Genomic DNA, 115057 nt, shown 5'->3' on the forward strand with positions numbered 1-115057 from the left:
TTTCCATGCCGACGACGTCGGGCCGAATGCGATGACCACGGATTCCCGCAAGCAACCACGTCTTTCGCCGCGCGATCGCCTCGTCAAGGCGGCCCGCCAGCTGTTCCGCAGGCACGGCATTCGCGGGATCGGTGTCGACGCCATCGCCGATGCCGCCAGCAGCAACAAGATGACGCTCTATCGTCACTTCAATTCGAAGGACGAACTCATCGTCGAATGTCTTCAGCGCGCGGGAATGGAGATGGACGGCTTCTGGCGGGAGCTGGAGGACGCCCACCCCGGCGACGGGCTGGCGCAGCTCAGGGCCTGGGTCCGGCGGATCGCCGAGCACCTCGGCGACGACGATTGCCACTGGGAAATGATGAGCGCCGCCGTCCAGCTGACGGACGCGGACCATCCAGGCAGATCGGTGATCCGGAAGTTCAAGGATGGGCAACGCGATCGCGTTGTGGAGCTTTGCCGCAAGGCCGGTGTCGCCAATGCGGAACTGCTCTGCGACACGTTGCTGTTGTTGATCGAGGGCGCGCGTGTCGCCCAGCAAAGCAGCGGGGTGCAGGGGCCGAGTGCCCGCTTTGCGGAAATCGCCGACGCGGCGATCCTGTCGCTTTCCGGGAGCAGTGCCGTCCGCAGATAGCGGCGCGTTGCCTACCGCTCCGCAGGCTATTCGGGATGGTGGCTGTCGATCATGAAGACGTGCTCGTTGTCGATGCGCACAGCTCCGGCGATCTGAGGGTGGTCGCTCCGGGCCAGCCTGCACGCGGATAGGTGATCAGCCAGCAGACATGCGGCAAGGCGAACTGCCGCGGCAAAGAGCGCCGGCCTGTCTTCCGCATGTGAAGAGTGACGCAGTCATAACTTCCCGAACGCCACGCCTCTCCAACCCCAGCCGGTCCGATGAGCGGCTTCAATTAGGGGCGTCTTTATTTCGGTGGTATTGAATCGATATTCGTAAACCTTGCCGTAGGATAAATCTTCCTTGAAGGCGAAGGCCATCTCGAAGCTTTTTTCCCACTTTCGACCGCGAAACGCATCAGCGCTCAAAGTAAGCGCGGGCACGCCGGCGCGCCATTCGACGGACCATTCCTGATCGACGGCGCGAACTTCGCAATTGGCAGCATCGAATTTCATCAGCACCTTGAACACCCTTTGCAGCCCAGCTTTGGCAAATAGTTCGTACCAGCGGGCATCAACGATCTTCCATTCGGCGACGAGATCGATGCCTTCCGGCTTGCCGTCACGAATGATGAACGGCGCAGTCTTTCTATTGATGGCGAGAAGATCATTGCGAAGCGCTGTCGTGGACTGGCGGTTCACCCCATCCGGCGCCGGTTTATATCCTGTCAGCCAGTCGAACAATTTCACGGGAGGTTCCTCAATCAGGCACTGTGGACAATCTCTACAGTGAGACACATTAAAAATTGAGATCATTTCCGATCAACTCTGTTTGCCAGGCCCGCTAGGAGAACAGATGAACAAAGTGCACGGCATTTGCACGCCCCCACTAACGAGAAGGCATGATGCAGGGAGTTCGATCTGTCGGCGGCTTGCAACGTTTCATCTCGGTCTTCTCGGCAGACCAGAAACACTCAGCCCCAGCCACCCACATTCATCGGATCCGCACAATGGCGCGCAGTGGAAAGCCGTGACGCGCGCAAGTCATAGACAAACGCTTTGTCGGGCGTTGATGAAACAACGTGACATTGCCGGGGAACGTGCTCCGGCAGGGTTACCTCGTGAACGATCAGGCCACCGAAGATCGGAAAGGAGCTTGACCCCAATGCCCGATTAGAGAAGCGGTCTTTCATCCGATCTCGCTGGCGAAAAACATCTGTGAATGTGGGAAAATGCGCGCATATTAGCCCACGATGACGATATCGTGCGCCGCAGGAGCGTTCACCGCTGTGGATCGAAAGCTTGCAGCCATCCTTTCAGCCGATGTTGCCGGCTTCAGCCGCCTCACGGCGCTGGACGAGGAGGGTACAGTTCGCGCACTCGATCTATGCCGCGGTCGAATTGACGAAACGGTTAGCGAGCATGGTGGCCGTATCTTCGGTAGCGCAGGCGACGGCCTTGTCGCCGAGTTCCCAAGCGCTGTTCAGGCCGTCCGGTGCTCAGTAGAAATCCAGCGCCGTCTCTTCAATCTCTCAGAGGCCCTCCCACCCGATCGCCGCTTGGAATTCCGCATCGGCGTCAATCTGGGTGACGTCGTTGTGTCGGGAGACGATCTGCTCGGTGACGGCGTCAATATCGCGGCACGCGTGCAGGAGATCGCCGCTCCGTCAGGCATCTGCATTTCCGCATCGGTGCGCGAACATCTTGACGGCAAGGTACCGTTCGCGCTGACCAGCCTCGGCGAGCGGAGCTTGAAGAATATCCCCCGGCCAATCTTCGTCTACCGCGTCGATTGGCAGCAAGATATGCCTGTCGGAGGCAGCATCGCGTCCGCGCCATTACTTGCGCCCCGACGTGGCAAGGACCAGCCGTCAATCGTCGTCATGCCCTTCGACAACCTCAGCGGCCAAGGCGACGAATACTTCGTAGACGGCGTTGTAGAGGAGATCACCGCTGCGCTCTCGCGCGTTCGGGATTTCTTTGTAATCGCGCGACAGTCCGCATTCACCTACAAGGGACGCTTCGTCGACGTGCGTGAAGTCGGCAGGGAACTCGGCGTCAATTATGTGGTCGAAGGCACCGTTCGCCGGGGCGGCGACCGACTGCGCATTTCCGTGCAACTGGTCGACGCGGAGACAAGGACCCAATCCTGGTCCGATCGTTACGAGGGCGCAATCGAAGATATTTTCGAGTTCCAGGATCGGATCGCGGCGCAGGTGGCAGGCGCCATTCATCCGGTCATCCGCAATGCAGAGATCGAGCTGGCCAAGCGCAAGCCGCCGACCAGCCTGCGGGCCTATGATCTCGTTATGCGCGCCTACCCGTACCTTTGGGGCCGCCGCAAGGATACCAACAACCAGGCGATTGAACTGCTTCAGCAAGCGATCGCCGTCGATCGGAGCTATAGTCGCGCGCATGCACTTTTGGCGTGGTGCCACGCCTCAAACGCCTCCTACCTATGGACAGAACAACCGAAACCTGAGCTGGAAAAGGCGCGCGCAGCGGTCGAAGCTGCAGGCTCGATCAGCGATGATCCAACCGCGCTGACTGCCGCCGGCGCGGCAATGAGCATCTGCGGCGACCAGCAGCGCGCCACCATCTTTATCGAAAAGGCCCTTGCGCTTGATCCAAACAATGCCTGGGCATGGGCGCGCCTGGGCTGGATCGCGATTTACAAGGGCGAAGCCACTCGCGCGCCGGAGCGCTTCCAGCGTGGGATGACCCTGAGCCCAAGAGATCCGCTCACATTCAACATGAGATTAGGGATGGCCTTTTCTTTGGCCATGGAAGGATCTCTTTCACAGGCCATCGCGATAGCCCAGGAGGTCATCAACAGCTATCCTGACGTGACCTGGTCCTATCGCCATCTCGCCGCCTGGTCGGCAATGAGCGGAGACCTGGAGACCGCCCGATGGGCCGCGCAGAAGCTATTGGCGGCCGAGCCAGGCTTTACAATCGAGGGGTATCGAGCGCTGCCCTGGTTTCAAAACATACCGCATTGGGAAGAGCAGATGGCCGAGGGTTTGCGGCAAGCAGGTTTGCCCGAACGCTGATTGCCGTTCGAGGACATGCGAGGTCCGTTCTCGGCCGTGGATTTGCTCTTTTGGCGAGCCGGCCAATCCAATGTCTTGGAAGGGGCGAGAGCGGCTAAGGTCTGGTTCTGGCGCGTTTGAGGCCACGAGCGCATCAGCCGCTCAGCATGACTGCTGCGTCTATCCTTAAATCCTATTCGATTTAAGGATCAAAACATGCAGCAATTCAAAGTTCTACAGCGACCTTTGTGCGTCTAATAAGTGCGCGGCGCTGTAGCACCATTCAGCATCTAGTTCCGCGCGTTGACAGGCGTGTGCAGTGAAGCCCCCGTCTTTTCGGCCGCTGCTCGCAGACGCTTGTCTCTGGTCCATAAGGCCGCTCGCTGATCAAGGAGAACCGAGGCCAGCAAGTGGGCATCAGTCTAGCCAATGCTCATGCTGAAAACGCCGTGGCGATCGATCATCGTCATGACTTCGTCGTGTGTTGCGACGAACGCTTCGCGCTGAGCGGCCAGGAAAGCTATCACGCTCCCGCGATCCCGAAGGCTGCCAAGCGCCAGTTCGCCAATCACAGCCGGATGGCAGAGTAGGCAATCGTCCTCAATAATCCTACGCAGCCCTGCATCGACATGGCGGAAATGATCAATCCAGATAGAAGTGTCTGCAAGTATCACTTGGCCGCTGTGCTCCGGCGGCGTGGGGCTGCCTCCGCATCGGGCATAGTTCCTCCGAGCGCGATGAGGCGTTTTCCCGACTCCACACGAACAAGGGTCTCCAACGCTTGGCGGACTAAAGCGGCGGTTTCTTTTGTACCCGTTAGAGATCTGGCTCTTTCCATGAGAGCGTCGTCGAGGTTGAAAGTCGATCGCATTATCTGGTTTCCTAATTCGGGCATTTGGTGCTGGATCTACGCCTGGTTCCACTCTGATACGCCCGGCGCAGGCCATCAACTTAGCTCACGCGCGCAGGAGACCCACGGCCGCCAACGCGCAGTAGCTTGCACGCATTTTTGGGGTCCACCCACCTTCGTCGCTGAGGAGGTATGTAGCATACGGCGTTCACGGGCGGTGTGCGGTGTCGGAAACCCCGAATTCAGCTTCGACATCTCTCGCACTTGGCACTGGCAGTCCGACCCGTCGAAGCGCTGCGATGATGCGCATGCTGTCCTTCTGCGGCAGGTTTCTCTTCCGGTTCTCGGCCACGATGTTGGGCAGATAGTCGGGGCGCATGTTCATGAACACCTCGCCCTCACGCTTTGCGTCTGCCAACAGCCCGGCCTCAGAGTAGATGACCGCCGCAACGCCATGGAAGAGCGGAAATTTCTTCAGGTCAGCCTTGCGGATCAGCCGCACCGCCTTCTCATGATCCTGGAGCATGCAGGCGATCAGAGCGCGCGTCCCGAAGTAATATCCGGCTCCGCCTGGATTGAGCTTGATCGCACGATCCAGCAGTTCCGCACCACGCTCCCATTGCCCCGAGAACGCGACGCGCGTTCCGAGCTCTCCAAGGAACTCCGTGTCGTTCGGGTTGGCGGCGAGCGCCTCCTCGCCGACCTCGAACGCCTCCTTCGGCTCGTTGTTGAAGAAGAGGGCCGTCATGAGCGCCTGCAGGGCGCGCGTGTTGTCAGGTTCGAGTGAGACCGCCCGCCGCGCCGAACCGAGCGCGCGCTCCATCGCGGGAACCTTGTCACTCTGCGGGTTGAACTGGAATCTGCCCTCGTCGAGTTGGACAATCGAGAGCATCGACCAAGCTGTGGCGTAGGCCGGGAAACGCGCCACGGCGCTCTCTAGGCAGTCGCGCGCAGCCAGGTGTTCTTCCGGGGCAAGCTTCTCGCGGTAGGCGTAGAAACGCAGCATACAGTCATGGACGCCCACATCGTCCGGCGGCGGGTTCGCCGCCAATGATTTCGCGATGATGCCGTAAGGCTGGGCTATGGCCGTAGCCACCTTGCTGGCGACATCGGACTGGATGGCGAAGAGTTCGTGGGTGTCCAGATCCTCGTCGTAGTCCTGCGACCACAGGATCGATCCGTTGGAGGTTTCGACCAGGCGCACTGTTACGCGAACCTTGTCCCCCGCAACACGGACCCCACCTGCGAGAAGGTAGTGCGCGCCCAGTCCATCGCGAACCTTCGATGTCTCGATATCGGGAGGCAGTGTCTTCGATGTCTCGCGGCCGAAGACCACAATCTCCTTGAAGCGGGGAAGGGCGGTGAGAAGCTCCTCGGTCAGCCCGACGGCATAGCGTGCAGCCTGCGGGCCATCGCCCAGGTCCGCGAAGGGTGCGATCACGAGTGTCGGCTCGTCCGGAATCTGCCCGACGGAACGACTGGAGGCTGCCCCCGTCAGACCGCCTGCGTAATAGCCAAGTCCCGCGCAAACGAATGCTACAAACACGGCCAGCACGGGCCAGCCGAGATGTCGCCATGTGAAGGCCCGGCGTCCGCCGCCGTCTTCGCTCAGTTCATCGTCGGCCGCCTCTGCCGGCGCCGGCGCGTCATTCCATGTAAAGGTTGGCACGTAGCCACCCTTGGGGATGTCAATGCGGATCGGATCGTGTTGGCCTGCAGTAAGATAGTAGCGTTCGATGACCCGGCGCAAACGTCCGGCCTCGATCCGCACGATGGGATCGTCCTGAGAGAAGTCCGCGCTGCGGTTGAACACCTCGATGGCAACCGAATACGCCTTGAGACGGTGCGCCCGGCCTGCAAGCGCTTCCTCGGTAACATACTTCAGGAAGGCAGCGCCGCGTCCACCACTAGGAAATTCGCGGCTGGAGAGAATCCGCACAAGTTGCGCCCTGACCTCCTCATGGGTCGGATAGGGGCGCTCTGCCCGATCAACCGGCGACGACACCGAGGTCTGCATGCATTCTCCTCACCGGTCACAGAACGCGAGCAGTTTTTGCTTGTATTGGAATCCCTTATGCAACCTACCTCCCGAAGGGCATCTCGTCCACACTTGAAAGAGGTTTCGCAGCCGTAAAGTGTGGCGCTGTCGAGACAGAACCACCGGGAGAAATATAGGGTGGTGAACAGTGTACGATATTGCACATCCTCTCGCTCCGCAGCCAACCACAGCACGGCGAGCTTCGGCCGGAGTCGGCATGGTGCGGTCGCCATCATCGGTAGGGCCGCAGCCGTGGCGGTGTTCTGAACGTGCTTAACGAGCTTCATGAGTTCCGTCCTGGTTGAGGGCGTAGGCGAAACTTCGCCTGGCCGACTCCTGACAGGGCGCATCACGCGACATCGTCGCGATTTCCTCGGCATGTTGCTGTAGGTTACGGTGTGGCGGCGGCGGCCGGGGAGGGCACTCCGACGCGGATTGCCTTCGAGAAGTCGGGCGACAATCCATCCGCCCGCGCCCGCTCATCGATTTTGGAAATCTCTCGCAACTGGGCAAGCGGCATCGACGTGTCGATGGCTCCCCGGTCATAGGCGTAGTCGGGAAGATAACCGTTGACGATCAGCCGCCAGTCGAACGGGACCTTGTCTCCGGCGACTCGCATCAGCTTGGCGACGGTCGTCGTGCAGTTCGTCGTGATCGAATTGTAGAACTGCGGAGTTCGGGCGAGAGCGTTGGCCTCGGCCACGTATTCGAGTAGCAGATTTCGTGCCTGCTCTGGACTGGCCCTCAGCCGATAGACTTGGACGTCCTCGCCACGCACGTTGGAGCGGACGCCGACAACGTCGCGTTCGTCCGCGGCAAGGATCACCAGAGGGTCGTTCTTGAAGAGATCGGCAAGAGGAGAAAACGCGCCACCGACCTTGTGGCGTACCTCGATCGACCAGGCGAGTTGCTCTCCGTCTTCGAAGCCGAAGCTGAAGATGACATGTGCGATCTTCGGCCCCGCCCAGTATGACATGAACAGGTCGACGGTCTTCACTTTGCTCACATCGTAGGTCCGTGTCGTCCAGCGCTCCGTGAAGTCGGAATTGCTTCGCCACCCGAAGTCCCGGACATCAGTCAAGGTCAGCGAATTTCCGTCAATGCTACCCGTGACCTGCCGGGCGACATCCGGTGCCCATGCTGCGTTCGCTTCCGGCTTGATCGAGCTCCACCAGAAGAGAACAAGGGCGAAGACGCCAGCGAACGAAAGGATGGCCCTCACGCGCAGCCGGCTGGCAAGCGCCGCTACAGTGAAGAGACCGAAGACGAGGAAGACGCCAGCGCCAATTGCCCGTCCGGCATCAGGCAGGGAAAGGCGAAACCAGAGGGCCAGGGAACCCCAGGCTGTCAAAGCCGCCACGATCAGCGCGATCGCGAAGATGAGGATGATCGCCATCAAACGAGGCATGTTGTTCCTTTTCTGTAGCCGCTGCTGTGCCGCGTTGATGCGGAGATCGCGCGTTCAACGGGCGGCAGGGAATGGCACGACCTTGTCAAGATCCAGCATGGTGTGGATTTCCTTGCCAAGGCCATCTATGAGTTCAAGCGCCTCGGCGTACCGCTCGTCTCGCTCCGGAGCCGTGGACGACTCCCAGTCCCGCACGAGTTGGTCCGCGATGGAAAAATCGTTGCACAGTTCTCGAAAGCTTTCATTGCGGGAGGCAAGCGCGTCGATCTCGCGCGCCTGCCCGGGAAATCTGCGCTTGGCGAACGCCGTATCGTATTCCATTGCATCGCCCCCGGACAGGCGACGTGAGGGGTTCCCTCACATCCGCGCAGTCGTCATGAAGATGGCACAGAATCCGGACGACGCCATGTAGGTTACCGTAACATACGGCGAGTTTCTTGCGGTTGGCAGCGGATGTGTGGTCCAAATCGGACATCGGCCCTTGGTGGGCCCAGCCATGCGAGGACGTTGCCGTGAAACCCATCCTGATCTCCGTCACAGCGCTACTAATGTCGACCGGACTGGCGAGCGCAGCCGACCCGATCGTCGGAAACTGGAAGACGACGCTCGGCGACACCGCCGCGATCGAGCCGTGCGGCGGCGGCTTCTGCATTACGCTGAAGAGCGGCAAACATGCAGGCGAGAAGATCGGCACGTTTGAAGGAGATAGCGGCAGCTATTCTGGCAAGATCACCGATCCTGACGCGAAGAAGACCTACAACGGAACCATCAGCGTCTCTGGCGACACGGTCACCCTCAAGGGCTGCGTGATGAAGATAGTCTGCGAGTCGCAGAAATGGTCACGCCTTTAGTCCGCGGGACCAGATGATACGGTAACATACCGGCGTTTCTGTCGGGACCTGCGGTTCTCGCACCGGGATTAAATTCCGGTGATCGGCCGGGCAAGTGGATCTGGCACAGCGGCTTGACAGGGCCTCGAAAGGGATATCTCGCGCTACAGCGCCGCGCGCCCTATTAGACGCGAAAAGGTCGCTGTCGCACTTTGACTTGCTGCATGCAGCTCTCGCAGCGGCAGCTCCTTCGGCTGCGGCCGCCATCTCGGGGCCGGGACCGACCGTCATTGACAACGTCTGGAATAGGTCACGTTAGACGGGGCCGGCGGGCATGGCGACATCGGCGTGCGCGGCCTCCGCGTCAGGCGCGGTTGAGATCTCGCCTCTGGACGTGGTCGAGGATCAGGACGGTGCGATTGCGGGATCCTTTCAAGCGGTCGGTCGAATTTAATCTGATGCTGAGCGTAGCGCTGCAAGTCCGGCGGGTCCAAGAACGTCTTCACTGCGTGTGGAGCGGCGAAAGTTGTCGAAGTAGAGCGACCATTCGCCTTGGGCTGCCGAGCGGTACGGGCCGAACTTGAAATACTGCCGAGAGCCAAGCCCATGTTCTTCATGCCCGATATGGCCTCGGACCGTCACGATCCAGCGGTCGTTGGCGAAGAGTTCGATATGCCCTGTTCCATCCGGTCCCGGCTGGGTCATCACTGCAAAGTCAATCCATCCACTATGCGGCGTCGGCAGCTCATTACCCCGGTGGATGACGGTGATGCGATCCGTGTAGGCGGTGAACAGGCGCCCGTCCTGTGGCTTCCAGCCAGGATCGGTGGCAACCAGCGCACGCATCTGCCGCTTTTCCGGCCGCAGAAAAACCGGCGTGAGGGCCGATGCGTCGGTCGACAAAGAAGAGCGCCGACAGATCACCGGAAAAGTGGTCTCAACGGTCGCAAACAGTCGGCCGCGAACGAGACGAAGCGCCAGGAACGGACTGAAGTCACCCCTCGCCTCCGGACCGATCTCGCGCTTCCATTGGGCGATCACATGGCGGTGGTCCCCTTGCGGGATGGGATCGGCAAACCTGACGGAAAAGCCGTACCAGACCGCCTTGTCATATGGTACGCGCAGTGTCGTGCGTTCCCACACTTCCGCCCGCTCGCTTCGATCGTCTTCGCCCTCCCAGAGCGGTCGGACGCTTAGCTTCAACGCGCCGGCACTACGAAAGGTGACGTCGCGCTGAAATTCGACTGAGCCTGCACGTTGCTCGACATTGTCGCGGTAATAGAGCCCACCCATAGGCGAGAAGTTGTCGCCTTCGAAGCCGTCAACAAGGTTGGCTTCCCAGGACAACGGCGTCGCGGCGTCGCCATTCCCGTCAGGTGCGTTGCCAGCGGTATCCAATTCGACCTCCTCCATACCATCCATACTCGCAAGGCATTTCGTGCTTAAAGCTCCGTTCCTATCTTGCGACAGTCCATTGCGAGCCTCCGGTCAGCGATGTGGTCGTTGCACCGGGTTAGGTAGCAGCCGTTGTTTGACTTCAATCGACCGGCCCCACCGCAGACGTCACACGTGTGGTAGGATCGCTCCGCAATCTCGCGGTAGATCACACCAAGCGCGGCGGCTACTTCTGCCGACGGCCGATAGCCATTCGTCGGACTGAGATAGCAACGGAGACCACCCCATTTTTCCTCTATTTGCCGAATGTAGAGCTTGGAAAGCAGCCCGTGTTTGGCGAGGAAGACTTCGACACGCCGTACATACTCTTCGATTAATTCGTTCCAGCCCGTGTTCGCCGTTAGGAAAAGGGACCAAGCCTCCTCGCTCGTGCTTGGATCGAAGAGGCCGGCATAAGTTTGGCGAAGGTACACGAGGAACTCCGCATGTGTCATGCAGCGGCTCCTTTCGTATGAACCCGGGTTGGGAGGGACGGTCAGCTGCTGAGACATCCCGACAACCTCACCTCGCATAATATTCATGACGATCCCTCCAAAAAGATCCAATTTTGTCACGAAATGAAACTAACTCAGTCGATGTTGCCCACGAGGTGACGGCCGCCACAAGTTTGGTCGTAAACGCCCACAGCATCGCCACGCGATGGCGCGGCGATGCTGGTTCTGACGCAACCGGCAGGGACAGCGAGACCCCTGACTACAGGATGAAAAACCAATCACTCATGTTACTTCACGAGACCGAGGTTCACGAGCTGAACGCGTCGATTGTCGGCAGCCTTCGGGTTCGCCGGATCTACTGGCCATTCCTCGCCGACGCCGATCGCGAACAGACGGTCCGGCGCGACAGCGAATGTCGTCGATAGGGCCTCCGTAATCGCATTCGCCCGCTTCTGGCTGAGATCCAGATTGTGCTTGGCATCGCCCGTTGAGCTCGTGTGTCCGACGACAAGGAATTTGTAGCGCCGCAGGTTCGGATGATGCAGGGCGTCGGCGATCAGGCCGACGGTACGATAGGATTTCGGTTCGATGGCGACGGAATCGTTCTCGAAGTCGATCTCGACGATGAGCTGCGACAGCTGCGAAAGTTTCTGCCAGTTAGGAAGCGCGGCGACGCCCTTGCCTGCACTCGCAGCCGCTTCTTCCACAAGCAACGCGATGTCTACGGCGGGAGCGGCTCCCGCCAGTCTGTCGAGCGTGCGCACGACCTGCGGGCCGCTCAGGTCCTGCGAGAATGGGTGGCCGGGTGCCAACAGCAGTCCGGCGGCAAACATCGTTGCAAGTCGAAAGCTCTTCATGATTCTGTGTCCCTTCAACATTGTTCACCGCCATCCGGCATCGGTGATAGCCTGGCCGCACTGGCCTTCCTTCACGCGTGTCGCCTTGTTCAGGCAGGCAAGAATGTTGCCCTCGCCTTTCACGTCGCCGCAGTACTGAGCGACGTAATGCTTGCAGATCGTCGTGAACGACTGCTGGGCGGCAAGGCGCTGCTCGATCGAGGCAGTGACGCCCGCCAGTGTTGCCGTGCAGGTGGGCGAGACCTTCGCGGCATGCTCCACCAAGCAGTTCTGGATGCGGCCGTTTCCGAGATTCAGGCCCTTGCAGAACTTCTTGATGTCGGATCCGCAGTCGCTGGCGAGCGTGCTCACCGCATCGGCGAAGCTGATGGTGTCGGCACGGGCCGCGCCCGTCAGCGCGAGGAACGCGACCAGCGCCCCTCCTAACAGTCTGGTTCTCATCGACATGCTACCCCCATAGTGAACGGTTGATCGCCGGAGAAACTCCCCGCACACATCTGTTGCGCTATCGGGGGCGCGAGGGGAAGTATGTTACGGTTACATTGATCGTAGGATACGGCTTCAACGAGCCCCAACCGAGCTCCGGCTAGAACGTCACGGCCAGTTCGCGTGAATGTCCACGAACCATTTGTCGTTGATGCCACCATGCATGGCAACGAGACGACCGGCTCGACCGAGCGCGCCAACCGCTACGGTCGAACGCCCGGGAACAACCCTGAAATGCGCACGAAATCGAATTGCGTGGGCTGCTGAAGACTTGGTCGCCGGAGCGCCACCGGAACGCAAATGGTTCGTGACACTTGGCGCGGCTTTCAAAGCGGTCTCGGGTGGTCGTTGAGCAGTGCTCAGACGGAACTGAGTTCGCCCGTGACGTCATCAACGTCATTCGCCGCAGCTCCGGATCCGGAGCTGGTCGCTGGACGGCCCATCGACATACCCGGTCGCGACATGCCCGCGATCTTAATTTTGCTGCAATGCAACACAAACATTAGCGCTTACTGTTTGGCCGGGACTGTGGGGTCAAGAACAAGGTTTTGTCACCAAAACCTCGTCGCCATTTAAGGATATCAGATGTTCGACACACCCAAATCCAAATCGAACGACCTGGAAACCATAGCCCGCAGCGGCGGGGCGTTCCGCCGCATGGCTGCACGCGTACCAACCTATCTAACGGACGTGCGGGAGAATCCCGCCTGGCTGCCGATGTTCCTGCTGGCGCGGACAATGCCGTTCCGCAAGGCCCACTGGCTGACCGCCAAACCCGTGCGCTCCACTGACGACGCTACGCCTTCGATGTTCGGCAACCTTCAGGCGGAGGCAATCGCGACCGAACTCAGGCGAACCGGCATCTTTGCCGGTCTGACGCTGCCTGCGCCGATCCGCGAGGAAATCGCCCGGTTCGGCCGCGAAACGCCGTGTTTTGGCAACTTCGAGCGCAAGGTGGAGTTTCTCGCCGATGAGCACGCGGACGCCGAGCGGCGTTTTGGCCGCACGATACTGAGCGGCCATCATTTCGAGCGGGTTCTGCAGTGCGATGCCGCTTTGGCCGTGCAGCGGGACCCATTACTCCTCAACGTCGCAAGGCACTATCTCGGCGGCCAAGCCAAACTCATCACGACGCGAACTTGGTGGAGCTTTCCGACGAAGTCTGCTTCAGAGGCCGATCTCAGCCGCGCCTCGTTCAAGTTCCATTTCGATCTCGACGATTGGCGGATGTTGAAGTTCTTCTTCTACCTCACCGACGTCGATGCGGACGCCGGGCCGCATGTTTATGTGCGGGGCAGCCACAACCGCCGACGTGTCAAGCATCAACTGACGCTACTTGTCGGGCATCCGGCAGATGAGGTGCTGGGCTTCTACGGTGAGGACAGTGCCATTACCATGATCGGAAACGCGGGTACGGGTTTTGTGGAGGATCCTTTTGGCTTTCATATGGGAACATTGGCAAAACAGTCGCCGCGCCTGATGATGGAAGTTGGATTCGGCGTGTCAAAGCCGTCAAACCGCCGCTATCATGGTGAACCCGTCGTGCGGTGAACGAAGACGCCAGATTGGTTACGGTTGGCGCACTCCTGCCGGACCTTCGTCTCGTTCTGGCTCCTAAGAGAAACGACTGTCCAAGCTAGATTGGGAAGCTGTCAGGCAACCTCGAGGTGAGAGCCTATCGCCCCATGCGAGATCGCGGGCGCCTGCTTTTGCACGTGGGATGCGTTAAGTCGGCGCGCCACTATGTCGTGGTTGAGCCACTGGACGGGACCGGAGGGATCCGAGGTTTCGCCAAAAATCAGCTGCCCGGTCGCCTCCACCACGAGGGCACTCAGGTGGTCGCTGATCATCGCCTTGCCGTCCCGATGCATCTGCGTGATCTCGTTGGACGTGCCGATGGTCAGATCGGATTGTGCCTGGCTGTTTGCCATGGGCCACGCCGAGAAATCATAGAACGGACGCATGACCTCGTTGGCCTGCATATCGGTAATTTTCTGGATGACATCCGTCATCGTGAAGCCGTCTGCCAGAAGCCGCTCACATGCCTGCCACTGTTCTTCGGCCCATTGACCGCCGTTTTCCTTCTTCAAGGCGAGCAGCAGCGGTATCAGGGGAAGCTCGATACCCGTGAAGACGTCGGAGGAATTGGTCCGGATTTCAGGGCAGTTATAAACGGTTGCCTTGATACCCGCCGCCCAGGCTTCCTGCGCGATGCCTTCGAGCCGCATCTTGGCGTAGCCTTGCGTGTAGTTGGTGTAAGTCTGCCAGCGATAGCTGCCGTCGATCAGGACTGCCGTTCCATGGTAGCCGTAGGCCGTGTACCGGACCTGACCGCCCGATGCCTCCACACGTGCGCGGATCGCCGCGCTGAAGTCGATGAGGTGCCGAAAGGTGATCGCGGAGACTTCGTCGAAATTCTGCAGGATGAGCTTGCCCATATCGCTATCAAGCAGGGCTTGCGATGACATGTGGCGGGGACCACGCCCCTTGTAGACCCGATTGGCAACGACCAGGAATACCTTCGCCTTCGGGATGCCTCCGGCCATCGTGTGGGCGAAAATGACATTGCGGCCGTCGGCAATCATTCCGTCGAGAACGGCCATGACCTGTGAAAGCGAATTCGTGAAGCGCGAAGTGGCAATGTCCCGGCACTGCTGGATGTAGTCCCAGTCGAGCCTGTCCTGTTCCCAGCTCTCCAGCGTCATATTGGCCAGGAGATCAGTCGGAGTGGGGCCACCTGCCGGAGCGTCGAGATCGAAGCCGGCCATAAGGGGGATGTTGATGATCCTGCCGCCCAGTCGCTCTTCGGCGGCAGAGAGTTCCTCGGCGTCCAGAGGTCGCAGTGCGTTGTTCTCGTCGCGGCGCCCGACCGTGATTCCCACGATCTGCATGCCTGCCTGTCGGGCTTGGTCGAGCAAGCCAGTTGCGTATCCGCGGCCGAACAGTTCGCCGAAAAGGACGAAAACATCACCTTTGCGAAAGACGTTGTTCTCGGCAAGGCGATTCAATGCGATCGGGTTTTCCATACTGTCAGCTCTTTGGTCCGTTCGTCGTCGAGCGGTGAGTCGGACGACCTTCAATCGTTACATGACCGGACTGATCCGTAATGGGAAGTCATATTAAGTGACCGTTCATTTCAAAACGTGATGTGCCGCCGGGATCGCTGGGCGTGGAGCTTCGGCATCCAAGGAGGTCCGGCAACGGTTTGGGAACCTGTGATTGCCTGTTGTCGCCAGCCGGTGACCGGCCTAGCAGCTTCCTTTCACGTGGCGGCATCCATTTGCCTTTGCCTGTTCAGTCCAGCCTCGCGCACGATGTCGGCGATCCGAGCGAACTGCGTCGACAGTGGATTGGTCTTTCGCCAGACCATCCCGATCCTTCGGGTCGGGCGGGGGCCGGCAAGCCGGGACACGCAGACCGATGAGGACCGCGTTTCGGTCTCTATGGCCATCTGCGGGATAAGCGTTACACCTATGCCCGCGCCGACCATCTGCACGAGTGTCGAAAGCGAACTCCCCTCCATCACATCGCGCGTCGACGCGGTCGTGATGTTGCAGACGGACAGGGCCTGGTCGCGGAAGCAATGTCCCTCCTCCAGCAGGAGCAGGCGCATTTCATGCAGTCTTTCCGAAGCCGGCACTGGCTTGCCCGCATCCTCCAGGGGCCGTACCAGCACGAATTCCTCGTCAAAGAGCGGGATTTCCTCCAGGGCTGGCTCCGAAATCGGTAGCGCGACGATGGCGATGTCCAGTTTCGCCTCCGCCAAGTCCTCGATCAATCTTTGTGTGATCGCCTCGCGCGGCCGCGGATCGAGCCCCGGATAGAGCTGTGCGAGCGACTTTATGATGGTTGGCAAGAGATAGGGCGCGACCGTCGGAATGATTCCAAGACGAAGGCGGCCCGCGAGCGGCCCATGGGCCGCCCGCCCGAGATCTGCCAGTTCGTCGACAGCGCGAAGGATGGCGCGGGTGCGGCCGACGAACTCCTCGCCGAGACCCGTCAGCCGTATGCGGCGCCCGCCTCTTTCCACGAGCGGCGCGCCAAGCAGTTCCTCCAGTTCCCTTATCTGCACGGATAGCGCGGGCTGCGAGATGGCGCAGCTCTCCGCGGCGCGGCCGAAATGGCCGATCCGGGCAAGGGCGTCAAAATAGCGGAGATGTTTCATGGTCAGGCCATTCATAACCTCAGCATATCGCTGCCTTTAGAATATACAATTGGAATTTATGAAGTGGGCTTGTTACTCATTGGCCACTCGGAAGGCACTTCCCGGTGGCGCTGACCCAAGAGGTGTGCCCGCGAAGCCCTTCCAGTGTCCGTAGATTGAAGAAAACCCGTTGGAGGACCAAATGGATACGAAGACAACCACGGCCGGCAAGTGTCCGGTCATGCACGGCGGCGCCACGGCTCTCGGCAACTCCGTCATGGAATGGTGGCCCAACGCACTCAACCTCGACATCCTGCACCAGCATGATAGCAAGACCAATCCGCTGGGCAAGGGGTTTAACTATCGCGAAGAGCTCAAGAAGCTGGACGTGGAAGCGCTGAAGGCGGACCTGCGCGCCCTGATGACGGACAGCCAGGAATGGTGGCCGGCCGACTGGGGTAGCTATGTCGGCATGATGGCGCGCGTCACGTGGCACGCGGCCGGCTCCTACCGCGCCGCCGACGGCCGCGGCGGCGCCAACACCGGCAACCAGCGCTTCGCCCCGCTCAATTCCTGGCCGGACAATGTCAACACCGACAAGGGTCGCCGCCTGCTTTGGCCGATTAAGAAGAAATACGGCAACAAGATTTCCTGGGCCGACCTGATCGCGCTTGCCGGCACCATCGCCTACGATGTTGCCGGCCTGAAGACCTTCGGCTTCGCCTTCGGCCGGGAGGACATCTGGGCGCCGGAAAAGGACGTCTACTGGGGTGACGAGAAGCAGTGGCTCGCCCCGAGCGACGGCCGCTACGGTGACGTCTCCAAGCCAGAGACGCTGGAAAACCCGCTTGCTGCCGTGCAGATGGGCCTCATCTACGTCAACCCGGAAGGCGTGAACGGCAAATCCGATCCGCTGGCGACCGCCGCACAGATGCGCGAGACCTTCGCGCGCATGGGCATGGACGATGAGGAAACCGTGGCCCTCACCGCCGGCGGTCACACCATCGGCAAGTCCCACGGCAACGGGAACCCGGGTGACCTCAGCCCCGATCCGGAAGCCGCAGGCCCGGAATTCCAGGGCCTCGGCTGGATGAACACCAAGGGTCGTGGCATCGGCCGTAACACGGTCGTCTCGGGCATCGAGGGCGCCTGGACCGCCGAGCCGACGAAGTGGGACAACGGCTTCTTCGAGATGCTGTTCAACCATGAATGGACGCTGACGCACAGCCCTGCGGGCGCCTCTCAATGGGCGCCGATCACCATCGCAGAGGAAGACAAGCCAGTCGACGTCGAGGATCCCTCGATCCGCACCATTCCGATGATGACCGATGCGGATATGGCGCTGAAGGTGGACCCGATCTACCGCGAAATCTCGCTTCGCTTCAGGAATGACTTCACGGCCTTTTCGGATGCCTTCGCCCGCGCCTGGTTCAAGCTGACGCACCGCGACATGGGTCCGAAGTCCCGCTATCTCGGCCCTGATGTGCCGGCCGAAGACCTCGTCTGGCAGGATCCGATCCCGGCCGGCCGCAAGGACTACGATATCGGGGGCGTCAAGGCGAAGATCGCGGCATCAGGTCTTTCCATCGCGGATCTGGTTGCCACGGCATGGGACAGCGCCCGCACCTTCCGCGGTTCGGATTTCCGTGGCGGCGCAAACGGCGCCCGCATCCGCCTTGCCCCGCAGAAGGACTGGGAGGGCAATGAGCCGGCACGTCTGGCCCGTGTTCTTTCCGTTCTCGAACCGATTGCCGCGGCATCGGGTGCCAGCCTTGCCGACGTGATCGTGCTCGCCGGCAACTACGGCGTCGAGCAGGCGGCAAAGGCCGCAGGCTTCGACATCGAAGTGCCCTTCGCCGCAGGGCGTGGCGATGCGACCGCCGAGCAGACGGATGCCGACGGCTTCGCTCCGCTCGAGCCGCTCGCCGACGGCTTCCGCAACTGGCAGAAGAAGGACTATGTGGTGAGCCCGGAAGAGCTGCTGCTCGATCGCGCCCAACTCATGGGCCTGACCGCGCACGAGATGACAGCGCTCGTCGGTGGTCTCCGCGTCATCGGCACGAACCATGCCGGCACCGCACACGGCGTCTTCACGAGCCACGTCGGCGCGTTGACGACGGACTTCTTCGCCACGCTGACCGACATGGGCTATTCCTGGGTTCCGACCGGCAACAACCTGTACGAAATCCGCGACCGAAAGACCGGCGCGACCAAGTACACGGCGACCCGTGCCGACCTCGTCTTCGGCTCGAACTCCGTTCTTCGCGCCTATGCGGAGGTCTATGCCCAGGATGACAACAGGGAGAAGTTCGTCAAGGACTTCGTTGCAGCCTGGACCAAGGTCATGAACGCCGATCGTTTCGATCTGGCTGCATGATCCCTTGGATTTCCCAGTCAACGCCTCCCCGCGGTCAACGGGGGGAGGCTGTTGAATCCGCCGTCTCTGACGATCGGCTCATCCACACTCTCGCAAGCTAGGAACGACTTGCCGGCTTCTTCGCAGGCTTCTCAGGTTTGGCACTCCGGCCTGACGGCATCTTTCCAGCCGCCTCCCGCGCGTGGGCTTCCGGGCCGGCGACGATCGTGCCAGGTTTGGAACTATCCCGGCTAACGTTTTCTTTCGATTTGTGCGCTTCAGCCTCTTTTACCATGGTTGCCGTTCCTCCGTTGCAAGACGCAACCTTAACGGCGCCGCCGCAGTCTGGTTCCGTGCCATCGCAGAAAACGCGGATATTCCTTTAGAGCGTCGATGCAGGAGCTGTCAGCCACATGGCGGTTGGTGCCGAGACTCCCTTTTGTTAGAGCGCAGGCCGTCTCTTGTTGCTGGGGCCCGCAGCAACAGAGCACCAAAAATGGCCGACGAGACCGAACCAAGCAACACGCCAAGCTTCAACTCGTTTTGAAGCGCAATCGCGTCAGGGAATGCGAGTAGTCCGACGAACAGAGACATCGTGAACCCGATACCACAAAGCATCGCTACCCCATAGACCTGTTTCCAGCTCGCGCCGCTAGGCAGTTGCGCCCAGCCCAGGCGGATGACAGCAGCTGACGCCAGAAAAACGCCGAGCTGTTTTCCCGCAAACAAGCCAAGCGCGATGCCAAGCGGAACGGGTTCGGCGAGTGATGAAACCGTGATTCCGTCGAAGGACACCCCGGCGTTTGCGAAACCGAAGAGAGGAACGATCAGGAAGGTGACCCACGGAGCCAACCCATGTTCGGCTTTGTGAAGCGGTGACGACATGTCGTCGGGCTTTGCAGGATCTGAACGCAATGGGATGGTCAGCGCAAGGATTACACCAGCCAGCGTTGCGTGAACACCGGATTGCAGAACGAGGAACCAGAGGACCGCGCCCAGAGCGAAATAGGGGAGCAGGTGCTTCACGTTCGTCCTGTTCAATGCCACGAGTGCGACGGTGACGGCCGCTGCGCCTGCCAGCGCTAGGCCGCTCAGCGAGCTTGTATAGAACAAGGCGATGATCACAACGGCTCCAAGGTCATCGATAATGGCGAGTGCTGTGAGAAAGACCCGGAGAGATATTGGCACCCGCGGACCAAGAAGCGACAGCACCCCAAGGGCGAACGCGATATCCGTCGCAGCAGGGATTGCCCATCCGTTCGGATGTCCGCCCTCAGCTAGGTTGAAGGCAAGATAAATCAATGCCGGACCGACCATGCCGCCGACTGCGGCACTTCCGGGGAGGACGCGGCGCGACCATGTCGATAGTTGTCCGTCAAGTACCTCCCGCTTGATCTCAAGACCGACCATCAGAAAGAAAAACGCCATCAGTCCGTCGTTGATCCAGTGCAGGACAGACAAACCGCCCACGTAGACGTGCAGTGCCTGTTCATAGGACGAGCCGAAAGGCGAATTGGCGACGAGCAGCGCAGCTGCAGCGGCGAGCATTAGGATGATGCCGCCGGAGGCGTTGTTGTCGAGAAAGGCACGGAGGGGTGACGCGGGGCGCTTGGCCGCGAGCGCTGAATTAATCATGGATCAAGCAATTCTCAGTTTGAAGGACGGATGTCCTTCACCTGATCACGTTCTATCGATCGAAGGAAATCGATAGCTACGTTGCCTCTTATAGAGCTAATCTATAAGAGAGGGTATGCCCAGTATCCAACAGCTTCGTTATCTGGTTGCCATTGCCGACACTCTCAACTTTAGTCGGGCTGCCGAGATATGCCATGTCACTCAACCCACCTTGAGCATGCAGCTTCGAGAGCTTGAACTCCGACTCGATGCACATCTGGTCGAGCGTACACGCTCACGCGTCGGCCTTACGCCAACAGGCGAGGAGGTGGTGTGCCGGGCCAGAGAGGTGCTGGCCAAACTCGGGGATATCCGTGAAGTCGCCAGACACGACCAGACTTCCGGCCTCCAGGGCACATTACAGATGGGCGTTGTTCAAACTGTTGGAGCCTACGTTCTGTCTGTTGCCATGCCGTCAATCAAACAGGATTACCCAGGCCTGCGGATTGTGGTGCGGGAGGACCGCCTTGAGAACCTGCCGAAAAAACTATCGGACGGTGCACATGACGTACTGCTTCTTCCATGCGGCGTCGATGAATCCGAGTTTTGTTCCGTTCGCCTGATGCGAGAGCCCCTTCACCTCGTGCTTCCATCCGATCATCCCCTTGCGCAGCAGGAAACGATCGAGCCGGGACAGCTTGCGGGAGAAACTATCCTTTCGATGGAGCACGGCCATAGAATCCACGACCAGATCGCGGCGCTTTGTAGCGATGTGGGCGCGATACATGCGAAAGACTATGCTGGGAACACGCTGGACACGCTGCGCTTGATGGTTGCATGCGGAATGGGGTTGACTCTGCTTCCGGCGCTTTATGTTAGGTCCGATGTCATGCGGGAGACGCTGGTGACAGCGCGACCGCTATCGTCTAGGGCACCCTCGCGCGACATTCATATGGTTTGGCGCAACTCATCTCCACGACAGGCCAGCTACAACGCGCTAGCGGAATTGATAGCAAAGTGCGTCGCTCCATGGGCAGTATCAACGCAGTGAGTTCTATTCGATCCCAAACTTAGTTTGGATTATCGTCGTGACAGCATTTGCTCTTAAAATGTTAACCTTATTTCCGCAGGCTGAGTCCGTTGGCAAACAACCGCAATTGGCGCACTCCTGCCGGACCTGCGTCTCCTTCTGGCGCCAAAGAGAAACCAGCTCCCCAGCGGACACCATTTGAGTTTGCCCCGCGGCTCTATTGTTGTGACCATTAGGTGCCGCCCCTTTAAGGCCCTTGGTAGTAGGTCGCGTCGTCCTGCAGAAGCTCTGGCTTTGGCAAGACTTCAATCTGCTTCTTTGTGCCCGGTAGGACCTCAAACCAATTGTCAAATTCGACCATGGTCGACGCGAGTTGAGTAAGAACTTGAGGGTTGCCATCCATCTTTGCCTTCCCGGCAGAAACCTTGTCAGATAGCTTCGCCGTGCCGATCATCACATCTTCGAGTTCGCGACGGTCGATGGTGATGGTTAGATCAGCATCATCGGCTTGATAGCCGACGATCGTGGTCAGTGTGGCATTGCTCATTTCAACAACGAACTTCTCGCCGTTGTCGGGCGTCGACAGGTTGATCTTGAAGTGCATGCCCACGGCCTTGCGGCTGTCCATCTGAATGGCCAGGTAGTTGAGGAATTGCTCCGTGCCGGTGCCGCGCACGAAGTCGGGGCTGCCTGCCTTTGCCGCCTTCACGGCGATAACGCCGTCTCGCAGTTCTTTCGCGGCGGCAAGGAAGCTGTGTCGGAGGGCGGTGCTCTCGAACTGGTAGCCCATCTGCTCATACGTGTCGGCGAGCAGATTCTTTGCGTCCTGATTTTTTGGCTCCGCATAGACGAGCTTGTTCAGAATTTCGGTTGCAAGCCGATATTCGCCCTTAGCGTACAGATCCTGGCCTTTGGCCATCACCTTGGAGGCGCCGCCCATCATTTCGATGTAAAGCGGTGCTGAATCTTCCGGCGACAACGGCACCAATGTAGCCGGGTTCAGATCCCAGAAACCCAGGTAGCGCTGAATGACAGCTCGGCTGTTGTGCTGGTAGGAGCCGTGGTAACCACGCGCAAACCATTGTTGCTGGAGGCTCCTCGGCGGCTCGTAGACGTTGTGAATCTGGTTGATGGTCACGCCCATGTTTGCAAGGTGCAGGACCTGGTTGTTCAGGTTTGCATACATGTCGCGTTGTCCGCGCAGCACCTCGGTGATCCGCTCTTTTCCCCAACGCGGCCAGCTATGGGATGCGAACATTACATCTGCCTTGTTACCAAACTGATAGAGCGCGGCGTTGATGTATTGTGACCATGCCAGGGCATCCCGCACAGGTGCGCCTCGCAGTGTCAGGACATTGTGAAGGCCGCCGACGATGTTTTCGGCCGCCCAGAATGCCTTGAGGTCCGGAAACCAGGTATTCATCTCCACTGGCGCTTCAGTCCCCGGCGTATTTTGGAAGACCATTCTTACGCCATCGATGGTCAGTTCTTGAATGGGCTGGTCGATGCTGATCGTCGGCGGAAGGATGCCGACTTCTCCGTTGGCGACGGCCTTGCCTATGGACGCATCGACCTGTCCGAAGGGGCTCGAAGGCATAAGGTCGCCATAGGTGTAGCTTTTGCGCCGGGTCATGACGTTGCCAGCATAGAGGTTTTCCGCAATTGCTTCGTTCATGAACCCCTTGGGGGCGATGATTTGGACTTTTCCAGCCGCGAGCGCAGCATCATCGACGACGCCACGAATACCGCCGAAGTGGTCGCCGTGGGAATGAGAAATGATAACGGCGGCGACGGGGCGCTCGCCAAGCTTTTCATTGATGAATTTGAGGGCGGCACGCGCCGTTTCCTTGACCGTCAGGGGATCGATTATGATCCAACCAGTATCGCCCTTGATGAACGATATGTTCGCAAGATCGAAGCCGCGCACCTGATAGATGCCCAGAATAACTTCGAACAGGCCATATTCCATATTAAGCAGAGCTTGACGCTGCAGCGACGGGTGGACGCTGTCGAAGTCCTTACCTTTTAACAAGAAGTCCCAATTGTCCATGTTCCAGGCCACGTCGCTTTTGTCATTCATGATCTTGCGAAAGGGCGGAGCAGCTATGAAACCGCGTTCAGCTTCCTCGAAGTCTCGTTTGTCGGCAAAAGGTAGAAGCCGCCGTTGTTGTTGTTGCGCCTTGATCGTGAATTGCGAGGGCATCTTTCCCTTCGAGCTAAAATGTTGTTGATCCTGTGCAATCGACGCGCCTCCGAGTGACCCAGCAATAATTGCACCAAATGCCCAAAGTCTAAGTCGTCTGCTCACGGCCTTCTCCCTTCGACAGATTGAAGCGCGCCGTTAGGCGCCGCCATCAGGACTACGAGCAGCTCGTTAAGCTCGAGGCCGTTCTCGGGTGGCGCATGCGGGTATTGGCATAGACCGAATGCGCGGCGAGCTAGTTGTTAGAACCGAGCTAGTTGCTCAGCACGCGCACCCGAACATTATGCTGGTGCAACGCCTTGACGATCGAGCAAACCCTCCTTCAACTCGGCGCCCCGTCCACGAAAGAAGGCGGTAACGTCGTCGGCCGCGAGCAACTCCTGTTGGCAGGCTCCGCGCAGATTGAAGAGATCGGGTCGCTTGATCGGAGCGACGGGCTCTTGCACGTCACTCCGACTTGTCTCGACAGATTTCGAACCATTTTCAGCGAACAACTTTTAGCAGGGCGGGTAGGGGTAATATCCACACTGGTTGTAGTTGTTGTAGTAGGGGTTGGCATAACCGTAGCCGTAGCGGTAGGGCGCGGTGGCGGCTGCGCCAATGGCGGCCCCCGTCGCAAGCCCGGCGCCGGCATACCAAGCGCCATGATAATCTGGAGCGTGCCAATAGTTGGCGTGGACATCGTTCACATGAACGTCGGCCCCCATTCGATCGCCTCCGTGGAAGCCCCCGCCGCCAAAGCCGCCGCCACCAAAGTCACGGCCACCACCGCCAAAGCCACCACCACCGCCAAAGCCACCACCACCGCCAAAGCCACCGCCGCCAAAGCCGCCACGGTCGATGAACAGTGCTGCAGGGCCGCTTCCGCCCGAAAGACTTCCTTCAAGAACCGCCACTTCGAACGTCAGGTTCCCACCCGAGAGCTTTGGCTTCATAATCGTCACTACAGCATCTTCGACCTTCGACCCGTTCCCGCCAAGGACCGAAATCGTGGCATTGGGCGGATCTGTGGAAAAACTGCCTTTGCCTTCGTCCCATTGCATGACGAACTGCTCGGTCGTGAGATGACCGGCCGCACGAATTGGCCGATCGGCGAAGACGATTGAATTCATCGAAACGCCCGTCATTGTGAGCGTGGTTCCCTCCAATTTTGCGCCCGTAGAGTTGAGGACGAAAAGCGATGGAACCGGCCCTGTCGGTGATACCTGGCCGATCGTTTTGGCAAGCGGGACGTGCGGCTTGACATCGGCGTCCTGCGCCAAAACCGAGCCGGGGACGAGAAATTGGCTTGTGGCAAGGAATACGGAAAGAAAGACAGCAGTTCTGGGTTTCATAACTACCTCCTGCGTTTCGGGGCATTTGAAATGCGTATGAGCAGGCGAAGCCGCTCGGTCAGTCCGCGAACACTCGTCTCCAGTCGTTTTTCATGCTGATGACGATCCAGCCGTCCTTGATGGCTTCGTCGTAAAGTTCCTGCGTGAAAGTGCCGACCTTGGTCACAGGCAAACCATTTGCCGGACCATAGGCATATTCTCGTTCTGCGTCGTCATGCAGCACGAGAACGGAAAGCCGGGGGCCGTCCCCCGCTTCGGTATATTCGAGCATCTCCTTGTCGCCCGTTGAATTGCCGAAAGCGATGATCGGTTGTCTCCCGATCATCAGATGGATGCCCTCCGGTTTTCCGGCATTGTTGTCATTGAGGAGAAGCTTGGGGTCCTTGGTCAGGAAGGGCTTTCCGTCCTTTCCATAACCATAGGTCGTTCCTCCGGCTGTCCCCACCACCTGTTCAGGAGGGATCCCGTATGTGCTCTCGGAGTAGACACGCACGAAGTCCTGGCCGCCGCCTGTGACGATGTAGGTCTTAAAGCCATTGTCGCGCAGATAACCAAGAACCTCCTTCATGGGCTGGTAGGTGAGTTCGGTAAAGGGGCGCTTCCATCGCGGATCCTTTGCCGATGCGATCCACTTGCTGACCTCGGCCTCGAACTGGTCCACCGTCATGCCGGTAAGCGTGGCAGCAAGGATCTTTTCGAGATCCGCCATGGGGAGCTTGGCGATCGCTTCCTTGTCGCCGGTCAGCACGGTCTTGAAAGGCTCGATGTCCTTCAACTCCGGTTTTTCCTTCACCAGAGCCGGAACCCGCTCCAGGCAGTATATCACCTGGCTGTACATCGGGTGTTCGACCCAAAGCGTACCATCCTGATCGAAGGTTGCGATCCTTTCTTCGGGTGGCACGAAAGTGGGCTTTGTATTGTCGGTGGTCGCCTGCACGAACTCGACGATTGCCTGCTTGGCCACGTTGTCGTTCCAAGAGGGCAGGGGATCGGATTGAGCTTGAGCCGCAGTGGCCGCGAGGAGCGCATACAGCCAGAGATAAATTACAGTCAGGTGACCCGAACGCATGTCGAACCCTCCATCCGGGATAAAACAAGAATGCGGACGCCCCGAAGAGCGTCCGTTGTGATGTCGCTATTCGACAGCGTTTCAGTCGTGACCTGTCTTCATTTCCTTAACTTGCTGCATGACCTGCTCAAGATTATAACTTGCAGGGTCCTGCAGCGGCGGATAGTTGATGTAGGTCTCGAGATGCTTCAGCCACAGCTGCTGCCCGATGGGCAGGATGTTCCAGTCATAGACATAGGCCGTCGAAGGCGAGGCGATCGCGCCCCCCATGCCGAAGAGTGTCTTGATCTGCTGACCGACCGAAGTTTCGAACGGATCACGCTTAATGTTGACGACCTGTGTCCAGGAATAGGGCTGCACGCCGGAAATGAAGCCCGCAGGGTCATCGGAGACCATCGCGAAATACATCTTCCAGTTTTTGAAGCGGACCGCCGACGGCTCTTTGCCGGAATAGTATAAGAAAGAGTCGCGCGCGGATGGTGCCTTACCTTCCAGGAAGTCGCGCTGATCGATCCCGTCGAGAGTGGTTTTGACAACTTTCGGATACTTGCCCGCTTCGATCTCCTTCTTGAGCCCATCACCCTTCGGGCCGCCAGCAATGTTCACCAATGTCGGCAGCCAATCGAGTGATGCGAAGATCTCGTTCTTGACCGTTCCCGGTTCGATATGGCCCGGCCAGCGCACGACCAGCGGAGCGCGCATGCCACCTTCCCAGGTGCTGAGCTTTCCGCCCTTGAACGGAGTGGTGCCGCCGTCGGGAAAGGTAATCGTCTCGGCACCGTTGTCGGTGGTAAAGACGACGATGGTGTTGTCGAGTTCTCCCATCTCCTCGAGCTTCTTCAGCACGTAGCCGATGTTGTCGTCCATTTGCTTCATACCAGCTTCGTTGACGCCCCAGTCCTTGCCGCCCGGCTCGCCAACCATGTTCAGGTACTTGTCCGGCAGCACGGTGGTGATGTGCATGCGTGCCGGATTGTACCAGACGAAGAAGGGCTTCTTGGTTTTCTCAGGGTCGTTCCTGTCGAGGAAGTCGATGACCTTGCCGGAGATTTCTTCGTCAATCGTCTTGGAGCGCTCCAGTGTCAACGGCCCTTCGTCCTTGCAAGATTGATTCTCAGGGGTTCCGTCGGAGGATGCGCACGCTAGCATGGGGCGCGGTGGTGTCAGGCACGTTGTTGTCTTCGGATCGACCGCCGCAGGATTCTCGGTCAGCCCGGGGATTGGCGTATTCCTGCAAGGAGGTGCGATCCCCTGCTCTGTCGGCGTCTTGTTGATGTCGGGGAAGCTCACGCCCTGCATGGCGTCGAGGTGATACAGATAGCCCCAGAACTCCTGAAAACCATGGGCAGTCGGCAGGGACTCGGTGGTATCCCCGAGATGGTTCTTGCCGAACTCGCCTGTCGAATAGCCGAGATCGTTCAGGAACCGGGCAAGGTGAGGCGTGCCCGCCCGCAGGTACGACGGACTTCCGGGAATTTCCGGCAGGACCATGCCGACACGCACCGGCTGCATGCCGGTTATGAACGCGGTACGACCAGCCGTACAGCTTTGTTCAGCGTAGTAGGTCATGAATTTCGCACCCTCATTGCCGATGCGATCGATGTTGGGCGTTTCACCCACCATCAGGCCCTGGTGATAGATGCTTGGCTGCATCCAGCCGATATCATCGCCCATGATAAACAGGATGTTGGGCTTGGTTTCCTGCGCCTGCACGATTGCTGTGCCGGCCCAAAGGCTACTCACCGCCGTCAATGCTGCTGCGATGCACGTTGCTTTTATGCGAGGCATTTCACGTCCCTCCCTCAGAGAACCTTGCAAGGTTCATTCACTAGATTTGATGCGCGAGAAGAGTTGAATGCGAAGGCGTGGGTGCTGCCATTGCGACGCAGTCGAGAGTGTGCAGCGCCACGATGCAAAGCTGCTACCCAATTCTTAAAACGAACACGGCTCAGAACAAATGGCCCAGTTTGGCCGGATCTGCATAGCATCAGGTCGAACAGCTTCCACCTAAACAGTTTCGGTGGATCTGGTCGTAGCGCATAAGATATGCCCATCAATGCGACGAGAGATCGCTCACGCTCGCGTATAATCATGGTGCAGGAGGAGGGCATTTCAAGACGTGCATTCTCTTTAAAAAGCACGCTGCAGTCGACAATCTGCATTTTCGATACTTGGACGTTCAAAGAGTAATGCCAATGGCTTACTCACGTAGGCCTCGACCGAGACGGCCTTTTAATGCGCACCTGCCCCTCTAGAAGCTGAAGTCCAGGGTTGCATGATGCCGGTTACGCCACAGCGATGAATGGAATGGCACCTCGGCAGCCCAATTTATAGCCAGCCGCAGAACCAGGGTTTTGACGAGTTTTATGGAATTCCTCCCAACGACACCTGGGACGCATTTGGGATGATCCGCCAGGGCCACCTTGCGTTCCTGAGCCGCCCGCAGTTTGCGTAAACCTCGTTGAGCGAAGGGTCGTCGGAGGCGCGCATGATCCACCTAGTTGCCAAAAAGCCATAATTGCTTCACCTAGATCGCGTATCGACACTCGGCATCAAGAATTGGATCAACGCTGAATGCGCATATCATACATTTTCCTTGGTGCATTTCTTGCAATCGTACAGTCCGCATATGCTGAAGTCGCCGCACCGCCTGTTTTGGCGCCGCTTAAGCAACAGGCACAAGCCGCTCAGTTGAGTGCGGAATTTCTCACGCGTTTCAGCTACAAGCCCGTTCCACTCGACGACGCCCTGTCGGCCAGGATCATGGATCGGTTCATCAAATCACTTGATCCGGACCACACGCTCTTCCTGCAAGCGGACATCGACAGGTTCATGTCGGACCGCAACGAGATCGACGACGCAATCGAACGGAAAAACTTGAAGATCCCGTTTGCGATCTTCAATGTGTATGGGAAGCGCGTTGTCGACCGCATGAACTACGCGCGCAACTTGCTTAAACAGGACTTCGATTTCGGTGCGCAGGAGAACTTTTCCGTGCTGCGCGATACGGCCCCTTGGCCGCAGTCGGAGGCCGAGAGCAACGAGCTTTGGCGCAAACGCGTAAAAAGCGACTGGTTGCGGTTGAAACTGGGCGGCAAGACCGACGCGGCCATTCGCGAAACACTCGACAAGCGATATGCAAACGCTCTGCAGCGCGCTTACAAGTATAAAAGCGATGATGTTTTCCAGTCGTTCATGGACGCCTACACAACGTCGGTCGACCCGCACACGGACTACTTCGGCACGGCTGCTTCGGCCGATTTCAATATCGCGATGAAACTTTCGCTGGTTGGCATCGGTGCGGTACTGCAGGAGCGCGACGACTACACGACGATCCGTGAGCTCGTGCCTGGCGGGCCGGCGCAGTTGTCTGGCAAGCTCTCGGTCGGAGACCGCATTACCGGCGTTGGTCAAGGCAAGGATGGGGCGATAAAGGAAGTGGTTGGCACGCGCCTTGATGAAGTCGTGCAACTGATACGAGGGAAAAAAGGGTCCATCGTGCGCTTGGACATCCTGCCGGCGGATGCTGGAGCGGATGCCACCCATCGGGTTGTCAATCTGGTGCGCGATAAGATCAGCCTTGAAAAGCAGGCAGCCCAGAAGGCCGTCCTGTCTGTGAAAGTGGGCGAAGCCACGCGTAAAATCGGGGTGATTACTCTGCCGGCATTCTACGAGGATTTTGAAGCCCGACGCAAAGGAGACAAGGACTATAGAAGCGCGAGCCGCGATGTCCGAAAGCTTCTCGATGAACTGAAGCAGGAACAAGTCGACGGCGTTCTCATTGACGTGCGCAACAATGGCGGCGGTTCACTGAACGAGGCGATCGATTTGACCGGCCTGTTCATCGGCGGCGGCCCGGTCGTTCAGCAACGCGATAGTGACGGTAAGGTCGCGGTATCAAGCGCTGATTTTCCAGCGCCTGTCTGGACCGGCCCTGTGGGTGTCCTCATCAATCGCGGGTCGGCATCGGCTTCGGAGATTTTCGCCGCGGCAATCCAAGATTACGGTCGGGGCGTTATCGTTGGCGAACCCAGTTTCGGTAAGGGTACCGTTCAAACTGTCGTGAATCTTGACGAGGTGGTTCGCAACAGCAAACCCGAATTGGGTGACCTGAAAGTCACGATTGCGCAGTTTTTCCGGATCAACGGCGGCACGACGCAGTTGCACGGTGTGACGCCTGATATCAGCTTGCCGAGTTTTTCTGATCCGGCTCGCTTTGGCGAGACCAGTTATGACAATGCCCTGCCGTGGGCTCAGATCAAACCTGCGACCTATAAGCCCATCGGCACCATAACGGCGTTGTTGCCGACACTTCAACGCCGCCATGAAGCTCGGGTTGAGAGCAATCCGGATTTCCAACGCCTGTTAGAAGACATTGCGGACGTGGAAGCGCAGCGCAACAAAGGGGTTGTCTCCCTCAATGAAGCCGAACGTCGTAGGGAATTGACGGCTCGAGAAATTCGAATGAAGTCTCGGGCGCAAGCAGGCGATGGCGCAAATACTGGCGAAGATGATGGCCTGCGTGCAAACGAGCGTAGCCTGAGTGCTGATATTGCCATTGAGAATGCCCGCAAGAACGCAAAAGATGTTTTGCTGGACGAGGCCGCGGCGATTCTTGCCGATGAGGCGGATTTGCAGGAAGGGGTGGTGAAGGCGGCCACAGGACAATCGGAAAACACGGAAGGAAAATAATCGTACCCGGCCGGCGCAACAGTATGCGCCGCTTGCGATCATGTCTCTGTTCTTCGCAGCGGCATGATTACAGGAGAAGTACGGCGTAGCGCGCCATGGTCCAGTCGTAAGCGCGGCATGCTGAACTGGGGGTTCAGATCCCTTCACGTCAGGCATGACCGCGTTTGGCGGTCCGAAGAGTTTCTCCTAGACTCCGGCATTTCCGCGATCTACCTTAGGGCTTCCTGAAATTGTATCAGGTTTCAGCCCCTTCGCATCGCCTACCGCAATGGAATTGCGGTTCGGGCCTGCGCTTCAGCCCCAATCCAACGTAATCTCACCGCGCAAGCGGGAGGAGTTTCCATGGCCAATGCCCAATGCGCCTGTGGCGCTCTTAAACTGATGCTTCGCGAACCGCCGCAATTGACTGCGCTGTGTCACTGTTTCGCTTGCCAGCGAAGAACTGGTGCACCGTTCAGCGCTAATGCGTTCTACTCGATTAACTGTGTCGAAATATCTGGAACGTCTGCAGAATTCATTCGTACTGCCGAGAGCGGTCGCAAGGTCCGAATGCATTTTTGCCCAACTTGCGGCTCGACCGTCTATTGGAAGGCCGATGTCTCGCCGTTCTGGATCGGGGTGGCTGTAGGTTCATTTGCCGACCCGGCGTTCGCGCCACCTGCCATATCAGTATTCGAGCAATCGAAACATAAGTGGGTGAAGGTCGCCGACACGGTAGAGCCTTTCCAAGGTCTCCCAATCGGCCAACATTAGGATGAATCGGCAGGTGACCGCGTGGCCGAACCACTAGCCATAAGCTGGCAACATAGTGAGGATTCTGACCCGCCATGATGCAATTTCACGCAGGCAACTGCCCGAGCTGTCAGAACGGCCGGCTTTTTCTCTTTCGTGAGAGCGAAACCGGAGATGTCTACGCACACTGCGAGGAGTGCGAGCAGGGTTATCGATCGCCAGAAGAAGTCGAGGGCAAGAGTGCGTTTCTAACCCTACTCAACGATTCCGATGCCGAATGGGCGACCGAGGATGAAATCTCTCGAAGTGTCTGGGCGAACCATCAAATTTTCGAGGCATACCTCACCAGTTACGAAGGCGCGTCCACCCAATGACCGCCGTCTCGCGCGATACTCGGCGTCGGTCGCGTGCTCACAGTAGTCTCGTCGGTATACCCTATTGAGCTGGCGCAGTCGTTGAAGGCTGGGTCGTTGAAGGCTGGGTCGTCGAGGGCTGAGTCGTCGGCTCAGTCGTAGTCGCCGGGGGTGTTGCTGTTTCCGTTGTGGTCGTCTTGCCAGGGAGTAGGAAGACAACGGCAAGGATGATTACGACGACGGCGACAATGACGCCAATAACGGTGTTTCTGCTCATAACTGCTCCTCCTGAGCGTGTTTACCCGTACTTTATAAACTGGAGCAGCTGGGTTCGTTTTCAATTCTGAAGTCGGCGTATAGCAGCCCGGTAGGTCGTCCGCCTCTAACCAGAAGGTCGCGGGTTCGCATGCTGCCATTTCAGCCGGATGAGCATGGGATGAAAGCCGGGCGCCGAGTTCGCCTTCTCGTTGTCGAATTTCATCAGGGTCTACCCTCCGCCCGGGCATGCGGCCGCATTTGTACGTCCGGTGGGTGTTGGCGGACGTCGTTGCCAATTTTTGCCAAAGCGGCTATGCTCGTTTCTATGAGCACAATGAACATTTCCCTGCCGGACTATCTGAAGAGCTTCGTAGATGAGCAAGTCGCTGGGCGGGGCTATGGGACGAGCAGTGAGTATATCCGAGAATTGATCCGTCGAGATCAGGACCGGCTCACGTTACGCAGGCTCTTGCTTGATGGAGCTTCCTCTGCGCAGACTGAACCGGCCGACGCCGCTTATTTCACCGGGTTGCGCGATCGAGTTCGTGGTCCGCAGAGCAAGTGAATAACAAACCGATTATTCCACGTGAATTGGCGCGCAGTGATGTCGAAGCGACCGTCGATTATTACGCACGCGAGGCCGCAATTGTTGTCGCGCTGGGCTTCATCGACGCTCTTCAAGCGGCTTACGATTTGATCGTGAGCCATCCGGAGTCCGGATCGTTGGGGTACTCGTACGAATTGGGATTACCTGAATTGCGGAGCGTCGCTCTGAATCGATACCCGTATCTTGTTTTCTATCATGAGCAGGCCGGCTGCATCGACGTGTGGCGTGTACTTCATGCCAAGCGCGATACCCCGCAGTGGATGCAGGGGTCGGATAGTCACTGACTGCGCGGAGATTTGCACGGCTGTATCCGCTGTGCCCCACCACTCAATGCACGACCTCTGGCCAAGGTCACTTGCGCTGGCGCCGGGGGAGTGACGAAGCAGATAGCTGGGAAGACTTTAGGGACGTCATGCGCAACTTCGAAGATCCTGGTCGGTCGCTGGCCGTCGCCCGTCACGGGATGGCGGCAACCTCACATCCGGCCTCAACCCTGACGGCCATCGAGATCCTGAAGGCAGGAGGGAACGCCATCGATGCGGCGGTGGCGGCCGTCGCGGTTCAGTCAGTAGTCGAGGCAGGTTCGACTGGTGTTGGTGGGGATTGTTTCGCAATGATCGCGGTGGAAGGATCCACCGACATTCGCGCGTATAACGGCTCGGGCCTGACGCCAGTAGTACTGAGCCGCGATGCGTTGCGTGCCGACGGTGTGACAGCAATCGAGCGCTCTTCTCCTCACGCGGTCACGGTTCCTGGAGCGGTCGATGCCTGGTGCCGCCTCTTGAGCGACTTCGGCCGGATGTCGATGGCCGAGGTGCTTCAGCCTGCAATCGCGATGTCCCGCGACGGCTATGCGCTGACGCCCCGTGTCGCCGCCGACCTGGGCATGCAGCGCGATCTCCTGGCTGCCGACCCAACCACCCGTGCCACTTTCCTGGTCGCGGGAGAGGCGCCGGCGATCGGCAGCGTGCAGCGCCAACCCTTGCTTGCGGATACACTCGACGCGATCGCACGCGACGGCAGGGACGCCTTCTATCGCGGCGCCATCGCCGAGGACATGGTGGACTATCTGCGCGGCCTCGGCGGCTATCACTCCCTGGACGATTTCGCCAGCGCTGCAGGAGACTACGTTACACCCATCTCCACGACCTATCGCGGCCGCACGATCTACGAATGCCCGCCGAACGGCCAAGGCGTCGTCGCCCTGCTGATCCTGAACATCCTCTCGCGTTTCTCGCTGTCCAACGACCCGTTCGACCCCGATGATCTGCATCTCCTCCTCGAGGCAACACGGCTCGCCTACGCCGCGCGCGACGCGATGGTCGCCGATCCGTCTTTGTCGGATGGGGCCGTCGAGCGCATGCTGTCGAGCACACTTGCTGATCGCCTTGCCCGAAGCATCTCCCTCGATCGGGTCACCGAACCGCTGCCCTCGTTCGACACCGTCGAGCACAAGGATACCGTCTATGTTTGCGTGGTGGATCGCGACCGCAACGCGGTCAGCTTCATCAATTCGATATTCAGTTCCTATGGCAGCGGGCTGATGGCGCCACGCTCAGGCGTATTGTTCCACAATCGCGGTCAGAGCTTTTCGCTTGCGGCAGGTCACCCCAACGAAATCGCGGCTCGCAAGCGTCCGATGCATACGATCATCCCGGGAATGGTCGCCGAGGGCGGACGTGTCGTGATGCCGTTCGGTGTGATGGGCGGCCACTACCAGGCTATGGGCCATGCTCATCTGTTATCCCGGCTCTACGATTGCGGTGTCGATCTTCAAACCGCCATTGACCTGCCGCGCCTCTTTCCTCTGCCCGCTACAGCGACGGTCGAAGCCGAGGAAGCCATCCGCACAAGCATCGGCTCCGAACTCGAACGGCGTGGCTTCAAGGTTCAGCCGTCCCTCCGCGCCATCGGCGGAGCGCAGGCCATCCGGATTGACTGGGAGCGTGGCATTCTGATCGGAGGGTCGGACGCCCGTAAGGACGGGATGGCGTTGGGCTACTAACTTTGCCTCACAGGTGGAGTGATGAGATGGACGGCTCCCCAAATGTTTGACAGCCACCCTATGCTACAGCGATGCCGGATGCGAAAATGGACAAGCAGGATTGAAATCTACGTTGACCGAAATCAATCAACAATTTGCAGACTAGATACTTGGGCCAGAGCAGCCGCAACCAAGCTGATTTAGTGTGGCTGGGAAGAGCATCCTGCGGGCTCCGGTCTCAGCTGGCGTTGTGCGCAAGAAGGCGGGCAAGCACCGTAACTTCTCGTTCCAGCAATTCGGGCGTTATGCCCACGAAGCGACCTTCCAGGCTAACTGCGATCACGCCATGCACGGCCGAAAAAAACGTGCGGGCGCGGATTGCCACGTCCTCGGCGGAGGCATCCGGCAGGTGCGGTGCAAGCGGTGCAGCGATCAGGCCGATCAGGAAGGCGTGTTCAGCAAGATGCCAATCGGGAACGGGAACACCCTCGGGCATCCGATGCTCGAACAGCGCCGCCCATAGGTTCCGCTCGGTGAGCGCGAACTTCAGGTAGGCAAGGGAGAGATTGAGGAAGGTTTCCTCGATTTCGGCTGAAGGTGTCACGGCAGAATTCAACGCCGTTTCCAGGCGCTTGAGCGTGTCGGAGTTGACGCGAAGGATGAGCGCATCAAGGTCATCGAAAACGGTGTAGAGCCCTCCCAAGGCAGCCCCTGCACGCTCGGCAATGTCGCGCGCGCGCAACCCCTTTAGGCCCTGCTCGCGGATGAGATCCGTACCCGCGGCGATGAGCCTTGCCTTCAGGTCCGCCTTCTTCGCCTGCCGCTTGTCGGTCATGTCCTGTGCCTTTTTGAACAGTGTTCATTTTTAACTTGAACGATGTTCATTTTTGTGAGAAAAGAACATTGAACGATGTTCATATATAGGGAGGTGAAACAATGTTCAAACATGTTCTGACCCTGATACGTGGCCGCGCGCATGCGGCAGATGAGGCTTTTGGCGAGCGCCACGCGCTTCCCATTCTGGCTCAGCAGATCCGCGACGGCGCACGGGGTGTCGAAGCTGCCCGCAAGGCCGTCGCCGTGGCCATGGCCCGCAACCATCTGGAGAAGGAAAATGCCGAGCGGCTTTCCGCCCGGATTGCGGACCTTGAAACGCGCGCCGTCGCCGCCCTTGAGAAGGGCAGGGAGGACCTTGCCCGGGAGGCGGCCACTTCAATTGCCTGCTTGGAAACAGAGCTGCAAAACGCCCGCCAGGTACAGGCGGAGTTTTCAAGCGGAATAGAACGTCTGAAGCATGCGGTGCGGCAGAGCGAAATGCGCCTTGGGGCGCTGCGCCGCGGCGAACGCCTTGCGGTCGCACGCGACCGGACCCAACGCCTCACCCGCGACGTCCCGGACCACGAGTCCGCAACGCTTGCGGATGCCGAGGCGACCCTCGCCCGGCTCGAGAAGCGCCAGCGGGAAGCAGAGTTGATGTCCGATGCGTTGACAGATCTGCAAGGTGACCAGGATCCGACCGCCATTGTCGAGAAGCTCGCACAGGCCGGCTGCGGCCGGCCGCTCGTCACGACAGGGGAGGAGGTCCTCCAGCGACTTCGCAGCAAGACTAGCCAGACCCACTGAACCCCATAGCGCACAGGGAGCACGACAATGAACGACAGCTTGATGAAACACTCGCCCGCCTGGACCAGCTTTTCCTATGCAAGTTTCGGTCTTGCCGCCTTCATGCTGGCGCTCGGCATCTACATGATGCCGCTCGACCTCTGGGGGAAGGGCTATCTCGCCATGGGTATCCTGATGCTGGTGCAGACGACGGTGAACGTCACCAAGACGTTGCGCGACAACCAGGAAGCCGAAAAGCTCATCCGCAGGATCGACGACGCCAAGACCGAAAAGCTGCTGCTGGGCATCAAGAGCGACGACATTTAACCGAGCATTAGCCTTGATGTCGGAAGGCACAACCTGTGAACGAGCAGGCAAGGATTTTCATCTAGAACGCTCAAAAAAGGGGGGGCGTTCCGTGAAAGACAATCTCATGACTACTCGGCGCTTTGCGCCGCTCTTCTGGACCCAATTCCTGTCGGCCTTCAACGACAACTTCCTGAAGAACACGCTCGTCTTCCTCATTCTCGCTCAGATGGCGGCAAACGAGGCGGCATCGCTCGTCACACTTGCGGGCGCCGTCTTCATGGCGCCGTTCCTGCTCTTTTCAGCACTTGGCGGCGAGCTTGCCGACAAGTTCGACAAGGCCATCATGGCCGAACGGCTGAAACGGCTGGAGCTCGCGGCCGCAGCCGTCGCTGTCGTCGGCATCGCGCTCTCCTCCGTCACGGTGCTGATGGTGGCGCTCTTTCTCTTCGGCGTCATCTCGGCGCTCTTCGGGCCGGTCAAATACGGCATCCTGCCCGATCATCTGGAGCGCAAGGAGCTACCACGCGCCAATGCCTGGATCGAGGGTGCGACTTTCATCGCCATCCTAGCCGGCACGATCGTCGCCGGCCTTGCGGCCGCAGAAGGTGTCAATCCCTGGGTCTTCGGGCCGATGATGCTCGGGCTCGCGGTTGCATGCTGGATGTCGAGCCGCTTCATTCCCCGCGTCGGCGCAAAGGCACCGCAGCTTGTTGTCGAGCGCAACATCTTCAAGTCGACCGGCCGCCTAGTCAACGCGCTTCGCGGCGACACCCGCCTTTGGCGTTCGGCACTGATGGCCTCCTGGTTCTGGCTAGTTGGCGCCATTGTATTGTCGCTGCTGCCGCCGCTGGTGAAAGACCATCTGGGCGGCGGCGAAACGGCGATAACCGCCTATCTCGCCGTCTTTGCGATTGCCGTCGGCATTGGTTCGGCGATCGCCGCCTGGATGTCGGCCGGCCGTATCGTGCTCCTGCCGGCGCCTTTGGGCACGCTGATCATGGCGCTGTTCGGCTTCGATCTTGCCTGGAGTGTCGCCCATGTCGAGGCAATCGGCACTGCGGAAACACTCTCGGCCTTCTTCACCGGTCCCTATACCATTCGCATAGCCATCGACCTCGCCGGCATGGCCATTGCCGGCGCGTTCCTCGTCGTCCCGACATTTGCAGCCCTGCAGGCCTGGGCTCAGGAAGACCAGCGCTCCCGCGTGATCGCTGCCGCCAATGTGCTTTCGGCCGGTTTCATGACGGTTGGCGGCGGTCTCGTCGCCGGGCTGCAAGCCGCCGGCACGTCGATGTCGGCGCTTTTCCTCGGCCTTGCTGCCGTGAATATCGTGGCTGCTTGGGTGATGCTACGGACCCTGCCGACCAATGCTTTCCGCGATTTCGTGTCCATCCTTTTCCGCGCTTTCCTGCGCCTGGAGGTCGATGGTCTCGACAATCTGAAGAAGGCGGGTCGTGCGCCGATCATCGCGCTCAACCATGTCTCTTTCCTCGACGGTGCACTGGCGCTGGCGCTCACTGACGAAGAGCCGACCTTCGCGGTCGACTACGCCATTGCCAAGGCCTGGTGGGTGAGGCCCTTCCTGAAGATGTGCAACTTCCTGCCGCTCGATCCCTCGAAGCCGATGGCAACGCGCACGCTGATCAAGACCGTCAACGCCGGCGATCCGCTCGTCATCTTCCCCGAAGGTCGCATCACGGTCACCGGCGCGCTCATGAAGGTCTATGACGGTGCAGCCATGGTCGCCGACAAGACCGGCTCCATGGTCGTTCCGGTTCGGATCGACGGCTTGGAGAAAAGCTACTTCTCGCGCCTTTCTTCCCTTCATGTCCGCCGTCGCCTGTTCCCGAAGGTGAAGGTCACTATCCTGGAGCCCGTCCGCCTCTCCGTGCCGGAGGGACTGAAGGGCCGCAAGCGCCGTATCGCTGCGGGAGCCGAGCTCTACCAGATCATGTCGATGCTGATGTTCCGCACGACGGATACAGATGTGACCGTGCTGGAAAAAGTCATCGAAACGGCCCACGAGCGTGGCTTCCGCCGACTTGCCGTGCAGGACCCGCTGACTGGCTCACTTTCCTACGGCAAGCTCCTGACCGGAGCGGCGGTGCTCGGTGCGAAGTTCCAGGCCATGTTCCCCGAGAGCAGGACGCTCGGCGTGCTGCTTCCCAATGCCAACGGCTCCGTCGCAACAATCCTCGGCGCCATGTCTGCGGGCAAGGTACCGGCCATGTTGAACTTCACCGCCGGGGCGGCCAATATCCTTGCGGCATGCAAGGCTGCCGAGGTGCGCCACGTCCTGACCTCGCGCGCTTTCGTGGCCCAGGCCAAGCTCGGTCCGGTGGTCGAAGAAATGTCCAGGACGGTGGAGATCGTCTGGCTTGATGATCTACGCCAGACGATTGGACTTGCCGACAAGCTCCTGGGCCTCCTGCGCAAGGGAAAGCCGCTGGCGCGACGCACCGCGGACGATCCAGCGGTAGTCCTTTTTACCTCCGGCTCGGAAGGCACGCCGAAGGGCGTGGTGCTGACGCACCGCAACATCCTTTCCAATGCCGCGCAGGCAGCTTCGCGCATTGACTTCCATTCCGGCGACAAGGTGTTCAACATCCTGCCGGTGTTCCACTCGTTCGGCCTGACGGCTGGCACCATCCTGCCGCTCGTTTCCGGCGTACCCGTCTATTTCTATCCGTCGCCGCTGCATTACCGCATCGTTCCGGAGCTGATCTATGCGTCCAATGCCACTATCATCTTTGGTACCGATACGTTCCTGAACGGGTACGCGCGCACGGCTCATCCTTACGACTTCCGTTCCATCCGCTACTGCTTTGCCGGTGCCGAGCCGGTCAAGGCCGCGACGCGCGCCCTCTATATGGAGAAGTTCGGCGTGCGCATCCTCGAAGGCTATGGCGTAACCGAGGCCGCACCGGTGATTTCGTTGAACACGCCGATGTTCAACAAGGCGGGCAGCGTCGGCAAGATCATGCCCGGCATGGAGTACCGGCTGGAGCCCGTGCCGGGTGTCATCGACGGCGGTCGACTGTTCGTTCGTGGTGCGAACGTCATGGCCGGATATCTGAGGGCGGAGAACCCCGGCGTGCTCGAGCCGACGCCCGACGGCTGGCACGACACCGGCGATATCGTCACGGTCGACGAGGACGGCTTCATCTTCATTCGCGGCCGCGCCAAGCGTTTTGCCAAGATCGGCGGCGAGATGGTTTCGCTTGCCGCGGTCGAAGCACTGGCCGGTGAGCTCTGGCCCAGCAACCTGACAGTCGTTGTCTCACTTCCCGACAGCAAGAAGGGCGAGCGCCTGGTCATGCTGAGTGATGCACCGGACGCAACGCGAAGCACCTTCATGAGTTTCGCGAAGAGCAAGGGTGCGATGGACATGATGATTCCCTCCGAGGTGAAGGTGGGCCCGGTGCCCGTGCTCGGTTCTGGCAAGGTCGACTTCGTCAGCGCTCACCGCCTGCTGGCCGAGCAGGCGAAAGCTCAAGAGGCTGCCTGAGGCGAATTGGGCGAAGCCGGCTCAGTCCGGCTTCAAGCTCACGACAAGCTCAGCCGGTGGCAAGCGGAATTTGGGAAGGGTCGAAGGTGCAGGGCCGACGCGCAGCACGTTGATAAGCCGGTGGCCGGCGGGAAGCATGAAGCGTTTCGTCAGAATGTCGGCGGTCCGGTCTGTATCCGCCAGCGCCGCCATTGGCCAAGCTGCAAGACCGAAACGGGTGAAGCCCAGCCAGAAGCGATAGAAGGCCCGTCCGGACGCAACCGGTGTCTCTTGGGCGGGCCGATGAAAGAAGAGGCAGGCCGTCGCCGTCATCGTCTTTGCCGCTTCCGTCACAAGGGTCTTGCCAAGCCCGATGCGATCCGCGAGCTCGAAAAGCGGTGAGCCGAGCACGCGCCCGGCCACGGCACCCTCAAACGGTCCCATGCGTAGCGCCTCCAGATTGAGGCCGTCGAAACGATAAGCGGGATGCGCGGGCGACAGGCGCATCCACGCGACCAGTTCGTCGCGGAACGCACGATCCCGCATGATCGACAGGCTTGCCTGATCGTTGAGCGTGGCAATGAAGGAAAGGTCGTCATGCCCGCAGGCGTGCGTCCCGTCGCCGGCTTCCGCCGCCCAGCGTTCGACGGCAGCGGCCGTCTCCGGTGACGCCGGCGCAAAGGGACCACGCCAGGTAAAGCGCTTTTCGATCCAGTCGCCGAGCTGCGGTACAATCGCTTCTCCATCAGGGATGAGCCGTGCGACCAGCCGGTAACCGTGCCGCCAGGAAAGGATATTGTCGTTCCAGAGGTCTTCGACCACGGTGCCGGTTCCACGTGCTGCAAGCGCCATCACCATGCCTTCGAGCGCGGCGCCACAGGAAAGGCCCAGGTCGCGCCCACTGGGATCGCCGATCTGCAGTTGTCGTGACAGATCCGCGACCAGCAGGATGCGACCTTCATCGTCCAGCGCCCAACGGGCCGGCTGGGTGTTGTGGACGGATGGCGCCAGGTTCGCCAAGCCTGCGAGATCTGCCAGGGCGGCGGCATCGATCCGTTTCATAAGGTCTTCCCGAACAGATGCAGCCGGTGCAAGGGGCGGGCGCCGGCCCTTTCGGCCTGCCGCAGGCTCGCCACGTTCGCATCGGCGATCCAGGTGCCGCCAGCGTTTTCATATCCGGCCCGCTGCATTTGACCGAGCACGTGGGCGAGCATGAGCGGATTGAGACCGCGCCCCTGGTGTGCCGGCTTCACCCCCTGGAAGATGACGACGGCGCGCCTTCGCCGCAAACGGTGCTTTAGGAGATGCCAGGGAGCACTTAACCCCAGCCGTGACCCCATCGCTTTCAGCATCGGGTTGACATCGGGTATGGCGATCACCGAACCAACCGGCACGCCATCTTTCTCGACCACGGCCGAAATGCGCGGGTCCATGATCCACTTCATCTCCTTGGCCTGGAATTCGTACTCCGCGCGAGTGACGGGTACGAACATCGGATTATCCGAGAAGCTTTCATTGAGGATCGATCGCGAGTCTTCCAGGCGCTGGCCGAGCGTGGCACGACGGATCGGCGAGAAGCGAAAGCCTTCTTCGCGGAGGGTTTGCATCTGTCCCTTGGCCAGCAGCCCGGCCGTCGTCGATGCCCCGACATCGATCTCGAAAGTGCTCATTGGAAAGGTCGCCGAATAGCCCGCCGCCTCCAGGAGCCGCGGGAGGTAGGGTGGCCCCCATATCTGGTCGGTATAGGGTGCATTCTCGAAACCGCCGGTCATGATGCCAACCTGCTGCATGGCGGTCAGATTGAAATTGCCGAGGAGTTCAGTGAAACCCCTCGCCCTTGCCCAGTCCTCCGCCCGTTCGAGCAGCGCGGCGGCTACCCGCCCGTCATCGCTGCAATCGAAATAGCCGAAATAGCCTCGCGCCTGGCCGAACCTGGTGTTCGAGGCACGATGAACGTGCGCCGTGATCCGCCCGCGCACGGCAGCACCTTCATGAGCGGTGAAGAAGGCGAAGTCGGCGGCCGTGTTGAAAAGTGGGTTCTGTTCGGCGGACAGGAACCGTTTCAGGTCGCCAAACATCGGCGAAACATAGGGCGCCTTCTCGCCGTAGATCTCGAATGGAGCCGAGAAGAAGGCCTTCAGGTCGCCTTCGCGAATCTCAATCATGACCCGCACTCCTCTGCGAAATGAGAAAGGCCATGCGTTGCACGACCTTCAATTCCGTCTCCGCGCCTGGCGTTGCTGAGATGGAGGGCATATTGAGGGCGACCAATCGGAAGGGGTGAATGGACGCAAGCATCACATGCGTTGCCTCGTATTTCTCCAGCAGCCACGCAAGCTGTTCGGAATCCGTTTCCGGCAGGTCCCGGATTTGTGCAGCACGCAGGAGCGGTCGCTCTAAGAAGAGCGTCTTCAGCGCCGGCAGGTCGAAATCGACGAGTTCCGGTTCCCCGAGTTGCAGTGCGCCTTCGACAAGCGGGTGGTTCTGCAACTCCCGCAGGAAGTCCAGCGGGTCATCGATACGGTCCTCTGCCAGATGGCGAATGAGGCTTTGCCGACGCTGCTCGGCCCTCAGAGTGATGCTGTCCTTCCATATGACCCCGAGCAGCGATGCGCAGACGACGACAGTTGCTGTGCGCACCAGGGCGGCGGTGCCGAGCCCGTTCTCGATACCGATTGCGAGTGCTCCGACCAGTGCGACGGAGAGCAGGATGACGAAGGAGGCGAGCGTGTCCCTATGACTGACGGTGCGCTGACCCAGACTGATCAACAGCCAGCACAGGAACAGCACCGCGACCCCGCCCAATCGCACCGGAATATCGATGTATGGGGAACGGAAATCAGTCACGAAGAGCGGCAGGATCAGAAGCAGCGACAGCGCCACCCGGTCGACGGCCTGGTTCTCGGCCTTCGACAGGCTCGCCCGATCGCGCGTAACCGCCATATGCGCGGCGAGCGTGAAACTGACGAACTGATAGGCAAACAACATGACCGAGCGCCAGGGCTCCGCGAAGGTGGCTGGTAACAGCGCGAGAACAATGAAGCTCGCCGCGCCTCCTGCCGCGATCCATTTCGTTAGCTTCGGCGCATGGCGCCGAAGCAGGCCCTCGGCAAGGATGATCGTCGCCAGTGGCACCAGCCCGGCGGCCATTACCGTTGCAGCTTCGAACACGAAAAGCCCCGTCCACCAGGAAAGGACACGGCTCGCCATCAACAGCGAAAGCACGCGCAGCCCGAAAAGGAAGCGGCGGGTGAGTGGGCTTGTTGCGTCGAAGTCGTGGATGGCGCCGATCAGGATCAGCAAGCCGCCGAGGGCGGCGAGCGAGACAAAACTGTCGGCGATGAGGGAGGGGCTCATGATCTGTATGCCTAAGACGCCGCAGCGGTCATTTGCGAGAGATAGCGGCGTACGATCGGCCGGAGTATCGCTGCGACGAGCGGATTGCGCGGATGCTCGACACGACCCGCATGCGGGTTGAAGAACCATCCGCGATGGTCGGCGCCGTGCGGCGTGCCGAGGATCGCACGGATCCCTTCATAGGCCATCAGCATACCCGTGGTGATCACCATTGGAGCGAAGGACATGCGGCTGCGCTTGCCGGCAACCACCTCGCCGGCGAGCGACAGATCGATGTAGTGCCGGGACGACGAATGGACCATCACGTATTCCGCCTCGCTTTGGAAGGCAGCGGCACGCTGGGCGGTCGTCAAGGCGTGCCAGGCGGTTTGCGCTGTCGGGTAGCGCAGCCGCTCCTCCGGCATCGGGTTCTGCGGACGGGTCACATAGACGGAGGGTAGGGGGGAGGCATAGGCATCGATCATTGTCGTGCCCTGCTTTCGCGCCGTCCGGTAAAGAAGCAGACTTGCGCCGAGATCGTCCGTGCCGTTGACCACCACGTCCGCGTCGGTGACCAGATGCTCCACGTGGTCCGTCCACTCCGGTCCGAAGACGGTTACCGCCAGACCCGGGTTGATCTTGAGGCACAGGTCGCGGGTCGCCTCTGCCTTCATTTGCCCGATCGTATCGGCAAAGCAGAAGACCTGGCGATTGAGGTTGGACGTTTCGAAACGATCGATGTCGGCGAGTACGAGGCGGCCGATGCCTGCGCGCACGAGCGCCTGGATGCAGGCGCCGCCCATCCCGCCGGTTCCGCAGACGAAAACCGTCGCTTTTGAAAGGCGCTCCTGTTCCGCTTCGCTGACGAAGCCGATGTTGCGCGTCGTGAAAGTCTCGTAGAAGGACATTTCGCTCATCGGATGAAGGGCCTCAATATGCCCCATTGCCGCTTGCCGTCGGCCCAATGCAGCACCGGCAGGAACAGTCGTTGCATGAGGATGACGAAGCTCGCGACCGCGAGCCTCCCAAGAGCGTTGCGCGGCACACTTTCGAGGAGATAGCGCTGCGCGGCATTGAGATCGAGTTGACCGATCTGAATGAGGTCGTCGCCGCGTTCATAGTCGAGCTCGGCGGCGCAGAAGTCGTTGTATTCTGCCTTGCGGTGTTTCGGCGCGACCTCGAACGTCTTCTTCAGGTTGTCCGAACCGCCGGTATAGGCATTGGTGATGACGAAGCGGTCTGCATCGAAGCCGGCCTCGGGACCGACGCCGAACACATGACGGTGCGAGGCCATGATTTCGGTCGCAATCAGATGCTGGCGCAAGGACCGCCGTGCGCCACGCGTCGGTGCTGGAAAAACGTTGCTGAAGGTCTCGGCCACCATGCCGGCGACGGCTGGAACCTGCGTGACGTTGGAAATCCACAGCGGGCGGAGCTGGTTGCGCACGAAGAGTAGGAAACAGGTAAGGCCGTAGAGGATCCAGGACAGACCCTGACTGCGCACCGCGGGATCGACTATCACAAGTCCCAGATGGAGAACGTCGGCGGGCTTGCCCGATAGGGAGAGGCCTATCACCGGTAACGCATTGAACGCGACCGGCTGTCCGTCCGATATCCGGTATACGAGCGTGACGATCGTTCGATTGAGCACATCCTCGCTGTCCGAAAAGACTCCGTAATCCAGGCTTCCATCCGGAACCGACCGGTGTGCAACCGCCCGAAGATCTTGCCGCAAGGCGGTGATTTCTGGCGCTGACATCCAGAGGCCGGGAAACTCGACAATCCGCGCGCGAAAATCGGCTGATGTCTTGAACTTGAGGTCCATTCGCTTCTTCAGGATGATCGCCAGCAGATTATACAACGGGTTAGGTCCCAACGATTCACGGCTTCGCAATGCGCGCGCGGCGGCCGCATGCATCTAATTCTTGCAGCCGATAGGAAACAATTCGTTTAAGGTGGTGGCCCGGTTACAATTTGTAATGGAATCTAGCTTTATTCGTGAGGTCGACGACGGCTGCACACTTCGACCACGCCAACTAAGCCGTTCGCCTAACGTGCAAAACGGATGATGGTTGGACTTTTGCATGGGATTACGATTGCAAGCCTCGTGGCGGGAGAGTCTCACCTCGCAGATTACAGAGGCGTCAACGTTGCAAAGACGCGCCGGTCTACCGGGTTGCTCGATCGGAGGCGTCTCTTGATGATGCCGGACAGGCAATCGATAAAGGAAAGTGCTGCAGATCCTTGGGGACCATTTCGCCTCGAAATAATGCTGAGGTCCCGCGGTGAAAATCTCTCCTCGAGATCCAACAATACCGTGCGGCCGTAGAAAGGCGGTACAGCCGTCATGATGCTTGGAACCCAGGTGCACATATCTGCCTGCTCAACGAGTGTCTGAGAAAGCAACACCGAGTGTGCTAGTACAACGCGCTTTTCATCCAATGTCGCGCCGTGCCGCCAGAAAACCTCCTGCATCAGGCCATCGCGTCCGTCAGGGGCGTAGTTCAGCAGCCAGTCCTGATCCAGCAGTTCGTGAATGGACTTGCATCCCTCTTTCGCATGACCTCGACGAACCATGATGCCCGTCTCGTAGCGAACCAACGGCTCAATCAAAAACTCCTGAGCAGACATCGCTGGCGACGCCTGGCCTATGGCGAGGTCCATGTAGCCGTCGCGAAGAAGTGGTTGCGTGATCATTACGAAACTGTCGAAGAATTCGAGCCTGACGTTCGGCATGCGTCTTCTAAACTCAGTGACGACCTCCGGCAGCAGCGTCAGGGAAAGCCACGGCGTTACGGCAATGCAGAGCCGTCCCTCAATTTGGCCACGCCGAATGCTCATCTGGCTCTCCGCCTGCCTGAGCTGATTGAGAACGAGACGAGCGTGGGTCAGTAAAGCATAGCCGTGATCGGTAAACTTCAGGCCACTTGGCGAGCGAACGAGCAGCGGTAGCTGCTGTTCGGCTTCCATCTCCCTCAAGGCCCGCGTTACAGCGGGTTGCGATATCCCCAGAAGGCGCGCTGCGGCGCGGATGCTGCCGGTGTCGGCGCTGGCAACCAGTGCCTCGAGTTGATGCAGCTTCATTCGGTCTCCGGTGATAACGATTGGTTATCACCATAATAAACTTTTGTCTCCCGCTCAATGCGCGCATTCAATAGATTGCGAAGCACTGCCTCACAGGCAGAGGTCGGGAATTCTCAGCGGCGGAGTGGTGGATGAAGAACGCGATCGTGTTGCCAGGGATTTCCGATTTCCAATCTGAAGCGATCTCGATTCGCAGGCAGATTCACGCTCATCCAGAGCTGGGCTTTGAGGAGTTCGCGACGAGTGAGCTGGTCGCCAAGCTGCTCGCCGAATGGGGCTATGAAGTTGCGAGGATCGCAGGGACTGGCGTTATCGCAACGCTGCGCAATGGTGAGGGGCGGTCGCTCGGCATTCGCGCCGATATGGATGCGCTGCCGATCGAGGAAGTGACGGGACTTCCCTATAGCAGTACCGTTCCTGGAAAAATGCATGCCTGTGGTCACGATGGTCACACGGCGATGCTTCTCGCTGCAGCTAGGCATCTGGCGCAGTCGCGAGACTTCCACGGCGCTCTCCATCTAATCTTTCAGCCGGCCGAAGAGGGCCTTGGGGGAGCCGCGCGGCTGTTGGGCGAGGGGCTGTTCGAGCGGTTTCCCTGCGATGCTGTCTTTGCCATGCACAACGTCCCAGGCCAACCGGTCGGCACGTTCGGCTTTCGCAGCGGCGCGTTCATGGCTTCCGCCGATACGGTGACGATCCGTATCATTGGTCATGGCGGACATGGCGCTGTTCCACACAAGGCGGTGGATCCAGTCGTTGTCTGCTCGGCGGTCGTCATGGCGCTTCAAACAGTGGTCTCACGCAATGTCGATCCGCAGGACGCTGCGGTAATCACGGTTGGGTCAATTCACAGCGGAACCGCGTCGAATATCATTCCGGATGCGGCCGAGATGTCTGTAACGGTGCGCTCGCTGTCACCGGAAGTCCGCCGCGAAGTCGAGGCGCGGATCTGTGGCTTGGTGCATGCGCAGGCGGAGAGTTTTGGGGCGAGAGCCGTCATCAATTATGAGCGCTGTCATCCGGTGCTTATCAATCACCCGGTCGAGACGGAATTTGCCCAAGACGTCGCTCGGCAATGGCTCGGTCCAGAGGCATCAATCCTGAACGCGCACCCGATCATGGCCAGCGAAGATTTCGCTTTCATGCTGGAGCGCTGTCCTGGGTCCTACATCAATATCGGCAACGGCGAGGCGAGTCACCCGCTGCACAACCCGAGCTACGACTTCAACGATGAGGTATTGGCGATCGGGGCGACCTATTGGGTCAAGCTCGCCGAGCGGTTTCTCGCAACGCCCGCTCAGTCCGACATCACCCGACGCACAGCAGGCATCGCAGCACAGCGCCCATGTGCTGCGACCGAGTAATCGGTCCGGTTCGGGCGAAACCAACGAAAACCAAACTGGGGAAAATCATCGTGTTCAAGATCATAGCAGCATCTCTCATACTGCTTTCCGGCTCCGTCGCGGCACATGCCGCGGATCGCACCGGACAGACGATTAAACTGGGCATCGATCCAACTTATCCGCCGCTCGAGTTCAAGAAGCCGGACGGCAGCCTGACCGGTTTCGGGGTTGAGATCACCGAGGCCATCTGCGCCGAACTACGCGCCAAGTGTATCTGGGTGGAGAGCAGCTGGGACGGCATCATTCCTTCGCTGCAAGCACGCAAATTCGACATCATCGCGTCGTCGATGACGATCACGGAGAAGCGCAAGGAGCAGATCGCCTTCTCCGACAAATACTCCAACGCGCCGTCGCGCCTGGTCGCAAAACGAGGTTCCGGTCTGGAACCGACGCCGGAATCGTTGAAAGGCAAGCGGATTGGCGTCCAGCAGGGGTCCTCGCAGGAGACCTACGCTATGGCCGTATGGCGGCCCGCCGGTGTGGAAGTTGTCGCTTACCAGACGCAGGACCAGATCTATTCCGATCTCGGATCGGGACGTCTCGATGCATCTTTGCAGGCGTCAATACAGGCAAGTGACGGCTTCTTGAAGAAGCCTCAAGGGCAGGAATTCGAGTTTGCCGGTCAGGATATGAACGACCCGAAGTACTTCGGCATCGGCTCGGGTTTTGGGCTCCGCAAGGAAGACGCGGAACTGCGCGAGGACGTCAACAAGGCGATCGCGGCCATCGTCGCTGACGGCACCTACAAGTCGATCAATGACAAGTACTTCGACTTCGACGCCTACGGCGGACAATAAACGCGATAGCGATGTTCCTGCCTGGTCAACTCGCCCTGTGCAATCGTATCGGCTGCACAGGGGTAAATCCCGCGTTGCCGTGGCCATTCACGACGCGCTTACGAAAAGAACAGACATATGGCCCTCGACGGATATGGTCCCCTTGTATTGGCCGGGTTGCTGACGACGATTGAGCTCGCCGTTCTGTCGATCGCAGGCGCATTCTTTGTTGGCATCGTCGGAGCAAGTTGCAAGCTGTCGTCCAGACGCTCGCTACGCCTTGCAGCAACCGTTTATACGACGGTGATCCGCAGCGTACCCGATCTCGTCATGATGTTGCTTCTCTTCTACAGCCTCCAGATGTGGCTGAACGGAGTTACCGATCGCCTCGGTCTGCATCAGATTGATATCGATCCGTTTGCCGCCGGTGCGATCACACTCTCGTTCATCTATGGTGCTTACTTCACGGAAACATTCCGAGGCGCATTCCAGGCCGTCCCGCGCGGACAACTCGAGGCGGCGGCGGCATATGGCATGACGCCGTGGAAAACGTTCTGCAGGATCTTGTTTCCGCAGATGATGCGCCATGCCCTTCCAGGCATCGGCAACAATTGGCAGGTCATGATCAAGGCGACCGCACTGGTTTCGCTCATCGGCCTCAACGACTTGATCAAGGTTACGCAGGACGCGGGCAAGGCGTCTTCCAGCTTCTTTTTCTTTAGCATTCTGAGCGCGGCCATCTTCCTTGGGCTCGCAACGGCGACAAATGTCGTCGTGTTCATGCTCGAGCGATATTTCTCAACCGGCGTCAGGAGGGTAGGCGCATGATTGAGATCCTGCAGGAGTACTGGAAGGCCTATCTGTGGACCGATGGCTACCGGATTACCGGCGTCGCCATGACCTTATGGCTCCTTGTTGCCTCCATCGTCCTTGGATTCCTTCTGGCGATACCGCTTTCGGTGGCACGAGCATCGGCCAATCCTTACATCCGGGTTCCGGTCTGGCTCTACACCTATGTGTTTCGAGGCACGCCCCTCTATGTGCAATTGTTGATCCTCTACACCGGTTTCTACAGTTTCAGCTTCGTACGGTCGGTGCCTCTTCTCGACAGCTTTTTCCGCGAGGGGATCAACTGTGCGATCCTGGCATTTGCGCTTTGCACCTGTGCCTACACGACCGAGATCTTCGCCGGCGCCATCCGCGCCGTGCCTCATGGTGAGATAGAGGCGGCTCGGGCATATGGCATGTCGGCATTTACGGTTTACCGGCGGATCGTCCTTCCGTCAGCCCTCAGACGCGCACTGCCAGCCTACAGCAACGAAGTGATCCTTGTCCTGCACGCGACTTCGATCGCGTTCACCGCGACCGTGCCTGATGTTCTCAAGGTTGCCCGCGACGTGAATTCGGCGACCTATGCCTCTTTCGAAGCCTTCGGTATCGCCGCCGTTCTCTATGCATCGATCGCATTCACTCTCGTGTGGCTGTTTCGTCAGCTTGAAGGCAGGCTTTTGGCATTTGCGAGGCCTCACACGGGCCTGAGTGGCGCAGGGCAGACACTGGTGTGAGCACCGTGCTCGATCAATTGGGACAGTCTCACGAAAATAACGAAGGGTCGGAGTTGGTCCGCCCTCACAAGGGAGGGTGCTTATAGTGAACGGTCAGGAGGAGTTGGAGGGGAAATCGATCGCGGTGGCGGTCGGGAACCTGCACAAAAGGTTTGGCGCCCTGGAGGTTCTCAAAGGCGTCAATTTGAACGCATTGGAGGGCGAGGTGGTTTCGATGATCGGGGCCTCCGGATCCGGCAAGAGTACGTTGCTGCGCTGTATCAACCTACTTGAACTTCCCTCGCAGGGAACAATCGAGGTCGCCGGCGAAAAGCTGAAACTTCAAGCCAATCGCGACGGAAATCTCCACCCTGTCGATCACCAGCAGCTTCGACGCATCCGGACGCGCCTGTCCATGGTATTCCAGGGGTTCAATCTTTGGCAGCATATGACGGTTCTGCAGAATGTCGTGGAAGCGCCGATCCACGTGCTCGGCATTTCGCGAGCGGATGCGCGAGAGAAGGCGGAACACCTGCTCAACAAGGTCGGCCTTTACGAAAAGCGACACCAGTATCCGGCCTATCTCTCCGGAGGGCAGCAGCAGCGGATCGCCATCGCCCGTGCCCTATGCATGGATCCCCGTGTCATGCTTTTCGACGAACCCACGTCGGCGCTCGATCCTGAGCTCGTCGGAGAAGTCCTGAAAGTCATCCGGGACCTTGCGGAGGAGGGACGAACGATGCTTCTTGTGACCCATGAAATGAAGTTCGCCAGAGACGTTTCGAACCATGTTATGTTCCTTCACAACGGAATCGTTGAAGAACAGGGGCCACCTGAACGGGTGTTTCTGCACGCTGAGAGCGAGCGTTGCCGCCAGTTCCTGTCGCGCTCGCACTGACATCTAGGGAGGGCTGCTAGACAATTGGAAACCAAGCAGCTTTCTTACTTTGTTCTCGCTTGCCAGTATAGAAACCATGCAGAGGCGGCCGCAGACGCAGGCATGTCGTCTTCGGCGCTTAGCGAAAACATCAGCCAGCTCGAGCAGGACCTCGGGATCAAGCTTTTTCAACGGGGCCCCTTGGGCCATTACCCGACTGAGGCTGCGCGATGGCTGTATCAACGAGTCGAGCCGATTTTGCAAAGGATCGAAGCGGCCGAAGACGGCACATACGCCGCTATCCCTGTGCCAGCACCCCGCTTGGAGGTTTCGACCCCTCTCCAGTTCACGCTGGGGCGTTTGTCGAGAGCTATAAGCCTTTCCGTCAGATATCTGCGAAAGGAGCACCCGCAGGTCATTCCACGCGTCCGTTTTGATGTGCCGATTGAGGAGGACCAATCAGATATGCCCGCTCACGTGGCTATCCGCTACGGTGACGATAAGACCCCTTACGAAGATGCATTGCTTTATCGCGATGATTGGATCGCTGTCACCAACTATGAACGGGCCGGCGAGCCGGGTCGCAGCCTGGACTTTGATGCACTCCGGCGGTTGCTGATCCTGGTGCCGCCGCTTTTGCCGGCGCAGCGCAGACTGGTTCGCGCCTATTGCGCGGCCCATGATCTTCCCGAGCCGATCGCCACTGCCGAGGATGTTGGAACTTTTCCTTATCTCTCCCGCGAGACGCGCGCTTGGGCTATGCTTGCACCACGCAGCCTTGTCGCCGTGGGCGCTTCGCGCCTGCAGCTCGATTATGCGGTTTTACCGGTCGAACTCAGCAGCCCTGTCGTGGCGCATGTCACAGGAACCGCGCAACCGGCAAGAACATTCGTCGACCATCTTCAGCGCGTTCTGTCTTCGCCGCCGAGACCTGTGGTCTACGACCCGCGTATCACGTTGCGGCAGATGCGCTACTTCCTGGCATTGATGGACCAGCTCAACGTTACAGCCGCCGCTCGCAAACTTCACGTCGTTCAGCCGGCATTATCCAGCCAGTTGCGCAAGCTCGAGGCGACGCTGGGTGTCAATCTTTTTGAGCGTCAGCGGACGGGCCTGAAGCCGCTGGCAGATGCCCACGGCTTAGCGGGGCTTTTCAGAGAGGGGGTTGAAGCATGCGACCAACTCGTTGCGCAGGCCAACAGGATCGCGCCCGGCGACGCCCAGAAAATAACCATTGGTGTCGTTCCTCTTGCGACGCATATCGGCCCGCTTTCGGAGGCACTTGCCGCAGCAATCAGCGAATGGACCGGCCAGCATGCTGCGATCAAGCTACAGCTGGTCGAGGCACCGGCCACAGCACTTCATCGTTGGGTGGAGGCTGGCGAGATCAGTTTCGCCATCGTTGAAACGCAGGTGTCACGATCGTCACAGCTCGATCTGCGTAATCAGGATCGGATGGTGGTGGTCACCAAATCAGTCGATGCCATTCTTCCGCCTGGCGATGTCGAATTGGCTAAGTGCACGACGCTACCGCTGATATTACCAAGTCCTGTGTTTGGTCTTCGCCAACTGCTGGACCAGGCCGCAGAGAGCGAGGGCCTGGCTTTCGCGCCTGATATGGAGATCAATTCCATTGCCATGATCCTTGCGCTCGTCCGTCGGATGCGGCTTGCGACTATCCTTCCTGAGACGGCCATCCAGAATGTAGCGCATGCCGAGATGTTTCAGCTCAACCCGATCGGTAGTCCGAGCATCTATCGGCGGTTGTCGATCGTCTTCTCGACGGACCGAAGCCTGACCGATGCGGAACGCGCGCTCGTGGAGCTTCTCAAAATGCGCTTGGCCGATGCAAGCCGACAGGAGTTTCACGCGTCGCTTGGACCGGGTTAGAACGACTAGGTCATAGCGCGAAAACCTCACACTCCATCATTCCTTCCAGCGCTTGACGACGCCGACGTCCAGATCGAAGAGGTCCAGCGCGCGCCCGACGGTGTGGTCGATTATGTCTTCCACGCTCTCAGGGCGGGAATAGAACGCTGGCACGGGCGGCATGACGATCGCACCCATCTCGGTCACCGACACCATATTGCGGCAATGGCCCAGATGAAGAGGTGTTTCACGAAACATGAGGACGAGCCTCCTTCTCTCCTTCAACATCACATCCGCGGCTCTCGAAACGAGGGTGCCACATGCTCCCGATGCGATTTCACCCAATGTCTTGGCCGAGCAGGGCGCAATGAACATGCCTTGGGTGCGGAAGGAGCCGCTTGATATGGCGGCCGCGACGTCGTCGTTGGAATAGACATGATCGGCGCGGTCCCGGATGCCCTTCACCTTGATGTCGGTCTCGTAAGCGAGGGCCACCATTGCTGATTTGGACATGACGAGATGCGTTTCGCAGTTCAGTTCGCGCAGCACATCGAGCAAACGGATGCCGTAGATATGGCCGGAGGCGCCCGTGATCGCCACCACGAAACGCTTCCTGGGCTGATGCACGACAAATTTGCGGCTCGCGCTGGTCGCGTCTGGGACAAGGTTCTCAGTAGTCATCAAGCTGCCTCCTCACACTTTCGTAGATATCCGAAGGCGGCTTGACGAATTCCGATCGTCCACCCGGTTCGCCGTCGCCGGGGCGCGTTGTGGCGACCATTCCGATCTTCGTGACAACAAGGTCTTCGTGAACGGGATCGCACCGGTCGGCCTTGACCCCGGGCAGAACGATGAGGTCCTCGTGGCCGCGGAAACGTGCGGCGAGCGACCATTCGACCTGCTGCCAGTCGTCCGGCTCGACGTCGTCTTCGACGGCGATCACGAGCTTCAGAAGATTGACGCACCCCATCGCAAGCAGGATAGCGCGCTTGCCTTCGCCGAGCCTCGGGCGCCGCATCGATATGACTGCATGCAACCGGCCCATGCCGCCGTCGGTGATCACAACGCGTTTCACGGCCGGAATGGCACGTTGCAGATCACGTGTGAGCGTTGCCCCAATCGAGACCGCCCCCATGAGGCAGTGTTCTGCTGCATAACCAGGCAGGATCGCCTGATAGAGCGCTGATTTACGGTGGGTGATACAGGTGACGTCCACTCCAATTCCGGGTCCGTAATAAACATAGAAGCCTGGGAATTCGGAAACCGCCCCCTCATCGATCAGGTCATCGGGCCGCAAGCGCCCTTCAATAACGATCTCGGCGTGCGCTGGAACTTCGACGTCAACCGTGCGGCATCGCACGAGCTCGATCGGCTCGCCCAGTAGCGCACCGGCAGTGTCGAATTCGTCATCACCGAGGTCGAGGTATAGCTGTGAGCCAAGAAGCACGGCCGCGTGGTTGCCGATGGCGATTGCAATTTCGAGGTCGCGTCCTAGCCTCTTGGCCTTCTCCGCCAGTTGGGCCAAATGGTGGTTCTTGGCGATACCGGCCATCATGCGTTGACCACCCTCGAGACGGAGTCGAGCAATCGAGACGTTGCGGCGGCCGGTCTCCGGATCTTTCGCGATGATGACGCCTGCTGTGATGTACGGGCCACCTTCCTTCTCGAACCAGTGTGGGACTGGCAACAAGGCGCCCACATCGAAGGGCGGGTTATGGATCACCTCCTGCACCGGCGCACGATCAACCAGAAGCGGTTTGATCGGGGCACGCAGCGCAGACAGGCAGAACGCATCGAGTTCGGCGGCATCTGTACCCAGGGCGAGGGCATACCTCTGCCTGTTGTTGTAGAGATTGCCGACGACCGGCATGATGTGGCCGCGTACGTCCTCGAAAAGCTGAGCAGGACCGCGGTCGCGCAAGCTCAGGACGGATGCAATTTCGAAGCGGCTATCAACCTCGCGTACTACGCGGTGCAGCTCTCCTCGCTGTTCAAGTGTTGCGAGAAAGCTGCGCATACTTTGATCACGTCTAGACAATAGCTTCTCCCGAACCCTGCTCTGGTTCCGTGATGAGATCGAATTTTAGGATGGCGTCGTGGATAACGGCGGCGCCTGCTGCAAGACTATCGCGCTCGGTCCACTCTTCGGGCGCGTGGCTGCGACCCTCGCGGCATGGAACGAAGACCATGGCGCTCGGTGCGATCCTCGTGAGGAAGGCCGTGTCGTGTCCGGCTCCTGAGGCCATGGTCTGGCTCGACAAACCAAGGGAGATTGCACTCTCTTGGAGCATCGACCGAAGCGTGTCGTCGCATTGAGCCGGGTCGCTATCGGAGAGGACCTTCCAGACCGGCCGACCGATCCCCAATTGGTGTGTGATCGCACGGGTGCGTTGGTCCAATGCGGCTATGAAGTGTTGTGTGAGCGAATGGTCTTCGGCACGGATATCTACGACGATCCTTGATGCGCCGGGCACGACATTGGCCGCGTTCGGCTGTTGTTCGACGATGCCGCAGGTGGCCACGAAATGTCCTTGTCCGGCCAATGCGTCCTTGGAAGCTCTGTCGGCCACGAAAGACACTGTCATCGCCGCGGCAAGCCCGGCATCGCGCCTCATGGTCATGGGTGTGGTGCCGGCGTGGTCAGCACGGCCCTCGAAAGCGATCTCAACCCGGGCGATTCCGACGATAGCGCTGACGATGCCAAGGTCTATGCGGCTCTCCTCGAGCACTGCACCTTGCTCTATGTGCAACTCGAAGCAGGCAACGACATCGCCGCGGACCGCATCGGTCAAGCGCTTGGGATCACCTCCGACACGCGCGATCGCTTCGCCAAGGCGTTCTCCGGTGGGATCCGTAAAGTCGAGCTGATCGCCGGTCAGCATTCCGGTCATTGCGCGACTGCCCACGCAAGAAAGTCCGAACTCGGACGGCTCTTCGGCGAGGAAGTCCACTACCTCGACGGCATGACGAAGTTTTCGGCCGGCTTGGTGCAGCGACCGTGCAATCTCAAGTGCAGCAATAACGCCGGCGACGCCGTCGAAGCGACCGCCAGATGGGACGGTGTCTGAATGCGAACCGATTATGATCGTTCCGGCAGTCGTATCAGAGCCCTCCAGCCTTCCGATCAGGTTTCCCCCCGCATCGATGCGAACTGTCATTCCCGCTTCCTTGAAGCGCCGCGCGAGCCATTCACGCCCCTCGATGAACAATTTCGAAAACGAGCGTCTCGTGTAAGGTCTTTCGGGCTCGGTGATCGTCGCGAGGTCCATGAGATCGCTCCACAGTCGCTCGGCGTCGACGGGCATATTCCTTCCCGATCTTAGCGCGGCGCTCATATCAAGATCTCCCGCGAGGGCGTGATGAACTTGCCTGCTCCGGGGTGTGCCAGGACCTGCGTGCCATCGAAAACCATGTGGCCCCGCTGGAAGGTCGCAACCGGGCGGTGCTGGATCTCGAGCCCTTGGTACGGGCTCCAGCCAACAAAGTTGTGACCGCTTGCAGCCGGATCATAGCGTCTGGGGTCTTTGGCCATGACGACGATATCGGCATCGCGACCCGGCTCGATCGCTCCCTTCCGGTGTCCTATTCGAAACAGTCGCGCGGGATTTGCTGCGAGCAGCCGGGCGGCCCATGTCGGGCTCAACCCGCGAAGCAAGAGCCCATCGAGAAGCAGCGAGTAGAGAACTTCAAGGCTCGGTGCACCGGATGCATTCTTGAGCATGTCGGGGTCGCTTTTGCGATCCTCCGACCAACTGACGTGATCGGTCGAGACGACAGTCACGCCGCCAGCGGCAAGGTGCCGCCAGATCGCCTTGAGCTCGCTGCGTGGTCTGATCGGAGGGTTGACCTTGGCCTTGCCACCAAGGCGCGCCACGTCGTTTTCCTCATCGAGCACGAGATAGTGGATGCAGGCCTCTATCGTCGCATCGAAGCCGTTTGTCCGGTGGTTTGAACACAGTTCATAGCCGCGACCGATCGAGCAGTGTACGATATGCGCCGAGCAACCCGTTGCAGCGCCGATCTCGTATGCCTCAGCCGTGGCCAGTGCTTCGGCGATCGCTGGCCTTGCCATGCCATGCGCGCGATAGTCGCTGATGCCCAAGGCTTGGACGTCGGCGTCAGCAGCGCGCACCATTTCATCGTTCTCGTTGTGAACGCCTGCAGCCAGCCCGTGGCGTGCAATTTCGGCGAAGCACGCATGTAATGTCTGCGGAGGTATGCGCGGAAAGCGCTCCGGGTGTGTTCCGAATGTTGAGAACTTGAAAGCAGCCGCTCCGGCGCCGACCATCTGGGCGATATGCTTTGGCCCGTCATTGGGATGGACGGTGCCGTAGAGTGCAAAGTCCACGCGCGCCTGTTGCCCGGCTTCCAATGCCTTTTGGGCAAGCCGCTCGGCGTTGCAGATGAGATTGCCGTCGTCATACGGCATATCGACGATTGTGGTTACGCCACCGGCGGCGGCTGCGCGTGTCGACCAGATGAAATCCTCCTGACCGGCCTGCGAGCGCGAATGCACCTGTGAATCGATGGCGCCGGGAAGAATATAGGCATCTTCGAAGTCGTGCCGTTCCTTGCTCGACGCTGGGGGAATACCCTCGCCAATGCGTTCGATGATGCCGTCGCGCACGGCGACATAGCCGTTCTCCCGGACACGATTGGCGTCCACCACGCGGCCAGTTAGGATCAAGTCAAAATCACTCATAGCGTCTCCTCAATGCCATGAGCATGCGCAGGCAGGTGGTCTGTGGATAATTGCTTTGTCCGAAGTCGGCTATCGCCGGACCCGAATTCGCCGAGGCGCCGAGGCGATCTGACGAGGATGTTTGCTATTTGAGAGCGCGGTGGCCCCGCAGGTCGCAAATCTGTTGGGCAGTTCGCCGTACGCTATGGCTCACTTCGCCATTCCTGTTTGGACGGAGGCCTTGCATCCCAGCAGGGTTGCGATTGCAAGGCGCATTCGGCACGGGCACTTGGGGAGTGGTACAAGCCGCGCTGCCGCCATCACCATAAGCAAAATAAGAGGGAGCATTGTCATGAGCAGCATCACATCTGGGGTGGAGGCCTCAGATCGCAAACAGGTCATCGCTGGACGCCGGGCTGTTGTCGCGGCATCGGTCGGGAACGCGCTTGAATGGTACGACTTCATCATCTACGCGTTGTTCGCCGTCTATATAGCCCAGAACTTCTTTCCTGGAGGCGACCAGTCGACGGAACTCGTCAAGGCATTTATCGCGTTTGGTTTGGGCTTTATCATCCGTCCGCTGGGCGCAGTTCTGATTGGTGTCTACGCGGATCGCGCAGGGCGGAAAGCGGCCCTGACGCTGACGATCATGATCATGGCGCTTGGCACTCTCGTTATCGCCGCCGCGCCCACCTATGCCGCCATCGGGATTGGTGCGCCACTCCTCCTGTTGGTCGGCCGGATGCTTCAAGGTTTTTCCGCGGGCGGCGAACTCGGCGGTGCAGCCGCTTTTCTCGTTGAGCATGCCCCTGAGGGAAAGAAGGGCAAGTACGCATCATGGCTGCAGGGAAGCATGGCGATCTCCAATATTCTCGCCGCACTTGTCGCATTCTCGGTGACCGCTCTGCTCACGCAGCAGCAGATCGGTGAATGGGGATGGCGCCTGCCGTTTCTTGTCGGACTTCTCATCGCGCCGGTGGGTATCTGGATGCGCCGCACGCTCGATGAGACGCCGCATTTCCGCGAGGAGATTGCTCGTCAGAACAAATCCGGCGTGACCGAACGACTGCCGCTAAAGGCGGCGTTCGTGGAGTTCTGGCGGGAACTGCTCAAAGGCACGGGAATGTGTGTGCTGTGGGGTGTGTCGACCTACACGCTCGTCATCTTCATGCCGATCTATATTCAGCGCAGCTTCGGCATGAGCGGCTCGGACACCTTCCTTGCTTCCCTTATCGGCAATGTATTCATGTTGATCAGTTGCGTCGTGGCGGGAAGCTTGTCGGACGTTGTTGGACGCAAGAAGATGCTGGTCGTGGCAGCAATCATCCTTGCGACGGCGGTCCATCCGTTGCTTTGGCTCCTGCACATGTCGTCGACGCTTCCCACGCTGATCTTTGTGCAAACCGCGTTCTGCATCATGGTCGGCCTCTATGTCGGCGTGGCACCGTCGGCCCTTTCCGAGATCTTCCCGACACGCGTTCGGTCGACCGGAATGTCTCTTGCCTACAATACCGCTACGACAATCTTTGGCGGTTTCGCACCCGCCATCCTCACATGGCTCTCCCAAGGAGGAGGAATCTATGCGCCAGCCTGGTATATGACCGCAGCGGCGGCATGCGCGTTGTTGGCCATCGCCACGTTGAAGAGGCCAGTCGGGTAAACATGCCGGCCGCAACGCCGAGCGGCTGGGAGCCTTCGCCGCCGTAGCGCAAGGCGCTGATAGCGCTTCTCTCTCTACGGCGACGCAGGCAATGATTGGCTGGGGGGGAGGAGATGGCAACGACGATATGGAAGTCCGTATTGGCAACGAAACCTTCGCAGGCGGTGAGGGGAGCGCCGCCGCGGGTTAAGTCCCGGACTCATCGTGTCGTCGGTTCCATGTGTAGGGTTCGGTTTGCGGCCATCCCGCCGACGAGTCTTCCCAGAGTTCCTGGCGACCATACGATCAGAGTGTTCAATCGCGCATCACCCGGCCGCTGCAGAAATATCGGAACGCAGGCAGCGAATATAGGCGCAGAACATGTCGGACATGGCATTCGCGTATGCTGCGATTTCCGCGTCGGTCTTCGGCTCGGCTGAGAACTCCTTCCCGACCGTGGTCATGGTCGTCATGACGAGGTCGCCGGCCGTGGCCCGGACCGCCGCGGAGGCATCCGGAAGAAGCTCGGACATGAACGCCTCGATGACCGTGTCATCCGCCGCCCGCGCGTCCTGCGCTTCCGGCGCATCCCTGTAAAGCGGGGCGGCATCGCTAAGTGCCACCCGAACGGCAGCTTCCTCGCATTCCGAACGGATGAAGGCCTGCACGAGGCTACGGAGCCGCTCGAGCGGCGGACGGGACCGGTCCGTCAGGATGTCGCCCAGGAGATCCGATGTCTGCCGCCACTCATCGCTTTGCAGACGGAACAGGATAGCCGCCTTGTTGGGGAAATACTGGTAGAGAGATCCGACGCTGACACCTGCCCGTTCGGCCACCCGCGCGGTCGTAAAACGCTGCGCACCCTCCTGCGCCAAAACCTGAACAGCCGCCTGAAGAATGGCGGCCACAAGCTCGTTCGAACGCGACTGTTTGGGCTGTTTTCGTGTGGAAATACGGGGACTTGCGCGATCAGTCATCGGGGCCTTTTGCAATGCGATTAGCAAACGCGACGAATTATTCGTATTTTTAATTCGAAAGCAAGTCATCGCAGCGAACCGAGGATTTTCCGATGAACACTCTCAAGGACATACGCCTTGCATCTCTTCTCGACCGTCTCTTCGACGAAGCGGATGCCGCCGCCAGCCCGGCCTTGGCAGAACTCTCCCACGCGGAGCGCGACCGCCTCATGCACAGCAAGACGGAGTATCTCGACTTCTACAGCCGCATGAAGGATCTTTGGCTTCCCGTATCCCGCCAGACCGGCGAACTGCTCTACATGCTGGCCCGAAGCAGCGGCGCAAGGACGATCGTCGAGTTCGGCACGTCGTTCGGCCTCTCGACTCTCTACCTCTCGGCAGCGCTCCGGGACAATGGCGGGGGCCAGCTGATCACCAGCGAGTTCGAGCCGTCGAAGATTGCAAGGGCACGACAAAACCTGGCTGACGCGGGCCTCATCGACCTCGTCGAAATCCGCGAGGGCGATGCGCTGACGACGCTGAGTATGGATCTTCCCGAAAGCATAGATCTGCTCCTGCTCGATGGCGCGAAGCCGCTCTACCCGGAAGTCCTTTCACTGGTCGAGAGCCGTCTGCGGCCCGGGGCACTGGTCGTTGCCGACGATGCGCATCATTGCCCGGACTATCTCGATCGCGTCCGCTCGACTTCGGGCGGCTATCTGTCGACACCGTTCGCCGACGACATCGAGTTGTCGATGCGCGCGGCCTGAGCCTGCCAACGTTCAACTGCCACCAACCCAAACCGAACATACAACGAAAGGACCGTCCCAATGGGACGGCTCCCTCAATGGAGAATTGTCATGCATGTATTCGTAACGGGCGCGACCGGCTGGGTCGGCTCCGCCGTCGTCGAGGACCTGATCCGCTCAGGACATAACGTCAGTGGCCTTGTCCGTTCGGCGGGGAAGGCATCAGCCCTTGCAGCCATCGGTGCGAAGGTTGTCGAAGGTTCGCTGGACGACCTCGACATCCTGCGGGCTGCCGCTTCAGCCGCCGACGCCGTAATTCACACCGCCTTCAACCACGACTTCTCGACGTTCCTGGAGAACGCGGCACAGGACGAACGGGCGATCGAGGCACTGGGAGGCGCACTCAAAGGGTCGGACCGCCCATTGCTCGTCACCTCCGGCCTCTTGGGTCTGCCACGCGGCGCAACCGAAGCAGACCTTCCCAATCCGGCGTCGCCGCGCAAGTCGGAAGCTGCCGCAAGGGCCGTGGCGGAACAGGGCGTGCGCGCAGCGACAGTGCGTCTTGCGCCATCCGTTCACGGGGTGGGGGACCATGGATTCATCCCGATCGTCGTGCGTCTGGCGCAAGAAACAGGCGTGTCCGCCTATGTCGATGACGGCTTGAACTGCTGGTCCGGGGTCCACCGTCTGGATGCGGCGCAGGTCTACCGCATGGCCCTTGAAGCCGGCGTGACGGAGAGCGTCTACCATGCGGTTGCTGTCGAAGCAGTTCCGTTCAGGGAAATCGCCGAAGTGATCGGGCGCCAACTCGGCCTGCCGGCCGAACCGCGGTCGCGAGAGCACTTCGGCTGGTTTGCCAACTTTGCAGCGGCGAACATGGCGGCGTCCAGCGCCAGGACCCGCTCGCTTCTAGGCTGGCAGCCGACTGGTCCGGGCCTGATCGCCGATCTCGATCAGCCCGCCTACTTCCCGCGCTGATCGTGAGACGAGCTCTCACTGCCGCGCTGATGCCGAGCCCTAGGCGTTACTGAAACTGCACGCCAAACACTCGACTCACGTTTTGCGATCTCAATGCGCGCGCAGGAAGCGAAATAGATCCTCTGTGAACTCTTGCGGATTCTGCAAATGGGAAAAGTGGCTGACTTCTGGCTGTATTAGCAGACCGGCACCGGGAATGTTTTCGGCGATGAACAGCGTATCGGTACGCCTGACAATTTCGTCGTGGTCGCCGGCTGCAACCCAGATAGGGTGTTCAAGGTTGCGAAGCTCACTTTTCGTTATGTTTGGTTGCGAGCCCCACATTTTTTCCATTTGCTCAAGGAAGTCGTCGTATTCGACGGGTGTGGGAGACAGCTTTTCATACTCATCGCGGGTCCGTTGAGAATAGTTCTCAAACATCCTGCTATCGGATAGATCGTAGATCCCGGATGGGTCACTGTTAGCCGCAAATGCGAACAGGCGGCTAACTCGGCCAGGATTAGCGATCACTAGCTTGAGGCCGATGATTGCGCCGTCGCTCCAGCCTATGACCGCAGCCTTGGACACCGTTAAATCATCCATCAATGCGATGACGTCGGAGGCCATGCGGTCGTAGCTGAAGGGGTCCGCATTCCGAGTGCTGCGTCCGTGGCCGCGGCTGTCCATAACGATGACCTGATAGGACTTGGCGAGTTCCGGAACCTGATGGCCCCAGTAATTGGAATTGGCGAGACCGCCATGGAGCATAATCACGGGCTCACCGGAACCGTAGACAGCATACCAGATCTTGATGCCGTCGACCGCGACATACCCTTCGCGGGTCGTCGCGGGCAATTCGGGAGTTGCGGGAAGAGTTCGCCACCTTGGTTCTGCCATCGTAGCCTCAATCAACCCTTAGTTTGCTGCCTTCGAAGATCGCGGCATCGTTGTCCGTGTAAGTTGCAATATACGTGATCTTCTCGCGGTTGCCAGTCACCCGGTTGGGTGACTGGGCGTTGGCTACCACAGACGGTTCTGAGCCATGCGGCTGTTTGCGCGTACGACAAGTTTACGCGTGAAGGTGACGAGGAAAACTTTGGGCGGTTTTCAGCCTGAGGTGACGTATTTTCTCCAGCCATGCTCGCTGCGAAAACCCAAAATGTCACGCGCCTTCCAGTTCGACAGCAACGTCTCGAACTCGCCGAGTTCCCGCTTGAGCGGTACACCTGGATAGAAACGGTCTATGAGTTCGCGGGTAGGCAGATTGGAGGAGGTGTCGTCGTTTGCGGCATTGAAGATCTGGAAACCAAGCCCGTCCTTCTCAATCGCGCGATGCGTGATCTGGCCGAGGTCGCGCGCATCGATGTAGCTCCACGCGATGCGTTTTCGAAAGCCCGGATTTGCGAACCATCCAGGAAACAGTTTGTACTCGCTCGGCTCAATGACGTTGCCGATGCGCAGGGCATAGATGTCGAAGCCGCTGCGCAGGGCAAAGGCGCGTGCCGTCTGCTCATTGACAACTTTCGACAAGGCATAACTGTCCATGGGGTCGACGTCGTACTCCTCGTCGAGCGGAAAGTAGCGCGGACTGCGGGGCTCGTTGGCAAAGACGAGGCCGTAGGTCGTCTCGCTGGATGCTATGATGACCTTGCGAATACCGAGTTTCACAGCAGCTTCGATGACGTTGTAGGTGCCGAGCGCGTTCACGCGGAAAAGTTCGTTGTCAGGGGCGATCATGATGCGTGGAATGGCGGCAAAGTGTACGACGGCGTCGATCGGCTGTGGCCTCAAAGATGGGTCGAACTCGTGCAGCCCGGTGTAACTCGACAAGGCGTTGAAGACTTGCCCGCTATCGGTGATGTCGGTGATGAGCGTCCTGACCTTCGGATTGTCGAGAGGCCGGGTATCGAGATTGAGGACCTGGTGACCCTGCTCGATGAGATATTGCACGACATGGCGGCCGGCTTTGCCACTGCCGCCGGTGAAGATGATCCTCTTTGCCATTCTGCTCTCCACAATGTGACGCGGATCTCGCTCGCCAATGCGACGCCACGGATCAATTCGTTCCAATGCTGGCGATGCATGTCACTCGCGTCAATGGGGATGCCTTGCCACCGCCTGCGCTGGCAAGGCTTCGGGCGGCGATTGTCCGGGCGCCCGCGAACGGGGCCCGGACGAGATCGTCACTTCTGGATGCACGTGTCGACTGTGTCCTTGGTGCATTCATCAAGACCGGTGAACACCGGATCTTCCACTGGCTTGCCAGCGATCAGATCCATCATGACAGACGGTGCCTTGTAGCCCATCTCGAACGGACGCTGCCCGACGAGTGCCGTCACCAACCCTTCACGCGCAATGGCAACTTCGTCGCCGATCGTGTCGGCAGCGCCGATGACGAATTCGTTGCTGGCAATCTTGTCTGCGATCGGCTTGAACAGGTCGCGATAGGGCTGCGGTGCGCCGAATAGTGGCCAGCCACCCATGATACCAAAGGCATCAAGGTCCGGATTGGCGGCGAGAATATCCGTCATGGCCTGCACGCCTTTTGCCCCGTCGTCATTGGTGAAGACCGGGCAGCCTGCGACTTCCGTCCAGCCTCCCTCACCCTTCAGTTCCGTCAGTCCCTCCTTACCGGTCAGGGTGTCGCGCATGCCCTGGGCTCGGCGCAAAATGTTGTCCGCCCCCGGATTGCCCTCGATCGTGCAGATCTTGCCGCCATCCGGCTTGGCCTTCTTGATGTACTCGCCAATCCGGGCCCCCATCAGGTAGTTGTCGGTACCGAGATAGGTCTTGCGCAGGGCCGAGTCCTCTTTGGCGAGATCGGCGTCGAGCGTCATGACGGGGATCGTCGGGTTCGCGGTCTTCAGCGTTTGAGCGATCAGTTTGGCATTAGACGGCGAAATGGCGATTGCAGCCGTGTCGGCCTTGCCGAGCATGTCCTGAACGATCTGCGCTTCACCCGCCTCGTCGGATGTCGAGGCCGGTCCGGTGTAGAAGCACTCATACTCGGCATCCGGGTTTTCCTTGTTCCATTTCTGGCAACCCTGATTGATCGCTTCAAAGAAGGGGTTGTCGAGGCCCTTCACGACGATGACGAGCTGCTTCTTGGCCAGAGCCTGACCGGCACAGAGCGCCAGGACAGCAACGGCGGCCAGCAATATTGTCTTTCTCATTCTTTCCTCCCGTTGAACAAGCGGACATTGTCTGTCCGCGGCACAAATCAACCCGGATAAAAGACGATACGAGGATCGTTCGACTGACGCTCGTATTGCCAGGCCGAGTCGATAAGCTTTTCGAGATCGTAGTCAGGGCGCCAATCCAGAAGATATTTGGCCTTGCTGTTATCCATCCAGTTCGAGTGGAAGCCGCTGGGGACGTCAACCGAGCCGAGGCCGCGCGTACGTGCGAGGTAGCTTGCGACCTCGCCATAGTCCACTGGACGGTCCATGGAGACGTTGAACAACTGCCGTGCAGCGCGGGGATTGTCGATCGCTGCCAGGATCGCCGAGACCAGGTCGCTGACATGCACGAAATTGCGTTTGAGCGGCCGGCCATCTGCGTCGCGAAGAAGCGGCACGGTTCCGGCCTCGGCATATCGCCTTGCTGCTGCAGGCTCAAACAAGGTTTTCCAGTCAGGCCCGCCAAACACATCGTCGCCGAACGACAACGTCTGTTTGAAGTCGTCCTTCTCCATGATCCACGGCGCGCGCAGGCAGCAACCGATTGTGCCGTATTGAACCGCGTATTGCTCGAGCATCACTTCCTCGAGGACCTTCGATAGCGCGTAGCAGCCGGGGTAAGCACGGTGCGGCGTCTTCTCCGTCACAGGACCATCATGGCGATAGAAGAAATGGCCGACCGCCGCATCCCCACCGACGAGGATAAACTGACGTGCGGATGGGCTGATCCGGAAGGCCTCGAGTAGCCAGAACAATCCCTTGACCGTGATGTCCATGACCGCGTCGGGCGTTTCCTTGCAGGTGGCGAGGTGCACGACATGGGTGACGCCCTGCATTGCCGCATCTGCGACGCTGCGGTCGGCGATCGTCCCGCGGACCATCTCGATTCGATCGCACGGGTCGAGCAGGCGATTGTGGCAGAGCGCACGGATCTGCGCCTGCGAAAAACGCGGTTGGTCAAGCAGCCCCGCGATGAGGTTCCGCCCGACCTTGCCGGTTGCACCGGTGACAAGGATCAGCATTTTTGTCTCCCACCGATAGCTAATATACAGGGCAACGTGTATTTGTCATACAAAACAGTTTCTACGCACAGGACGTCATTGACGCCTTCATAAGGATTTGCGTAAATAAGCTGTCGACAGCTGGGTGAAGACTGAGGAACGATCGCGCCCGTTGGCGTGCCGGCGCGCTTCGGGAGGCGAGACGACTGGTGGCGACACTCGAGATCACCAACATTTCCAAGCATTTCGGCGCCATTCAGGCGGTCAACGACGTTTCGCTCTCGCTGGAAGCAGGCCAGGTGGTCGGCCTCATGGGGGATAACGGCGCCGGTAAGTCGACGCTGGTCAAAATGATTGCCGGCAACCATCGCCCGAGCCAGGGAACGATACGGCTCGACGGCAACGAAATCGTGCTGCATCGGCCGATAGAGGCAAGGCAGCACGGCATCGAGATCGTTCATCAGGACCTGGCGCTGTGCAATAATCTCTCGGCGGCGGCAAATGTGTTCCTTGGACGCGAACTCAGGCGCGGCTTTGGCCCACTGCGGGTCCTTGACTACAAGGCAATGTACCGTCGCGCGGGAGAGATCTTTAGCGAGCTTCGATCCGAAACTCGCCCCCGCGATCTCGTCAGGCAAATGTCCGGAGGGCAGCGGCAAGCGGTCGCGATCGCGCGAACGATGATCTCCGAGGCAAAGATCGTCCTTATGGACGAGCCGACGGCGGCCATTTCGGTGCGCCAGGTCGCCGAGGTGCTGCATCTGATCCGTGGGTTGCGCGATCGCGGCATCGCGGTCGTGCTCATCAGCCATCGTATGCCGGATGTTTTTGATGTCGCAGATCGCGTCATCGTCATGCGGCGCGGCCGAAAGGTCGCCGACAAGCCTATTGCGCAGACGTCGCCTGAAGAAGTGACAGGATTGATTACGGGCGCCATCGAAAGAGGATGAGCGCTGCAGGTGCCGCATCGGAGGAATGCGTAAGAAAATGGCAACAATGCTCGACCAGACGATCGCTCACAAACAACGCACGTTGGGCGCTGCGATCCTCGCCAACCAGACGTTCTGGGTGTTCGTCGCTGTCGTTCTGGCGTGCATCTTCCTTTCCTTCGCAACGGATTCGTTTGCCACAGCGAAGAACCTCTACAACATCACCCGCAACGCCACCTTCGTCGCTATCATTGCCCTCGGCATGACGCTGGTTATCATCACCGGCGGGATCGACTTGTCGGTTGGGTCGGTGCTTTGCCTATGCAGCATGGTCCTGGCAGTCGTCATGCATTCCGGCTATAGCATCGAGGTCGGGATTGTCGCCTCGGTGGCAACGGCGCTTTTCATCGGCGCGTTTAACGGTGTGCTCATCGCCTATGTCGGATTTCCTCCTTTTGTGGTGACACTCGGCATGCTTTCGATCGCACGAAGCCTGGCGATGGTAGCGTCCAACAACACGGTTGTTTTCCAGTTCGGACCGGACCACGACAAACTGCTCGCTCTTGGCGGGGGGGCCTGGCTGTTCGGCATCGCCAACCCGGTGATCTACATGATTGTGCTGACGCTGCTGACGGGTTTCGTTCTGCGATGGACGAGGCTGGGCCGCTATATCTACGCCATCGGCGGCAACGAGCACGCCGCGACTGCTACCGGTATACCTGTGCGTCCGATCAAGGTCGGTGTGTATATGATTTCTGCCCTCTCCGCCGGTCTTGCCGGCATCATCCAGACTGGCTGGCTTGGAGCGGTAACAACGAATATCGGCGCTGGCATGGAGCTTCAGGTCATCGCAGCGGCGGTGATTGGTGGCGCCAACCTGGCCGGCGGCGTCGGCACGGCCTTAGGCGCACTGGTCGGTGCGGCGCTCATCGAGGTGATCCGTAATAGCCTCGGGCTGCTCGGCATCAACGCGTTCTGGCAGGGAACGTTCATTGGCGGCGCGACCATCCTTGCGGTGCTTTTCGACCGCATCCGCAATTTCCGGCAGACCGAGTAGCTCCGAGATTTCGTCGCGCGGACCGCTCGATGAATTGTTCTGCGAGTTGGAATCTACGCCGGCGCGGCCGAGATGGAACGAGATGAGATGGATCGCGGCGAGTGCACAGGTAGCTCGCCCAATGGGCTAACGCACCATGCGCGGGCTTACACCTGCCAACATCTTGATGATGTCGTCCTCTAGCTTCTGACAGAGATCCTCATACTCCTCCCTCACCGTGGGATCTGGCATCAGTTGCTCCCGTAACTCATCACGCTTCATGGCGGCGACGCCGTAAGCTTCGAGCAGATCGTTGATCGCAAGGAAGTTGGCATCGGAAATCTGTTTCCGGTGTCGTGGCAGCCGCATCATCATTCGGGTTCGCCCGACCTTCTCGAAATTCATCATTCGCTCCTCGGTCTGTCGGCCGAGAGATTGTCCACCACGAAAATGAAAGTAGCAAGATGACTTTGAGCCGACGCGTCAACGGGGCGCGTGTCTACAGCGGATTGAGAGCCAGTCCCAATCCGCAATCTCCCACGTGATCAAAGCGCGCGGAGTGTGACATTCCAATTTTGCGCAACGGAGGGACGGTTCCCAAGCAACTACATGCCGGTCTATCTCAAAGCGGCACGATTGTGCGTCGGATTTCTCATGGCGCAACTCTCAGAGTTCGGGATCCCTCCGGGGAGGAAAGCCTTGGGGAAGGGGCTACCGGGCTTTGCCGCTCTTCTCTCGTTCTAAGCTGTCGCGAAGCGCTGACATGATATCGACGACGTTGTCTTTCGCCGGTGTAACCCTGCGCTTGGCCTTCGGCTTCAACGTCTTCTTCTTCTCGGCGATCAGTTCGAGCATGCGATCCTGAATGGGGTCGGGGATCGGCGCCCACTTTTTCGTCTGCTGCTTGATCAATTGCTTCATCAGCGGAGCAAGGCCGCCCTCGGGCTTTGCCTTGATGTTCGAGAAATACTCTTCCTCAGGTCTCACCTCGTCACCATAGCGCAACGTCCATAGAACGATGCCTTCGCCGCGGGGCTCAAGCATCACCGCGCGCTCTCTCTGGCCGAAGACGAGACGGGAAATCCCAACGACGTTCTCTGCGCGCATGGCGTCGCGGATCACGGCGAACGCATCTTCACCAACCTTGTCGTTCGGCACCAGGTAGTGCGGCTTCTCGAGCCAGATCCATTCGATGGAATCGCGCGGCGTGAACATGTCGATCTCAATCGTCCGGACGCTTTCGAGCGCCACCGCATCGAGTTCTTCTTCCTCGAGAATGATGTAATCGCCTTCGCCGCGCTCGTAGCCCTTCACCTGGTCCTCTGTATTGACTTCCTTGCCGGTCACGCTGTCGACGTACCGTGAAGCCACGCGGTTGCCGGTGGCGCGATTCATGGTGTGAAACCGGATCTTCTCGGTGTCGCTGGTGGCCGGCGACAGGGCGACGGGGCAGGTGACCAGTGAAAGCTTGAGGTAACCTTTCCAGTAAGGTTTGACGGCGGCCATGACTTTAGCCTGCCTTCTTGCGCGCTGCCGGCCGTGGCGTCGGGACGGCTCGCGCAGCTGCTGCAGTGCGGGGCTTCGATGCGCGCGCCGATCCGAAACCGGCGCTCATGCGCAGCGCCTCCATCAGGTTCGTCGACGGCTCGACCTTCGGCTGTTTCTTCGCCTTGACCGTCCGGCCTTCCATCTTCGCCTTCACGAGTTCAGCAAGCGCCGCGTCGTATCTATCGTCGAAGGTCCGCGGATCGAACAGGCCGGCCTTGGTCTTGATGATGTGCTTTGCAAGGTCAAGCATTTCACCTTCGATCTTGAGGTTCGGAATGTCGGCGAACGCTTCCTTGGCGGAGCGAACCTGATAGTCGAAATTGAGGGTGGTGGCGATGAGCCCGTCACCGTGGGCGCGAATGAGAACTGTCCGCAGCCGGCGGAAAAGCACAGCTTGGGCGAGGGCGCCGACCTTGGACTCACGCATTGCATCCCGGATCAGGACGAAGGTCTCTTCGCCCAGCCGATCGGGGAGCAGGTAATAGGGTTTGTCGAAATAGAGATCATCGATTTCGCCGAACGGCACATAGGATTGTATGCGCAAGGTCTTGTCGCTTGGAGGAACCGCCGCGGCCAGTTCCTCGGGTTCAAACAGCACGTAGCGGCCGTCATCGACCTCATAGCCTTTGATCTGATCTTCGCGCTCGACCACCTTCCATGTGTCGATATCGACATACTCCCGCTTCACGCGATTTCCGGTTTTTCGGTTCAAGGTGTTGAAGCTCACGCGCTCGGAAGTCGACGCAGCGCTGTGAAGCGCCACGGGGCAACTGATCTCGGCAAACTTCAAAAAGCCCTTCCAAAGAGCACGTCCGGCCATATCGATTTCTCCCGGTAGCCCGGATTCAACGGAGGCAGATTACGTTTGTTCCGGCTAAGACGCGAATCAATTGTGGCGTTTAGTGGGCTGTCGATAGTAGGATGAACCTATCCACGAGTATTGCGTTTGGGAGTCTGTTGCACAGTCCAGGAGTGAGGGAGGCGGTGCTATGAACACGAAGCTCCATATCGACGGGTCATTTGAGGCTATGCACCGGGCCCTCGACGAAGCCAATCGCGCCTTTGAAAGTGGCGGCGCCGATCGACATCGCGACGCTCTGCAGCGCCTCGGCCGCGCGGTGATGAACTCCCTTGCCGAGATCATCGAGACCGACGGCGGAACGGACGGCTACCTCTACGACGCCGACGGAATCGCCCATGATATCGAGGCTTGTTATCACAAGCTGGTCGAGGAAGAGGAAGCGGCCGAGCCGCACCAGGCGCCGCAGCAAGCCAGCCATGGAACGCTCAACGTTCGTCAACAGGGAGTAGGGCGATGATCACCGGCACAGATCTGCTGCAGATTTCACTTGCGCGTGTGAACATGGACCGGTCCGACCTCGAGGCGGCCGGCGTGATCGATCCCGGACAAGCGGGCGACAAGGCCTGGTCAAACTTCGGACGGGACATGGACACCTTCATATTGAAGCTGCCGGAATGGCGCCGTGCAGCGCTCGCCGCTGTGATCAGAGCGAGAGCGGGCAGCACCAGTGAGGTGTCCCATTAACGCGCTCAAATCTATGTTTTCGGGCCCAATGTGACGTATAGCTGCGAGAAATGCCTCCGAGTACCTGCTCTCCGTTCACGCACGCATGCCAGACTTTCTCAGACCGCTGCTTTATCTGCTTGTTCTCTTTTTTAGCATCGCCGCTGGCGGGAACTTTTTTCATCGATTGCCGCTCGAGCAGCGCTTGATGGAACTCGCCAATTGGCGCCGATCCCGCATCGAATTCCGGCGCCGTTTCGTGGAGTTTTACGGCTCGTTCGGTTTCTTTGGCCTGTATCCAGATCATTTACGGGCGCTGCCACCGTTCAAATATCAATGGCGTCTGGAATCTCGCGTTTCTGGCTCCGGCAGAACGCTGCAAAGTCCTTGAGGAATTTCTCCGCCCCGGGACGATTAGTCGAAGTCATGAGGCTTCCCCTGATTGCGTCAGGCGCCTGTTTCATCACCGGAAACCGAAAGAAAATCCTCTCGGAGAAATTCGAGCTTACAGTCGAAAGTACCGTTCGCAGCACCGCCAGCATGTCCTCGCCTCGGTGCGAAGCATGGGCGAGGGCTATTGGTTTTCCGATCACCGCCTCACCGGAGACAAGCCAGTCGATCGCGTTTTTGAGGCCACCGGGAATGCTGCGAACATATTCGGGGCTCGAAATGATCAGCCCATCACTCGCGGAAATTTTTTCGATGAACCGGATGACGCTTTCCGGGGTATTCGGGCCCTCAAGGTCAGGAGAAAAGACCGGCAACTCACCGATCCGGTCAAAGACATCGATTGCGACATCGGCCGGTGCCAAGGCTTGGAAAGCCCTTAACAAGGCCGTGTTGGTGGATAGCTGACGTGTGCTGCCCGAAATCGCCAATATCTTCATGCTCAAAAGATAATGGAATATCCTTATCCGGCAAGCGGTCCACACCAGCGAGTTGAGCCCGAGTCGATAGGTGAGGAAGTAGTTCAATTCGACTCAAGAACTGAGATTCAATCGTCTACTGAGTCCAGGCCGACGACTTCGCTTTGATCAGTCTTTGGTCGTGGCGGCGCGCGTGCCACGAGTTCATGCGGTTGACGCATCGATCCTATCCCTCCGGCAGCAAGGCTGACGGTCCTTTTTCCGGCTCGGATCCAGGCGGGTCTGCCCCGCATAAGCGCAAGGCCGGCCATCGCAAAATTTGATGTTACATGCCCAACCGGACGAGCTTGTTTGCGGGGTCAGGGGAAGCCCCGGCTAGCGCTGTCTACTTGAACAGGACCACCCATCCGGCATGAACGCCACTCTGTCGGGTTCATGCCGGTCACGCGCCGGAATTCACGATTGAAATTGGATTTCGTCAGAAAGCCTACGTCGTAGACGATCGTGGTGACGGCGATATCGGCTTTTTCGAGGAGCCGGCAGGCCTCCGCGATCCGGAAATCGTTGACATACTGCGAGAGGTTCTTGCCGCAAACGATGTTGACGGCCTTCGACAGGTGACGGGCGGGAATGCCTGCCCTGCGCGCCAGCCGGCTAAGGTTGAGCTCATGGTCGCGATAGAGCCCTTGCGTCTGCATCAGTTGCGCCAGGCGCGCAACAATATGGGTGTCGTCGTCGGATGCCGGCGCCGGCTGCACGGCTTCGGGCTCGCGCGGGATCGGAGCTCGGGATGCGATCGCAGCCCCGGCCCCGAGCAAAAGCACGAGGGGGATCGTCGCAACGGTGACGATCGTGGCGGCATACGAACCGTCGAACACGCGCAGGTCCAATGCGATCAAGCTGTCCGCGATGACCGCAAGCAATAGCGTCGCAGCCATGATCTGCAGCGACCGATGAACGAGAGGGGCATCGTCGAAACGCGCAAGGTCGAGCGCGTCCGAGCCCCCCGATGCGAGACGTCCAAGGGCGACCGCATAACAAGCGAAGATGGCGATGAGGGTCAGATCGAGGCATTGTGGTGAGGCGACGGCAAGGAGTGTCACCAGCAGCGACGGCAAAATGTGCGGCCAGAAACGATAGGAGGATGTGTTGCCCGGCTCGGCGACGAAGGTCGCGAAACAGACCCAGGCCATGGGGCCGACGGCAGAGGCAAGAATGGCCTGGGCCGGCAAGACAGGTTCGATCCCATAGCCCCAGCGCACGCCGATGACCGTCGCAAGAACGCAAAGCAACAGGACCAATATCCGGAAATGCCGGCTGGCAGCCTGCTCACGAAGGCTCATCTGTACCAAAAGAATGAGCAGCAGCAGCGCCGCGACGAACGGCAACGGAACGAAGAGCATCGAGTCGGTCCTGTTTTGCGGCCACTATTGACCAGATCGTGATCGGAGACGACCTCGAACATGATCTTGGTCTCTATTGCGCAACCGTCATGTCAATGTCCTCGGCGTCATTTCAATCGGGCCAAGTCCATGATCTCGTTCAGACCGTTTTTCCTGCTTCTTCTTCAGGTTACACTTCTCATATCTTCGGCCGCCTGTGCGAGCGTCGGCTTCCAGGAGGTTGAAGTTTCTGATCCTCTCGATCGTCCTATCCATGCAGCGATCTGGTATCCATCGAACGAAGCGCCTCGGTTGCAGGCACTCGGCGATTATTCCCAGACCGTTGCCGCCGACGGTCCCGTCAGTGGCAAGCGACTACCCCTGGTGGTCCTCTCGCACGGCACGGGTGGCAGCGCCTACGGCCATCACGATACGGCCTTCGCGCTGGCCGAAGCCGGGTTTGTCGTTGTCGCCCTTTCGCATTCCGGCGACAACTATGCGGACATGCGCCACTACGCCACCCGCAGACAGCTGACCGAGCGGCCGCGGCATATATCGCTGATCATCGACTGCATGCTGCAGACCTGGTCGCAGCGTGCTGCAATCGATCCGGATCGTGTCGGCATTTTTGGGTTCTCCATTGGCGGCTTCACGTCGCTCGTCGCCCTGGGTGGCAAACCTGAGCTTTCCGGTCTGATCGACCAATGTGTGGCGTTTCCGCAAAGATGGGTCTGCCGCGAGTTCGGCGGGGCAGACAGTATCGCCCGGAGCTTCGGCGCTGCGCCGCTGGACGTCGTTCGCGATGAACGGCTGAAGGCGGCCTTCGTCGCCGCCCCGGCGATGCCGGCGCTGTTCCTGCCTGACGGTCTGCGCGAAGTGCAAAAGCCGGTGGCACTCTGGGCGGCGGAGCTGGATCACATCGTGCCAGCGGAGCCGGACTTCGCAATCGTGAAGGGCGGGTTGCCGGTCACGCCAATATCTCATATCGAGCCTGGCGCCGGACATTACTCATTCCTCGCGCCTTGCACAAAGAGCCAGCTGGCGGCGTTGCACGAAATCTGCACCGATACACCCGGCTTCGATCGGGCAGAATTTCATGTGCGCCTGAATGCAGCCGTCGTCGCCTTCTTCCGCCGAAATCTCTAGCTCGGGCCGCGTCTACGCGCCGGATGCAGTCATTCAAAGTGCTACAGCGACCTTTGCGCGTCTAATAAGACGCGCGGCGCTGTAGTCCCTCCAGGTGATTTTTGCGGACAGGCGCCAACGGCGGCATCATCCAGCCTCGCGATAATTGGTGACAATGGCTCATGCGGGTGTGCTCGTTGCCCGAGGCAAGATTCGTCGCCATTCGTTTTGAAACGGCAGCCCGAACAGATTAATCAGCGCCTCCTCGGTTGCCACTGCATCCAGCCAACGACGTTCGACCTGTCCATTGCGATGGCGGATCGTCAACCTGTTCCCGAGCAGTACGTTTCGTGCTTCTGTCGTCGTCAAGGCCACAAGCAGTTGCTGGCGGAAATGGGAGTGTGGATGGGTCGACGCTCCGACGTTTGCGGTATCGTATTCTTCGTCAGCGCAGATCCTCGTCGAAACCTCGTAGACCGGTGACCACTTTGCGGCGAGCAGTACCTTGAGCAAAAAGCCCTCCGGTGTGGCGGTCAAACGAAACATCTCATGCGTCGTCGGTTGTGGCGCCGCGACGTCAAAGCGCAAGGGAAGCGTTGGAACGCAGCTGCCGAAGCCGACGTCGACGAGATAGGCTACTCCGTCAATAACGATGCGGAGCGCCATATGCGACCAGGCCGGCGGCGGAGCGGTTCTTTCCCGCATCCAAAGGACGCGGGCAATCAGCGGCTCTGCCACGTAGCCGAGCGATAACAGGACCCTTTGAAACAGTCCGTTGTGCTCGAAACAGTATCCGCCGCGCCGGCGCGCGATCAGTTTGACATCGACGGCTGCGGGCGACAGATCGATCCTGTGTCCCAGAAGGACGTCTATGGCTTCGAAGGGGATCGTTGCGACATGGTGCGCAATAATCGCCCGAAGGTTCGCAAGATCCGGTGAGCGCGGCCCGCCGTAGCCAATGCGCGCGAAGTATTGGTCGAGGTCGACGGGAACAGCAGATCTCGGCATGTCAAAGGCTCCGGTATAGTGCATCGCGTAGGTCGGTCGTAAAGCGGCCGATCATGCCTTCGAACGCGGTGTTGGTGAGCGCAACGATGGAAAGGCGTCGATCCGGATCGATGAACCATTTGTGCCCATAGGCTCCGTCCCATTGCAGCGTGCCCGGATTTTGGGGACTTCCGGCGTCTTCAGGAGAGGCAAGGATCGCGCCTCCAAAGCCGAACTCCCAGCCCCGTCCGGCGGCTGCGCCTGCGGTCTTCGCCTGCATTTCAAACATTGAACGGGCGGTCTCGCGTTTCAAGATGGGCGTACCACCCGTTCTGAGACATTCGAGAAGGCGCAGGATGTCGCCGGCCGTGCCGGCCATGCCGGCGCCGCTTGACGGAAAAGCTTGGGTGTTGAAAATCCGCACGGGGGAGAACCTGACCGGATTGCCGAAGAACGGAATGGCATCGTCATCCGCCAATCGCCGTGGTCGAGGCGTCGCGTTACCGTAATGCGTGACAAGCCGGCTGCGATCGACAACCGAAAATGCCGTATCCTCCATCTGCAGCGGACTGATCACCAGCGTCGCCACCGCGTCTGAAAGCGTACGTTCCGTCGCACGCTCGATGACGGCACCGAGAACGTCGAGGCTCATCGAGTAGCCCCAGCCCTCTCCGGGCCGATAGGCGAGCGGGACGGCGTTCAATTTCCGGATGAGGTCGGAAAGATCGTCATTGGTGTTGTCGAGCCCGGTGCTGATGGCGAGCCTCCGATAGGGGCCGTCACCTCGTTCCATGAAGGCGTAGCTGAGCCCGGCGCTGTGCGTCAGCAGATGGCGCAGGGTAACGCGCGGCAGACTTCCGTCCGACAGGCGCGGCGAGAAGTCGGGCAACCATGTCGATACCGCATCGTCGAGATGCATCACGCCTTTGTCGATCAATGCCAGGGCGGCCGCCGTTACGATCGGCTTAGTGACGGATGAGAGCAGGAAGATGCTCTCGAGTTGCATCCGGCGCCCCGCCTCACGATCGGCAAAGCCGGCGGCGCGCTGGTAGGTGAGGCTGCCGTCGATGGAAACCAGGACGACGGTGCCGACGATCCGCTCTTGCGTCAAAGCGTCGTCGATCGCCTTATCAATCGCGGACCGCAATTGCGGCAGCGGCGTTCGTTTCAGTTCGGTTGACGTCAGTCCGGCCATTGATTTTCTCCCGTCAGCGCCCCGGTCTTTGCCGACAGGGCCTCGCATCGATGGAAACGGCTCGGCGTGGACGAGTCGATTGCCTGCCTGCGTATGGGAGGCATACGCCGCTACAGGAGGACGCGGTCGCAAGCGTAGGCTACACAACCACCACAGTTTCAGCGTGGAGGTCGGTCGATGAATGCACTTGAACAGAGATATTCCGGAAAGGTCGCGCTGGTCGCCGGCGCAAGTAAGGGCATAGGCGCGGCCACCGCCAGGGCATTTGCGAAGGAAGGCGCGGCCGTCGTGCTGCTTGCCCGCTCGAAACAGGCGATCGATGAAGTCGCAGGTTCGATCCGCGAGCGGGGCGGGGAGGCGTTGGCGATCCAGGCGGATGTCGGTGACGAGAGCGCGATGAAACGCGCCCTGGACAGCGCCCTTGAGCGGTATGGACGACTGGACGCTGCCTTTAACAATGCAACCGACGGCGGGATGCCGGCGCCCCTTGCCGATCTCGATATCGAGGCCTTCGATCGCAGCATGCGAACCAATATTCGTGGCACCTTCATTGGTATGCGCCACCAGATCGGAGCCATGTTACACAACGGCGGTGGCGCGATCGCCAACATGGCCTCGGTTGCCGGGGTGAACGGGACATCAGGTCTTTCGGCCTATGTCGCGGGAAAGGCCGGCATTATCGGCCTTACGAAGGCTGCGGCGCTCGACTACGCCGATCAGGGGATCCGCATAAACGTCGTCGCCCCAGGGCCGATCCTGACCCATCATCTCGAAGCCGCAGGCGCGCAGGTACAGCAGCAAGCCGCCCTTTCGACGCCGATGGGCCGTCTTGGCACGGTCGAAGAGGTTGCGGCGGCAGTGCTTTGGCTTTGTTCCGAGCAGGCAAGTTACATCACCGGCGCGGTGCTTCCCATCGACGGGGGAATGACGGCAGGCACCAAGCTGTCTATGAATTATCGCCGGGATCAGCCACCTCGCCTCGCGGTGGATTGACGGATCTTGCGGCGCCGGCTTCGGGTCCGTCGTAGCGTCCAGGCGCAAATTTGGGATGGAGATAGCCGTATGAACTGGGAAGAAATGCGTCTTGTTCAGGTGCTCGCCCGCCACGGCTCCCTAAGTGCGGCGGCCCGCAGCCTTGGCACCACGCAGCCGACGCTCAGTCGTCGCCTTGACGCCTTCGAGACAAAATGCGGCCATAAGCTCTTCGAAAGGCATTCGAACGGGCTGATGCCGACTGTCGCATGCCAGTCCATCCTGTCGATTCTCGAGCAGATGGAGGCGAGTGCCCTGGCAGTAGAGCGCCGCTTTGCGGCGCAGGAGGAAGGGCTGCAGGGAACAGTTACCGTGACTACCCTCGACTGGCTGGGCGACTATGTCATCGCGCCCATTCTGGCGAAGTTCGCCGCCGACCATCCGGGCATCACCATCAATCTCATCAACGATAGCAGGCGCTTCAACCTGTCCCGGCGAGACGCTGATATCGCCTTCCGGTTTGGCGGCTTCGACCAGAAGGACATCGTTGAATGGAAGGTGGCGGAGATTCGCTATGGGTTGTTCGCATCGCGCGACTACATCGAGCGTTTCGGAAAGCCGGCAGCCGGGGATAGCACGGCGCATTCCATCGTCGAACTCGCCGAGGCGCCCGTACGCGTATCGCTCTCCACGTGGCTGAAGGAGATCCTTCCGGACGCAAGGGTGATCCTGCGGACAAATTCGATACGCTCACAACTGAGTGCGGTGGAAGCGGGTGTAGCGGTTGCCACGCTTCCGTTCTTTCTGGCCGCCGATCGACTGGGATTGCTTGCCGTGGATACAGGGAACTCTCCACCGACATTGCCACTCGTGATCGGCGTTCATAGCGACATGCGCCGCATACCTCGTATCCGAAAACTCATTGACTTTGCTGTCTCCGAGTTCGTCGGCCTTCGATCACGGCTCAGTCCTGCAAGGCCATAGCTATGGACAGCGGCGGGGCGACAGCGACAGTGGAGCAAATGAATACATGGCCTCGCTTCTCGTTTGCGAGAGGTTCATCGGCTCAAGCTACACTTGGCGCTGACGAATACCGGGGTCGAACTCAAATTTGATTTTGGAGGGTTGTGATGGCGGTCGATTTCCAGGGCAGCTACATTGATAGAGCGGCCCTCGTCATTATGCACTATCAAGTCGACGTGTTCGCAATCCTTTTCGGGGAGCAACCGTCGCCGTCGTTGGGGCAGTGTAACGCACTGATCCGGCGCTGGCGCGCCACTGGTCGACCGTTGCTATTTCCCAATTTTTCGCTAGGCGAAGGGTATGAACATGCACCGCCGGCGGAAAACCGCCAAATCTCACCGTATCTACCGACCGGACGATTTCGTACTGGTCTGCCCGTCGAAGGTCTTGCGGTCGAACGGGGTGACCTTTTCTATGCATGTCCGCGAGCCAGCGTCTTCTATGGCACATCGCTTGACGCCGACCTTCGGACGCGCGGCGTAAGCACGCTGGTAATGGCTGGGATAAGCACCACCGGTGTTGTTCTTTCAAGCGTCTCCTGGGCCAGTGATGCGGACTACGCCGTGCACCTAGTCCGGGACTGCTGCTATGACCCGGATCAGGATGCGCACGAAGCTTTGTTCCGTTCCGGGTTCGGCGGGCGCGTACAAGTCGTGTGACGCGGGATGCGGGTCAGTGACAGTCTAGCGGAATGGGCGCACGAACAGAAGCGCCCGCTGCGTTATCGCACCAACAGCGCGTCAACGTGATAGGGATCGGATCAATCGGACAACATCAGGGCGGGCGGTAACAACGTGCCGCATAAACAGGCCGGAGACATGACTGCACCCGTCCCGCAAAGCTCAAGCAGTAGCCATCCGGCGAAGGCCGCTATGATCTCGCCTGATGGAATGCCCACGTTCAGCGAACGCGCTGTTGAGCCGGATCGGCGGATTTGGGTGGGAAGCAGCTTGTCCAGGACGGGAACGGACAAGCCGCCATTAAGGGTCGCTATTTAAGGGGCAGGAAGAGCTCTGCCATCGCCGCATGTTCAGGTGCTTCCGGAAAGAAGGTGAGGCGCTGGCAATACAGGGGGAAATCCCTCGCTTCCTCGCCACTCGCCGGCAGCCAATCGCGGTAGAGGTAAAGCGCGGCAGGCTCCAGATCATCAGTATTGCCGACGACTTTCAACACGGCGCAACGGCCGCCGGGGATTATGCCCGCTTCAATCTGCTCTCCGTTCGTCTTGATCGTCTGATCAGTGCTGACACAAAGGTCCAGCCGATACTCGTCCGCCGACGTCACGCGCGGATCGGAATGGAAGATGTTGAAAGTCAGACTGGTCTTCGGATTCAGGCCAGTGGCTTTGCGCCATGCTATAAAGCGTTTGATCGTGTCGCCGATCCTTACCGGATCACCTTGATGTTTCATGATCGCGACAGAGGTCGGAGACACCTCGCGGATTTCGACGTCATCGGCTGCAAATGTCCTTTGCATGAGCTTGCTCCTTGCTTGGTTGAGAGGCCCGAGGGCGGCAAGCCATGGTACCCAATCGGGAGATTTCCTGAACTGCGAAGGCGACTGGGTGAACCGTTGCCGAAATGCGCGAGCAAAGGCGTCAGGAGCTTCGTAGCCGGCATCCATCGCTATCTCGGTCACGCTGTCTGCGTCCCTGTAGGCCAGCCTGTAGGATGCCCGCTTCATGCGGACGAGTTGGATATAGCGATGCACGGACAGCCCAAAGGCCGCCGCGAACTGCCGATGGAAATGATACTTGGAGAAGGCGGCCACGCGGCTCAACTCATCCAGGTCCAGATTGCGGTCGAGATGCTGATCGATGTGATCTAGGACCCGTTGCATCCGGACATGGTAGTTTCGAAGCGTAGTCGTCATCATCCTGTCCTCACCGTGGCACGGCCAAATAGCCCCACACAAGTGCTGTGCGCTCGGCCGATCTTGCGGATTATCAGGCTCGGCCGCTCGGTAACAACGTTGGCCTATGAGGTAGCCATCCGCCTGAGCGGCCAGCGCCGCCGGCGTCCCGGAGGTAAATGCTCCAACCTGCTGATTGGCATGTCAGCGATGTGAGCAAGCACGTCGGCCAGCCAAGCTTGCGGATCGATGTCGTTGAACTTGGCAGTCATGATCAAGGTGGCCATGAAGGGTCCGCGATCGGGACGGCAAAGAGCCGCGACTTTCGGCCAAGCCGCGCAATGCCCGCTCGGCGGCGCGACCCCTATGATTTTGATCATCAGTGCGCCCTTTTTCCCGTACTCCAATCAACCTGATGGGCCGTTCGGTTGTTTCATGCTTTTGGACAGTGGACTCGCTGTTCAGATAGGGTGCGAAGATGGCTGGCCGATGTTATTGTTAGTAAGCAGCGCCTTGATTCGCTCGGCGTCAGCGCCTGTGAGATGGATAAGTAGTGAAGGCAGCCAATTTCGGGAACAAACCCGGGCCTAATTTCGTTGAAATTGAAGTGGTCGTAACAGAAGCGTAGGACTTCGGGCGACCGCAGGAGGCTTCCATGAGAGCCAATGACGGCGATGTTTTCGACCTCTTTTCGCAGACTTACGCAAGCGGAGTGCAAGAGAAGTTAAGTCTGCAGGAATATCTCCTCGCCTGTCGCGACGACAGGAGCATGTATGCCACGGCGCCAGAGCGCATGGTGGCTGCCATCGGCGAGCCGCAGTTGATAGACACGAGCGCGGACGAGCGCCTCGGCCGTATCTTCGCCAACCGCACCATCAAGATCTACCCCTCCTTTGCGGACTTCTATGGAATGGAGGATACGATCGAGCGGATCGTCGGATATTTCCGATATGCCGCGCAGGGGCTCGAGGAACGCAAGCAGATCCTTTACCTCTTGGGGCCGGTGGGTGGCGGCAAGTCGTCGCTTGCCGAACGTCTCAAGAAGCTGATGGAGCAGCAGCCGATCTACACGCTGGCCATCGACGGTAAGATAAGTCCCGTCTTTGAGTCACCCCTCGGCCTGTTCGACCGAGATCGCATGGGGGATCTGCTCGAAGACAAATACGGAATTGCGAAGAGGCGGCTCACCGACTTGGTATCGCCTTGGGCAACCAAGCGGCTGGACGAAATCGGCGGCGACATTTCGAAGTTCAGCGTCGTCAAACTCACGCCCTCGCGGCTGCGCCAGATCGCCATCGCCAAGACGGAACCGGGCGACGAGAACAACCAGGATATTTCCGCGCTCGTCGGCAAGGTCGATATCCGCCAGCTCGAGAATTTCAGCCAGGCCGATCCCGACGCCTATTCCTATAGCGGCGGGCTCAACAGGACTACGCAAGGGCTGCTCGAATTCGTCGAAATGTTCAAGGCGCCGATCAAGGTTCTGCATCCGCTGCTGACCGCCACGCAGGAAGGAAGCTACAACGGCACGGAGAACTTCGGCGCCTTCCCCTACCAGGGCGTCGTGCTTGCCCATTCCAACGAGTCCGAATGGCTGCAATTCAAGCACAACAAGAACAACGAGGCCTTTCTCGACCGGATTCTGGTCGTCAAGGTTCCCTATTGCCTGCGCGTCACGGAGGAACGGCTGATCTATGAAAAGCTGCTTCGCGAGAGCGAGTTGTCCGAGAGCCCATGTGCGCCCGAGGTGCTGGAGAACCTTAGCCGCTTCACGGTGGCGACGCGCCTCGCTCTACACGAGAACTCGCCGTCCTACACGAAGATGCGGGTCTATGACGGCGAAAACCTGAAGGATACCGATCCCAAGGCGAAGTCCCTGCAGGAATATCGCGATGCCGCGGGCGTCGATGAGGGCATGACCGGCGTCAGTACCCGCTTTGCCTTCAAGGTGCTGTCGGAGACCTTCAACTACGACACCAAGGAAGTCGCGGCCGATCCGGTTCATCTGATGTATATCCTGGAACAGGCCATCCGGCGGGAGCAGTTTCCCAAGGAGACTGAAGCGAACTATCTCGATTTCATCCGCTCGGAGCTCGCCGCTCGTTATGCCGAGTTCATCGGTCACGAAATCCAGAAGGCTTATCTCGAATCCTATAGCGAATATGGTCAGAACCTGTTCGACCGCTATATCTCTTACGCGGATGCCTGGCTCGAAGATCAGGACTTCAAGGATCCTGATACGGGTCAGATCCTAAACCGCAACGTTCTCGACGGCGAGCTGTCGCAGATCGAAAAGCCCGCAGGGATCGCAAACCCCAAGGATTTCCGCAACGAAGTCGTAAAGTTTACCCTGCGCGCCCGCGCCAGAAACAACGGGCGCAACCCCGCTTGGACAAGCTATGAAAAGCTCCGGGAAGTGATCGAGAAGCGCATGTTCGGCCAGGTCGAGGACCTTTTGCCGGTCATCAGCTTCGGCTCGAAGAAGGACAGCGTGACCGAGAAGCAGCACGCTGAATTCGTGGAACGCATGACCGAACGCGGCTACACCGAGCGTCAGGTGCGGCGGCTCGTCGACTGGTATATGCGCGTCAACAAGGCCGGTTGACGATGCGTAAGCGGGGGATGGGCACATGCCGAATTTCATCGATCGCCGGCTGAACCCCAAGGACAGGAGTCTCGGCAACAGGCAGCGCTTTTTAAAGCGGGTCCATGAGGAATTGAAGCGCACGATAAGGGATCAGGTAAAGTCGGACAGGATCATCGATGTGGACGCCGCCCACGGCGTTCCGATCCCGAAGCGTGGTGCGGACGAGCCCAGCTTCCAGCATTCGCGCAACAGTGGCGAGCGGCACTATGTCCTGCCCGGAAACGAGACCTTCTCGCCCGGAGACCGACTTAGGAAGCCGGAATCAGGCGGCGGTGGAGGGGTCGGCGGCCCCGGACGGGGCGAAAACACGGACGACTTTCTTTTCGTGCTGTCGCGCGAGGAAGTGCTCGATCTTTTCTTCGAAGATCTGGAGCTTCCGGACATGGTGAAGCTGAACCTGCGGGAAACCGTCAGCTACAAGTCCCATCGCGTCGGTTTCTCGACGGTGGGCACGCCCAGCAATATCAATGTCGGGCGAACGATGCGCAACAGCTTCGGGCGGCGCATGGCCCTGCGTCGCCCGAGCGAGAGGGAATTGCAGGCGCTTGCCGACGAGATCGCGGCACTGGAACGGGAGGAGCAACCGCCCCCGCAGCAGCGCCACAGGCTCTGGCATCTGCGCGAAGAACTGGAAGTGCTCGAACGGCGGCGGCGGCGTATCGCCTATGTCGATCCCGTCGACGTGCGGTTCAACCGTTTCGAACGTCAGCCTTTGCCGAATGCGAGTGCGGTGATGTTCTGTCTGATGGACGTCTCCGCCTCGATGGGGGAGCGCGAGAAGGATCTTGCCAAGCGCTTCTTCGTTCTCTTGCATCTGTTTCTCAAGCGTCGTTACGAGCGGATCGACATCGTGTTCATCCGCCACACGGATGAGGCGCGGGAAGTTGACGAGGAGACGTTCTTTTTCAGCAAGCAGAGCGGCGGCACGGTCGTTTCGACGGCGCTTGAGGAAATGCTCCGGGTCATCGAGGAGCGCTATCCCTCGAATCTCTGGAATATCTATGCGGCCCAAGCCTCCGACGGCGACAATGCCAACGGCGACTCGGAGCGGTGCGCCGAACTTCTGCGGGAATCGCTCATGCGTCTGTGCCAGTATTACGCCTATGTCGAGATCATAGACGAGCGCGAGAGCGGAATATTCGGGTCGACGGACAACGGCACCTCACTCTGGCGCGCCTACCGCACGGTCGACAGCGCGGTACCCAATTTCCAGATGACGCGCGTTGCAATGCCCGCCGACATCTACCCCGTCTTCCGCAAACTCTTTGCCCGGCATCAACCTGTTCAACTGCGCAAGTGAGGGGGCGATCGAATGGCAAGACGGCCAGCCTCCACCCTGCTGTTCGACGGTTCGGAATGGAACTTCGCGACGCTTTCGCGTGCCTATGATGCGATCGAGGCGATTGCGATCGGTGAGATGGGACTGGACGTCTATCCGAACCAGATCGAGATCATCTCCTCTGAACAGATGCTCGATGCCTATTCGTCCGTCGGCATGCCGCTGATGTATCAGCACTGGTCGTTTGGCAAGCGCTTCGTTTTCGAAAGTCAACTCTATCAAAAAGGCTATCGCGGATTGGCCTATGAACTCGTGATCAACTCCAATCCCTGCATCACCTATCTCATGGAAGAAAACACGATGCCGATGCAGGCGCTGGTCACCGCGCATGCGGCCTTCGGCCACAATCACTTCTTCAAGAACAACTATCTGTTCCGCCAGTGGACGGATGCCGGCGCGATCCTCGGCTACATGGACTTCGCCAAGAAGTACATCGCCAAATGCGAGGAGCGGCACGGTCTCAGTGCGGTGGAGGAGATACTCGATTCGGCGCATGCCCTGATGGATCACGGCGTATTCCACTATCGCCGCCCCCCCCGGCTCTCATCGGAAAAGGAGACGGCGCGGGCCCGGGAGCGGCTGGAATATGAAGAGCAGACCTATAGCGATTTATGGCGGACGCTGCCGACGGCAAGCGGAACATCCGGCATCGAGGAGGCGGAGCGCGAGGCTTCGGAACGGAAGAAGGCGCTTAACCTTCCCGAGGAGAATCTGCTCTACTTCCTCGAGAAGCACAGCCTGATCCTTGAGCCCTGGCAGCGGGAAATCTTGCGGATTGTTCGCGTTATCGCGCAATACTTCTATCCGCAAAGTCAGACCAAAGTGATGAACGAAGGATGCGCGACCTTCGTCCACTATTCCATTATCAATAGACTGTTCGACCAGGGCAGGGTCAGTGAAGGCGCAATGTTGGAGTTGCTGGCAAGCCACGCCAATGTGGTGTTTCAGCCTGGCTTCGACGATTCCCGCTTCTCGGGTATCAACCCTTACGCGCTGGGCTTTGCTATGATGCAGGATATCGAACGCATCTGCACCATGCCGACGCAAGAGGATCGGGACTGGTTTCCCACCATATCCGGCAACGGTGACCCATTGGGCACGCTGATCGGCGCCTGGGAGAACCACCGCGACGAGTCCTTCATTCTGCAATATCTGAGCCCGGCGCTGATCCGCAAATTCCGCCTGTTTCGTCTCTCTGACCGCGCGACCAACAAATTTTGTGAGGTCACTTCCATCCATAACGAGCAGGGGTACGCTGCCGTGCGTGCCGGGCTCGCTCGGAACTATGACCCCGTGGCCAATAGACCGGACATACAGGTGGTCGATGTCGATCTGCTGGGAGATCGGCAGCTTCGACTGAAGCACCTCATCAAGAACGGCATTCTGCTGGAGGAAAGCAATCGGGACGCGACACTCGCGCATATAAGCCGGCTTTGGGGATATGAAGTGAGCCTGGCAGGGATCGATGCGTCGACCAGTAAGGTCCTGTTTGAGTGCTCTTCCACAGGAGCGTGACAGCAAGCGAGCGGCGCCAGCGCGGGCCCTTTCACTCGACCGGCCGGTGCTTGTTGTTGAAGCTGAAGTGACTGATTACGCCCAAGAAACCCAAGAAGGGCGATGCTGATGAACAGGCTGTCCGCCATCCCAGCCGTCAAGAAGTGGCGCCGGAGCTTGAGGGTCACAAAAATCCGCCTCGAGATACAAGTGAGCGCCGACGCCGAACGGCGATCCGCGCGTTGGAAATGACTCGCGTTCTCCCCAGCTTGAGCGTTAACTGTGTTGTTCTGGGGGAGGAGGCAATCCATGGCCATGTATCTCACGCGCTTCAGCTACACGCCCGAGACTTGGGCGCGCATGATCGAAAACCCTGAGGATCGTCGCGAGGCGGCACGCACCTACATTGAGTCCGTCGGCGGAAAGCTCCATGGGTTCTGGTACGCCTTCGGCGAGCGAGATGGTTGGAATCTGTGGGAGGCCCCTGATAACGTATCGATGGCGGCTGTCGCGCTTGCGATCGGTGCAGGCGGCGCGCTCAGCTCTATGGAGACCACTGTCCTCCTCAGCGTCGAGGATACGCTGGACGCTTTGGAAAAGGCAAAGTCGATTCGGTATCGTCCACCGGCAGCGTAGGTGCCGGTCCACGGCTTCCGATCCATGTTGAAGAACGTGGTTCGGCTGGCTGTGCTTTCGCCGCCGCAGGCGCGACATGCATTTCGAAGAGACTGGTGAGTTGATCGGCTGTGAGGAAATTATGGCAGATCGGGCGGTTACCCCCATGCTTGCCGACGAACTCCGCGCAGCTGTCGCGAAGGCCGCACGCTACTATGCAACGCTGGGCTATGGCAGCTTTGCGCCGGGCAATGCCGACGGAGGCCTGACGACGATCGAGGAAAAGTCGATGGGCGCTTATGCAAAGTCCGGCGCGTCACCGATCGTTGGCCTGATCAAACCAGGCGATATCCCTCCGCATGGGGGCTTGTATCTAATGGACGTGGTGCCCGACGGAGAGGTGCGCTTCGGCTTTCCCAACATTTCGGACAATGCTGAGATCGTCGAAATGATTGCCTCAGGGTGTCATGCCGTCTTCTTCATCACCGGGCGCGGCTCTGTCTCGGGATCTGCGATCTCGCCCGTGATCAAAATCTGCGCCAATCCGGACACCTATCGTCGGCTCGAAGATGACATGGACGTCGATGCGGGCCGGATTCTGGAGGGGAGGGCGAACCTTGACGATGTCGGGCAAGAAATTCTCGCACTCCTTAAGGATGTAGCAAGTGGCAAACCGACGAAGTCCGAGGGGCTCGGGCATCAGGAGTTTATCCTGACCTACAAGTCCTTCGGGCCGATCGGCCCGGCTTGTCTACCGGTCTAGTCCCACCCATGGACTGGCAATTAAAAGCGGTTGTCTGACCTAAATTAGCCTGCCCTAATTCTCTGCGCCTATTAACACCGCCCGCCTATGCTATAATTATTTAGGGGAATTTTGCGTCCATACACGCGAAGCGGCAGGAGTGGCGAATGCTGCGCGAAAGTCGGGTCAACGGACTACGACAACCGACGAAAGCTTCGCGTCACAAGGCGCGCGCCTCCCTGTATGGTGGCGAGCGGCGGATCATCACCGCCCTCTGTTATGATCTTGTCGGGTCGACCAGGCTTCTTTCCCTGCTGGATATAGAGGATTACCAGGAACTGATCGCAGCGTTTCAGAATGCGGCGAAACAGGCGATAATCTCCCATTCCGGCGTCATGCAACTTGAGGCCGGAGATGGAGGCGTGGCGCTCTTCCCTATCGAGGTCGGTGAGAAGGATGCGGCATCGCTCGCCATTCGCGCAGGCCTCGGGATCGTCGAAGGTTGCGCGCGCGTCGGCCGGGAAGCTGGGCGCGAAGACTTGCACGTTCGCGTCGGGATTGCCACATCCATCGCCCTGATCCAGGAGACGGACGAGGGGAAGGGGCAACCGGTTACGAGTGCGGCACTGGCCATAGCCACCCGTCTGGAAGAGATCGCCGCACCAGACAGCGTTCTTGTTTCTGAGGACACGCGCAACCTGGCCGGCAGGTCGCATGCCTTCGTGTTCGAAGGCGTCAAGACGCTCAAGGGCTTTACCGTGCCGGAGAAGGTTTGGCGTGCACTTGGGCACAAGATCGAGGTCGATAGGTTCTACGCGTTCGGAAGCCTTGGCGGCCCGTTCATTGGTCGCGAAAGCGAGCTGAGCATGATCGCCGCCTGTTGGGAAAGGATTCCCGCCGAGGGGGGCGAAGTACTCCTGATCGAGGGAGACGCGGGCATCGGAAAGTCGCGCCTTCTGCGCGAAATCCGCAAGAAGACTCGCGACCGGCGATCAGGGCTGTTCTTCTTCCAGTGCCTGCCCGGAGGGCATCGCTCGACGCTGCATCCCCTGTTGAACAGCTTTATGGGCGTCATGTCAGGACAGGACGGTCAGGGGGGGCTGACGGCTTCCGCTGTGGCAGCGCTTTTTGAACGTAACGGCATACGCGACGCAGAAACGATCGAAACGTTCGCATACTTGCTGGGTGCGCTGGGACGAAATCAGCGGCTTGCCGACAACGGTCCCAAAGCCATCCGGGAAAAAGCTCTGCGCGCAGTGTTTCGCGCACTCGAGGCGTTGTGCGCAAATGGGCCGGTCGTCCTGGCCATCGAAGACATTCATTGGATCGATCCGACCTCCCAGGATCTGCTGGCGGAGGCCGCGCGAGTTGCGCGCCAACTTCCGATTCTCCTGGTCGTGACCTCGCGTCTCGGTTTTGCGGCGGATTGGCTGGATGCAGCCAACCCCACGCGTCTGACGCTGCTCCCCCTTGATCGTGACGAAACACGACTGGCCATAGAAGCAAGGTGGCCGGAGCACAGGCAGGCTATGCTTCCTGAACTCTATGACATCACCGAGAGGATATCCGGCGGCGTACCGCTCTTCATCGAGGAAATCTGCCAATGGGTCTCGCAGAACGTTGCGACGGATACGATGAGCTTATCGGAAAACGTTGGACCCACCCATGTATCCGCATTCGAGGGAATACTCGATGCACGCGTCAAGCACCTGGGCCCGGCCAGAGATGTGGCGCGAGCGGGCGCTATTGCCGGCACCTGGTTTACCCTATCCCTGCTTCGCGCGCTGCTGCCGGGTTTTGGCAAGAAGTCTTTGGCCAAGGCGGCTGATACCCTGTGCGACACGGGGTTCCTGATGAGGATCAGGGCGCCAGGGCATACGACCTATGGTTTCCGGCACGTTTTGATTCAGGAAACGATCTACAACGCGCTGCTGCGAAGGCAGCGGCAGGCATTGCATCGCCGGCTGTTCGGCGCTGTTAGCCAAAACCGCCAAATGGCGCCCTGGATCGACACCGGAACACTGGCCGATCATGCGGAACGGGCCGGGTTCATGGAAAGCGCAATCGATCTGTACATTTCGGCGGGCAAGGAAAGCTCGAGCCGGTCGGCGATGGTCGAGGCGCGCAACTATCTGGAGCACGGTTTGGCACTTTGCGACCAAGTGAGCCAAGGGCATCCGGTCGAACCCCTGCAGCTATCGGCGCTGACGTCGCTCGGTCCGATTCTGACCGGCCTTCTGGGACTGAACGCGCCGCCGGCTCGCAAGCTTTATGAAGATGGGGTGGTCATCGCCCGCCGACAGCCCATGGAAGATCAATCCAAGTGGTTTCCGATCTATTGGGGCTGGTGGCTCACTGGATCGGATTTTCGCGTCATGCGAGATCGCGCACGGCAGGTGCAGGCCATGCTGGCGGAAGCCGAAGACCCGGAAATACAGCTCCAGGTCAACCACTGCATCTGGGCGATCGATTTTAACCTCGGCCATCATCGGGAAACCCAGGATGCGGTCAAGGCGGGCCTTGCCCTTTACGATGAGCAGTCGGCGAAAACCAGCCGAATGTTGTTTGGCGGCCATGACGCCAAGGTTTGCGGTCTCGGGCAACTCGCACTTTCGCTGTGGCTGACGGGACAATCGAAAGCATCAAACGCGGCTCTGACGAAGATGGTCGCTTTCGTTGATCGGATATCCCACGTGCCGAGCAAGGCGCATTCACTTGATACGGAAGCGGTGTCCGCCTTTTACCGGGACGACTATGGGCGTCTCATCGAAATTTCCGAAAGAATGGCGAACTTCGCGAAGACCCATGAGATGCAGTCGCTGTCTGGTCTGTCGCTGCTCTTCGGTGGGTGGGCTCGCGCTCATGGCGAGAGCCTCACGAGCGGGCACACGATGTTTCGCGAGGGGCTGTCGCTCTTGCAAAACCTTGGCGCCGTCGCAGATCTGCCGATTTATCTCTACATGCACGCCACTCTGCTCGGGCTTGCGGACAAATATGTGTCGGCGATCGAGGTCACGAATGACGCGATCGAAAAGGCCAGGGAAACCGGTCATGCCTATTGGCTTGCCGAGCTTTACCGACGACGCGCTGTCCTTCATGCGCGGGGCAACACCACCACGGAACCAATTGTCGCCGACCTGCGCTCGGCGGTGGAAATTGCCGAGAGCCAGGGAGCAACGGCGCTTCTGAGGCGGGCGAGGCATTCAATTCAGGAGCTTGGCGTTGTCGTTGAGCTTTGAACCGACAGGCCGGAACACGGATTCGTCAAACCCTAGCGGGATGCTCGCAATCTTTCGCGGCCATATCATTGCCGACCTCGGCAAACCCCTGTCGCAGCTCGCAGGTCCCGAAGTGGACGATCGATGCCTGCGTGCAATTCTGCCGCTCTGTCGGCGCGCGCGCATAACCCGCCTCGGTGATCTGACCGGGCTTGACCGGATCGGGCTGCCGGTGGTGCAGACCGTTCGACCCGCCGCCCTGTCTGAAGTCACTTCGCTCGGGCGAGGTCTTGCCACGGCAAGCGCGGCAGTGGGGGCGATCATGGAATCGCTGGAGCGCTTCTACGCTGAAGCCATCCCGCCGGAGCGGGTGTTTCTCGCCACGGCCGATGAGCTCAAGATCGCTGGGGGCCTGTTTGAAAATCTTCTGGTGCCTGGCCGCCGGGGGACCTGGCGGGAAACGACGATACCGTGGATTACCGGCATCGATGTGGCGACAGGCCGGACGCAGCCGGTTCCCCTGGAACTTGTTCACACCTGCTACACGGATCCGCCGCCCGCCCATGATGGCTTGTTCATGCGTACGACCACGGGTCTTGCCTGTCACATGACCGTCGTCGGCGCGTTTCTGCATGGACTGTTCGAATGCATCGAACGCGACGCCATCGCGCGCGCTTTCGCCACCCACGGCTTCTTTGATCGAATGCGAATTTCGCCATTCGGGCTGGGTGACAGCGTTGATCACATACTGTCCGTCGCCGGCAAGCACGGCATATCCATTGGCCTTTGGCTTGCTCCTTCGCCGGCAAAAGTTCCAGTCGTCTGGTGCCAGACGATCGAGACGGGCCCAGGCGAGCCCATCCTTGCTCTTCCGACTGAGGGCTACGCGGCGGGGCCGAGCGTCGAGGCGGCGGCGTCAAGCGCAATGCTCGAAGCCTTGTCAGCACGCCCAGGGGCAATATCGGGTGCACGCGATGATCAAACCCGGGCGCATTATAGACGAAGCACCGATGCTGTCGTTGAGAAGGCCCGCCAGCTCATTCTCGGTGGCGCATTCGGGACGCCACCCCCGGCAATCGAAGCGTCCGCAATCTCCGATCTCAGATCGCTTGTCGACGCGGTCACATCCGCCGGGCTGGGGCCCATATTGGCAGTGCCCGTCGGAGCAGACGCTGAAACGGGAGTTCAGTGCATAAGGGCCATCCTTGCCGGAGCCCTTCCTTTTTCGATTTTGCGGTGAGTGTTCACATGGTCGATGCGAGCGAGGAAAGTCCGATCCTGGTGTTTCTTGGTCCGACTCTTCGGTTGGCCGAGGCGGAGCCAGTTCTTGACGCCATCTACCTGCAGCCCGTCGCGCAAGGCGACATTCTGCTCGCCGCCCACGCATTCCGCCCGCGTGCAATGGTCCTGATCGACGGCCAATTCGAAGACAGGCCGGCTGTCCGACACAAGGAAATCCTCTGGGCGATGGCACAGGGGATCGTCGTGATCGGCGCTGCGAGCATGGGCGCACTGAGAGCGGCGGAACTCGACGAATTCGGAATGATCGGCGTGGGCCTGATCTACAGGTGGTATCGGCGCTGGCGGCTCGCTCCCGATGATGCCGTCGCCGTTCATTCGGGGCCGCCGGAGCTTGGCTTCCTTCCTTTGACGGACTCATTGGTAGATCTGCAGCGGACGTTCGCCAGCTTGATGCGCAGAAATTTCATAACGGCTGCAGAGCGCGATTTGCTGACAACAATCACGCGAAACATGAACTTTCGAGAGCGGCAGTTGGAAGCGATCCTTCGCGCCGCGGGGTGTCGGCCGGAGAGGTTCAAAGAGCTGCGGAATGAGATGGTGAGACAAAAAAGACTGGACGCGCTGCTTGCGCTGGGAAGCGCGCGAGCCATCGCGGGGAAACGAAAGGCAACGCGTGCAAGCATCTCGTGGGTTGCGACGAACACCTTTGTTCGGGACCTTGAGGCGGGCGGCATTGACTCAAAATTAGTAAACACTTATAAATTGAATCCTTAATTGCCGGATTTTCAATCGAGAGGGGCAATTGTGCGATGCGTCTGCTTCGGGACGATGCCCTCGACTCTGGAACTGCGCGTCTCGGCACGCGTTTCTGGATTTATCCCCAGCCGCCCTTCATTCCCGGATACGAACAGCCCGATCGTGTGTGGCTGTCGATACCGCGTGACGAAATCGGCGAGGGCCCCAGCGACCTTTCCATGTATGTCGCTGATCCACTCTATGACAAGCGGCCCTACGGTCTAGCGGGTTTGCCGCCATTCGATGGGGCAAGGCGTGCGCCGGTGAGGCCAGGCCCGGATCGCCACTTCGACAACATCGATCCGACCTCCCGGCCATTTCTCGCCGTCCACGCCTACGCCTGCGTGCGTTTCGTTCTCGACATCTGGCAGAGTTATCTCGGGCGGCCGATCCATTGGTTCTTCGATCAAACCTTTCCCAGGCTTGAAATCGTTCCATTTGTCGATTGGGACAATGCGCAGGCGGGCTATGGCTTTCTGGAACTCGGCTGGTCCGACGTCGACGGCGTACTGCGACCCTATGCGTTGAATTTTGACACGATCGCGCACGAAGTCGGGCACCTCATAATGCTGTCGGAGACAGACGTGCCAACCGCGATATCGCCCGACGGCGACTTCTTTTCGTTCTCCGAAGCTTTTTCCGACTGTGTTTCGCTGATCTCGTTCCTGCATTTCGATTCTGCGATTGACCGGCTTCTGCGGCGAACGAGAGGCAATCTGCTGCTCTACAACGAACTGAACCGCTTTGCGGAAACCAGCCCCGAGAGGCAGATCCGCCTGGCGACCAATTTCCGGCAAATGTCCGCAGTGACCCACGAAGTGCACGACCGCGCGCTGCCGTTCGTCGGCGCCATCTTCGATAGTATCGTTGCGATTTACCATCGGGACCTGGTTGCAAATGGCTGCGCCGACAGCCGGCTTCTGGTTGTTGATATCCGGGAACTGGCGCGGGACGAATTCGATACGTTTCGTCAGGCGACGGCGGACGCATTCAGCATCAAGCCGCTGTATTTCAAGCTGGCACTGACCGCTGCACGCGACGCTGTGGGCGCGGCGCTTGCTACCGCATTGAGAACGCTTGATCCAAACACGCTGCGCCTTGACCAAGCGGCAAACGCCGTCATTGCCGCAGCGGACGGGGCGGTTGCCGAACTGCTGGAAGAGAATTTTGCGTGGCGTGAAATCATCGGTTCAAGGTGAGCCATAGGAGGGAAAGATGAGTGATTGCTATGTTAATCCTGTTGTTGGAGATGCAAAAGACCTGGAAGATCTAAAAGATATAATTGAATATAAGGCCTACCGCCCAGGAGATATTAGATTATATGGACGACCGGCGAAATTTTATGATAAACAAAGTAAAGATGAAAATATAAGAGGAATGCTATCTGAAATAGATGGCAAGATAAGAAGTATTGGCGAAACGTCAATAAGTGATGATATAGCAAGACTAATTGAGCAGATTATTGAGTATATAATGAAAAGCTCCGGGGTGGTCGGTGATGGAGTAACAATAGCCGTATTTGACGGAAAATCTTATAGTTTCCTTCCTGTTAGTTTGAGTGGTGATGTAGATTATATAAATAGCATTGGCGTGATTTATGGTTATGCGTATGAGGGGCATTGCTACAAGCTGCCAAAACCGCAGATCATGTGCCTATCTGAAAGACCGACGAAAATCGCCAAAGGCGATTGCGGCTGCGATTGTGGATTTGACCCGAAATTCGGTTACGCCGTTTGGTCGATCGACAAGCTCGAACGTGCCATATCTCTCGACATCCGCGCCGACGATCTCAAAACGCTGGTGCTGGACGAAAACCTGCCGGGCAACCGCTCGCCGCTCGCCTATGCGCAGACGATGGCGTTGGCTCCACAACGGCAACGGGACTATTAATTGGCGGCGGAGCCCCTACAAGGATGGAGACACCACTTTGTATGTGTGCGGCTCGACGCCGCTGCAAGGCCGATTGGGCGGGATAAATTCAGCGTGATGGAATGCCTCGCGCAAAATTCGTTGCGCCCAATTGCAAGCCGTTGGTTGGCATGGGTGCGGCTGGCATTGGCTGCTCTCACGATGGATCAGTTCGATGCCGGCTCTTGCACCTGGCCCGCCATGCTGGAGTCCTGGGACAACGATTTCGGCTCGACCGGATCGTGGGAGTGCAACGCCGGTAAGATGCCGTCAAGATCGAGCGGTCGCAGTGCCCCTTAGAAACAAATCCGCGCACATCCGCGCGCGCGCGGCAATCTCTTCGATGCGGGGCGCCGGTTTCTGACGCAGCATGGCGGCCCGCTGGGGTTCCATGACCATCATCCCGCGAAGCATCCCGCAAGCTGCGTGCGGATCTGCAAGCGTAAGGGCGCCGCGATCGGCCTGCTTGCGCAACCAATCCTCCATCAAGTTGTTGGTCTTGACGATCGCCTGCTCATAAAATGAGGTTGCGATCTCCGGGAAGCGGTCGGACTCGCCGATGACAAGGCGCGTGATGGTGATGGTATCGTCGGAGAGCGTCAGCATGCCATAGGCCGTCAGCATTCGCTCGAGACCCTGTCGCAGGTCCGTCGTTGCAAGCGTGCTCACATCCAGCGCCAGCAGGAAGCGGGCGATACGATCGGAAATCAGGTCCGAAAAGACGTCGGCCTTCGTCGGGAAAAGCCTGTAGAGCGTTTTGGTCGAGACGCCCGCCTCTTGCGCGATCGCCGCAATGCTGGCTGCTGCGTATCCGTTCTCGTGGAACTGCTTGTTTGCGGCCTCGATGATGACATTCCTGGTGTCCTCGTCGCACCGCACCTGGGGCCGGCCTCGCGATCTCTTCTCGATTTTGTGATTTTGGACCATCGTGAGTTTCCAAATTTCCGTTGACTTCGATTTTATAGCGCGTATTTTGGAAAATATCAAATTTCCAATTAACCAGAGGCCGTAGCCTTCGCGACCTGTTCCGGAGAATAACAATGCCTAGCAATAAGCTGCATGCCCTGAATAACAACGTCCCCGCCGCCGCTCATGCGGTTGCGGAAACGGTGCCTGCAACGCTCGATGCCGGCAAGCCGCAACGCGTCGCAGAGCTGGCCGGGTTGGGCGCTGAAGCAAGGACGGCCGGCAAACGCTCGGGCCGCTCTGTGCTCATCGGGGCAACTGCGCTCGCGTTGATTGCCGCCGCAGCCTATTTCGGCCATGACTATTGGACGGTTGGCCGCTTCCACGTGTCAACGGATGACGCCTATGTGAAGGCCGACTCCAGCACGATCGCTCCGAAGGTGTCCGGCCATATTATCGAAGTGCTTGTCAGCGACAACCAAACGGTCATCGCTGGTCAACCGCTTGCAAGAATCGACGATCGCGATTTCAGATCCGCGCTCGACCAGGCGAAGGCTGATGTCGCTGCCGCCGAGGCTACGCTTTCTGCCAAGGAAGCCGCCCTCGACATCCAGCAATCGACGATCGCCGCAGCACGCGCGACCGTCGACGTCGACAAGGCCAACGAGACCTTCGCGCAACAGAATGACAAGCGCTATTCGAATCTTGCGACCACAGGATATGGCCCGGTGCGGACCGCTGAGCAGGCAGCCTCGCAGATCGGGGTAGCCAGGGCCGCCGTCGCGCGCGACAGCGCCGTTCTCGACGCCGCGATCAAACAGGTTGATCTTTTGAACGCCGAGGTTGCCCAGGCAAAGGCCGCTCTTGCCCGTGGCCTGGCCCTTCAACGCCAGGCCGAACTCGATCTTTCCTATGCGACCATCCTCGCGCCTGTTGACGGCTCGGTGGGCAACCGCACGCTAAGGGTCGGCCAATATGTTCAGGCCGGCACGCAGCTGATGTCGATCGTGCCAATCACGGCGGTCTATGTGATCGCCAATTACAAGGAAACACAGTTGACCGACGTGCATGCCGGTCAAACTGTCGATCTCGAAGTCGATATGTTCCCCGGCCGCACCTATCATGGCCGTGTCGACAGCATCGCGCCGGCAAGTGGCCAGGAGTTCGCCCTGCTTCCGCCTGATAACGCCACGGGCAACTTCACAAAGGTCGTCCAACGGATCCCGGTCAAAATCATTCTTGACGGTAAAAGCGCCGCTACCGGCGATCTTCGCCCCGGCATGTCGGTGCAGCCGAGTATCGACACCAAAGCTGCCGCTCAGGGCAACCGGGTCTGATGGCAAAGGTGAGGAGATTGCAGCCATGTCCTCCGAAATTTCAACCACCACAGTCGCCTCGCCGCCGCGGGCCAGCACCAGAGATTGGATCGCCGTACTCGCCGGCATGATTGGCGCGTTCATGGCCATTCTCAACATCCAGATTACCAATGCCTCATTGCTCGATATCGAGGGCGGCATTGGTACCGGCATCGACAATGGCGCCTGGATCTCCACCTCCTACCTGATCGGCGAAATCGTCGTCATTCCCTTGACGGCCTATTTTAGCAGCGTCTTCTCGTTCCGCCGATACATTCTGGTAAACTCCGTTCTCTTCCCGTTGTTTTCGATTGCCTGTGCCTTTGCTCACGACCTTGGAACGATGATCCTCCTGCGAGGGCTGCAGGGCTTTGCCGGTGGGGTTCTGATTCCCATGGCGTTTACCATGGTACTGACCAAGCTTCCGAAGACGCAGCAGCCGCTCGGCCTGGCGTTCTTTGCGCTATCGGTCACGTTTGCCCCGGCAATCGGCCCGACGATCGGCGGCTATCTGACCGAAAACTACGGTTGGCAGTCTATCTTTTTCATCAACGCCGTACCGAGCGCCCTCATGGTCGTTGCCCTTGCCCTGACGCTCGACAAGCAGCCGATGCAGCTCCACCTGCTGAAGGAAGGTGACTGGGCAGGAATCATTGCGATGACCGTCGGGCTCGCCGCTTTTCAGACCGTGCTTGAGGAAGGCAACAAGGAGGATTGGTTCTCCTCTCCATTCATCGTCAAGCTCAGCATCATCGCCTTCGTTTTCCTGGCCGCTTTCATCTGGATTGAACTCACCGTGAAGAAGCCGCTGGTGAACCTGCGTCTGCTGACACAGCGCAATTTCGGGATCGGCGTTGCCGTCAATATGCTCGTCGGTGTCGCGCTTTTCGGAAGCGTTTATATTCTGCCGCAATATTTGGGCCAGGTGCAGCGATACAACGCCGAGCAGATCGGCAACGTCCTGGCTTGGACGGGTTTGCCGCAGTTGCTGCTCATTCCGCTCGTCCCTGTCCTGATGAAACGGTTCGACGTCCGTTACATCGGTTTCCTCGGCATCTCGATCTTTGCAATCAGCTGCTTCATGAACATTACCCTTTCGGCGGACAGTGCCGGCGATCAGTTCTGGATCCCCAACATCGTGCGTGCGATCGGACAGGCGCTGGTGCTGACGCCGATCACCGCCATCACCACGGCTGGCATTGCTCCGTCCGACGCCGCTGCGGCCTCTGGGCTGTCCAACATGCTGCGCAACCTCGGCGGCGCCATCGGCACGGCATCGCTCGGCACGATCCTTACGAAGCGCGAGCAGTTCCATTCGAACATCATCGGCCAGTCGGTGACCCTTGCCCGGGAGGAGGTCCGCGACCGTCTCTCCCAGACTGCCAGTTACTTTATGGCGCACGGCGTTTCCGACCCGGTTCTTGCCAGTCACAAGGCGATCGCGGCTCTGGGCCAAGTCGTTCGACGCCAGGCGCTCATTCTGGGTTTCAGCGACACCTTCGCTGTCATCGGGGTCGTGCTCGCAATCGCTGCGGTTGCTTTGTTGCTGACCCAAAAGCCGGGCGCTGGAGGCGGCGCCGGTGCTCATTGAGCCCCTCGCAAAAACCATCTTTCTGAAGATAGCGGTCATGTTGCCAGCGCCGAGCCCCAAGGGGCTTCGCGCTGCACAAGGGGGAAGGTACGCAACGGAGGGTTGATCGTGGCATGTTGCTCCAACGCGGAATTACACAGGGGAAATGATGCGTATTGCCATGACGATCGGGCTGTTGCTCGCCATGAGCGCAGCGGCAAAGGCGGAGACGCTCTATTACGGCTCGCGTGCCGGCATGGAGGTGACGGTGGTGAAGAAGTCGAACATCGGGACGACTCACGCCAAAATATTCACGAAACACACGCGGGAGAATGCCACCGCCTTTTGCCGGGAGTACGTGCAGAAGGTAACGCCGAAGTGCATCGCGGACGAACTGAAGGTGGAGCTGCTGACGGAAATCTCGGCCAACTGCAAAACCGGCACGTTCATCACGCTCAATGGACAAGGCTACCAGTTCAAAGGGTCGAACCCGGACTATGATCCGACCGGGATGAGCACCGAATACCTACTGGTCGAGGAAGGCGGCGGGGAGCCGTTGGACGGCTCGAGCGCCTCCGGCTACGATGTAGCCTTGGACCAGTACAAGGCGTTGTGCCCGAACCGGGTGCAGTAATCCGGAAATCCGCCTGGCTGTGTGACAGCCAAAACCGGTGATCGCCGACATGGGCAGAATGAACGGACGATGGCGCTAGACCGCACTCTTCGCGGGGCACGACGCCGGGGCCGAAAGCTCAGCCACTATCGCCACGCTCATTGAGACCTGCAAGCTCAACGCCATCGATCCCTTGACCTACTTGACCAGCACACTCACCGCCATCGTCAACGGGCCACAAGCAGCAACATCGGCGAACTCCTGTGGTGGAATTATCCGATCAAGGTGCGATCGGGATACCGCGTATGCTGCGTCTGGCACCGCGTACTGTATTTCTTCCGCAGATAGCTGGTCAGCGCACGCTCGCGTGGCACTAAAAGCGGACCTCTAGACGTTCGACAGGGTCCTTGGTGAAATCGGAATATCGCATCCACCGAGGGACGACCTTAAACAAGACGGCACCATTCTCGACAAACTCTCTCTCAACTGGAACGCTTTCAAGATGCGCTTTCTGGTATTCCTGCATTTCGGAGGCGGAAACCTTCATGGCGTCGCCCTCATATTGAACCGTGATATTCTTGTCCCAGCCGACGACAAGTGCGACGCTTGTTCTATCTGACAGGTTCTCGAACTTGCGGGTCTGCTCGGAGGTATCGAACACGATTTCGAGGTTGTCACGCACCGAAAAGTCAATGGCCGCAGCTTCAGGCTTGCCGTCTGCATGAGATGTTGCGATCACCGCCAGGGTGTGCTGGCGCAAGAATTCCAAGATGACTTTCTTGCCTTGAGCGTTGTCCATGGCTGAAGTCCCCCGAGATAACGTAGAGGGTATCGAGAGGATGCGAATTCGCGGCATCCTCACGCCTGAAGCCTGACATAGCGCCGGAGGGGGCAAGGTGCGACATCGGCTCCCTCCTCAACCTGGACAATCTCGATGGCCGTTTCCAAATCCTTTAGCGCGAGATCGGATAGGTCTTCTCGGATTTGCGCTCGAAGGCCGCCTGCGTGAAGGTGACAGCGGAGGTCGCCGTATTCACCGGCTCGTGCGCTTCTTCCAAATCGACGCGCTAGAGCCGGCGCAATGGCCGGAAAGCGGCGCGCAACTCGGCGCTGAAAAGCTCCGGTTCTTCCCACGCTGCGAAGTGTCCACCCTTGTCCACTCGGTTGTAGTAGATCAGGTTGTGGTACGCTCGTGCCGCCCAGTGCTTCGGCGGCCTGTAAACCTCTCCCGGGAATATCGTCACGGCCGCCGGGATCGCAATAGGAGCCAACTTGCTGTTGCCGGCGCTGCTTTCCCAATAGATCCGGCCGCTCGAGGTCGCGGTGTTCGTCAGCCAATAAAGCGTGATGTTGTCAAGGATCTCGTCGCGGCCCAACGCGCGTTCCGGCTCGCCGCGTGTGAACACCCAGTCGGCGAGCTTGTCATAGAACCATGCTGCCAGTCCAACCGGCGAGTCGGCAAGGCCATACCCGACGGTTTGTGGACGCGTTCCCATGATTGCCGCATAGCCGAAGCCCTTGCTGAGGAACTCCCTGGCCTGGTCAAAAACTGCCCGTTCCTCGGCGGTCAAATTCGCCGGTGCAGGATCACTACTTCTCAACGCCCGAGCAACTTCCGGCGGGATGGTGGTCGAGCGCTCAATCCTGTTCACATGAATGCCGAGCAGACCCGCAGGAGCCTGACGGCCCATCGCATCGGAAATGATGGCGCCCCAATCGCCGCCCTGTGACACGTAGTTTCCATATCCGAGGCGCTTCATCAGGGCGTCCCAGGCGCGAGCGACGCGATCCGGGTTCCAGCCGGTACCTTTGGGCTTTTCCGAAAAGCCGAACCCTGGAATGGACGGAAGCACGACATGGAAAGCATCTTCCGCCGTCCCTCCATGCGCCGTGGGATCGGTCAGCGGGCCAATGACTTGCAACAGTTCGAAAACGGAACCGGGCCAGCCGTGGGTCATGATGAGCGGCAATGCGTTCGCATGACGCGAGCGCACATGGATGAAGTGAATGTCGAGGCCGTCGATATCAGTCAGAAACTGCGGCAAGGCATTAAGCTTCGCCTCTGCCTTGCGCCAATCGTAGTCAGTCTCCCAGTAGCGCACCAGCGCCTGAAGCTTCGCCAGTTGTACGCCCTGGGAGCGGTCATCGACCGTTTCAGGGTCTGGCCAGCGTGTCGCGGCAAGGCGCTGTCTGAGATCGACGAGCTCTGCCGCCGGGACATCAACGCGGAAGGGGCGAACTTCGCCGGCCTCCAAAGGCGTCGTGGTGTTCGCTTGGGCGACAGCGCTGGCAGGGCGAGACACCGCAAGGGCTGCCGCCACCGCTCCATTTAAGAGCAGAGCCCGGCGCGACAGCGCAAAAGCGTTGGCGGTTTTCTCAGCGGTCATTTTCACACTTCCTTCTCTCTGCTTTCGAGGATCCATGTCGAAACGCTCACTTGACCGGGACGACAAGCGGGGTTCCTTTCTCGACGATGTAGGTCGCGAGTTCCGATGCCTTGCCGCTGCCAACATTCTTCGCGAGATGAGCCACCCCGGCCGGAATGAACAGGGCCTCTCCGGCATGAAGGGTAACCGGCGCTCTATCCTCGAGCTGGTATTCCAGCGAGCCTTCGAGGACATAGGCCACCTCTTCGCCCGGATGAGAATGCTTGATGGAGATTGCGCCGGGCCCGAAGTCGACGCGTGCCTGAACGGTTTCGTGCGCGGGTATGCTGAGATCGTGCTGCAAAAGGTCGGTGCGCTGAATTCCCGGTTGCTGTGCGTTGGCCGTGGGCAGCGCCAATCCACTTCCGACGATCAGCAGCGCACCCGCCATGACATGAGACATTTTCATCTGGTCTTCCTTTCCGCATTGTTCGAGCCTTCGTCATTGAGGCCAGCGGCACCATTTGAGTGCGTTCGTGTATTGACGATGTGTCCGCCCGACGGGCCGTTTGTAACGGCATGTATCGCCGCTCACGTCCCGGGTCCGTATCGCTCCAAAGGGCAGTTGTATGAGGATGTATCCGCCCGGCAGTTTGACACAGTTCGAAACACACCGGCTGCATTTGTGAAAAATGCGATACACAAGAAACGCGCAGATCTCCTCTGCGAGCTGAGGATGGTGTCACCACCCTGGCCGCGCGCAACATAAGAGGAAGATCGTAATGAACGATATCACAGCTCAGCCCGACAAGCCCCGCGGGCTGCCGGGTCACTCGACCGTAGGCACCAATGACCTGGATGCTGCAGCGGCTTTCTATGACAAGCTGCTCGGCGTATTCGGTATCGGCCGCGTTCTGGTGCAGCCCGGAAGGGCTGTCTATTACGGGCACCAGGCGCTCGAATTCGGCGTGATCAGCCCCTTCAACGGCGCGCCCGCAAACGTCGGCAATGGCGGGATGGTCGCCTTCGAAGCTCGGTCCCGTGCTCAGGTTCACGAGGTCCATGCGGTTGCGTTGGCGGCTGGCGGCTCTGACGAGGGCGCTCCCGGTCCGAGAGGGGAACACGCCGACGGCCCGTACTGCGCATATTTTCGCGACCCTGAAGGCAACAAGTTCCTCGTGTACAGAAATGGACCTTACGAGGCTTGACCGGGCATCACCGTTGACCGGGCCACCGGATTTTCAGAGCGATGATCCAGTGGCCGCGGCCCACTCTTGAACCCAAACAGTGTCACGCCCGGCGTATCCGACGCCCGGCATCCGTTCAGGCGCCGCTCAATTGGGAGGCATCTTTTTGTTGTAAGGTCGGACATATCAACAAGACGGCCGGCCTGACCAGAAAAGGTCGCGAACACTCGCGCCCGCCCGGCACATGCAAGGCCACTGCCATGCGGATTGGCAATGAGTGGAGACCATGATCCGAAATTGCATTAGTGGGGTGCGACGTCGCACGGTAGAAAGCTTGATGCGTTTTACGGAAGCTCGATCTCGCCATCTACCACGTGGTTGAGGTCGGTGCCTTCCGCCGTCAGCGTCATGCGGACCTTCAGCGTCTTTTCGCCGGTCTGCCCTTCGCGCACCGTGTCCTCGATCTTGCGCTGCGAGGTGATGCCGACTTCCTTCAAGAACTTGCGGATCGATATGTTGAAGGCGTCTTCGCTCATGGCGGAACTCCTCTGTGTCCGGAAGGGATTGTAAGGGAAGGCGAGTTGTCAAGGAAGCAGGATCGTGAGGTGCGCAGGGTGGACGACTCAGGCCAGTTCCAGGATGCCGCCATCGGCCGGCAGCTCGTCGAGCGCCATGACGGCGATGCATCCGTCGAACGTTCCGACAGCCAGCGAGGCGTCTGAAGCATCCATCGCATAGATGACCGTGGCAACTCCGTCGACGGCGGCACGCGCCTTCGCCACGACAGTGCCGGCTGCCGCGTCGAGCACGAGGATCGTGCCGTCGAGCAGCGCCGCAACAACCAGTCCGATTGGCGCAACATGAACCACGGCGCTGGCGGCCGCCGTGGTGGTGTGACGCCAAATCTCACGGCCCGGTCGCTCGATCGCCTTTCGGTAGATGAAGCCATGATGGCCCTGACGCGGATCCGGGTGATAGTGCCGGCCGGCCACGACGATGCTACGACCGGCGTCGTCCTCGACGTAGCAGCCGATGCATTCCATGGCATGGCTGGCGTGGCTGCCGTCGGCAGGCAGGAGCGGCCACAAGTCCTCGACGGTGCCGTCCGGTCGCACGCGGCAGAGACGCTTCTTCTTGTGTGAGGTCGGTGGCGTGCCTTGGAGCAGGTAGAGATCTGGCGCGCCATCGATGCCGATATGATGATTGAAACAGTCATAATGGCCGAGGTCGGCAAACCGGGCCTGTCCGGTGCCGATATCGATCAGAACATCGGCTTGGCCAAAGCCCGCCGGATGTCTGTCGCGCCGTCCCAGAACCCGGCCGTCGCGGGAGGAGACAAAGGTATAGACGCCCTCGAACGCACCAAATTCCGCGAGGTGCCCGTCACGGAGCACCTGCAGTCGCGAGCGCGGTGCTTCGCCAAGCGCTGAGGCAGGCGGTCCGATCTGGACAATCGGCGGCGACGATCGCAGGATGCGCGCGCCATACCCCTCACCGGAGAAGCAGACGACGCTGCCTTTCTCCAGGTCATGAATTTCGAGCAGGCAGAGGTCATGGACGGCGGCGAGCCGGCCGCTGTCCAGCCAAGCGACGTCCCAGATTGCGCCTCGCTGCACCAGTCGATCGGTGCCGAACCAAATGGCCAGCTGCCGTTCCATCGCCGATTGCCGATCTTGATCGGACATCTGCCTATCGATCATCTGACGCGCGATCCATGTCGCCGGATCGATCTCGACAGCGATACTGCCGACTGCCCCCTCGTAAGCAACGTTCACCGGGTAGAGCCGGTCAAACGGATCTTCCTCACTTTCTTCGCTGCCCCACTCCTCGTCCCAAGGCCTGACCAGCAGATCGAGCCGATCGCCAGCGACATTGAAGCTGCAGCGCTCAATCTCGGGGAGACCCCCGGCCAGCGGCCAAGACCGATCAGATGACCAGTTCCAAGCGACCAGCTCGCCTTCAAAAAGCCAGCCGCCATCGTAGCTGCCTGCCGCAATCGCGATGACCGGTTCGTGCGGATGAAAGCTGATGTCGTTGATGGGGAGCCGCAGCATATCGAAGGCCGCAAAGGGCCGCCGCTCGCCGCGATGGTAGAGGGCCAGCCGATGGCGCAACCTTTGCCCGGTATAGGCGGCACGCCCTGACGGAATTGTAAGCAGCGGAAACAAGCTCGCGACGGCCAAGATATGGCTATCCGGGCTAACGAACACACCCGTTATTTTGCCGTTTCCGGGAAGCGTTGGAGAAAAAACAATCAAGCAATCGGCCCTCGTCGCTTTCAAAGCCTTGCCGGATAATTTGATATCTACGCCGCATGATCAACCGGCAAGAAGCTCGCAAACTACTAATGTCCGTAGCGTGACATGGCGGGTGCCGACGGTTTGAATTCTTTCGAGAGCAATCAAGTTTGAGGCCCGCTCATGTTAGATCTATTCATGAACGTTGCGCCGGGTCCGGAAGAATGCCCTTGAGGATCGTCTCGGTAATCGTCGTCGCCGCCGTGTCATAATCCTCTGCCTTCAAACGCGCCTTCTTCAGTCCGTCGGCTGCGATGGGCTCGAAATCCGCGTAGAATTGGGTTGATGCCCAAAGCATGATGAACAGGTGGCGCGGATCGACCGGAAGCATCTTTCCTGCCGCAATCCATCCCTCGACGACTGCCACGTGCGCATCCGTGACCTGGCGCATGTGGTCGCGATCCTTCTTCTTCAGAAACCGAGCGCCCTGGATGATCTCGCTGGCAAAGAGCCGGGATTCCGCAGTGTTCTTACGCGTGTAATCGAGCTTGGCCTTGATGTAGAGGCGGAAGGCGTCAGCTGGCTCGCGCTCGGGCGAGATGTATTTCAGCGCGTCGTCCCAGCTGGCGATTAGGTGTGTAACGATGGCCTTGTAGATCTCCTCCTTGGAGGAGAAGTAGTAATAGACGTTGGCCTTGGGCAGGCCCGAGGCCTCGGCGATCTCGGCGATGCGTGTGCCGTCGAAGCCCTTACGCGCGAATATCTCGATCCCGGCCTTGATGATGAGGCGCATATTGCGTGCGCGGATACGCTCCTCCGGATCTCGTGCTGCCCTTGCCATGCGATCTCGCCTCCATCTCGCCGCCGCTCCCTACCAGACAATCATGCGTGGCGGCGAGACCGTTTCCGCAATTTCCGAGTTTTCCGGCAAAATGCAAGCGCATCGCCCTTTGCAAAAAAAAGTTGACGATCTGGTCAAAAAAACCTGACGACCTAGTCATTTTTTGCGTTCATGAAAGTTGACACTTTGGTCAGCTTTTGTCTAGTCTCTCGTTCAGCAGGTTGGAGGGGCGGCGTGATGTCGGGACGACTGAGAGAGGCGATGGCGGAAACGCTGGCCGGCTGGGAGGCCGATCTGCCTGATGTCTGGCAGGATGCGCTCGGACCCATCGGCGATGATTTCGATCGGGTCGATGCCGGTCTCGAGTTCGAATCCTGGGAGCCGATTTATCCCGCGCGTCGCGGCAAGACCTTTCCCGGGCAGCCGAAGGGTGCGCATGCTCTTGCGGCCTTCGATGGGATCGCTCCCGACGGCGTGCGCTGCATGATCCTCGGTCAGGATCCCTATCCGGAGCCAGGTTTCGCAACGGGCCGAGCCTTCGAGGCCGGCAATCTTGCCGCGTGGGTCGAGCTGGACAAGATGTTCTCGAAGAGCATCCGCGCCTATATGCAGCTCATCGCGGCCGCGCGGCTCGGTGACGAGAGCCTTAGCGAAGACTTCGGTCGCTGGCCCGATGTGCGGCGCCTGTTGTGCGACCCTGCCGGCGCGTTCGAGGCGCCAGACGCAATCGCCGACCGCTGGGTGGGCGAGGGCGTGCTGCTGCTCAACGCATCCCTGACGCTTTCCCGCTTTCGCGTCGATATCGATCCGCATCAGTCGCGCGGACATCTTCCGTTCTGGCGGCCCTTGATGCTGCGTGTGGTCGAAATGCTTCTGGCGCGGGGCGAACCGATCGTCTTTCTCGGTTTCGGTGCGGCTGCGGCCGATATCTTCGCCCAAACCGGCATTCGCGAGGGCCGCACCGGCAATGTCGCCTGCATCGAGCGAGAGCATCCCGCTTTCGCCGACAAGGTGCTTGGCCGGGAGAATCCCTTCCTTCTCTGCAATCTCTATCTGGAGGCGATGGGCGGCCGTCCCATCGCATGGTGAACCATGGCGTCTACCCCGGAATATGACTTTATCATCGTTGGCGCGGGTTCGGCCGGTTGCGTTCTTGCGAACCGCCTGTCGAAGAACCCGGCCAACCGCGTGCTTTTGATCGAGGCTGGTGGCAAGGACCGCAATCCGCTTTTTCGGTTACCGATGCTGATGGGCAAGCTCTTCCATTCGGGCATCTACAACTGGCACTATCACACGGAACCGGAGCCCTATCTCAACGGCCGCTCCCTCTATTGGCCGCGCGGCAAGGTTCTCGGCGGGACCTCGACCATCAACGGCATGATCTACGTGCGCGGCAATCGCCACGACTATGATCGCTGGGCGCAGCTCGGTTCACCCGGCTGGTCCTATGAAGACGTGCTGCCGGCTTTCCGGCGCTCTGAGACGCACATCGAGCGCGATGACGCGTTTCACAGCACGGACGGCGAACTCACCGTCTGCCGTGCCCGTGGCCACAATCCGCTGATGGACGTGTTCTGCGAGGCGGGCCTGCAGGCCGGCTATCCAGAGAATGACGACTTCAACGGCGCCACCCAGGAAGGGTTCGGCCGCTACGATTTCACCATTCGCAAGGGCAAGCGCTGGTCCACATCCTGGGCATTTCTGCGCCCGGCGCTCGGACGAAAGAACCTTACCGTGCTGACGGGCGCCGAAACGACGCGTGTCCTCATCGAGGGTGGCCGAGCATGCGGCGTCGGATATTTGAAGGATGGCAGGCCGGGCATCGCGCGTGCCGGGCGCGAAGTCATCCTGTCGGCAGGCGTGGTCAATTCGCCCAAGGCGCTGCTGCTTTCCGGCATCGGGCCGGCAGACGAACTGAGTGCGCTCGGCATCAAGCCGACGCTCGATCTTCCCGGTGTCGGCAAGAACCTCCAGGACCACGTCGACTGCGTCATGAGCTGGGAATGCCGCGAGCCGGTGACGCTGTTCGGCGACCTGCGCGCCGACAAGCTCATTCCCGCCGTCGCACAAGGAATGCTGTTTGGCGAGGGCGTCACGACGACGTTTCCCTACGAGGCGGGTGCCTTCATTCGCTCGAACGAGGGCCTCGTCTCGCCCGATATCCAGCTGCATTTCATGCCAGCGCTGGAAAAGACCGCCAACCTGCATTTCCCCAATCCCTTCGCCAAGAAGCGGGCGGTGGAGGCCGATCACGGCTTCACAATCCGCGTCGGACCCGTCAATCCGGCGAGCCGCGGCGAAATTACGCTGCGGTCGGCGAACCCGACCGACAAGCCGAAGATCCAGGCGAACTACCTCCAGTCCGATTTTGACATCCGCACGATGATTGACGGCATCCGGCTGACGCGCGACATCGTCGGCCAGAAGGCATTCGACCGCTTTCGCGGCAAGGAACTGGCGCCCGGGCCGGAAGCGCTCGACGATGCCGGGCTGACCCGCTGGCTGCGCGCAACGGCCATGACGACGTTCCATCCTGTTGGCACCGCCAAGATGGGCAACGATCCGATGGCGGTGGTGGATGCGCAGCTCAAGGTGCACGGCATCGGGGGTCTGCGTGTCGCCGACGCCTCGATCATGCCGATCATCTCGAGCGGCAACACCAACGCGCCCGCCATCATGATCGGCGAGAAATGCGCCGAATTGATCCTGAACAGCTAAGGGAGTGATCTGATGATCCTCGAACACCGCACCTATACGTTCAAACCAGGCACGGTCGACAAGTGGATGAAGAAATACGAGGCCGACGGCCTCCCGGTGCAGAAACGCCATCTCAACACGTTCGTCGGCCTCTACGTTTCGGAACTCGGTACGCTTCACACCACCGTTCTGATGTGGGCCTACGACAGCCTTGCGGATCGCGAGGCGCGCCGGTCGGCCATGTACGCCGATCCGGATTGGCAAAAATTCATCTCCGAGGTCTGGGCGCTCGATGCGATCCAGAAGCAGGAGGTGATGATCATGAACCCTGCATCCTATTCGCCGCAGCTTTGAGACGACCAGGCACGCGTCGGCATTTGCCCGCGCGTGTCGGAATGCGCATGACACAAGACAATCAACAAAAGAGGGAACAATCATGACTGACAAGGCTTCACAACACATAATGCACCGTCGCACATTCCTGCAGGCGAGCGCGGGCGCCGCAGCGCTCGGTCTTGCCGCCAGCATCGTGCCCGAATTTGCCATGGCGTCCGGCGGGCTGGTCGCACTGGTCCACACGCAGGCCGCCGGCGACAACGGCCCGGTCGATCAGATGATCGCCAAGCTCAAGCAGCTGTCGGAAGAGAAGGGTTTTGAATACCGCGCCGTCTACGCGCAGGACCCCGCGACCTACGAGACCATCTACCGCACGCTCGGCGACGCAGGTGCTGCGATCATCATCTCCACCTTCAACGAAGTGGCCGAGCCCTTCAAGGCGCTGGCGCCGTCCTATCCCGGTACCAAATGGATCCAGCTGTTCGCCGACCCCCTCGAGCCGGCGATCCCGAACGTAGTCACGGTGTCCTACGACTACTATCTCGGCTGCTATCTCTCTGGCGTCTTTGCGGCCAAGATGACAACGACGGGCAAGACAGGCTTCATCGGAGGTGTTTCGATCCCGCCGCTCAACGCCGATTTCAACGCGTTCAAAGCCGGCGTCCACTCGATCAAGCCGGACGCCAGCGTCATCGCCGCTTTTGCCGGCTCGTTCCAGGATCCTGCAAAGGGCCAGGAAATCGCTACCCAGATGTACAATGACGGCATCGACTACATTCAGACGGACGCGGCGGCCACCGACGGCGGCATTATCGCCGCAGCCAACGAAAAGGAAGGCCGCATGGTGAGCTGCCTTGCTCCGGGACAGTACGCACTCGGTCCGAAGTCGCTTATCTCCATCGTCGGCCTCGATTTCGGCGTCTCGCTCTACAACGAGGCAACGAAGGCCGTCGGTCCAGAATGGAAGGGCGGCACGCACGAGCATACGGGCCTTGGCACCGGCGTCATCGACTTCATTCCCTCGCCGGTCTTCGCGGAACAGGGGCCGGCTGAGCTGAATGCCAGGGCGAAGGAAGCGCTTGTCGAGGTCGAAAAGGCGCGTGCCGGTATTCTTGATGGCTCCATCAAGGTTCCATTCAACACCACACTCTGAGCCTCCGGCGCCGGCCGCAGGGTCGGCACCGGAGCCTTGACGAAAAACCGGCATCGGCCTTTGCCTTCGGGGAGGGCCGCTGGACGCTCGCGGATCGTCTTCCTTCCTGTTGACGGTCCGTGAGCCTTCGCTCTCGATGGGAACCTTTTGATGTCCAACCTTCCGAAGCCTGCGCTGGAGTGCCGGGATGTCACCGTGAAATTCGGAGACGTGACTGCACTGTCGGACGTTGCCGTTTCGTTTGTTCCCGGCCAGATCCACGCGGTCGTGGGCCAGAACGGCGCCGGCAAGACAACTTTCGCCCGCGTCGCTGCGGGACTTGTTCAGCCGACCGCCGGCGCGGTCGACGTGATGGGCCAGGAAATCCGCACCGGCCAGGTCAGCCAGAGCCGGGCTGCGGGCGTTGAGCTGGTTCATCAGAGCTTTGCCCTGCCGCCGTCCTTTACCGTTGCCGAGACCATGGAGTTCGGCGCCACTGGCAAAGGCGGAATCTACAGCCGCAAGGCGCTCGCGGAAAAATGGCGGACGCATCTTGCCGGTCTCGATGTCCAAGTTGATCTGAACAGGCGGATCCGCGATCTGCCGATCGAGACCCAGCAGGGCATCGAGATCGCAAGGGCGCTTGTCATGGATGCGCGCGTGCTCATTCTCGATGAGCCGACCGCCGTGCTCTCACCTTCCGGCATAGACATGCTGTTTGCTCGCGTCCGTCGTCTCAAGGAGCGCGGCGTTACCGTCATCCTGATCCTGCACAAGATCCGTGAGGTGCTCGGTATCGCCGACACGGTAACGGTGTTGCGCGGCGGCCGAAAGGTCGAGGGACCGCTTCCGATCGCCGAGGTTTCGGCCGAGAGGCTCGCCAACCTGATCGTCGGTGATGCGATTGCCAAGACGCTCGACCGGCATGAGCGTGACGCGCTGGTCGGGTCGAAATCGCCCGCAGGCGAGGGCGCAGGTCATCCGGAGAACGCTAGAGGTCCGAGCGTGCTGTCCATGAAGACCGTCTCGACACGGCCGGACAGTGAGGGCATCGCGCTCGATGGCATCGATCTGGACATTCGCCCAGGCGAAATCGTCGGCATAGCCGGCGTGGAGGGTAACGGACAGAAGACACTGGTGCGAGCGATTTCCGCCCTTGCCGATCTTGCCGGCGGATCGATCGTGCTTGCAGGCCATGACGTGACCGGCAAACCGCTCGCCGCCCGTCGCGCGATTGGTCTTCGGATCATTCCCTTCGAGCGCAACGTCGAAGGCCTCAGCCTCACGAGTTCGCTCTGGCAGAACTGGAGCGCAAGGGAGTTGCTGCAGGGAAGCCTGCTCAAGGTGATCCGCCCCTCTGCGGTGCGCGAAGCCTGCGACCGGTCGCTTAGGGAATGGAGTGTCCACTACCACAATTCAGCGCAGAAGGCGGGGTCCTTGTCGGGTGGCAATGCCCAGAAGGTGATCCTTGCGCGCGAGGTCGATCGCGATGCCAGGCTGATCATCGCGGCTCAGCCGACGCGTGGTCTCGACATCGGTGCCACCGCCTTCGTGTGGCAGGCGCTCCGGCAGGCGCGCGATCGCGGTGCCGCCATCCTTTTGATTTCATCTGATCTCGACGAGCTGTTCGACATCTCCGACCGTGTGGTGGTGATGCTGTCGGGGCGTGTGAACGGCGAATTCCGCGCGCCCTTCGACATCGCGTCGGTGGGCGCAGCCATGACCGATGCGGCTGCGAGGGTAAGCGCATGAAAGACAGTTTCATCACGGTTGCCCGCAGCCTGATCTTCGTGGCCTTCGCGCTCATCCTGTGCTCTCTGGTGTTCCAGTTTGCCGGCTACAACGCGGGGGCCATGCTCTGGGCGGTAGTCGATGGCGCCTTCCTGCGCAGCGGTGCGATCGAACAGAGCCTCAGATGGGCGCTGCCACTGTTCGTCACGGCCGTAGGCGTCGGGATTTCCTTCCGGGCGGGTTTCTTCAACATCGGCGCCCAGGGCCAGTTCTATGTCGGGGCGATCTGCGCCGCCTTCGCCGCCGAGGCGTTCAAGGGCGGGCCGGCTTTCCTCGTTATCCCGGCGCTCATCATCGCCGGCATGCTGGGCGGCGCCCTCTGGGCGCTCTGGCCGGGGCTCCTGAGATTACGGTCTGGTACTGACGAGGTGATCACCACGCTGATGGGCAACTTCATGGCCGGCCTGCTTCTGGTCTATGTCACTTCGGGACCACTCAAGGATCCTTCGGGGTCCGGTCAGCAGGCATCAAGTCGCCCGCTCGACGCGGCCTACCGCATCTCGGACTCGCTCGGCCTGTCCCCAACCATCATCGCCATCGCGGCAGGCGTCGGCATTTTGATGTGGCTCCTGGTCAACCGCACGGCCTTCGGGGTTCTTGCGAGCCTTGCCGGCCGCAACGGCACGATGGTGGAGTGGCAGGGCGCGCGGCTGTGGAAACTGGGTCTTTCGAGCTTCATCATCTCGGGCGCACTGGCGGGTCTCGCCGGAACCATCGAGTTCATGGGGCCGAACGGCCGCATCGCATCCGGGTTCCTGCCTGCCCACGGCTTCACGGCGATCCTGATCGCGCTTGTCGCCAATCTCTCCGTGGTCGGCACTGCGGCGGCGGCGGTGTTCTTCGGCGGCCTTGCCTCGGCGGCGCTTTATCTGCCGATCATGGCCGGGCTGCCGGCCGCCGCGATCGACATCATCAATGCGGCGATCGCGCTGTTCATCACGGCAAGGTCGAAGTTCGTCGACAAGGTGCTGCGTCTCGGAGGGCGCCCATCATGAACGAGATCATCATCGCCATCCTGCGTTCCGGTACGCCGCTGATCTATGTCACCCTCGCCGGCGTCATTGCGCAGCGGGCAGGGGTGTGGAACCTGGGTCTCGAGGGCCTGATGATCATCGGTGCCTGCGCCACGATCGTCGGCATCATCCTGACCAATTCCATCCTCGCTGCCATGCTCATCGCCATCCTCATTTGCGTGCTCGCCTCCGTCCTCCTCTGGTTCGTCATCGACAGGCTCAAGGCCAATCCGATCATCGCCGGCCTCGGCCTGACGGGCCTTGGCGTCGGTGGCACGGCGCTCGCCGTTCAGTCGATCTTCGGAAGCCAGGCGAGCGTGACCGCACCGTTCGGCATTCCGAAGCTCGGGCCGGCCTTCGGCGCCTATGGCGTGCTGTCGATCGCGGTCGCCGCCATGCCGTTCGTGGTCTTCGGCATGTGGGTACTGCTGCGCCGCACACGCTTCGGCCTCCGGCTCGCCGCCTGTGGCGAGCATCCCTTCGCTGCCCGCAGCGTCGGCGCAAATCCCTCGCGCATGCGTTTGGTGGCGCTGGCAATCGGCGGGGTGCTGTGTGCCATCGGTGGAGCCGAACTTGCCGCCGGCAGCCTGCAATTCTTCGCCCAGGGCATGACGGCCGGCCGCGGCTTCATGGCTTTCGCCGCGGTCATCTTCGGCGCTTCCCACCCAGTGGGGGCCACCTTCGCCGCGCTCTTCTTCGCCGTCGTCGGCGCGCTCGGCATCCGGGCGCAGCTCATGTTCGGCGACAAGATCCCGCACGACCTCTTGCAGGCGTTGCCCTATCTCGCGACCGTCTTCGGCGTCTGGCTTTCCGGCAAGCTGCGCGGCGGTGCGAAGGCCGCCAGCTCCTTCGCCGAACTTAAGGATCAATAGGGGGCACCATGACGTTCGCGCAACGCCATCCGATCCAGGATGTCTGCATCCTGGTCACCGACCTCGATGCGTCGATCCGCTTCTATACGCAGAAGCTCGGCTTCGAACTGAAGCACCGCGCACCCGGCTTTGCCGATTTCACCGGCGCCGGCCTGACGCTGGCGCTTTGGGAGCGGTCGCATATCGAGAAACATGCCGATGTACACGTGCCCAAGGGATCGGCATCGGCGGTGCTCGTGGCGGTACGGCTCGACAGTCCCGCGGATATCGATGTCCTTTATGCGGATCTCGCAAAAGACGGCGTGACCTTCATAAATCCTCCGGCCGACTACCCGTGGAACGCCCGGTGCCTCTATTTCCACGGGCCTGACAGCGAGACCTGGGAGCTTTACGCGTGGCTCGATGGCGGCGCTCCCGGCAAGGTGACGGCATGACACGCAAGCTTATCATCCTCACCGATCCTGGTCAGGACCAGGCGGCTGCCATCCTGATGATCCTCGGCCAGCGACGGGCCTTCGACGTTCTCGGGCTGGTCGCCACGGCTGGTAACATCAACCTCGATCACACGATCGCCAACTGCCTGAAGCTGATGGAACTGGCCGGTCGGCCGGATATTCCCGTCTATTCCGGTTGCCGGCGCCCGATCATCCGTCCGCTTGTTATGGCCGAACACGTCCATGGCCCGACCGGTCTTGACGGCCCGGACCTGCCGCAGCCGAAGATCGGGCCGCAGGAAAAGCACGGCGTCGATTTCATTATCGATACCGTGCGCGCCCATCCCGGCGAGATCACCATATGCTCGCTGTCGCCGGTGACCAATCTCGCCATGGCCTTGCGCAAGGCACCCGACATTGCCAGCAAGATCCACGAGGTCGTCGCAATGCTCGGCGCCTATTTCGAAGTCGGCAACATCACGCCGACGGCGGAGTTCAACTGCTATGTCGATCCCGAGGCCGCTGACATCGTGCTGAGGGCCGGCATCAGGACCACGCTCCTGCCGCTCGACGTGACGCACAGGATGCGCTCGACGCCGGAGCGTCTCGGCGCCATGCGGGCACTTGGAAACCACTGCGGCGTGGCGACGGCCGAAATGCTGGAATTCTCCGAAGCCTTCGACCTCAGGAAATACGGCTGGGAAGGTGCGCCGCTGCACGGACCGTGCGTGCCGGCCTTCATGCTGGCGCCGCAGATGTTTTCAGGACGGCAGATCAACGTCTCCGTCGAACTGAACGGCACGTTGACTTCAGGCATGACGGTCGCCGACTGGTGGCAGATCACCGACCGGCCGAAGAATGTCTTCTATGTCACGGACGGCGACCCCGTCGCCTATTATGATCTTCTCCTGAATTCACTGGGAAACCTGCCATGAGTGAAATCCTGATCCGCAACGCGACGATCGTGGCGATGGATGGCAGCCATGGCGCAGCGCCATTTGCCGGCAACGTCCTGATTGAGGGCGAGACCATCAAGGCCATCGGTGAAGGCCTCTCGGCCGGCCCCGGCGCACATATCATTGATGGACGGGGCAAGCTGGTGATGCCTGGGCTTGTGAATGCCCACACCCATTCCAGCGAGACCTTCCTTCGGGGCCGCTACGAGCGCATGCCGCTCGAAATCTGGCTGCTCTATGCCTATCCGCTGCTGATGAACGACCCGATCGGCGAACGGCTGCTTTATCTGCGCAGCCTGCTCTTGGCCATGGAATCGCTGCGCAACGGCGTCACCACCTTCTGCGACGATTTCTTTGATCCGCCCCGGCATGATCTCGATCGCCTTTCAACCGTCTTTCGCGCCTATGACGATGCCGGCATTCGCGCCAATGTCTCGAGCGCCGTGATGAACGTCCACACACTCGATGCGCTGCCCTTTGCCCGC

At 59.8% G+C, this 115057-nt stretch carries 103 protein-coding genes and 4 pseudogenes (1 of these 107 running past the window's edge); 58 read left to right on the forward strand and 49 right to left on the reverse strand.

Features of this window, described 5'->3' with window-relative positions:
- Window positions 1-31 precede the first annotated feature (31 nt).
- Window positions 32-634, forward strand: coding sequence for a TetR/AcrR family transcriptional regulator (locus ASD00_RS12255; RefSeq protein ID WP_057207302.1), 603 nt, complete (start codon window positions 32-34; stop codon window positions 632-634).
- 215 nt (window positions 635-849) lie between these two features.
- Here ASD00_RS12255 and ASD00_RS12260 read toward each other — a convergent pair whose 3' ends face one another.
- Complete coding sequence (locus ASD00_RS12260) at window positions 850-1362, reverse strand: hypothetical protein (RefSeq protein ID WP_057206755.1); 513 nt, start codon at window positions 1360-1362, stop codon at window positions 850-852.
- Between the two features lie 143 nt (window positions 1363-1505).
- Here ASD00_RS12260 and ASD00_RS38660 point away from each other — a divergent pair.
- Window positions 1506-1657 (forward strand): annotated as a pseudogene (locus ASD00_RS38660) (IS6 family transposase); the annotation flags it as partial.
- A gap of 208 nt (window positions 1658-1865) precedes the next feature.
- The gene (locus ASD00_RS12265; protein WP_057206757.1) at window positions 1866-3665 is read left to right on the forward strand and encodes an adenylate/guanylate cyclase domain-containing protein; all 1800 of its coding nucleotides are present in this window, start codon (window positions 1866-1868) and stop codon (window positions 3663-3665) included.
- A 269-nt stretch (window positions 3666-3934) separates the two neighbouring features.
- Here the strand turns inward: ASD00_RS12265 and ASD00_RS38665 are convergent.
- The 5 genes and pseudogenes from ASD00_RS38665 to ASD00_RS12290 all read right to left on the reverse strand — a co-directional run bounded on the left by ASD00_RS38665 (window position 3935) and on the right by ASD00_RS12290 (window position 8261).
- Window positions 3935-4318, reverse strand: a pseudogene (locus tag ASD00_RS38665) (type II toxin-antitoxin system VapC family toxin).
- Window positions 4315-4515 carry a type II toxin-antitoxin system VapB family antitoxin gene (locus tag ASD00_RS12275; RefSeq protein ID WP_057206760.1) on the reverse strand — a complete coding sequence of 67 codons (201 nt, stop codon included), beginning with the start codon at window positions 4513-4515 and terminating at the stop codon, window positions 4315-4317. The pseudogene ASD00_RS38665 and the gene ASD00_RS12275 overlap by 4 nt, the downstream one beginning before the upstream one ends.
- A gap of 187 nt (window positions 4516-4702) precedes the next feature.
- Entirely contained in the window at window positions 4703-6511 is a 1809-nt protein-coding gene (locus ASD00_RS12280) for a hypothetical protein (RefSeq protein ID WP_057206762.1), read from the reverse strand.
- 412 nt (window positions 6512-6923) lie between these two features.
- Window positions 6924-7940: a DUF4105 domain-containing protein gene (locus tag ASD00_RS12285; RefSeq protein ID WP_057206764.1), complete on the reverse strand. Its 1017-nt coding sequence runs from the start codon at window positions 7938-7940 to the stop codon at window positions 6924-6926.
- Window positions 7941-7994: 54 nt separating this feature from the next.
- A complete protein-coding gene (locus ASD00_RS12290) occupies window positions 7995-8261 on the reverse strand; it encodes a hypothetical protein (protein ID WP_057206766.1) in 267 nt (88 codons plus the stop codon).
- A gap of 227 nt (window positions 8262-8488) precedes the next feature.
- Here ASD00_RS12290 and ASD00_RS12295 point away from each other — a divergent pair, with 227 nt between their 5' ends.
- The gene (locus tag ASD00_RS12295) at window positions 8489-8791 is read left to right on the forward strand and encodes a DUF2147 domain-containing protein (protein ID WP_057206768.1); all 303 of its coding nucleotides are present in this window, start codon (window positions 8489-8491) and stop codon (window positions 8789-8791) included.
- Between the two features lie 429 nt (window positions 8792-9220).
- On the opposite strand, the gene ASD00_RS12300 is transcribed toward ASD00_RS12295, so the two are convergent.
- The 4 genes from ASD00_RS12300 to ASD00_RS12315 all read right to left on the reverse strand — a co-directional run bounded on the left by ASD00_RS12300 (window position 9221) and on the right by ASD00_RS12315 (window position 11963).
- On the reverse strand, window positions 9221-10063 hold the full coding sequence (locus ASD00_RS12300; protein ID WP_057207303.1) for a polysaccharide lyase: 843 nt from the start codon (window positions 10061-10063) through the stop codon (window positions 9221-9223).
- Between the two features lie 149 nt (window positions 10064-10212).
- Window positions 10213-10659, reverse strand: coding sequence for a hypothetical protein (locus ASD00_RS12305; RefSeq protein ID WP_156408050.1), 447 nt, complete (start codon window positions 10657-10659; stop codon window positions 10213-10215).
- Window positions 10660-10946: 287 nt separating this feature from the next.
- A complete protein-coding gene (locus tag ASD00_RS12310) occupies window positions 10947-11516 on the reverse strand; it encodes an OmpA family protein (RefSeq protein WP_057206772.1) in 570 nt (189 codons plus the stop codon).
- A 24-nt stretch (window positions 11517-11540) separates the two neighbouring features.
- Window positions 11541-11963, reverse strand: coding sequence for a cysteine rich repeat-containing protein (locus tag ASD00_RS12315; RefSeq protein ID WP_057206774.1), 423 nt, complete (start codon window positions 11961-11963; stop codon window positions 11541-11543).
- Between the two features lie 624 nt (window positions 11964-12587).
- Here ASD00_RS12315 and ASD00_RS12320 point away from each other — a divergent pair.
- Window positions 12588-13553 (forward strand): hypothetical protein, encoded by a 966-nt coding sequence (locus ASD00_RS12320; RefSeq protein ID WP_025430579.1) that lies wholly within the window; start codon window positions 12588-12590, stop codon window positions 13551-13553.
- A 101-nt stretch (window positions 13554-13654) separates the two neighbouring features.
- On the opposite strand, the gene ASD00_RS12325 is transcribed toward ASD00_RS12320, so the two are convergent.
- A complete protein-coding gene (locus ASD00_RS12325; RefSeq protein WP_057206776.1) occupies window positions 13655-15028 on the reverse strand; it encodes a hypothetical protein in 1374 nt (457 codons plus the stop codon).
- 236 nt (window positions 15029-15264) lie between these two features.
- A complete protein-coding gene (locus ASD00_RS12330) occupies window positions 15265-16182 on the reverse strand; it encodes a hydrogen peroxide-inducible genes activator (RefSeq protein ID WP_057206778.1) in 918 nt (305 codons plus the stop codon).
- Between the two features lie 166 nt (window positions 16183-16348).
- Between ASD00_RS12330 and katG the strand changes: the two genes are divergently transcribed.
- Complete coding sequence (katG, locus tag ASD00_RS12335; RefSeq protein WP_057206780.1) at window positions 16349-18523, forward strand: catalase/peroxidase HPI; 2175 nt, start codon at window positions 16349-16351, stop codon at window positions 18521-18523.
- A 384-nt stretch (window positions 18524-18907) separates the two neighbouring features.
- Here katG and nhaA read toward each other — a convergent pair whose 3' ends face one another.
- Window positions 18908-20137, reverse strand: a complete 1230-nt coding sequence (nhaA, locus tag ASD00_RS12340; protein WP_057206783.1) for a Na+/H+ antiporter NhaA — start codon at window positions 20135-20137, stop codon at window positions 18908-18910.
- Window positions 20138-20252: 115 nt separating this feature from the next.
- Between nhaA and ASD00_RS12345 the strand changes: the two genes are divergently transcribed.
- On the forward strand, window positions 20253-21167 hold the full coding sequence (locus tag ASD00_RS12345; protein ID WP_057206785.1) for a hydrogen peroxide-inducible genes activator: 915 nt from the start codon (window positions 20253-20255) through the stop codon (window positions 21165-21167).
- 226 nt (window positions 21168-21393) lie between these two features.
- Here the strand turns inward: ASD00_RS12345 and ASD00_RS12350 are convergent, their stop codons facing one another.
- The 4 genes from ASD00_RS12350 to ASD00_RS12365 all read right to left on the reverse strand — a co-directional run bounded on the left by ASD00_RS12350 (window position 21394) and on the right by ASD00_RS12365 (window position 27540).
- Window positions 21394-23454, reverse strand: coding sequence for an alkyl sulfatase dimerization domain-containing protein (locus ASD00_RS12350; RefSeq protein ID WP_057206787.1), 2061 nt, complete (start codon window positions 23452-23454; stop codon window positions 21394-21396).
- 392 nt (window positions 23455-23846) lie between these two features.
- The gene (locus tag ASD00_RS41170; RefSeq protein WP_057206789.1) at window positions 23847-24683 is read right to left on the reverse strand and encodes a hypothetical protein; all 837 of its coding nucleotides are present in this window, start codon (window positions 24681-24683) and stop codon (window positions 23847-23849) included.
- Between the two features lie 58 nt (window positions 24684-24741).
- A complete protein-coding gene (locus ASD00_RS12360; RefSeq protein WP_348272063.1) occupies window positions 24742-25647 on the reverse strand; it encodes an HAD family hydrolase in 906 nt (301 codons plus the stop codon).
- 186 nt (window positions 25648-25833) lie between these two features.
- Window positions 25834-27540, reverse strand: coding sequence for an arylsulfatase (locus ASD00_RS12365; protein WP_057206793.1), 1707 nt, complete (start codon window positions 27538-27540; stop codon window positions 25834-25836).
- A gap of 786 nt (window positions 27541-28326) precedes the next feature.
- On the opposite strand from ASD00_RS12365, the gene ASD00_RS12370 reads away from it, so the two are divergent.
- The 6 genes from ASD00_RS12370 to ASD00_RS12390 all read left to right on the forward strand — a co-directional run bounded on the left by ASD00_RS12370 (window position 28327) and on the right by ASD00_RS12390 (window position 34399).
- Window positions 28327-30444 (forward strand): carboxy terminal-processing peptidase, encoded by a 2118-nt coding sequence (locus ASD00_RS12370; RefSeq protein ID WP_057206795.1) that lies wholly within the window; start codon window positions 28327-28329, stop codon window positions 30442-30444.
- A gap of 342 nt (window positions 30445-30786) precedes the next feature.
- On the forward strand, window positions 30787-31197 hold the full coding sequence (locus ASD00_RS38670) for a GFA family protein (RefSeq protein WP_082523528.1): 411 nt from the start codon (window positions 30787-30789) through the stop codon (window positions 31195-31197).
- Between the two features lie 74 nt (window positions 31198-31271).
- A complete protein-coding gene (locus ASD00_RS12375; RefSeq protein WP_057206797.1) occupies window positions 31272-31550 on the forward strand; it encodes a hypothetical protein in 279 nt (92 codons plus the stop codon).
- A 562-nt stretch (window positions 31551-32112) separates the two neighbouring features.
- Window positions 32113-32352: a type II toxin-antitoxin system ParD family antitoxin gene (locus tag ASD00_RS12380; RefSeq protein ID WP_171520117.1), complete on the forward strand. Its 240-nt coding sequence runs from the start codon at window positions 32113-32115 to the stop codon at window positions 32350-32352.
- On the forward strand, window positions 32349-32678 hold the full coding sequence (locus ASD00_RS12385) for a type II toxin-antitoxin system RelE/ParE family toxin (RefSeq protein WP_057206801.1): 330 nt from the start codon (window positions 32349-32351) through the stop codon (window positions 32676-32678). The genes ASD00_RS12380 and ASD00_RS12385 overlap by 4 nt, the downstream gene beginning before the upstream one ends.
- A 128-nt stretch (window positions 32679-32806) precedes the next feature.
- The gene (locus ASD00_RS12390) at window positions 32807-34399 is read left to right on the forward strand and encodes a gamma-glutamyltransferase family protein (protein WP_057206803.1); all 1593 of its coding nucleotides are present in this window, start codon (window positions 32807-32809) and stop codon (window positions 34397-34399) included.
- 217 nt (window positions 34400-34616) lie between these two features.
- Here the strand turns inward: ASD00_RS12390 and ASD00_RS12395 are convergent, their stop codons facing one another.
- Window positions 34617-35213, reverse strand: coding sequence for a TetR/AcrR family transcriptional regulator (locus tag ASD00_RS12395; RefSeq protein WP_057206805.1), 597 nt, complete (start codon window positions 35211-35213; stop codon window positions 34617-34619).
- A gap of 101 nt (window positions 35214-35314) precedes the next feature.
- Here ASD00_RS12395 and ASD00_RS12400 point away from each other — a divergent pair, with 101 nt between their 5' ends.
- The 3 genes from ASD00_RS12400 to ASD00_RS12410 all read left to right on the forward strand — a co-directional run bounded on the left by ASD00_RS12400 (window position 35315) and on the right by ASD00_RS12410 (window position 39797).
- Complete coding sequence (locus ASD00_RS12400; protein ID WP_057206807.1) at window positions 35315-36001, forward strand: PspA/IM30 family protein; 687 nt, start codon at window positions 35315-35317, stop codon at window positions 35999-36001.
- A gap of 27 nt (window positions 36002-36028) precedes the next feature.
- The gene (locus ASD00_RS12405) at window positions 36029-36307 is read left to right on the forward strand and encodes a YiaA/YiaB family inner membrane protein (RefSeq protein ID WP_025430564.1); all 279 of its coding nucleotides are present in this window, start codon (window positions 36029-36031) and stop codon (window positions 36305-36307) included.
- A gap of 91 nt (window positions 36308-36398) precedes the next feature.
- Window positions 36399-39797 (forward strand): acyl-[ACP]--phospholipid O-acyltransferase, encoded by a 3399-nt coding sequence (locus tag ASD00_RS12410; protein WP_057206809.1) that lies wholly within the window; start codon window positions 36399-36401, stop codon window positions 39795-39797.
- Window positions 39798-39818: 21 nt separating this feature from the next.
- Here the strand turns inward: ASD00_RS12410 and ASD00_RS12415 are convergent, their stop codons facing one another.
- The 6 genes from ASD00_RS12415 to ASD00_RS12440 form a co-directional block, all read right to left on the reverse strand.
- A complete protein-coding gene (locus ASD00_RS12415) occupies window positions 39819-40838 on the reverse strand; it encodes a hypothetical protein (RefSeq protein WP_057206810.1) in 1020 nt (339 codons plus the stop codon).
- Complete coding sequence (locus tag ASD00_RS12420) at window positions 40835-41941, reverse strand: GNAT family N-acetyltransferase (protein ID WP_057206812.1); 1107 nt, start codon at window positions 41939-41941, stop codon at window positions 40835-40837. Before ASD00_RS12420 ends, ASD00_RS12415 begins: the two co-directional genes overlap by 4 nt.
- On the reverse strand, window positions 41934-43133 hold the full coding sequence (locus ASD00_RS12425) for a hypothetical protein (protein WP_057206814.1): 1200 nt from the start codon (window positions 43131-43133) through the stop codon (window positions 41934-41936). Before ASD00_RS12425 ends, ASD00_RS12420 begins: the two co-directional genes overlap by 8 nt.
- Window positions 43134-43144: 11 nt before the next feature.
- Window positions 43145-44029: a ThiF family adenylyltransferase gene (locus ASD00_RS12430; protein ID WP_057206816.1), complete on the reverse strand. Its 885-nt coding sequence runs from the start codon at window positions 44027-44029 to the stop codon at window positions 43145-43147.
- The gene (locus ASD00_RS12435) at window positions 44026-44973 is read right to left on the reverse strand and encodes a hypothetical protein (protein WP_244496037.1); all 948 of its coding nucleotides are present in this window, start codon (window positions 44971-44973) and stop codon (window positions 44026-44028) included. Before ASD00_RS12435 ends, ASD00_RS12430 begins: the two co-directional genes overlap by 4 nt.
- A 272-nt stretch (window positions 44974-45245) precedes the next feature.
- Window positions 45246-46196, reverse strand: coding sequence for a LysR substrate-binding domain-containing protein (locus ASD00_RS12440; protein ID WP_057206820.1), 951 nt, complete (start codon window positions 46194-46196; stop codon window positions 45246-45248).
- A 131-nt stretch (window positions 46197-46327) separates the two neighbouring features.
- On the opposite strand from ASD00_RS12440, the gene ASD00_RS12445 reads away from it, so the two are divergent.
- The 6 genes from ASD00_RS12445 to ASD00_RS12470 all read left to right on the forward strand — a co-directional run bounded on the left by ASD00_RS12445 (window position 46328) and on the right by ASD00_RS12470 (window position 52686).
- Window positions 46328-47560 carry a M20 aminoacylase family protein gene (locus ASD00_RS12445; protein ID WP_063963251.1) on the forward strand — a complete coding sequence of 411 codons (1233 nt, stop codon included), beginning with the start codon at window positions 46328-46330 and terminating at the stop codon, window positions 47558-47560.
- A 50-nt stretch (window positions 47561-47610) separates the two neighbouring features.
- The gene (locus ASD00_RS12450) at window positions 47611-48396 is read left to right on the forward strand and encodes an ABC transporter substrate-binding protein (RefSeq protein ID WP_057206822.1); all 786 of its coding nucleotides are present in this window, start codon (window positions 47611-47613) and stop codon (window positions 48394-48396) included.
- A 117-nt stretch (window positions 48397-48513) separates the two neighbouring features.
- Window positions 48514-49203 (forward strand): ABC transporter permease, encoded by a 690-nt coding sequence (locus ASD00_RS12455; protein ID WP_025430551.1) that lies wholly within the window; start codon window positions 48514-48516, stop codon window positions 49201-49203.
- Window positions 49200-49940, forward strand: a complete 741-nt coding sequence (locus tag ASD00_RS12460; RefSeq protein WP_057206824.1) for an ABC transporter permease — start codon at window positions 49200-49202, stop codon at window positions 49938-49940. The genes ASD00_RS12455 and ASD00_RS12460 overlap by 4 nt, the downstream gene beginning before the upstream one ends.
- 85 nt (window positions 49941-50025) lie before the next feature.
- Window positions 50026-50817 carry an ATP-binding cassette domain-containing protein gene (locus ASD00_RS12465; RefSeq protein ID WP_272502219.1) on the forward strand — a complete coding sequence of 264 codons (792 nt, stop codon included), beginning with the start codon at window positions 50026-50028 and terminating at the stop codon, window positions 50815-50817.
- Window positions 50818-50841: 24 nt separating this feature from the next.
- A complete protein-coding gene (locus ASD00_RS12470; protein WP_063963252.1) occupies window positions 50842-52686 on the forward strand; it encodes a LysR family transcriptional regulator in 1845 nt (614 codons plus the stop codon).
- 36 nt (window positions 52687-52722) lie between these two features.
- Here the strand turns inward: ASD00_RS12470 and ASD00_RS12475 are convergent, their stop codons facing one another.
- From ASD00_RS12475 to ASD00_RS12490, 4 genes are read right to left on the reverse strand one after another with little or no spacing between them, the layout of a single operon-like run.
- On the reverse strand, window positions 52723-53346 hold the full coding sequence (locus ASD00_RS12475; protein WP_082523531.1) for a UbiX family flavin prenyltransferase: 624 nt from the start codon (window positions 53344-53346) through the stop codon (window positions 52723-52725).
- Window positions 53336-54682, reverse strand: a complete 1347-nt coding sequence (locus ASD00_RS12480) for a UbiD family decarboxylase (RefSeq protein WP_057206829.1) — start codon at window positions 54680-54682, stop codon at window positions 53336-53338. The genes ASD00_RS12475 and ASD00_RS12480 overlap by 11 nt, the downstream gene beginning before the upstream one ends.
- Window positions 54683-54695: 13 nt before the next feature.
- Window positions 54696-56000 (reverse strand): Zn-dependent hydrolase, encoded by a 1305-nt coding sequence (locus ASD00_RS12485; protein ID WP_057206831.1) that lies wholly within the window; start codon window positions 55998-56000, stop codon window positions 54696-54698.
- Window positions 55997-57367 (reverse strand): dihydroorotase family protein, encoded by a 1371-nt coding sequence (locus ASD00_RS12490; RefSeq protein ID WP_057206833.1) that lies wholly within the window; start codon window positions 57365-57367, stop codon window positions 55997-55999. The genes ASD00_RS12485 and ASD00_RS12490 overlap by 4 nt, the downstream gene beginning before the upstream one ends.
- A 139-nt stretch (window positions 57368-57506) precedes the next feature.
- On the opposite strand from ASD00_RS12490, the gene ASD00_RS12495 reads away from it, so the two are divergent.
- The gene (locus tag ASD00_RS12495; RefSeq protein ID WP_244496038.1) at window positions 57507-59006 is read left to right on the forward strand and encodes an MFS transporter; all 1500 of its coding nucleotides are present in this window, start codon (window positions 57507-57509) and stop codon (window positions 59004-59006) included.
- 305 nt (window positions 59007-59311) lie between these two features.
- Here the strand turns inward: ASD00_RS12495 and ASD00_RS12500 are convergent, their stop codons facing one another.
- The gene (locus tag ASD00_RS12500; protein WP_057206838.1) at window positions 59312-59962 is read right to left on the reverse strand and encodes a TetR family transcriptional regulator; all 651 of its coding nucleotides are present in this window, start codon (window positions 59960-59962) and stop codon (window positions 59312-59314) included.
- Between the two features lie 92 nt (window positions 59963-60054).
- On the opposite strand from ASD00_RS12500, the gene ASD00_RS12505 reads away from it, so the two are divergent.
- Window positions 60055-60711 (forward strand): class I SAM-dependent methyltransferase, encoded by a 657-nt coding sequence (locus ASD00_RS12505; RefSeq protein ID WP_057206839.1) that lies wholly within the window; start codon window positions 60055-60057, stop codon window positions 60709-60711.
- A 90-nt stretch (window positions 60712-60801) separates the two neighbouring features.
- Complete coding sequence (locus tag ASD00_RS12510; protein ID WP_057206841.1) at window positions 60802-61668, forward strand: SDR family oxidoreductase; 867 nt, start codon at window positions 60802-60804, stop codon at window positions 61666-61668.
- 90 nt (window positions 61669-61758) lie between these two features.
- Here the strand turns inward: ASD00_RS12510 and ASD00_RS12515 are convergent, their stop codons facing one another.
- The 4 genes from ASD00_RS12515 to ASD00_RS12530 form a co-directional block, all read right to left on the reverse strand.
- Window positions 61759-62544 carry an alpha/beta hydrolase gene (locus tag ASD00_RS12515; RefSeq protein ID WP_057206843.1) on the reverse strand — a complete coding sequence of 262 codons (786 nt, stop codon included), beginning with the start codon at window positions 62542-62544 and terminating at the stop codon, window positions 61759-61761.
- A 210-nt stretch (window positions 62545-62754) separates the two neighbouring features.
- Window positions 62755-63651 carry an NAD(P)-dependent oxidoreductase gene (locus tag ASD00_RS12520; RefSeq protein ID WP_057206845.1) on the reverse strand — a complete coding sequence of 299 codons (897 nt, stop codon included), beginning with the start codon at window positions 63649-63651 and terminating at the stop codon, window positions 62755-62757.
- Window positions 63652-63830: 179 nt separating this feature from the next.
- Window positions 63831-64820 (reverse strand): sugar-binding protein, encoded by a 990-nt coding sequence (locus ASD00_RS12525; RefSeq protein WP_057206847.1) that lies wholly within the window; start codon window positions 64818-64820, stop codon window positions 63831-63833.
- 47 nt (window positions 64821-64867) lie between these two features.
- A complete protein-coding gene (locus ASD00_RS12530) occupies window positions 64868-65848 on the reverse strand; it encodes an NAD(P)-dependent oxidoreductase (RefSeq protein WP_057206849.1) in 981 nt (326 codons plus the stop codon).
- Between the two features lie 131 nt (window positions 65849-65979).
- Here ASD00_RS12530 and ASD00_RS12535 point away from each other — a divergent pair, with 131 nt between their 5' ends.
- Together ASD00_RS12535 and ASD00_RS12540 are read left to right on the forward strand one after the other, a co-directional pair.
- Window positions 65980-66777, forward strand: coding sequence for an ATP-binding cassette domain-containing protein (locus ASD00_RS12535; protein ID WP_057206850.1), 798 nt, complete (start codon window positions 65980-65982; stop codon window positions 66775-66777).
- Between the two features lie 37 nt (window positions 66778-66814).
- A complete protein-coding gene (locus ASD00_RS12540; protein WP_057206852.1) occupies window positions 66815-67813 on the forward strand; it encodes an ABC transporter permease in 999 nt (332 codons plus the stop codon).
- 126 nt (window positions 67814-67939) lie between these two features.
- On the opposite strand, the gene ASD00_RS12545 is transcribed toward ASD00_RS12540, so the two are convergent.
- From ASD00_RS12545 to ASD00_RS12555, 3 genes are all read right to left on the reverse strand, one after another.
- Window positions 67940-68197: a hypothetical protein gene (locus tag ASD00_RS12545; protein ID WP_156585542.1), complete on the reverse strand. Its 258-nt coding sequence runs from the start codon at window positions 68195-68197 to the stop codon at window positions 67940-67942.
- Between the two features lie 306 nt (window positions 68198-68503).
- Window positions 68504-69298: a Ku protein gene (locus tag ASD00_RS12550; protein ID WP_057206855.1), complete on the reverse strand. Its 795-nt coding sequence runs from the start codon at window positions 69296-69298 to the stop codon at window positions 68504-68506.
- A 4-nt stretch (window positions 69299-69302) separates the two neighbouring features.
- Window positions 69303-70160, reverse strand: a complete 858-nt coding sequence (locus ASD00_RS12555; protein ID WP_057206857.1) for a Ku protein — start codon at window positions 70158-70160, stop codon at window positions 69303-69305.
- Between the two features lie 169 nt (window positions 70161-70329).
- Here ASD00_RS12555 and ASD00_RS39945 point away from each other — a divergent pair, with 169 nt between their 5' ends.
- Window positions 70330-70659, forward strand: coding sequence for a hypothetical protein (locus tag ASD00_RS39945; protein ID WP_146160925.1), 330 nt, complete (start codon window positions 70330-70332; stop codon window positions 70657-70659).
- Entirely contained in the window at window positions 70656-70886 is a 231-nt protein-coding gene (locus ASD00_RS12565; protein ID WP_057206861.1) for a hypothetical protein, read from the forward strand. The genes ASD00_RS39945 and ASD00_RS12565 overlap by 4 nt, the downstream gene beginning before the upstream one ends.
- 305 nt (window positions 70887-71191) lie before the next feature.
- Here the strand turns inward: ASD00_RS12565 and ASD00_RS12570 are convergent, their stop codons facing one another.
- Both ASD00_RS12570 and ASD00_RS12575 read right to left on the reverse strand, forming a co-directional pair.
- Window positions 71192-71752, reverse strand: coding sequence for an NADPH-dependent FMN reductase (locus ASD00_RS12570; protein ID WP_057206863.1), 561 nt, complete (start codon window positions 71750-71752; stop codon window positions 71192-71194).
- Window positions 71753-72090: 338 nt separating this feature from the next.
- Window positions 72091-73134: an AraC family transcriptional regulator gene (locus tag ASD00_RS12575; protein WP_057206865.1), complete on the reverse strand. Its 1044-nt coding sequence runs from the start codon at window positions 73132-73134 to the stop codon at window positions 72091-72093.
- 129 nt (window positions 73135-73263) lie between these two features.
- Between ASD00_RS12575 and ASD00_RS12580 the strand changes: the two genes are divergently transcribed.
- Window positions 73264-74259, forward strand: coding sequence for a dienelactone hydrolase family protein (locus tag ASD00_RS12580; RefSeq protein ID WP_057206866.1), 996 nt, complete (start codon window positions 73264-73266; stop codon window positions 74257-74259).
- Window positions 74260-74418: 159 nt separating this feature from the next.
- On the opposite strand, the gene ASD00_RS12585 is transcribed toward ASD00_RS12580, so the two are convergent.
- Both ASD00_RS12585 and ASD00_RS12590 read right to left on the reverse strand, forming a co-directional pair.
- Window positions 74419-75246, reverse strand: a complete 828-nt coding sequence (locus ASD00_RS12585; RefSeq protein ID WP_057206869.1) for an arylamine N-acetyltransferase — start codon at window positions 75244-75246, stop codon at window positions 74419-74421.
- Window position 75247: 1 nt separating this feature from the next.
- Complete coding sequence (locus tag ASD00_RS12590) at window positions 75248-76420, reverse strand: serine hydrolase domain-containing protein (protein ID WP_057206870.1); 1173 nt, start codon at window positions 76418-76420, stop codon at window positions 75248-75250.
- Window positions 76421-76597: 177 nt separating this feature from the next.
- Here ASD00_RS12590 and ASD00_RS12595 point away from each other — a divergent pair, with 177 nt between their 5' ends.
- The 3 genes from ASD00_RS12595 to ASD00_RS12605 all read left to right on the forward strand — a co-directional run bounded on the left by ASD00_RS12595 (window position 76598) and on the right by ASD00_RS12605 (window position 79074).
- Window positions 76598-77413 (forward strand): glucose 1-dehydrogenase, encoded by an 816-nt coding sequence (locus ASD00_RS12595; RefSeq protein WP_057206872.1) that lies wholly within the window; start codon window positions 76598-76600, stop codon window positions 77411-77413.
- Between the two features lie 6 nt (window positions 77414-77419).
- A complete protein-coding gene (locus tag ASD00_RS12600) occupies window positions 77420-78376 on the forward strand; it encodes a LysR family transcriptional regulator (protein ID WP_156585544.1) in 957 nt (318 codons plus the stop codon).
- A gap of 146 nt (window positions 78377-78522) precedes the next feature.
- Window positions 78523-79074, forward strand: coding sequence for an isochorismatase family protein (locus tag ASD00_RS12605; RefSeq protein ID WP_082523532.1), 552 nt, complete (start codon window positions 78523-78525; stop codon window positions 79072-79074).
- A gap of 331 nt (window positions 79075-79405) precedes the next feature.
- Here the strand turns inward: ASD00_RS12605 and ASD00_RS12610 are convergent, their stop codons facing one another.
- Window positions 79406-80287: an AraC family transcriptional regulator gene (locus ASD00_RS12610; RefSeq protein WP_057207306.1), complete on the reverse strand. Its 882-nt coding sequence runs from the start codon at window positions 80285-80287 to the stop codon at window positions 79406-79408.
- A gap of 104 nt (window positions 80288-80391) precedes the next feature.
- A pseudogene (locus ASD00_RS12615) lies at window positions 80392-80553 on the reverse strand (transposase domain-containing protein); the annotation flags it as partial.
- Between the two features lie 368 nt (window positions 80554-80921).
- Between ASD00_RS12615 and ASD00_RS12620 the strand changes: the two are divergent.
- From ASD00_RS12620 to ASD00_RS12665, 10 genes are all read left to right on the forward strand, one after another.
- Complete coding sequence (locus ASD00_RS12620) at window positions 80922-82871, forward strand: PrkA family serine protein kinase (RefSeq protein WP_057206879.1); 1950 nt, start codon at window positions 80922-80924, stop codon at window positions 82869-82871.
- 25 nt (window positions 82872-82896) lie between these two features.
- A complete protein-coding gene (locus ASD00_RS12625) occupies window positions 82897-84213 on the forward strand; it encodes a YeaH/YhbH family protein (RefSeq protein ID WP_057206881.1) in 1317 nt (438 codons plus the stop codon).
- Between the two features lie 12 nt (window positions 84214-84225).
- Window positions 84226-85767, forward strand: coding sequence for a SpoVR family protein (locus ASD00_RS12630; protein WP_057206883.1), 1542 nt, complete (start codon window positions 84226-84228; stop codon window positions 85765-85767).
- A gap of 288 nt (window positions 85768-86055) precedes the next feature.
- Window positions 86056-86382 (forward strand): GYD domain-containing protein, encoded by a 327-nt coding sequence (locus ASD00_RS12635; RefSeq protein ID WP_057206885.1) that lies wholly within the window; start codon window positions 86056-86058, stop codon window positions 86380-86382.
- Window positions 86383-86458: 76 nt separating this feature from the next.
- The gene (locus tag ASD00_RS12640) at window positions 86459-87124 is read left to right on the forward strand and encodes a UxaA family hydrolase (RefSeq protein WP_244494274.1); all 666 of its coding nucleotides are present in this window, start codon (window positions 86459-86461) and stop codon (window positions 87122-87124) included.
- A 146-nt stretch (window positions 87125-87270) separates the two neighbouring features.
- Window positions 87271-90342, forward strand: a complete 3072-nt coding sequence (locus tag ASD00_RS12645) for an AAA family ATPase (RefSeq protein WP_057206888.1) — start codon at window positions 87271-87273, stop codon at window positions 90340-90342.
- Window positions 90343-90382: 40 nt separating this feature from the next.
- On the forward strand, window positions 90383-91561 hold the full coding sequence (locus ASD00_RS12650; protein ID WP_082523533.1) for a YcaO-like family protein: 1179 nt from the start codon (window positions 90383-90385) through the stop codon (window positions 91559-91561).
- Between the two features lie 8 nt (window positions 91562-91569).
- Window positions 91570-92337, forward strand: a complete 768-nt coding sequence (locus tag ASD00_RS12655) for a TfuA-like protein (RefSeq protein WP_057206890.1) — start codon at window positions 91570-91572, stop codon at window positions 92335-92337.
- Window positions 92338-92372: 35 nt separating this feature from the next.
- On the forward strand, window positions 92373-93557 hold the full coding sequence (locus ASD00_RS12660; RefSeq protein WP_057206892.1) for a hypothetical protein: 1185 nt from the start codon (window positions 92373-92375) through the stop codon (window positions 93555-93557).
- Between the two features lie 16 nt (window positions 93558-93573).
- Complete coding sequence (locus ASD00_RS12665; protein ID WP_057206894.1) at window positions 93574-94248, forward strand: hypothetical protein; 675 nt, start codon at window positions 93574-93576, stop codon at window positions 94246-94248.
- Window positions 94249-94536: 288 nt separating this feature from the next.
- On the opposite strand, the gene ASD00_RS12670 is transcribed toward ASD00_RS12665, so the two are convergent.
- Entirely contained in the window at window positions 94537-95193 is a 657-nt protein-coding gene (locus ASD00_RS12670; protein WP_057206895.1) for a TetR/AcrR family transcriptional regulator, read from the reverse strand.
- Between the two features lie 113 nt (window positions 95194-95306).
- Here ASD00_RS12670 and ASD00_RS12675 point away from each other — a divergent pair, with 113 nt between their 5' ends.
- From ASD00_RS12675 to ASD00_RS38680, 4 genes and pseudogenes are all read left to right on the forward strand, one after another.
- A complete protein-coding gene (locus ASD00_RS12675) occupies window positions 95307-96509 on the forward strand; it encodes an HlyD family secretion protein (protein WP_057206897.1) in 1203 nt (400 codons plus the stop codon).
- Between the two features lie 25 nt (window positions 96510-96534).
- Complete coding sequence (locus ASD00_RS12680) at window positions 96535-98118, forward strand: DHA2 family efflux MFS transporter permease subunit (protein ID WP_057206899.1); 1584 nt, start codon at window positions 96535-96537, stop codon at window positions 98116-98118.
- A gap of 148 nt (window positions 98119-98266) precedes the next feature.
- Window positions 98267-98731, forward strand: a complete 465-nt coding sequence (locus ASD00_RS12685; RefSeq protein ID WP_057206901.1) for a hypothetical protein — start codon at window positions 98267-98269, stop codon at window positions 98729-98731.
- An 82-nt stretch (window positions 98732-98813) separates the two neighbouring features.
- Window positions 98814-99058 (forward strand): annotated as a pseudogene (locus ASD00_RS38680) (transposase domain-containing protein); the annotation flags it as partial.
- A 25-nt stretch (window positions 99059-99083) separates the two neighbouring features.
- Here ASD00_RS38680 and ASD00_RS12690 read toward each other — a convergent pair.
- The 3 genes from ASD00_RS12690 to ASD00_RS12700 form a co-directional block, all read right to left on the reverse strand.
- Window positions 99084-99509, reverse strand: a complete 426-nt coding sequence (locus ASD00_RS12690) for a pyridoxamine 5'-phosphate oxidase family protein (protein WP_057206903.1) — start codon at window positions 99507-99509, stop codon at window positions 99084-99086.
- A gap of 268 nt (window positions 99510-99777) precedes the next feature.
- On the reverse strand, window positions 99778-101097 hold the full coding sequence (locus ASD00_RS12695; protein WP_057206904.1) for an epoxide hydrolase family protein: 1320 nt from the start codon (window positions 101095-101097) through the stop codon (window positions 99778-99780).
- A gap of 46 nt (window positions 101098-101143) precedes the next feature.
- Entirely contained in the window at window positions 101144-101545 is a 402-nt protein-coding gene (locus ASD00_RS12700; RefSeq protein ID WP_057206907.1) for a cupin domain-containing protein, read from the reverse strand.
- A 313-nt stretch (window positions 101546-101858) separates the two neighbouring features.
- On the opposite strand from ASD00_RS12700, the gene ASD00_RS12705 reads away from it, so the two are divergent.
- Window positions 101859-102284, forward strand: coding sequence for a VOC family protein (locus ASD00_RS12705; RefSeq protein WP_057206909.1), 426 nt, complete (start codon window positions 101859-101861; stop codon window positions 102282-102284).
- Window positions 102285-102607: 323 nt separating this feature from the next.
- Here the strand turns inward: ASD00_RS12705 and ASD00_RS12710 are convergent, their stop codons facing one another.
- The 3 genes from ASD00_RS12710 to ASD00_RS12720 all read right to left on the reverse strand — a co-directional run bounded on the left by ASD00_RS12710 (window position 102608) and on the right by ASD00_RS12720 (window position 105341).
- The gene (locus tag ASD00_RS12710; protein WP_057206910.1) at window positions 102608-102799 is read right to left on the reverse strand and encodes a DUF6494 family protein; all 192 of its coding nucleotides are present in this window, start codon (window positions 102797-102799) and stop codon (window positions 102608-102610) included.
- A gap of 87 nt (window positions 102800-102886) precedes the next feature.
- Window positions 102887-104446, reverse strand: coding sequence for a hypothetical protein (locus ASD00_RS12715; protein WP_200951450.1), 1560 nt, complete (start codon window positions 104444-104446; stop codon window positions 102887-102889).
- A gap of 250 nt (window positions 104447-104696) precedes the next feature.
- Window positions 104697-105341: a TetR family transcriptional regulator C-terminal domain-containing protein gene (locus tag ASD00_RS12720; RefSeq protein WP_025430497.1), complete on the reverse strand. Its 645-nt coding sequence runs from the start codon at window positions 105339-105341 to the stop codon at window positions 104697-104699.
- Window positions 105342-105602: 261 nt separating this feature from the next.
- On the opposite strand from ASD00_RS12720, the gene ASD00_RS12725 reads away from it, so the two are divergent.
- The 10 genes from ASD00_RS12725 to ASD00_RS12770 all read left to right on the forward strand — a co-directional run.
- Window positions 105603-106430 (forward strand): hypothetical protein, encoded by an 828-nt coding sequence (locus ASD00_RS12725; protein WP_057206915.1) that lies wholly within the window; start codon window positions 105603-105605, stop codon window positions 106428-106430.
- A 3-nt stretch (window positions 106431-106433) separates the two neighbouring features.
- Window positions 106434-108059, forward strand: coding sequence for a choline dehydrogenase (locus tag ASD00_RS12730; protein WP_057206916.1), 1626 nt, complete (start codon window positions 106434-106436; stop codon window positions 108057-108059).
- Window positions 108060-108071: 12 nt separating this feature from the next.
- Window positions 108072-108392, forward strand: a complete 321-nt coding sequence (locus tag ASD00_RS12735) for an NIPSNAP family protein (RefSeq protein ID WP_057206918.1) — start codon at window positions 108072-108074, stop codon at window positions 108390-108392.
- Window positions 108393-108501: 109 nt separating this feature from the next.
- On the forward strand, window positions 108502-109527 hold the full coding sequence (locus ASD00_RS12740) for a BMP family ABC transporter substrate-binding protein (protein ID WP_057206920.1): 1026 nt from the start codon (window positions 108502-108504) through the stop codon (window positions 109525-109527).
- 150 nt (window positions 109528-109677) lie between these two features.
- Window positions 109678-111258: an ATP-binding cassette domain-containing protein gene (locus ASD00_RS12745; protein ID WP_057206922.1), complete on the forward strand. Its 1581-nt coding sequence runs from the start codon at window positions 109678-109680 to the stop codon at window positions 111256-111258.
- Window positions 111255-112292 (forward strand): ABC transporter permease, encoded by a 1038-nt coding sequence (locus tag ASD00_RS12750; protein ID WP_057206924.1) that lies wholly within the window; start codon window positions 111255-111257, stop codon window positions 112290-112292. Before ASD00_RS12745 ends, ASD00_RS12750 begins: the two co-directional genes overlap by 4 nt.
- A complete protein-coding gene (locus tag ASD00_RS12755; RefSeq protein WP_057206926.1) occupies window positions 112289-113182 on the forward strand; it encodes an ABC transporter permease in 894 nt (297 codons plus the stop codon). Before ASD00_RS12750 ends, ASD00_RS12755 begins: the two co-directional genes overlap by 4 nt.
- An 8-nt stretch (window positions 113183-113190) precedes the next feature.
- Complete coding sequence (locus ASD00_RS12760; protein ID WP_057206928.1) at window positions 113191-113616, forward strand: VOC family protein; 426 nt, start codon at window positions 113191-113193, stop codon at window positions 113614-113616.
- Complete coding sequence (locus tag ASD00_RS12765) at window positions 113613-114551, forward strand: nucleoside hydrolase (RefSeq protein ID WP_057206930.1); 939 nt, start codon at window positions 113613-113615, stop codon at window positions 114549-114551. Before ASD00_RS12760 ends, ASD00_RS12765 begins: the two co-directional genes overlap by 4 nt.
- Window positions 114548-115057, forward strand: partial view of an amidohydrolase gene (locus ASD00_RS12770; RefSeq protein ID WP_057206931.1) — the 5' portion only. The gene runs 1017 nt beyond the window's last position; only the first 510 of its 1527 coding nucleotides appear in the window; it begins with the start codon at window positions 114548-114550; its stop codon lies beyond the right edge, outside the window. Before ASD00_RS12765 ends, ASD00_RS12770 begins: the two co-directional genes overlap by 4 nt.

The organism is Ensifer sp. Root31, assembly GCF_001424825.1.
GTDB classification, from domain to species: Bacteria; Pseudomonadota; Alphaproteobacteria; order Rhizobiales; family Rhizobiaceae; genus Ensifer; species Ensifer canadensis.

Excerpts from the sequence above, each read along its gene's own strand:
- ASD00_RS12500 (WP_057206838.1), bottom strand. The coding sequence starts at position 59,962 with ATGACTGATCGCGCAAGTCCCCGTATTTCCACACGAAAACAGCCCAAA.
- ASD00_RS41170 (WP_057206789.1), bottom strand. The coding sequence starts at position 24,683 with ATGAAACCCAGAACTGCTGTCTTTCTTTCCGTATTCCTTGCCACAAGC.
- ASD00_RS12345 (WP_057206785.1), top strand. The coding sequence starts at position 20,253 with ATGCCCAGTATCCAACAGCTTCGTTATCTGGTTGCCATTGCCGACACT.
- ASD00_RS12425 (WP_057206814.1), bottom strand. The coding sequence starts at position 43,133 with ATGAGCCCCTCCCTCATCGCCGACAGTTTTGTCTCGCTCGCCGCCCTC.
- ASD00_RS12390 (WP_057206803.1), top strand. The coding sequence starts at position 32,807 with ATGCGCAACTTCGAAGATCCTGGTCGGTCGCTGGCCGTCGCCCGTCAC.
- ASD00_RS12755 (WP_057206926.1), top strand. The coding sequence starts at position 112,289 with ATGAACGAGATCATCATCGCCATCCTGCGTTCCGGTACGCCGCTGATC.
- ASD00_RS12290 (WP_057206766.1), bottom strand. The coding sequence starts at position 8,261 with ATGGAATACGATACGGCGTTCGCCAAGCGCAGATTTCCCGGGCAGGCG.
- ASD00_RS12685 (WP_057206901.1), top strand. The coding sequence starts at position 98,267 with ATGCGTATTGCCATGACGATCGGGCTGTTGCTCGCCATGAGCGCAGCG.
- ASD00_RS12405 (WP_025430564.1), top strand. The coding sequence starts at position 36,029 with ATGAACGACAGCTTGATGAAACACTCGCCCGCCTGGACCAGCTTTTCC.
- ASD00_RS12440 (WP_057206820.1), bottom strand. The coding sequence starts at position 46,196 with ATGAAGCTGCATCAACTCGAGGCACTGGTTGCCAGCGCCGACACCGGC.
- ASD00_RS12510 (WP_057206841.1), top strand. The coding sequence starts at position 60,802 with ATGCATGTATTCGTAACGGGCGCGACCGGCTGGGTCGGCTCCGCCGTC.
- katG (WP_057206780.1), top strand. The coding sequence starts at position 16,349 with ATGGATACGAAGACAACCACGGCCGGCAAGTGTCCGGTCATGCACGGC.
- ASD00_RS12430 (WP_057206816.1), bottom strand. The coding sequence starts at position 44,029 with ATGAGCGAAATGTCCTTCTACGAGACTTTCACGACGCGCAACATCGGC.
- ASD00_RS12370 (WP_057206795.1), top strand. The coding sequence starts at position 28,327 with ATGCGCATATCATACATTTTCCTTGGTGCATTTCTTGCAATCGTACAG.
- ASD00_RS12415 (WP_057206810.1), bottom strand. The coding sequence starts at position 40,838 with ATGAAACGGATCGATGCCGCCGCCCTGGCAGATCTCGCAGGCTTGGCG.
- ASD00_RS12310 (WP_057206772.1), bottom strand. The coding sequence starts at position 11,516 with ATGAAGAGCTTTCGACTTGCAACGATGTTTGCCGCCGGACTGCTGTTG.
- ASD00_RS12575 (WP_057206865.1), bottom strand. The coding sequence starts at position 73,134 with ATGCTCTTCGTTCCGTTGCCGTTCGTCGCGGCGCTGCTGCTGCTCATT.
- ASD00_RS12485 (WP_057206831.1), bottom strand. The coding sequence starts at position 56,000 with ATGAGCGCCGCGCTAAGATCGGGAAGGAATATGCCCGTCGACGCCGAG.
- ASD00_RS12375 (WP_057206797.1), top strand. The coding sequence starts at position 31,272 with ATGATGCAATTTCACGCAGGCAACTGCCCGAGCTGTCAGAACGGCCGG.
- ASD00_RS12590 (WP_057206870.1), bottom strand. The coding sequence starts at position 76,420 with ATGGCCGGACTGACGTCAACCGAACTGAAACGAACGCCGCTGCCGCAA.
- ASD00_RS39945 (WP_146160925.1), top strand. The coding sequence starts at position 70,330 with ATGAACACGAAGCTCCATATCGACGGGTCATTTGAGGCTATGCACCGG.
- ASD00_RS12720 (WP_025430497.1), bottom strand. The coding sequence starts at position 105,341 with ATGGCAAGGGCAGCACGAGATCCGGAGGAGCGTATCCGCGCACGCAAT.
- ASD00_RS12490 (WP_057206833.1), bottom strand. The coding sequence starts at position 57,367 with ATGAGTGATTTTGACTTGATCCTAACTGGCCGCGTGGTGGACGCCAAT.
- ASD00_RS12695 (WP_057206904.1), bottom strand. The coding sequence starts at position 101,097 with ATGACCGCTGAGAAAACCGCCAACGCTTTTGCGCTGTCGCGCCGGGCT.
- ASD00_RS12255 (WP_057207302.1), top strand. The coding sequence starts at position 32 with ATGACCACGGATTCCCGCAAGCAACCACGTCTTTCGCCGCGCGATCGC.
- nhaA (WP_057206783.1), bottom strand. The coding sequence starts at position 20,137 with ATGATTAATTCAGCGCTCGCGGCCAAGCGCCCCGCGTCACCCCTCCGT.
- ASD00_RS12680 (WP_057206899.1), top strand. The coding sequence starts at position 96,535 with ATGTCCTCCGAAATTTCAACCACCACAGTCGCCTCGCCGCCGCGGGCC.
- ASD00_RS12325 (WP_057206776.1), bottom strand. The coding sequence starts at position 15,028 with ATGGAAAACCCGATCGCATTGAATCGCCTTGCCGAGAACAACGTCTTT.
- ASD00_RS12635 (WP_057206885.1), top strand. The coding sequence starts at position 86,056 with ATGGCCATGTATCTCACGCGCTTCAGCTACACGCCCGAGACTTGGGCG.
- ASD00_RS12730 (WP_057206916.1), top strand. The coding sequence starts at position 106,434 with ATGGCGTCTACCCCGGAATATGACTTTATCATCGTTGGCGCGGGTTCG.
- ASD00_RS12700 (WP_057206907.1), bottom strand. The coding sequence starts at position 101,545 with ATGAAAATGTCTCATGTCATGGCGGGTGCGCTGCTGATCGTCGGAAGT.
- ASD00_RS12595 (WP_057206872.1), top strand. The coding sequence starts at position 76,598 with ATGAATGCACTTGAACAGAGATATTCCGGAAAGGTCGCGCTGGTCGCC.
- ASD00_RS12570 (WP_057206863.1), bottom strand. The coding sequence starts at position 71,752 with ATGAAGATATTGGCGATTTCGGGCAGCACACGTCAGCTATCCACCAAC.
- ASD00_RS12365 (WP_057206793.1), bottom strand. The coding sequence starts at position 27,540 with ATGCCTCGCATAAAAGCAACGTGCATCGCAGCAGCATTGACGGCGGTG.
- ASD00_RS12655 (WP_057206890.1), top strand. The coding sequence starts at position 91,570 with ATGGTCGATGCGAGCGAGGAAAGTCCGATCCTGGTGTTTCTTGGTCCG.
- ASD00_RS12545 (WP_156585542.1), bottom strand. The coding sequence starts at position 68,197 with ATGAATTTCGAGAAGGTCGGGCGAACCCGAATGATGATGCGGCTGCCA.
- ASD00_RS12505 (WP_057206839.1), top strand. The coding sequence starts at position 60,055 with ATGAACACTCTCAAGGACATACGCCTTGCATCTCTTCTCGACCGTCTC.
- ASD00_RS12550 (WP_057206855.1), bottom strand. The coding sequence starts at position 69,298 with ATGGCCGCCGTCAAACCTTACTGGAAAGGTTACCTCAAGCTTTCACTG.
- ASD00_RS12610 (WP_057207306.1), bottom strand. The coding sequence starts at position 80,287 with ATGACGACTACGCTTCGAAACTACCATGTCCGGATGCAACGGGTCCTA.
- ASD00_RS12735 (WP_057206918.1), top strand. The coding sequence starts at position 108,072 with ATGATCCTCGAACACCGCACCTATACGTTCAAACCAGGCACGGTCGAC.
- ASD00_RS12740 (WP_057206920.1), top strand. The coding sequence starts at position 108,502 with ATGCACCGTCGCACATTCCTGCAGGCGAGCGCGGGCGCCGCAGCGCTC.
- ASD00_RS12645 (WP_057206888.1), top strand. The coding sequence starts at position 87,271 with ATGCTGCGCGAAAGTCGGGTCAACGGACTACGACAACCGACGAAAGCT.
- ASD00_RS12395 (WP_057206805.1), bottom strand. The coding sequence starts at position 35,213 with ATGACCGACAAGCGGCAGGCGAAGAAGGCGGACCTGAAGGCAAGGCTC.
- ASD00_RS12460 (WP_057206824.1), top strand. The coding sequence starts at position 49,200 with ATGATTGAGATCCTGCAGGAGTACTGGAAGGCCTATCTGTGGACCGAT.
- ASD00_RS12555 (WP_057206857.1), bottom strand. The coding sequence starts at position 70,160 with ATGGCCGGACGTGCTCTTTGGAAGGGCTTTTTGAAGTTTGCCGAGATC.
- ASD00_RS12305 (WP_156408050.1), bottom strand. The coding sequence starts at position 10,659 with ATGACACATGCGGAGTTCCTCGTGTACCTTCGCCAAACTTATGCCGGC.
- ASD00_RS12705 (WP_057206909.1), top strand. The coding sequence starts at position 101,859 with ATGAACGATATCACAGCTCAGCCCGACAAGCCCCGCGGGCTGCCGGGT.
- ASD00_RS12580 (WP_057206866.1), top strand. The coding sequence starts at position 73,264 with ATGATCTCGTTCAGACCGTTTTTCCTGCTTCTTCTTCAGGTTACACTT.
- ASD00_RS12315 (WP_057206774.1), bottom strand. The coding sequence starts at position 11,963 with ATGTCGATGAGAACCAGACTGTTAGGAGGGGCGCTGGTCGCGTTCCTC.
- ASD00_RS12660 (WP_057206892.1), top strand. The coding sequence starts at position 92,373 with ATGCGTCTGCTTCGGGACGATGCCCTCGACTCTGGAACTGCGCGTCTC.
- ASD00_RS12765 (WP_057206930.1), top strand. The coding sequence starts at position 113,613 with ATGACACGCAAGCTTATCATCCTCACCGATCCTGGTCAGGACCAGGCG.
- ASD00_RS12515 (WP_057206843.1), bottom strand. The coding sequence starts at position 62,544 with ATGGCAGAACCAAGGTGGCGAACTCTTCCCGCAACTCCCGAATTGCCC.
- ASD00_RS12285 (WP_057206764.1), bottom strand. The coding sequence starts at position 7,940 with ATGCCTCGTTTGATGGCGATCATCCTCATCTTCGCGATCGCGCTGATC.
- ASD00_RS38670 (WP_082523528.1), top strand. The coding sequence starts at position 30,787 with ATGGCCAATGCCCAATGCGCCTGTGGCGCTCTTAAACTGATGCTTCGC.
- ASD00_RS12725 (WP_057206915.1), top strand. The coding sequence starts at position 105,603 with ATGGCGGAAACGCTGGCCGGCTGGGAGGCCGATCTGCCTGATGTCTGG.
- ASD00_RS12455 (WP_025430551.1), top strand. The coding sequence starts at position 48,514 with ATGGCCCTCGACGGATATGGTCCCCTTGTATTGGCCGGGTTGCTGACG.
- ASD00_RS12295 (WP_057206768.1), top strand. The coding sequence starts at position 8,489 with ATGTCGACCGGACTGGCGAGCGCAGCCGACCCGATCGTCGGAAACTGG.
- ASD00_RS12690 (WP_057206903.1), bottom strand. The coding sequence starts at position 99,509 with ATGGACAACGCTCAAGGCAAGAAAGTCATCTTGGAATTCTTGCGCCAG.
- ASD00_RS12585 (WP_057206869.1), bottom strand. The coding sequence starts at position 75,246 with ATGCCGAGATCTGCTGTTCCCGTCGACCTCGACCAATACTTCGCGCGC.
- ASD00_RS12330 (WP_057206778.1), bottom strand. The coding sequence starts at position 16,182 with ATGAATGGCCTGACCATGAAACATCTCCGCTATTTTGACGCCCTTGCC.
- ASD00_RS12670 (WP_057206895.1), bottom strand. The coding sequence starts at position 95,193 with ATGGTCCAAAATCACAAAATCGAGAAGAGATCGCGAGGCCGGCCCCAG.
- ASD00_RS12565 (WP_057206861.1), top strand. The coding sequence starts at position 70,656 with ATGATCACCGGCACAGATCTGCTGCAGATTTCACTTGCGCGTGTGAAC.
- ASD00_RS12750 (WP_057206924.1), top strand. The coding sequence starts at position 111,255 with ATGAAAGACAGTTTCATCACGGTTGCCCGCAGCCTGATCTTCGTGGCC.
- ASD00_RS12530 (WP_057206849.1), bottom strand. The coding sequence starts at position 65,848 with ATGCTGATCCTTGTCACCGGTGCAACCGGCAAGGTCGGGCGGAACCTC.
- ASD00_RS12525 (WP_057206847.1), bottom strand. The coding sequence starts at position 64,820 with ATGAGAAAGACAATATTGCTGGCCGCCGTTGCTGTCCTGGCGCTCTGT.
- ASD00_RS12520 (WP_057206845.1), bottom strand. The coding sequence starts at position 63,651 with ATGGCAAAGAGGATCATCTTCACCGGCGGCAGTGGCAAAGCCGGCCGC.
- ASD00_RS12650 (WP_082523533.1), top strand. The coding sequence starts at position 90,383 with ATGCTCGCAATCTTTCGCGGCCATATCATTGCCGACCTCGGCAAACCC.
- ASD00_RS12605 (WP_082523532.1), top strand. The coding sequence starts at position 78,523 with ATGGCGGTCGATTTCCAGGGCAGCTACATTGATAGAGCGGCCCTCGTC.
- ASD00_RS12760 (WP_057206928.1), top strand. The coding sequence starts at position 113,191 with ATGACGTTCGCGCAACGCCATCCGATCCAGGATGTCTGCATCCTGGTC.
- ASD00_RS12445 (WP_063963251.1), top strand. The coding sequence starts at position 46,328 with ATGAAGAACGCGATCGTGTTGCCAGGGATTTCCGATTTCCAATCTGAA.
- ASD00_RS12300 (WP_057207303.1), bottom strand. The coding sequence starts at position 10,063 with ATGGGTGGGCTCTATTACCGCGACAATGTCGAGCAACGTGCAGGCTCA.
- ASD00_RS12320 (WP_025430579.1), top strand. The coding sequence starts at position 12,588 with ATGTTCGACACACCCAAATCCAAATCGAACGACCTGGAAACCATAGCC.
- ASD00_RS12745 (WP_057206922.1), top strand. The coding sequence starts at position 109,678 with ATGTCCAACCTTCCGAAGCCTGCGCTGGAGTGCCGGGATGTCACCGTG.
- ASD00_RS12275 (WP_057206760.1), bottom strand. The coding sequence starts at position 4,515 with ATGCGATCGACTTTCAACCTCGACGACGCTCTCATGGAAAGAGCCAGA.
- ASD00_RS12380 (WP_171520117.1), top strand. The coding sequence starts at position 32,113 with ATGAGCACAATGAACATTTCCCTGCCGGACTATCTGAAGAGCTTCGTA.
- ASD00_RS12675 (WP_057206897.1), top strand. The coding sequence starts at position 95,307 with ATGCCTAGCAATAAGCTGCATGCCCTGAATAACAACGTCCCCGCCGCC.
- ASD00_RS12665 (WP_057206894.1), top strand. The coding sequence starts at position 93,574 with ATGAGTGATTGCTATGTTAATCCTGTTGTTGGAGATGCAAAAGACCTG.
- ASD00_RS12265 (WP_057206757.1), top strand. The coding sequence starts at position 1,866 with ATGACGATATCGTGCGCCGCAGGAGCGTTCACCGCTGTGGATCGAAAG.
- ASD00_RS12280 (WP_057206762.1), bottom strand. The coding sequence starts at position 6,511 with ATGCAGACCTCGGTGTCGTCGCCGGTTGATCGGGCAGAGCGCCCCTAT.
- ASD00_RS12420 (WP_057206812.1), bottom strand. The coding sequence starts at position 41,941 with ATGATTGAGATTCGCGAAGGCGACCTGAAGGCCTTCTTCTCGGCTCCA.
- ASD00_RS12640 (WP_244494274.1), top strand. The coding sequence starts at position 86,459 with ATGCATTTCGAAGAGACTGGTGAGTTGATCGGCTGTGAGGAAATTATG.
- ASD00_RS12620 (WP_057206879.1), top strand. The coding sequence starts at position 80,922 with ATGAGAGCCAATGACGGCGATGTTTTCGACCTCTTTTCGCAGACTTAC.
- ASD00_RS12400 (WP_057206807.1), top strand. The coding sequence starts at position 35,315 with ATGTTCAAACATGTTCTGACCCTGATACGTGGCCGCGCGCATGCGGCA.
- ASD00_RS12630 (WP_057206883.1), top strand. The coding sequence starts at position 84,226 with ATGGCAAGACGGCCAGCCTCCACCCTGCTGTTCGACGGTTCGGAATGG.
- ASD00_RS12540 (WP_057206852.1), top strand. The coding sequence starts at position 66,815 with ATGGCAACAATGCTCGACCAGACGATCGCTCACAAACAACGCACGTTG.
- ASD00_RS12710 (WP_057206910.1), bottom strand. The coding sequence starts at position 102,799 with ATGAGCGAAGACGCCTTCAACATATCGATCCGCAAGTTCTTGAAGGAA.
- ASD00_RS12480 (WP_057206829.1), bottom strand. The coding sequence starts at position 54,682 with ATGCGCAGCTTTCTCGCAACACTTGAACAGCGAGGAGAGCTGCACCGC.
- ASD00_RS12475 (WP_082523531.1), bottom strand. The coding sequence starts at position 53,346 with ATGACTACTGAGAACCTTGTCCCAGACGCGACCAGCGCGAGCCGCAAA.
- ASD00_RS12625 (WP_057206881.1), top strand. The coding sequence starts at position 82,897 with ATGCCGAATTTCATCGATCGCCGGCTGAACCCCAAGGACAGGAGTCTC.